Annotated in this window: 70 protein-coding genes, 10 tRNA genes, 1 other RNA gene, 1 pseudogene and 1 riboswitch (1 of these 83 only partly in view); of the genes and pseudogenes, 45 read left to right on the forward strand and 37 right to left on the reverse strand. The window is 71.9% G+C overall.

Going from position 1 to position 95,425, the window contains the following annotated elements; translation table 11 throughout:
* A protein-coding gene (locus tag ACZ6BG_RS29475) for an ABC-F family ATP-binding cassette domain-containing protein (RefSeq protein WP_469007022.1) crosses the window boundary here: on the forward strand, positions 1-1,321 show its 3' portion. The gene continues 281 nt to the left of window position 1, outside the view; 1,321 of the gene's 1,602 nt are visible here — the last part of the coding sequence; its start codon lies off the left edge, out of view; it ends in the stop codon at positions 1,319-1,321.
* A gap of 80 nt (positions 1,322-1,401) precedes the next feature.
* Complete coding sequence (locus ACZ6BG_RS29480) at positions 1,402-1,983, forward strand: GNAT family N-acetyltransferase (protein ID WP_469007025.1); 582 nt, start codon at positions 1,402-1,404, stop codon at positions 1,981-1,983.
* Positions 1,984-2,519: 536 nt separating this feature from the next.
* Here the strand turns inward: ACZ6BG_RS29480 and ACZ6BG_RS29485 are convergent.
* Positions 2,520-3,257, reverse strand: coding sequence for a sensor domain-containing protein (locus tag ACZ6BG_RS29485; RefSeq protein ID WP_469007027.1), 738 nt, complete (start codon positions 3,255-3,257; stop codon positions 2,520-2,522).
* Positions 3,258-3,554: 297 nt separating this feature from the next.
* On the opposite strand from ACZ6BG_RS29485, the gene ACZ6BG_RS29490 reads away from it, so the two are divergent.
* Positions 3,555-4,427 (forward strand): GAF and ANTAR domain-containing protein, encoded by an 873-nt coding sequence (locus ACZ6BG_RS29490; RefSeq protein ID WP_469007031.1) that lies wholly within the window; start codon positions 3,555-3,557, stop codon positions 4,425-4,427.
* Positions 4,424-5,191 (forward strand): GAF and ANTAR domain-containing protein, encoded by a 768-nt coding sequence (locus ACZ6BG_RS29495; protein WP_469007033.1) that lies wholly within the window; start codon positions 4,424-4,426, stop codon positions 5,189-5,191. The genes ACZ6BG_RS29490 and ACZ6BG_RS29495 overlap by 4 nt, the downstream gene beginning before the upstream one ends.
* 370 nt (positions 5,192-5,561) lie before the next feature.
* Here the strand turns inward: ACZ6BG_RS29495 and ACZ6BG_RS29500 are convergent, their stop codons facing one another.
* From ACZ6BG_RS29500 to ACZ6BG_RS29510, 3 genes are all read right to left on the reverse strand, one after another.
* Entirely contained in the window at positions 5,562-5,984 is a 423-nt protein-coding gene (locus ACZ6BG_RS29500) for a PIN domain-containing protein (protein WP_469007036.1), read from the reverse strand.
* Positions 5,981-6,196 carry a type II toxin-antitoxin system VapB family antitoxin gene (locus tag ACZ6BG_RS29505; protein ID WP_023548893.1) on the reverse strand — a complete coding sequence of 72 codons (216 nt, stop codon included), beginning with the start codon at positions 6,194-6,196 and terminating at the stop codon, positions 5,981-5,983. The genes ACZ6BG_RS29500 and ACZ6BG_RS29505 overlap by 4 nt, the downstream gene beginning before the upstream one ends.
* A 401-nt stretch (positions 6,197-6,597) precedes the next feature.
* Positions 6,598-6,685 (reverse strand) — tRNA-Ser (locus ACZ6BG_RS29510).
* A gap of 120 nt (positions 6,686-6,805) precedes the next feature.
* Here ACZ6BG_RS29510 and ffs point away from each other — a divergent pair.
* The 6 genes from ffs (at position 6,806) to ACZ6BG_RS29540 (ending at position 16,089) form a co-directional block, all read left to right on the forward strand.
* Positions 6,806-6,904, forward strand: an RNA gene (gene ffs / locus ACZ6BG_RS29515) — signal recognition particle sRNA small type.
* Positions 6,905-7,018: 114 nt separating this feature from the next.
* Positions 7,019-9,373 carry a DNA polymerase III subunit gamma and tau gene (locus tag ACZ6BG_RS29520; protein ID WP_469007040.1) on the forward strand — a complete coding sequence of 785 codons (2,355 nt, stop codon included), beginning with the start codon at positions 7,019-7,021 and terminating at the stop codon, positions 9,371-9,373.
* A gap of 109 nt (positions 9,374-9,482) precedes the next feature.
* Positions 9,483-10,742 (forward strand): phosphoribosylamine--glycine ligase, encoded by a 1,260-nt coding sequence (gene purD / locus ACZ6BG_RS29525; RefSeq protein ID WP_469007042.1) that lies wholly within the window; start codon positions 9,483-9,485, stop codon positions 10,740-10,742.
* Positions 10,743-11,272: 530 nt separating this feature from the next.
* On the forward strand, positions 11,273-13,135 hold the full coding sequence (locus tag ACZ6BG_RS29530; RefSeq protein WP_469007220.1) for a hypothetical protein: 1,863 nt from the start codon (positions 11,273-11,275) through the stop codon (positions 13,133-13,135).
* Positions 13,136-13,576: 441 nt separating this feature from the next.
* A complete protein-coding gene (locus tag ACZ6BG_RS29535; RefSeq protein ID WP_469007046.1) occupies positions 13,577-15,085 on the forward strand; it encodes a N,N-dimethylformamidase beta subunit family domain-containing protein in 1,509 nt (502 codons plus the stop codon).
* A gap of 104 nt (positions 15,086-15,189) precedes the next feature.
* Positions 15,190-16,089, forward strand: a complete 900-nt coding sequence (locus ACZ6BG_RS29540; RefSeq protein ID WP_469007048.1) for a phosphoribosylaminoimidazolesuccinocarboxamide synthase — start codon at positions 15,190-15,192, stop codon at positions 16,087-16,089.
* Positions 16,090-16,176: 87 nt separating this feature from the next.
* Here ACZ6BG_RS29540 and ACZ6BG_RS29545 read toward each other — a convergent pair.
* From ACZ6BG_RS29545 to ACZ6BG_RS29580, 8 genes are all read right to left on the reverse strand, one after another.
* Positions 16,177-16,249, reverse strand: a tRNA-Gly gene (locus ACZ6BG_RS29545).
* Between the two features lie 23 nt (positions 16,250-16,272).
* Positions 16,273-16,884, reverse strand: coding sequence for a response regulator (locus ACZ6BG_RS29550; protein WP_469007052.1), 612 nt, complete (start codon positions 16,882-16,884; stop codon positions 16,273-16,275).
* On the reverse strand, positions 16,881-18,161 hold the full coding sequence (locus tag ACZ6BG_RS29555) for a sensor histidine kinase (RefSeq protein WP_469007054.1): 1,281 nt from the start codon (positions 18,159-18,161) through the stop codon (positions 16,881-16,883). The genes ACZ6BG_RS29550 and ACZ6BG_RS29555 overlap by 4 nt, the downstream gene beginning before the upstream one ends.
* A gap of 46 nt (positions 18,162-18,207) precedes the next feature.
* The gene (locus ACZ6BG_RS29560; RefSeq protein WP_469007057.1) at positions 18,208-19,029 is read right to left on the reverse strand and encodes an ABC transporter permease; all 822 of its coding nucleotides are present in this window, start codon (positions 19,027-19,029) and stop codon (positions 18,208-18,210) included.
* The gene (locus ACZ6BG_RS29565) at positions 19,026-20,006 is read right to left on the reverse strand and encodes an ABC transporter ATP-binding protein (RefSeq protein ID WP_469007062.1); all 981 of its coding nucleotides are present in this window, start codon (positions 20,004-20,006) and stop codon (positions 19,026-19,028) included. The genes ACZ6BG_RS29560 and ACZ6BG_RS29565 overlap by 4 nt, the downstream gene beginning before the upstream one ends.
* Before the next feature lie 161 nt (positions 20,007-20,167).
* Positions 20,168-20,243 (reverse strand) — tRNA-Gly (locus ACZ6BG_RS29570).
* 79 nt (positions 20,244-20,322) lie between these two features.
* Positions 20,323-20,394 (reverse strand) — tRNA-Gly (locus tag ACZ6BG_RS29575).
* 144 nt (positions 20,395-20,538) lie between these two features.
* Positions 20,539-20,856: a histone-like nucleoid-structuring protein Lsr2 gene (locus tag ACZ6BG_RS29580; protein WP_468453615.1), complete on the reverse strand. Its 318-nt coding sequence runs from the start codon at positions 20,854-20,856 to the stop codon at positions 20,539-20,541.
* 458 nt (positions 20,857-21,314) lie between these two features.
* Here ACZ6BG_RS29580 and purS point away from each other — a divergent pair, with 458 nt between their 5' ends.
* From purS to ACZ6BG_RS29620, 8 genes are all read left to right on the forward strand, one after another.
* Positions 21,315-21,578 carry a phosphoribosylformylglycinamidine synthase subunit PurS gene (gene purS / locus ACZ6BG_RS29585; RefSeq protein ID WP_030362773.1) on the forward strand — a complete coding sequence of 88 codons (264 nt, stop codon included), beginning with the start codon at positions 21,315-21,317 and terminating at the stop codon, positions 21,576-21,578.
* Positions 21,579-21,634: 56 nt separating this feature from the next.
* Positions 21,635-22,312, forward strand: coding sequence for a phosphoribosylformylglycinamidine synthase subunit PurQ (gene purQ, locus ACZ6BG_RS29590; protein WP_469007222.1), 678 nt, complete (start codon positions 21,635-21,637; stop codon positions 22,310-22,312).
* Positions 22,309-24,558, forward strand: a complete 2,250-nt coding sequence (purL, locus tag ACZ6BG_RS29595; protein WP_469007070.1) for a phosphoribosylformylglycinamidine synthase subunit PurL — start codon at positions 22,309-22,311, stop codon at positions 24,556-24,558. The genes purQ and purL overlap by 4 nt, the downstream gene beginning before the upstream one ends.
* A gap of 123 nt (positions 24,559-24,681) precedes the next feature.
* On the forward strand, positions 24,682-25,218 hold the full coding sequence (locus tag ACZ6BG_RS29600; RefSeq protein WP_469007072.1) for an ArsR/SmtB family transcription factor: 537 nt from the start codon (positions 24,682-24,684) through the stop codon (positions 25,216-25,218).
* A 24-nt stretch (positions 25,219-25,242) separates the two neighbouring features.
* Positions 25,243-26,094: a M23 family metallopeptidase gene (locus ACZ6BG_RS29605; protein ID WP_469007076.1), complete on the forward strand. Its 852-nt coding sequence runs from the start codon at positions 25,243-25,245 to the stop codon at positions 26,092-26,094.
* 48 nt (positions 26,095-26,142) lie between these two features.
* Positions 26,143-26,844, forward strand: coding sequence for a TetR/AcrR family transcriptional regulator (locus tag ACZ6BG_RS29610; protein WP_469007078.1), 702 nt, complete (start codon positions 26,143-26,145; stop codon positions 26,842-26,844).
* Positions 26,845-26,853: 9 nt separating this feature from the next.
* Positions 26,854-27,651, forward strand: a complete 798-nt coding sequence (locus ACZ6BG_RS29615) for a maleylpyruvate isomerase family mycothiol-dependent enzyme (RefSeq protein ID WP_469007080.1) — start codon at positions 26,854-26,856, stop codon at positions 27,649-27,651.
* A 112-nt stretch (positions 27,652-27,763) separates the two neighbouring features.
* On the forward strand, positions 27,764-28,588 hold the full coding sequence (locus ACZ6BG_RS29620; RefSeq protein ID WP_469007083.1) for an META domain-containing protein: 825 nt from the start codon (positions 27,764-27,766) through the stop codon (positions 28,586-28,588).
* 108 nt (positions 28,589-28,696) lie between these two features.
* Here ACZ6BG_RS29620 and ACZ6BG_RS29625 read toward each other — a convergent pair.
* Positions 28,697-28,852 (reverse strand): annotated as a pseudogene (locus tag ACZ6BG_RS29625) (twin-arginine translocation pathway signal protein); the annotation flags it as partial.
* 171 nt (positions 28,853-29,023) lie between these two features.
* Positions 29,024-29,098: a putative leader peptide gene (locus tag ACZ6BG_RS29630; RefSeq protein WP_469007224.1), complete on the reverse strand. Its 75-nt coding sequence runs from the start codon at positions 29,096-29,098 to the stop codon at positions 29,024-29,026.
* Positions 29,099-29,284: 186 nt separating this feature from the next.
* Between ACZ6BG_RS29630 and purF the strand changes: the two genes are divergently transcribed.
* Both purF and purM read left to right on the forward strand, forming a co-directional pair.
* Positions 29,285-30,811 carry an amidophosphoribosyltransferase gene (gene purF / locus ACZ6BG_RS29635; protein WP_469007084.1) on the forward strand — a complete coding sequence of 509 codons (1,527 nt, stop codon included), beginning with the start codon at positions 29,285-29,287 and terminating at the stop codon, positions 30,809-30,811.
* Positions 30,812-30,842: 31 nt separating this feature from the next.
* Positions 30,843-31,919 carry a phosphoribosylformylglycinamidine cyclo-ligase gene (purM, locus tag ACZ6BG_RS29640; protein WP_469007087.1) on the forward strand — a complete coding sequence of 359 codons (1,077 nt, stop codon included), beginning with the start codon at positions 30,843-30,845 and terminating at the stop codon, positions 31,917-31,919.
* A 156-nt stretch (positions 31,920-32,075) separates the two neighbouring features.
* Here the strand turns inward: purM and ACZ6BG_RS29645 are convergent, their stop codons facing one another.
* Positions 32,076-32,330: a DUF3073 domain-containing protein gene (locus ACZ6BG_RS29645; protein WP_190120242.1), complete on the reverse strand. Its 255-nt coding sequence runs from the start codon at positions 32,328-32,330 to the stop codon at positions 32,076-32,078.
* 330 nt (positions 32,331-32,660) lie between these two features.
* On the reverse strand, positions 32,661-33,743 hold the full coding sequence (locus ACZ6BG_RS29650) for a Leu/Phe/Val dehydrogenase (protein WP_469007089.1): 1,083 nt from the start codon (positions 33,741-33,743) through the stop codon (positions 32,661-32,663).
* 236 nt (positions 33,744-33,979) lie between these two features.
* Here ACZ6BG_RS29650 and ACZ6BG_RS29655 point away from each other — a divergent pair, with 236 nt between their 5' ends.
* Positions 33,980-34,876 (forward strand): DUF8083 family protein, encoded by an 897-nt coding sequence (locus ACZ6BG_RS29655; protein WP_469007092.1) that lies wholly within the window; start codon positions 33,980-33,982, stop codon positions 34,874-34,876.
* Between the two features lie 581 nt (positions 34,877-35,457).
* Positions 35,458-35,664 (forward strand): developmental transcriptional regulator BldC, encoded by a 207-nt coding sequence (gene bldC / locus ACZ6BG_RS29660; protein ID WP_003949541.1) that lies wholly within the window; start codon positions 35,458-35,460, stop codon positions 35,662-35,664.
* A gap of 617 nt (positions 35,665-36,281) precedes the next feature.
* Here bldC and ACZ6BG_RS29665 read toward each other — a convergent pair.
* From ACZ6BG_RS29665 to hrpA, 3 genes are all read right to left on the reverse strand, one after another.
* Positions 36,282-36,533 (reverse strand): DUF6274 family protein, encoded by a 252-nt coding sequence (locus ACZ6BG_RS29665; RefSeq protein ID WP_469007094.1) that lies wholly within the window; start codon positions 36,531-36,533, stop codon positions 36,282-36,284.
* 325 nt (positions 36,534-36,858) lie between these two features.
* A tRNA-Asp gene (locus tag ACZ6BG_RS29670) sits at positions 36,859-36,933 on the reverse strand.
* A 108-nt stretch (positions 36,934-37,041) separates the two neighbouring features.
* On the reverse strand, positions 37,042-41,007 hold the full coding sequence (gene hrpA, locus ACZ6BG_RS29675) for an ATP-dependent RNA helicase HrpA (RefSeq protein ID WP_469007096.1): 3,966 nt from the start codon (positions 41,005-41,007) through the stop codon (positions 37,042-37,044).
* A 269-nt stretch (positions 41,008-41,276) separates the two neighbouring features.
* Here hrpA and ACZ6BG_RS29680 point away from each other — a divergent pair, with 269 nt between their 5' ends.
* The 3 genes from ACZ6BG_RS29680 to ACZ6BG_RS29690 are packed head-to-tail and all read left to right on the forward strand — an operon-like array spanning position 41,277 to position 43,265.
* Positions 41,277-41,498, forward strand: a complete 222-nt coding sequence (locus ACZ6BG_RS29680; protein ID WP_469007098.1) for a hypothetical protein — start codon at positions 41,277-41,279, stop codon at positions 41,496-41,498.
* Between the two features lie 58 nt (positions 41,499-41,556).
* Positions 41,557-42,441, forward strand: coding sequence for a DsbA family protein (locus ACZ6BG_RS29685; protein WP_469007101.1), 885 nt, complete (start codon positions 41,557-41,559; stop codon positions 42,439-42,441).
* Complete coding sequence (locus tag ACZ6BG_RS29690; RefSeq protein WP_469007103.1) at positions 42,438-43,265, forward strand: cytochrome c biogenesis CcdA family protein; 828 nt, start codon at positions 42,438-42,440, stop codon at positions 43,263-43,265. The genes ACZ6BG_RS29685 and ACZ6BG_RS29690 overlap by 4 nt, the downstream gene beginning before the upstream one ends.
* A 396-nt stretch (positions 43,266-43,661) precedes the next feature.
* Here the strand turns inward: ACZ6BG_RS29690 and ACZ6BG_RS29695 are convergent.
* From ACZ6BG_RS29695 to ACZ6BG_RS29710, 4 genes are all read right to left on the reverse strand, one after another.
* Positions 43,662-43,735, reverse strand: a tRNA-Phe gene (locus ACZ6BG_RS29695).
* Positions 43,736-43,763: 28 nt separating this feature from the next.
* A tRNA-Asp gene (locus ACZ6BG_RS29700) sits at positions 43,764-43,838 on the reverse strand.
* Positions 43,839-43,876: 38 nt separating this feature from the next.
* Positions 43,877-43,949: transfer RNA gene (locus tag ACZ6BG_RS29705), tRNA-Glu, on the reverse strand.
* Between the two features lie 82 nt (positions 43,950-44,031).
* Entirely contained in the window at positions 44,032-45,591 is a 1,560-nt protein-coding gene (locus tag ACZ6BG_RS29710; RefSeq protein WP_469007106.1) for a metallophosphoesterase family protein, read from the reverse strand.
* A gap of 141 nt (positions 45,592-45,732) precedes the next feature.
* On the opposite strand from ACZ6BG_RS29710, the gene ACZ6BG_RS29715 reads away from it, so the two are divergent.
* The 4 genes from ACZ6BG_RS29715 to ACZ6BG_RS29730 all read left to right on the forward strand — a co-directional run bounded on the left by ACZ6BG_RS29715 (position 45,733) and on the right by ACZ6BG_RS29730 (position 49,839).
* A complete protein-coding gene (locus tag ACZ6BG_RS29715; protein WP_016643405.1) occupies positions 45,733-46,083 on the forward strand; it encodes a metallopeptidase family protein in 351 nt (116 codons plus the stop codon).
* A 198-nt stretch (positions 46,084-46,281) separates the two neighbouring features.
* Entirely contained in the window at positions 46,282-46,851 is a 570-nt protein-coding gene (locus ACZ6BG_RS29720; RefSeq protein ID WP_469007109.1) for a hypothetical protein, read from the forward strand.
* Between the two features lie 457 nt (positions 46,852-47,308).
* The gene (locus ACZ6BG_RS29725; protein WP_469007111.1) at positions 47,309-49,621 is read left to right on the forward strand and encodes a DEAD/DEAH box helicase; all 2,313 of its coding nucleotides are present in this window, start codon (positions 47,309-47,311) and stop codon (positions 49,619-49,621) included.
* Positions 49,622-49,766: 145 nt separating this feature from the next.
* A tRNA-Lys gene (locus ACZ6BG_RS29730) sits at positions 49,767-49,839 on the forward strand.
* A 143-nt stretch (positions 49,840-49,982) separates the two neighbouring features.
* On the opposite strand, the gene ACZ6BG_RS29735 is transcribed toward ACZ6BG_RS29730, so the two are convergent.
* Positions 49,983-50,396 (reverse strand): hypothetical protein, encoded by a 414-nt coding sequence (locus tag ACZ6BG_RS29735; protein WP_469007114.1) that lies wholly within the window; start codon positions 50,394-50,396, stop codon positions 49,983-49,985.
* A 508-nt stretch (positions 50,397-50,904) separates the two neighbouring features.
* On the opposite strand from ACZ6BG_RS29735, the gene ACZ6BG_RS29740 reads away from it, so the two are divergent.
* Positions 50,905-51,762: a hypothetical protein gene (locus tag ACZ6BG_RS29740; RefSeq protein ID WP_469007118.1), complete on the forward strand. Its 858-nt coding sequence runs from the start codon at positions 50,905-50,907 to the stop codon at positions 51,760-51,762.
* 419 nt (positions 51,763-52,181) lie between these two features.
* On the opposite strand, the gene ACZ6BG_RS29745 is transcribed toward ACZ6BG_RS29740, so the two are convergent.
* Positions 52,182-53,306 carry a hypothetical protein gene (locus tag ACZ6BG_RS29745; RefSeq protein ID WP_469007120.1) on the reverse strand — a complete coding sequence of 375 codons (1,125 nt, stop codon included), beginning with the start codon at positions 53,304-53,306 and terminating at the stop codon, positions 52,182-52,184.
* Positions 53,307-53,512: 206 nt separating this feature from the next.
* Between ACZ6BG_RS29745 and ACZ6BG_RS29750 the strand changes: the two genes are divergently transcribed.
* A complete protein-coding gene (locus ACZ6BG_RS29750; RefSeq protein WP_469007123.1) occupies positions 53,513-54,844 on the forward strand; it encodes a hypothetical protein in 1,332 nt (443 codons plus the stop codon).
* A 1,342-nt stretch (positions 54,845-56,186) separates the two neighbouring features.
* Here ACZ6BG_RS29750 and ACZ6BG_RS29755 read toward each other — a convergent pair.
* From ACZ6BG_RS29755 to ACZ6BG_RS29765, 3 genes are all read right to left on the reverse strand, one after another.
* The gene (locus tag ACZ6BG_RS29755) at positions 56,187-57,368 is read right to left on the reverse strand and encodes a hypothetical protein (protein ID WP_469007126.1); all 1,182 of its coding nucleotides are present in this window, start codon (positions 57,366-57,368) and stop codon (positions 56,187-56,189) included.
* A 368-nt stretch (positions 57,369-57,736) separates the two neighbouring features.
* Entirely contained in the window at positions 57,737-57,901 is a 165-nt protein-coding gene (locus ACZ6BG_RS29760) for a hypothetical protein (protein ID WP_469007128.1), read from the reverse strand.
* A gap of 556 nt (positions 57,902-58,457) precedes the next feature.
* Positions 58,458-59,471 (reverse strand): glycoside hydrolase family 16 protein, encoded by a 1,014-nt coding sequence (locus ACZ6BG_RS29765; protein ID WP_469007131.1) that lies wholly within the window; start codon positions 59,469-59,471, stop codon positions 58,458-58,460.
* A gap of 395 nt (positions 59,472-59,866) precedes the next feature.
* On the opposite strand from ACZ6BG_RS29765, the gene ACZ6BG_RS29770 reads away from it, so the two are divergent.
* Positions 59,867-63,367, forward strand: a complete 3,501-nt coding sequence (locus tag ACZ6BG_RS29770; RefSeq protein WP_469007134.1) for an AfsR/SARP family transcriptional regulator — start codon at positions 59,867-59,869, stop codon at positions 63,365-63,367.
* On the opposite strand, the gene ACZ6BG_RS29775 is transcribed toward ACZ6BG_RS29770, so the two are convergent.
* Both ACZ6BG_RS29775 and ACZ6BG_RS29780 read right to left on the reverse strand, forming a co-directional pair.
* On the reverse strand, positions 63,351-64,112 hold the full coding sequence (locus ACZ6BG_RS29775) for an ABC transporter permease (RefSeq protein WP_469007136.1): 762 nt from the start codon (positions 64,110-64,112) through the stop codon (positions 63,351-63,353). The two genes, ACZ6BG_RS29770 and ACZ6BG_RS29775, sit on opposite strands and share 17 nt — an antisense overlap.
* Positions 64,109-65,089, reverse strand: coding sequence for an ATP-binding cassette domain-containing protein (locus ACZ6BG_RS29780; protein WP_469007138.1), 981 nt, complete (start codon positions 65,087-65,089; stop codon positions 64,109-64,111). The genes ACZ6BG_RS29775 and ACZ6BG_RS29780 overlap by 4 nt, the downstream gene beginning before the upstream one ends.
* 292 nt (positions 65,090-65,381) lie before the next feature.
* Between ACZ6BG_RS29780 and ACZ6BG_RS29785 the strand changes: the two genes are divergently transcribed.
* From ACZ6BG_RS29785 to ACZ6BG_RS29820, 8 genes are all read left to right on the forward strand, one after another.
* Positions 65,382-66,611, forward strand: coding sequence for an alginate lyase family protein (locus ACZ6BG_RS29785; protein WP_469007140.1), 1,230 nt, complete (start codon positions 65,382-65,384; stop codon positions 66,609-66,611).
* Between the two features lie 125 nt (positions 66,612-66,736).
* A tRNA-Met gene (locus ACZ6BG_RS29790) sits at positions 66,737-66,810 on the forward strand.
* Positions 66,811-67,005: 195 nt separating this feature from the next.
* The gene (locus ACZ6BG_RS29795; RefSeq protein WP_469007142.1) at positions 67,006-67,380 is read left to right on the forward strand and encodes a hypothetical protein; all 375 of its coding nucleotides are present in this window, start codon (positions 67,006-67,008) and stop codon (positions 67,378-67,380) included.
* Between the two features lie 76 nt (positions 67,381-67,456).
* Positions 67,457-68,692 carry a PLP-dependent cysteine synthase family protein gene (locus tag ACZ6BG_RS29800; protein ID WP_469007144.1) on the forward strand — a complete coding sequence of 412 codons (1,236 nt, stop codon included), beginning with the start codon at positions 67,457-67,459 and terminating at the stop codon, positions 68,690-68,692.
* Positions 68,689-69,954 carry an MFS transporter gene (locus ACZ6BG_RS29805; protein ID WP_469007146.1) on the forward strand — a complete coding sequence of 422 codons (1,266 nt, stop codon included), beginning with the start codon at positions 68,689-68,691 and terminating at the stop codon, positions 69,952-69,954. Before ACZ6BG_RS29800 ends, ACZ6BG_RS29805 begins: the two co-directional genes overlap by 4 nt.
* Before the next feature lie 473 nt (positions 69,955-70,427).
* Positions 70,428-71,453 carry a PP2C family protein-serine/threonine phosphatase gene (locus ACZ6BG_RS29810; RefSeq protein ID WP_469007148.1) on the forward strand — a complete coding sequence of 342 codons (1,026 nt, stop codon included), beginning with the start codon at positions 70,428-70,430 and terminating at the stop codon, positions 71,451-71,453.
* A gap of 230 nt (positions 71,454-71,683) precedes the next feature.
* Positions 71,684-71,819: riboswitch (cyclic di-AMP (ydaO/yuaA leader) on the forward strand.
* An 11-nt stretch (positions 71,820-71,830) separates the two neighbouring features.
* Complete coding sequence (locus tag ACZ6BG_RS29815) at positions 71,831-72,946, forward strand: M23 family metallopeptidase (protein WP_469007151.1); 1,116 nt, start codon at positions 71,831-71,833, stop codon at positions 72,944-72,946.
* 153 nt (positions 72,947-73,099) lie between these two features.
* Positions 73,100-74,044 (forward strand): aldo/keto reductase, encoded by a 945-nt coding sequence (locus ACZ6BG_RS29820; protein ID WP_469007155.1) that lies wholly within the window; start codon positions 73,100-73,102, stop codon positions 74,042-74,044.
* Positions 74,045-74,072: 28 nt separating this feature from the next.
* Here ACZ6BG_RS29820 and ACZ6BG_RS29825 read toward each other — a convergent pair whose 3' ends face one another.
* The 4 genes from ACZ6BG_RS29825 to ACZ6BG_RS29840 form a co-directional block, all read right to left on the reverse strand.
* Positions 74,073-75,437 carry a PrsW family intramembrane metalloprotease gene (locus ACZ6BG_RS29825; RefSeq protein WP_469007157.1) on the reverse strand — a complete coding sequence of 455 codons (1,365 nt, stop codon included), beginning with the start codon at positions 75,435-75,437 and terminating at the stop codon, positions 74,073-74,075.
* 59 nt (positions 75,438-75,496) lie between these two features.
* Positions 75,497-76,369 carry a tRNA (guanosine(46)-N7)-methyltransferase TrmB gene (trmB, locus tag ACZ6BG_RS29830; protein ID WP_469007159.1) on the reverse strand — a complete coding sequence of 291 codons (873 nt, stop codon included), beginning with the start codon at positions 76,367-76,369 and terminating at the stop codon, positions 75,497-75,499.
* 171 nt (positions 76,370-76,540) lie between these two features.
* Positions 76,541-77,746: an L-2-hydroxyglutarate oxidase gene (lhgO, locus tag ACZ6BG_RS29835; protein WP_469007161.1), complete on the reverse strand. Its 1,206-nt coding sequence runs from the start codon at positions 77,744-77,746 to the stop codon at positions 76,541-76,543.
* Positions 77,747-77,867: 121 nt separating this feature from the next.
* On the reverse strand, positions 77,868-79,322 hold the full coding sequence (locus ACZ6BG_RS29840; protein ID WP_469007163.1) for an MFS transporter: 1,455 nt from the start codon (positions 79,320-79,322) through the stop codon (positions 77,868-77,870).
* An 827-nt stretch (positions 79,323-80,149) separates the two neighbouring features.
* Between ACZ6BG_RS29840 and ACZ6BG_RS29845 the strand changes: the two genes are divergently transcribed.
* Complete coding sequence (locus ACZ6BG_RS29845) at positions 80,150-82,249, forward strand: asparagine synthase-related protein (RefSeq protein ID WP_469007165.1); 2,100 nt, start codon at positions 80,150-80,152, stop codon at positions 82,247-82,249.
* A gap of 452 nt (positions 82,250-82,701) precedes the next feature.
* Entirely contained in the window at positions 82,702-86,148 is a 3,447-nt protein-coding gene (locus ACZ6BG_RS29850) for an AfsR/SARP family transcriptional regulator (RefSeq protein ID WP_469007167.1), read from the forward strand.
* Between the two features lie 78 nt (positions 86,149-86,226).
* Here ACZ6BG_RS29850 and ACZ6BG_RS29855 read toward each other — a convergent pair whose 3' ends face one another.
* Both ACZ6BG_RS29855 and ACZ6BG_RS29860 read right to left on the reverse strand, forming a co-directional pair.
* Positions 86,227-88,308: a sigma-70 family RNA polymerase sigma factor gene (locus tag ACZ6BG_RS29855; RefSeq protein ID WP_469007169.1), complete on the reverse strand. Its 2,082-nt coding sequence runs from the start codon at positions 88,306-88,308 to the stop codon at positions 86,227-86,229.
* Positions 88,309-88,528: 220 nt separating this feature from the next.
* Entirely contained in the window at positions 88,529-89,338 is an 810-nt protein-coding gene (locus ACZ6BG_RS29860; protein WP_469007171.1) for a TetR/AcrR family transcriptional regulator, read from the reverse strand.
* Positions 89,339-89,710: 372 nt separating this feature from the next.
* Between ACZ6BG_RS29860 and ACZ6BG_RS29865 the strand changes: the two genes are divergently transcribed.
* On the forward strand, positions 89,711-91,069 hold the full coding sequence (locus ACZ6BG_RS29865; RefSeq protein WP_469007174.1) for an NAD(P)/FAD-dependent oxidoreductase: 1,359 nt from the start codon (positions 89,711-89,713) through the stop codon (positions 91,067-91,069).
* Between the two features lie 251 nt (positions 91,070-91,320).
* Entirely contained in the window at positions 91,321-92,991 is a 1,671-nt protein-coding gene (locus tag ACZ6BG_RS29870) for an ATP-binding SpoIIE family protein phosphatase (protein ID WP_469007176.1), read from the forward strand.
* 25 nt (positions 92,992-93,016) lie between these two features.
* Here the strand turns inward: ACZ6BG_RS29870 and ACZ6BG_RS29875 are convergent, their stop codons facing one another.
* Complete coding sequence (locus ACZ6BG_RS29875; RefSeq protein WP_469007227.1) at positions 93,017-94,291, reverse strand: MFS transporter; 1,275 nt, start codon at positions 94,289-94,291, stop codon at positions 93,017-93,019.
* A gap of 115 nt (positions 94,292-94,406) precedes the next feature.
* On the opposite strand from ACZ6BG_RS29875, the gene ACZ6BG_RS29880 reads away from it, so the two are divergent.
* Entirely contained in the window at positions 94,407-94,955 is a 549-nt protein-coding gene (locus ACZ6BG_RS29880) for a MarR family winged helix-turn-helix transcriptional regulator (RefSeq protein ID WP_030362703.1), read from the forward strand.
* Positions 94,956-95,425: the final 470 nt, after the last annotated feature.

Consider the following 95,425-nt stretch of genomic DNA (forward strand, 5'->3'; position numbering starts at 1 on the left):
GCGCGCGCTCCGGGCCGCCGAGGCCGCCCTGGCCCGCGGCGCCGACAGCGCCGACGGGCGGGCCGCGCTCGCCGCCTACGCCCGCGCCGACGACGCCTTCCAGGCCCGCGGCGGCTATGGGGCCGAGGCCGAGGCCGCCCGGGTCGCGGCCGGGCTCGGCCTGCCCGAGCGGGTCCTCGGGCAGGCCGTGGGCGAGCTGTCGGGCGGGCAGCGGCGGCGGGTCGAACTCGCCCGGATGCTGTTCGCGCGCCCCGACACCCTGCTGCTCGACGAGCCCACCAACCACCTCGACCGGGACTCGGTGGAGTGGCTGCGGGCGTTCCTGCGCGTGTACCCGGGCGGTGTCGTCCTGGTCAGCCACGACCTGACGCTGCTCGCCGACGTCGTCAACCGCGTCTTCCACCTCGACCCCGGCCGCGCCGCCCTCGACGTCCACAACACCACCTGGCCCGCCTACCTCGCCCAGCGCGCCGCCGACGAGCGCCGCCGCACCCGGGAGCGCGCCAACGCCGAGCGGAAGGCCACCGCCCTGCGCACCCAGGCCGACCGGATGCGCGCCCACGTCGCCACCGCGACCGCCGCGAAGAACATGGCGCGCCGCGCCGACCGGCTGCTCGCGGGCACCGAACCCGCGCGGCGCGGCGAGAAGGTCGCCCGCATCCGGCTCCCCGAACCCGCGCCCTGCGGCCGCATGCCCCTCGGCGCCGTCAGCCTGGAGAAGTCGTACGGGACCCTGAAGGTGCTGCACGGCGTGGACCTCGCCGTGGACCGGGGCAGCCGCCTGGTCGTGCTCGGCTTCAACGGGGCCGGGAAGACGACGCTCCTGCGCCTCCTCGCCGGGCGCGAGACGCCGGACGCGGGCCGGGTCGTGCGCGGGCACGGGCTGCGGATCGGGTACTTCGGGCAGGAACACGACACCCTGGACGGGGAGTCGACCGTACGGGAGAACCTCGCGGCGGCCGCGCCCGGCCTGACCGACGGCGAGGTGCGGCGGGTGCTCGGGTCGTTCCTGTTCGGCGGCGACGACGCGGACAAGCCCGCCAAGGTGCTCTCCGGCGGCGAGAAGACCCGCCTCGCCCTGGCCGGACTCGTGCACTCCGGCGCCAACGTGCTGCTCCTGGACGAGCCCACCAACAACCTCGACCCCGCCTCCCGCGACGAGGTCCTCGCCGCCGTGGGCACGTACCCCGGAGCGATCGTGATGGTCACCCACGACGAGGGCGCGCTCGACGCCCTGCGCCCCGACCGGGTCCTCGTCCTGCCCGACGGCACCGAGGACCTGTGGAGCACGGAGTACCGGGAGCTGGTGTCCCTCGCCTGAAGCGGCGCCCTGCGTCCAGGGGCCGAAGGGCGGGGGAAACCCGCGCGCCGGGCGCGTGGCGCGTGTGTTTCCATGCCCGGATGAGCGACCGACGCGCGGGTGCCGAAGCCATGGATCCTCTCGTACGGGGACGGGTCCTCGTACGAGGGCGGGTCCCCGCCGACCTCGACGCCTGCGTGCGCGTGCTCGCCGACGTGCACGCAGGCGACGGCTATCCCACCAACTGGCCCGCCGACCCCGCCGGTTGGCTGTCGCCGTCGGGCCTGCTGGGGGCCTGGGTGGCCGAGGCCGACGGGGCCGTCGTCGGGCACGTCGTGCTCTGCGGACCGGGCGCGGACGACGTGGCGCCCGGGATGTGGGGCGCGCGGGACGGCTCGACGGCCGTGGTCAGCCGGTTGTTCGTGGGGCCGGCGGCGCGGGGGCGGGGGATCGGCGCGGTGCTCCTCGACCGGGTGGCGGGGGCGGCGCGGGAGCGGGGGCTGTGGCCGGTGCTCGACGTGGTGGCCACGGACAGGGGGGCCGTGGCGCTGTACGAGCGGGCGGGGTGGGAACTGCTCGGGGTCGGTGAGCAGCGGTGGAGCGAGGAGCAGAGGGTACGGGTGCGGTGCTACGCGGGGCCGGGGGTGGCGCCGGGCGCGGTGCCGAGGCCGGAGTCGGTGTAGGCGGTACCACCCGCCTCGTCCGCCCGACCAGCCTCCGCCGCCGCGCCCGCCCTACCCGCCTCCACCCACGTGTCCGCCCCATCCGCCCCATCCGCCCTACCCGCCTCGCCCGCCGCGTCCCGCCGCGCCCCCAAGAACGCCCGCAGCACCGGCCCTTGAGGAGCCGTCGCCCGTACCGCCGCCCAGATGGACCGCACCGGCTCGGGATCGGTGACCTCGCGCACGACCCACCGGGACGCCCTTCGTCCGTGCCCGGCGCCGTGACCAGGCCCATCTCCGGCACCAGGGCGACGCCGACCCCGGCGGCCACGAACCCCTGCCGACGAGGGGCCGACCGCGGCGGCCACGGTCGGCTGTCTGCTCCCGGTCGTCTCGGTCGGCCTGGGCGCGCTGGTCCCGGGGGAGGAGACCGGCGTACGGGTGTTCGCCGAGATGGGGGCGGTGCTGGTGGGAGTGGGGCTCACCCGGGTCGGGCATGCCCGGGCGGGGCGTTCGCAGGCAGGAGGCACGCGGCCGGGCGGGGCCCGCCCGGAGGCTCACCTGCCGAGCAGCGACCGCACCGCGGCCCGGTCCACGCCGGTGAGAGCGCGCAGGACCAGCGGGGTGAGCAGCACCAGCAGCCAGCCGAAGGCGCCGACGCCGGCGACCTGCCAGGGCGACTCGATGTAGTACGCGTGGTGCTCGCCGCCGGACGTGTAGTCGAAGAGGCGGTACCCCGGCCAGTCGGTGTAGCGCGCGAACACCCAGGAGTACGCCGGGAACAGCGCGACGGCCCAGCCGGTCACCCACAGCGTCAGCGCCACCACGAAGCTCGTCACCCGCCACGGGAACATGACGACCTGGAACACCAGGGCCCGCCACCCCGCCCCGTCCCCGATCCGGGCCCGCACCCCCGACCAGGCCCCGCCGTCGCCCGCCCGCACGGCCGCGGGCTCCGCCACCTCGACCCCGAGCTGCTCCCGCGCCCGCCGCCGCTCGACCGCGCCGAACCCGCGCGCCCCGGTCAGCATCACCGCGAACACGGGCAGCCCGAGCAGCGTGACGGCGAGCCCCGCGCCCAGCGAGAACAGCGTGACGGCGAAGACGAACCCGGCGACGGCGATCGGCAGCGAGACGAGCGTGTACCCGAACTCGCGGAAGGTGACGGCGGCGAAGGGGGCGCGCCAGAAGCCGGGGCGCGGGGAGGGGACGCGCTCCCGGACCGGGACCGGGGCCGGGGCGGGGGCCGCGGACGGGGTCGGAGCGGGGGCGTAGGGGAGCGTGTCGATGGTCATCGGAGGGCCTCGTATTCGTCTGTTCGCCCGGCAGGGGACGTACCGTGCTGACATCCCCACTCTGCTGCGGGTGCGGCTGCCGGGGTATGGGGGGAGACGGTGTCCGGGGGTGTACCCAGCCCCCCTCTTCGCCCCGCCCCTCCGGCCGCGGGCGCCCCGGACCGCCGCGGCCGGAATTCGTTGAAGCGCCCGCCACCGCCGACGGTCTCCGCCCGGACATCTCTCGCGACGGGCCCGGCTGCGGGATACTGGGGGATCATGTCGGCCCGGCCGTGGGGCCAGGCGGAGGTGACGGCGATGCGGCCCGAGAATCGCGGGGAGGACGAGGAACTCGTCCGGCCGGAGCAGGGCGAGCGGCAGCGGATCACCGACGTCCTGTCCGTCGCCGCGGCGACGGTGGACGTCGACCAGGTGCCGGAGGCGCTGTGCCGGGCGTGCGTCGAGCTGCTGCCGGTCACGGGCGCGTCCGTCTCCCTCGGCCACCTCGGTTCCCTCAGCGGGGACTGCGGCGTCAGCGTGACGCTGTGCGCGAGCGACGCCGTCGCGGCCGGGCTCGCCGAGGCGCAGTACACCCTCGGGGACGGCCCGAGCCGACGCGCGCAGCTGCTGGGGGCGCCGGTGCTCGCCGCGGACCTCACCGGCGGGCCCGACGCCCGGCGCTGGCCGGTGTTCGCCCAACAGGCCGTGGAACTGGGCGGGCGAGCGGTGTTCTCGCTGCCGCTGGGCACCGGCGCGCTGGCGATCGGCACCCTCGACCTCTACCGTGACCGCCCCGGCGTCCTCTCCGAGCGGGACCTGAGGATCGCCCTGCTGGTCCGCGACGCCGTCACCTTCGCCGTCGCCAACCTCCAGGCCGGTACCGGGAACGGGTTCGATCAGGACGACGGCGGAGTAGCGTCGTGGGTGGAGGCCGCCGAAGCCGACCATGTCGAGGTCCATCAGGCCGTCGGCATGGTGATGGTGCAGTTGGGCGTCGATCCGGACCAGGCCCTTGACCGGCTCAGAGCCCGCGCCTTCGCGCAGGGCAGGACGGTGAGCGAAGTGGCCCGCGACGTCGTCGCCCGCACCTTCCGCTTCCCCGACGCGGAGGGGACACCGGCCGACCACGACGACAGCCCCGATCAGGACCATGGGCGCCATGGCGACCGCGAAGGAGACAGCGAACGGTGACGAACCGCGAACAGCAGCTCGCCGAGGCGTTCGTGGGCCTTGCCAACACCCTCGCCGACGACTTCGACCCGGTCGTCCTGCTGCACCGCCTGGCCGGACACTGCGTCGACATCGTCGGCGCCGACGTGGTCGGCGTCATGGTGGCCACGCTCCGCGGCGACCTGCGCACCATGGCCGTCTCCGACGAACGGGCCGCCGTCGTGGACCTGTTCCGGCCACAGACCACGGAGGGCCCCTGCCTGGACTGCTACCGCGCGGGGAGCCCCGTCGACGTACCCGACCTGGCGGGCAGCGGTGCGCGCTGGCCGCGCGTCGTGCCGCTCGCGGTGCGCGCCGGTCTCCGGTCGGCGCAGGCGCTGCCGCTGCGCGTCAACCACCGGACCATCGGCGCCGTGGGCCTCTTCCGCGCCGCGCCCGGCGGCCTGCTCCCGGCCGACCTGAAGCTGGCGCAGGCGCTCGCCGACGTCGCCGCCGTCGCGCTGATCCACTGGACCCCGGAGCGGGCCCGCCCCTCCGACGTCCTCACCCACGTCCAGTCCGCCATCGCCGCCCAGGCCGCCGTCGAGACGGCCACCGGCATGCTCGCCGAGTACGGCCGCCTGCACCCGACGGACGCCCGCCGCGCCCTGCACGCCTACAGCCACCACGACGGCGACAGCCCCGCGCACGTCGCGCGCGCCCTCATCCGCCGCACCCTCGCTCCGCAGACCGTCCTCGCCGGGTGGACCGGCCGCGGGGCGCGCACTGATGGTGGGGCGGGCTGACGGCGAGGCGCGCTGACGGTGAGGCGCGCTGACGGCGGACCGGCTGAACGTCGGCGCCCTCGGCCTCCGCACCCGCTCCCGCACGACCACGGCCCCCGCACGCGCAGCCACGGCCGACGCGAACCGCGTGGAGGCCCCGGCCGCCCGCTGAATCCGCCCCCTACGGGAGGCGGCCTTCGTACCAACGTCGAAGGCCCCGCTGCGAGGGCGAACTGGTGAGGGGTTGCCCCCCAACACGCTTTCCAAGTCTTCGTCTGCGGGTTCTGGGGCGTACCGGAACGTTCTGATCTGCGGTGCGGTCGACACGGTTGAGGCTTCTGAACGATGTTGTACGGCGGTGAACGCGACCAGAACTGCAACCGCTGCTGACCTACTTGCCGTGCTCCGGGCCGTACCACTGGAGGGCCTGTCCGGTCACTGCGGCGATGCGCTCGAAGTCGTGATCGCGATGGAGCAGGGTGAGCCCTTGCAGCTCAGCGGTCGCGGCGACGACAAGGTCGACCGCTCCGGCGCTTCGGTGTTTCCCCTGCTTGGTGAGGGCTTCCTGGACCTGCCAGGCGCGGTCGTAGGCACGGTCGTCGACGGGAACCCAGCCGAAGATCAGCCGCATGTCCTCGATGCCGCGCGCCCGGTCGGCGGCCGACCGGGCGCTGTAGAAGAACTCGAGCTCGGTGATTGGGCAGGTCGCGATGAGTCCGGCCGCAGCGGCCTGGTCCCAGCCGTACTGCTCTGCGTCCCCGCGCATGAACCGCGCGAGCGCGCTGGTGTCGATCAGGAACTGGGCCGCGTTCACCGGCGGTAGTTCTCCTTGTTCTCGAACAGCTCCAGATCAAATGCGCCGTCGCCCGCGGCAGCCCGCAGCCGGGCGAGAGCCAGGGCGCGGCGCCGGCTCTCCAACACCTCACGAAGAGCGGTGTTGACGGTCTCCTTCTTGGTGCTCGTCCCGAGGGCCTTCGCCACGTCTGCGACCAGGTCGTCGTCTAGGTCGATTACCGTACGACTCATGTGCACCCCCTTGATATCAACTATGGATGCAAGTATATCTCGCAAGGTGCCTTGTGGGGTGCCGTCGGCATCCTGGCCTGGCCGCCGGGTCCCACGCGGGCGTCACGCGGCGGTTGCGGTAGAGCGTGAGGACGCGTTCCGCTTGGTGCAGGTGGAGCAAACGGCGCTGAGGGGCGCAGGGCAACGAAGAGTGGGTCCTGGCTGGCGCAGGCCGGTGGGCCGTCGATCGGGACGGGCCACAGGCGCCTCCCCGCTGGCGCTCGCCACCCGCCGCGGTTTTGAAGGTCCTGGAGGGGTGCGGCGCTGCTGATGAGAACCGAGTCACGGTGGAGGCCGACGGAACCGAAGAAGGGCCCCACCGCGAACGGTGGGGCCCTTCGACATCGTGCCCGGTGAGGCACTGGCGGAGGATACGAGATTCGAACTCGTGAGGGGTTGCCCCCAACACGCTTTCCAAGCGTGCGCCCTAGGCCTCTAGGCGAATCCTCCGCCGCAAACAATACAAGACGCGGAGGAGTGCTCGCGAACGCGTTCCGGTCGGGGGGACCTGGCGCGTTCCTGCCGGGGGAGCGGGCTCGTTCGCACCCCCCGGGATCGGCTAGGGTGGGGGACAGCCCCTCACGCGGCGCTATCTGACTGAACTCCCCCAGGGCCGGAAGGCAGCAAGGGTAGGTCGGCTCTGGCGGGTGCGTGGGGGGCGCTTTGCGTTCCGGGGGCGGGGCGCGCGGTGGGGCCGGTGGGGGCGGGGGCTTCGTCCGGTGGGGGCGGGGGCTTCGTCCGGGGCGGTCCGGGTTGTCAGTGGGCGCCTATAACCTCGTATACGTGTCGTCTCTCGCGCTGTACCGCCGTTATCGCCCGGAGTCGTTCGCCGAGGTCATCGGGCAGGAGCATGTAACCGACCCGCTGCAGCAGGCGCTGCGCAACAACCGGGTCAATCACGCGTACCTGTTCAGTGGCCCGCGCGGCTGCGGCAAGACGACGAGCGCGCGCATCCTCGCCCGGTGTCTGAACTGTGAGCAAGGTCCCACTCCCACCCCGTGCGGCGAGTGCCAGTCCTGCCGCGACCTCGCGCGGAACGGGCCCGGGTCCATCGACGTCATCGAGATCGACGCCGCGTCCCACGGTGGTGTGGACGACGCCCGCGACCTGCGCGAGAAGGCCTTCTTCGGCCCGGCCTCCAGCCGGTACAAGATCTACATCATCGACGAGGCCCACATGGTCACGTCGGCGGGCTTCAACGCCCTCCTGAAGGTCGTCGAAGAGCCGCCGGAGCACCTCAAGTTCATCTTCGCGACGACGGAGCCCGAGAAGGTCATCGGCACCATCCGGTCGCGTACGCACCACTATCCGTTCCGGCTCGTCCCCCCGGGCACCCTGCGCGACTATCTCGCCGAGGTCTGCGGGCGCGAGGGCATGGCCATCGAGGACGGCGTCCTGCCGCTCGTCGTGCGCGCCGGTGCCGGGTCCGTGCGTGACTCCATGTCCGTCATGGACCAGCTCCTCGCGGGCGCCCGCGAGGACGGTGTGACGTATGCCATGGCGACGGGTCTGCTCGGGTACACGGACGGTTCGCTCCTCGACTCCGTGGTCGAGGCCTTCGCCTCCGGTGACGGCGCCGCCGCCTTCGAGGTCGTGGACCGCGTCATCGAGGGCGGCAACGACCCGCGGCGCTTCGTCGCCGACCTGCTCGAGCGGCTGCGGGACCTGGTGATCCTCGCCGCCGTGCCCGACGCCGCCGAGAAGGGCCTCATCGACGCCCCCAGCGACGTGGTGGAGCGCATGCAGGCCCAGGCCGGGGTGTTCGGCGGCGCCGAGCTGAGCCGCGCCGCCGACCTCGTCAACGAGGGCCTCACCGAGATGCGGGGAGCCACCTCGCCGCGCCTCCAGCTGGAACTGATCTGCGCGCGCGTGCTGCTCCCCGCCGCGTACGACGACGAGCGCTCCGTGATGGCCCGCCTCGACCGCCTCGAGCGCGGCGGCAACTTCATGGCCGCGGGTCCCGCCGGCGCTCCCGCCATGGGGTACGTGCCCGGTCCGGAGGCCCACGCCGCGGCGCGGCAGCCGGGTGTCGCGGTGCCGCCGCCGGGGCCGGACGTCCCGCCCGGGGGTGGCGCCGCGGCGGCTCGTGCGGCTGTACGGGGTGCCGGTGGCGGTGCTGAGGCCGGGGGCGTGCCCGCCGCTGCCCCGGCCGCACCTGCTCCCGCCCCCGAGGCTCCCCCGTCCCCCCAGCCCCCCGCCCCGGCCGCACCCACCACCCCGCCCGCCCCCACGGCCCCCGCCGACCCCCCCGCCTCCGCTCCCGCGGCCACCCGCCCCGGAAGCTGGCCCACGGCCTCCACCCCGGGCAGCGGAGCCCCGACCCCGAGCGGCGGCGCTCCCGGTGCCCCGGCCGCTGGGCCCGCCCCCGCGGCCCCCGCGGCGAACCGCCCGGGCGGCTGGCCGACGGCGGCCCCCGCGGGCGGCGGCCCCGCGCAGCCGCCCGCCGCACCCCCGGCCCAGGCCCAGACCCCGCACCCGGCTCCGGCCCCCGTCGCCCAGTCGGCCCCGGCCACCCCCGCCGCCGCGTACACGGGCGGTGGCCCCGACCCCCGCTCCCTCTGGCCGAACATCCTCGACGCGGTCAAGAACCGCCGCCGCTTCACCTGGATCCTGCTCAGCCAGAACGCCCAGGTGGCCGGGTTCGACGGCACCACGCTCCAGCTCGGCTTCGTGAACGCCGGCGCCCGGGACAACTTCGCGTCCAGCGGCAGCGAGGACGTGCTGCGGCAGGCGCTGACGGAGCAGTTCGGGGTGCAGTGGAAGGTCGAGGCGATCGTCGACCCGTCGGGCGGCTCGGCACCGCCGCCCGCCGCGAGCGGCTTCGGCGGCGCCCCGGTGGCCTCCCGCCCCGCGCCCCAGCAGCCCGCGCCGCCGCAGGCCCCCGCCCCGTCCCCGGCGCCGCAGCAGCCGGGCCCCGCCCAGCCGTCGTCCGCGCCCCCGGCCCCCCAGCAGGGCCAGTCGCGCCCTTCGGCGGCGCCCGCCCAGGCTCCGCCGTCCAGAGCCCCGGAGCACGTCGCCCCCGAGGACGACATCCCCGAGGACGACGACCCGGACCTGGTCGACTCGGCCCTGTCCGGCCACGAGCTGATCGTCAGGGAGCTGGGCGCGACGGTGGTCGAGGAGTACACGAACGAGTAGGAACCCCCAGCTCCGCCCGCCTCACCTGGAGAAACCCACAAGCCTCGGGAGCGCCCCGCCTCAGACGCCCGAACAAAGGCACTCCGTCCGCCGGGCTAGGCTGACCCCCGTGAAGGTCCTCGTCATCGGCAGCGGTGCCCGCGAACACGCCCTGTGCCGCTCCCTGTCCCTCGACCCCGCGGTCACCGCCCTGCACTGCGCTCCTGGCAACGCCGGGATCGCGGACGTGGCCGAGCTGCACCCGGTCGACGCCCTCGACGGCGCCGCCGTGGCCGGGCTCGCCACGAAGCTCGGCGCCGCGCTGGTGATCGTCGGACCGGAGGCGCCGCTCGTCGCCGGGGTCGCCGACGCCGTGCGCGAAGCGGGCATCCCGTGCTTCGGGCCGTCCAAGGAGGCCGCCCGGCTCGAGGGCTCCAAGGCCTTCGCCAAGGACGTGATGGCGGGCGCGGGCGTACCCACGGCGCGCAGCTACGTCTGCACCACCCCCGAAGAGGTGGACGAGGCCCTCGACGCCTTCGGCGCCCCGTACGTCGTCAAGGACGACGGCCTCGCCGCGGGCAAGGGCGTCGTCGTCACCGGCGACATCGAGCAGGCCAGGGAGCACGCCCTCGCCTGCGGACGCGTCGTCATCGAGGAGTTCCTCGACGGCCCGGAGGTCTCCCTCTTCGCCGTCACCGACGGCGAGACCGTCGTGCCGCTGCGCCCCGCCCAGGACTTCAAGCGCGCCCTCGACGGCGACGAGGGCCCCAACACCGGCGGCATGGGCGCCTATTCGCCGCTGCCGTGGGCCGACCCGAAGCTCGTCGACGAGGTCCAGGAGACGGTGCTCCAGCCGACCGTCGACGAACTGCGCCGCCGCGGCACCCCCTTCTCCGGGCTGCTGTACGCCGGGCTCGCCATCACCAGCCGTGGCATCCGCGTCATCGAGTTCAACGCCCGCTTCGGCGACCCCGAGACCCAGGTCGTCCTCGCCCGCCTCAGGACCCCGCTCGCGGGCCTCCTGCTCGCCGCCGCGACCGGCACCCTCGCCGACCTGCCGCCGCTGCGCTGGAGCGACGACGCGGCCGTCACCGTCGTCATCGCCTCGCACAACTACCCCGGTACGCCGCGCACCGGCGACCCCATCGAAGGCCTCGCCGACGTCGCGGACCAGGACGCCCCGGACGCGTACGTCCTGCACGCGGGGACCAGGCGCGAGGGTGACGCGGTCGTCAGCGCGGGCGGCCGCGTGCTGTCGGTGACGGCGACGGGCGCCGACCTCGCGCAGGCCCGCGAGCGCGCGTACGCGGCGGTCGGCCGGGTCCGCCTCGACGGCTCCCAGCACCGCACGGACATCGCCGAGCAGGCGGCGCGGGGCGGCGGCGCGTAACTCCGCGGGATGGCGCACGGCCCCACGGTCGCGCTGCCCCGTGGGCACCGCGCGCCCGGTCGCGTACCCCGCATGGCCCGAGCCGTCCCCCGTCACCTCCGCCCCTGTGCCCCACGGGTCTACGGTCGTCCGTAGACCCGTCCGGCGTTACGGACGGTGTCCGCTGAGCCCGCCGTATGACGGCCGCCGACTTGCCGGAGCGGCGGGCCTGGTCGGCGCGGCGGACGTCGGCCCCGGGGCCCCTGCCCACGGGCCCGCGACCCGTCCACCGGCCCCTCGCCGAGCGGGCCAGCTTTGCCCAAAGCCATTCCATCGAGTGACCGGTCGGCTATCCGGCTGACGGTGACCGGCACCCCAACTAGGGTGCGGCGAAGGCATTGAAGGCACTCACAGCCAAACAGCCCACCGGCATTGCGATGTCGGTGGCGGGTGCCACAGTGGGGGAGTGAGCAACGCCAACGACGTGCGCCGTCGGCTCCGGCCGCCGGCCGAGCTGTAGGCAGCAGGGGGTGACTTCGGTCGTGTCAGGGATGGGTGTGGAGGTGGGCGCGCGGGCCGCGCGTTCACGGGCCCTCGCCGTGCTGCGCATCCGCAGCCGGGCGCTGGCCGTCGCCCTGCTGCCCGCGGCCGTCGCCGTCGTGCTGCTCGCCGCCACGGCCATGGGGCACATAGGCGGCGGCAGTTGGGCCGCGGTGCGCTGGGCCGTGACGGTGCTCGCGGTGCTCGTGCTGCTCGGCGCCGGGGCCGTCGCCCTCGTCGTCGCGCGGGCCAGACCCGCCATGAGCCCGACCGTCCCGATCACGGAGGCCTCCGCCCCCGATCTGTACCGCCTGGTGCGGGATCTCGCCGACCGCCTCGAAGTCCCCGCCCCCTCGGCCATAGCGCTCACCCCGGACTGCGACAGCTGGCTGGAGGACCGCACCCACCGGGCGCACGGGACCCCGGCGGACACCCCCGCGCCCGGCACCGGACCGGACGGCGCGCGCACGGACCCGGCCACCCCGCCCCACGGCACGGCCATCCAGGGCGCCCGACCGCCCCGGCGCCGCGCGCCCGCCGCCCCGGTCCTCGTCATCGGCTCGCCCTTCCTGTGGTGGATGCGCGTCGGCGAGCTGCGCGCGGTGCTCGCCCCGGTCGTCGCGGGCACGGGTCCCTCGGCGCACCCCGACATAGCCGCCGCCCGTCGTTTCGTACGCGGCCTGGACGCCGCCGTCGCCGTCTCCTCGGCGCCGGGGCGCGGGCCGCTCGCGCGCACCGTCCTCGGCGGGGTCGGCAAGGTGGCGCGGCTGCTGCTGCGGAGTTGCCGGGTGCACGCCGCGGAGATGGAGCGCGGCGTCGCTGCGGCCGCGGCCGAGCGCGCCCAGAGCGTGGACTACGGCGTGCGGATCGTCGCCCAGGAGCAGGTCGGCCTCGCGTACGCGGGGTGGGACCGGCTGCTGACCCGGGTCGCGCTGCCCGCCTGGCGCATGGGGCGGTGGCCCTCGCGGCTCGACGCGGGCGTCGTCTCCGCCCTCACCGAGCTGTCCCGCCGCGACCGCCTCGCCGAAGGCTTCGCCTCCCGGCTCGGCGAGCGGCCCGCGTGCGACCTCCTGGAGGAGCCCGGCGCGGTCGACGAGGCCGCCTCGCTGCTCGCCGCCCGCCTGTTCCACGGCGGGCCCGCCGAGCCCGGGCCCGGCTGGGCGCCGGTGGCCTGGCAGGAGTATCCGGACGAGGTCGTCGACCGGAAGTGGCGGATGGACGCGGCCCGCCTCCACCGCGTCCTGGACTCCCTCGGCGTCAGCCGCTCCAGCGACCCCACGGCGGCCGCCCCCAAGGGGCCGACGCTCGGCCGGGTCCTGGAGCACCTGACGGACCCGGAGGCGATGGCGCGGCGCGCGGCGGCCGGGCCCGGCCTCATCGACGCCGACGTGCCCGAAGCGGGGCTCACGGACGCCGAGTTGGCCCAGGCCGGGTTCGCCGCCGCCGTCGATCCGGCCGACGTCGCCGACACGCAGGAAGGGCGGGGCGGGGAGCTGGCCGCGCGGCTCAGCGCGGAGCTGGCCCGGGAGGAGGCCGAGGCGCCGCCCCGGCCCGCGCCCGCGGGGCAGGGGCCGGACGAGGCGCTGTGGGACGACGGGGTGCTGCCGTTGTTCCCGCTGCAACCGCCCCGGTCCGGGCGGGAGTTGCTGGCCGACCATGTCACGGCGATGGTGTGCTGTGCCGCCGTGGACACGGCGGGGGCCGCGCCGGGCCTCGACTGGCTGGACGGCCCCTCACTCCTGATGCACGGCGAGCGTGCGGCCGACCTCACGCCCAAGGTGCTCACCCTGGTCGAGGACGGCGACCCCGAACCCCTCCGCCACTGGCTCACCGAACTCGGCATCCGCCCCGAAAAGCCGGTACGCCTGGTCTGACCCCGTCAGCCCTCCCCCGCGGCGCTCCTCCAGCCCTACCCCCGCTGCCCCCTCCCCCCTGCCCCGCAGCACTCAGCGCCCCTCCACCCTCACCCCGCACCGCCCACCCCGCAGCGCCCCTCATCCTCGCCCCGGCGAAGTCTTCAGCCCGTCCGGCGTTTGAGGACGAGGCGCGCAGCGCCGATTCGGTGGTGCCCCCGGCCGACCCGAAGGGGAACACCCGCCCCAGGGGTCCAGGGGCGGAGCCCTGGGATCGGTGAAGGGGCGGGGTGGGGGAGCGCTCACATCAATTCACGACGAACGGTAACGACACACGTGCGTAATGTGATGTGCTGGGTCAGGCAGCCGACACGGCCCCGTGGGACAGCGCAGAGCAAAGGGCGCACCCCCGCCGCACCACCCGTGTCGCCCGGGCCGGGGGAGCGAGGGAGGGGACAACGCATGGGACCGGAGCCGATCCGCCGCTGGGAGTCGGGCGCCCTCGCCCACGCCGTGACCGACCCGTTCGGCCAGGGCCCGCTGCCCTGGCTCCGCGGCGCCGAGCACTACTTCGACGACACGGGCCAGGTCGTCCCCTGGTACGTGGACCACACCCCCGGCGCCACCGGCCCGGTCCCCGCCCCGCGCACCGGCAGCCCCCGCACAGCCGACGACATACACCGCCAGATCAAGGGCTTCACCAGCACCGGAGCCGCCGCCCCCGGCGAGGCGATCGACTTCCACATCACCGTGGACCCGCCCCAGCAGTTCAGCGTGGACATCTACCGCATCGGCCACTACAGCGGCGACGGCGCCCGCAAGATCACGACGAGCCCCCGCCTCTCCGGCATCGTGCAGCCCGCCCCGCTGGCCGCCGACCGCACGGTCTCCTGCCACCACTGGTGGCTGTCCTGGCGCCTGCAGATCCCGTCGTACTGGAACATCGGGGCGTACGTGGCCGTCCTCACCACCACCGACGGCTACCGCTCCCACGTCCCCTTCACCGTCCGTGACAGCGTCCCCCCGGGCCCCGGCGAGCCGGTCACCCCCTCGGCCGACCTCCTCGTCCTGCTGCCCGACATCACCTGGCAGGCGTACAACCTCTACCCGGAGGACGGCCACACCGGCGCCAGCCTCTACCACGCCTGGGACGACTACGGCCGGCTCCTCGGCGAGAGCGAGGCCGCGACCACGGTCTCCTTCGACCGGCCGTACGCGGGCGCGGGCCTGCCCCTGCACGTGGGCCACGCCTACGACTTCATCCGCTGGGCCGAGCGCTACGGCTACGACCTCGCGTACGCCGACACCCGCGACCTGCACGCGGGCCGCATCGACCCCACCCGCTACCGGGGCCTGGTCTTCCCCGGCCACGACGAGTACTGGTCGACGGCGATGCGCCGCACCACCGAGCTGGCCCGCGAGTCCGGCACGTCCCTGGTGTTCCTCTCCGCCAACACCATGTACTGGCAGGTCGAGTTGGGCCCTTCGCCCTCCGGCGTCCCGGACCGCCTGCTGACCTGCCGAAAACGCCGCGGCCCCGGCAGGGCCGCGCTGTGGCGCGAAGTCGACGTCCCCGAGCAGCAGTTGATGGGCATCCAGTACGCGGGCCGGGTCCCCGAGCCGCACCCCCTCATCGTCCGCAACGCCGACCACTGGCTGTGGGAGGCGACCGGCGCGCACGAGAGCGACGAGATCGACGGCCTGGTCGCGGGCGAGGCCGACCGCTACTTCCCGCGCACCGCGCTCCCCGAGCACCAGGACCGCATCCTGCTCGCCCACTCCCCGTACGCGGACAGTGAGGGCGCCGTGCGCCACCAGGAGACCTCGCTGTACCGCGCCCCGTCCGGCGCCCTCGTCTTCGCGTCGGGCACCTTCGCCTGGTCCCCGGCCCTGGACCGCCCCGGCCATGTCGACCCACGCGTCCAGCGCGCCACGGCCAACCTCCTGGACCGCATCTGCAAACGCGACTGAGGCCCGTTCGCGTTCACCACGCCCCATCCGGGCAACCCGTGGCCAAGACCAGCTCCCGCATACGGGAGAATCGAGGCACTTGGACAGAACCACGGGGAGGAACCGTGTCCGGATTCGTCGAAAAGCCCGAGCCGATCCAGGTTCCGGGTCTGGTGCATCTGCACACCGGCAAGGTGCGCGAGCTGTACCAGAACGAGGCGGGCGACCTCGTGATGGTCGCCAGCGACCGCTTGTCCGCCTACGACTGGGTGCTGCCGACCGAGATCCCCGACAAGGGGCGGGTCCTGACCCAGCTGTCGCTGTGGTGGTTCGACCGGCTCGCGGACATCGTGCCGAATCACGTCATCTCCACGGACCTGCCGCAGGGCGCCCCCGCCGACTGGGCGGGCCGCACCCTCGTCTGCAAGGCGCTGGAGATGGTGCCGGTCGAGTGCGTCGCCCGCGGCTATCTGGCGGGCTCGGGCTTCGCCGAGTACAAGGAGTCCCGCACGGTCTGCGGCCTCGCCCTGCCCGAGGGCCTGACCGACGGCTCGGAGCTGCCCGCGCCGATCTTCACCCCGGCCACGAAGGCCGCCGTCGGCGAGCACGACGAGAACGTGAGCTACGAGGAGGTCGCCCGCCAGGTCGGCGCGGAGACGGCCGCCCAGCTGCGGCAGACGACCCTCGCCGTCTACGGCCGGGCGCAGGACATCGCGAGGGATCGCGGCCTGATCCTCGCGGACACGAAGTTCGAGTTCGGCTTCGCCGGCGACGAACTGGTGCTCGGGGACGAGGTGCTGACCCCCGACTCGTCCCGCTTCTGGCCCGCGGACCTGTGGGAGCCGGGCCACGCCCAGCCCTCCTTCGACAAGCAGTACGTCCGCGACTGGCTCACCTCGTCCGCGTCCGGCTGGGACCGCGCGAGCGAGCAGCCGCCCCCGCCGCTGCCCGCGGACGTGGTGGCGGCGACGCGCGCCAAGTACATCGAGGCGTACGAGCGGCTCACGGGGACTTCCTGGGCGTAGCGGACCCGACGGCGGGGCCCGCGCGGCCCCCGCCGGTCCCGCACACGACAAAGCCCCCCGGTTCCGAGAACCGGGGGGCTTTCGCTGAGCGGACGACCAGGTTCGAACTGGCGACCTCAACCTTGGCAAGGTTGCGCTCTACCAACTGAGCTACGTCCGCGCTGCGCCGAAGCGCGAGAGCCACTATACCCAACCTCGCTCCCGCGCGAGACGCACCGCCGCATGCCGGTTCTCCGCACCGATCTTGGTGACCGCCGAGGAGAGGTAGTTGCGGACCGTTCCCTGGGACAGGGCGGCCCGCTCCGCGATCTCCGACACGGGCGCGCCGTCGGCGGCGAGTTCGAGCACCTCGGCCTCGCGGGCGGTCAGCGGGGAGTCACCGGCGGAGATCGCGTCGGCGGCCAACTCCTGGTCCACGTAGCGGTTTCCGGCATGGACGGAACGGATGATCTCGGCGAGGCGCTGCGCGCTGACCGTCTTCGGGACGAACCCCCGCACACCCGCTTCAAGTGCCCGCTTGAGGTGCCCCGGCCGGCCGTGGCTGGTGACGATCATGGTGCGGCAGCCGGGGAGTTCGTCCCGCAGGACTGTGGCGACACTCACACCGTCGGCGCCCGGCATCTGCAGATCGAGCACGGCGACGTCCGGCCGGTGGGCCCGCGCCATGGCCAGCGCCTCGGGCCCGGAGGCGGCCTCGGCGACGACGACGAGGTCGTCCTCCAGGGCGAGCAGGGCGGCGAGCGCGCCGCGGATCAGATGCTCGTCGTCGGCGAGCAGCACGCGTACGGCGGTCATGAGGCCTTGGCCTCCGGGGCGATCGGGGCGACGTCCGCCGCGGCCGCCTTGTCCGGGAACGCCGTGTCCGGCAGCGGCACCCGCGCCGTGAGCCGGAAGCGCCCGCCCTCCGACGTGTGCTCCAGCGTGCCGCCCACGGTCGCGAGCCGTTCCCCGAGCCCCCTGAGCCCGGACCCGCCGCTGCCGACGGGGGCCTCGGGCGCCCCGTCGTTCTCGATGGTCAACTCCGTACGTCCTTCCGTCACCGAAACCGTGATGGCGCACGTCTCCGCGTCGCCGTGCCGCAGCACGTTGGTGGTGCCCTCGCGCACGACCCACCCGAGCGCCGCCTGCACCGCCGGGGGCAGGCCGACGGGCGCCCCGGTCACCCGGCAGCCGATCCCGGCGGCCTCCAGGACGCCCTGCGCCCCGGCGAGTTCGGCGCCCAGCTCGGCCTCGCGGTAGCCGCGGACGACGTCCCGTATCTCCCGCTGGGTCTCCTGGGCGATGCGCTGCACCTCGACCATCTGGTCCACCGCCTCGGCCCTTCCGCGCCGGGCGAGCTGCACGGCGAGCTCGCTCTTGAGGGCGATGACGGCGAGGTTGCGGCCCATGACGTCGTGCAGGTCGCGGCCGAAGCGCAGGCGTTCCTCGGCGACGGCGAGGCGGCCCTCGGTCTCGCGGGCCCGCTCCGCCTCCCACATCACCGACAGCGTCCAGGCCCCGCAGCGCGAGGTCAGCAGCGAGAGCATGCCGCCCGCGGCGATGAGCGCGCCCAGGGCGACCAGTTCGCCGCCGCGCGCGCCGACGGCGGCGAAGGCGGCCACCAGGACGGCGACGATCACCGCGAGATGGCGGCAGAAGCCCCGGATCGACAGGGCGAAGCCGAGCGCCTCCGCGTACGGGGTGATCAGGAACAGTGCGCTGAGGCCGATCACGCCGCCCTCGACGCCGTCGACGCGCTGGAGCGCGAGGGCGAGGCCGAAGCCGACGGCGGAGAGGCCGAGCAGGACGGCAAGGTCGCGGCGCGGGAACGGGGCGCGGCCCAGGTAGTGGTCGAGGGCCCGGCGCAGCCCCCGGTTGATCTGCGCGCACTGGAGCGCGGCCACCGCGATCATCGACCAGCCCAGGAGCTGCGCGGTGGTCCCGTGCCGCAGGCCGAGGCCCACCGGCAGCGCGCACCAGCTGAGGAGGAAGATCCACGGCACGGCGTGCCACATGACCATGCTCTGCAGCTCGACCTGTTCGATCTTCCTCAGGCCGCGCCAGCGTCGTTGCCAACCCCGGATCCTGCCCACCGCTCCCTGTCCCTTCGCCCGCCCGGCAGCCCCCTGACAGGCGCCGCTAGTGCCGCGGCTCCCAGCGGAACCACCTTCGTACAGCAAACACGCCGACCACGGTCCAGGCCACCGCGACCGCGACGGCGCCGAGCGCCTCGGAGGCGGCCATGCCACCGGTCCAGCCGCCGCGGATCAGCTCGATCGTCGGGGTGAGCGGCAGCAGTTCGCAGACGGCGGCGAGCTTGTCCGGCATGACTTCGAGCGGGACGAGCGTGCCGGAGCCGATGAAGGAGATCAACAGCAGCGGCATGGCCGCGACCTGGGCGCTCTCCACGCTGCGGCTGAAGGTCGCCGTGACCGCCGCGAGCACGGGCCACAGCACGAGGGCCAACAGCAGCCCCAGGACGGCGTAGAGGGGCGCGTCCGGTGCCCCGACGTCGAGCAGCGCCGCGCAGGCGCCCGCGAGGAGCAGGGACTGCGCGAGGCCGACGGCCACGGACGGCAGCGCGGCGCCCGCGAGGATCTCCGGGTCCCGCACCTCGCCGGTGCGCAGCCGCTTGAGGACGAGTTCCTCGCGCCGGGCGGCGTAGACGCTCACCAGCGTCGAGTACACGGCGAAGAGGAGGGCGAAGCCGATCGAGGACGGCAGCACGACCGAGCCGATCGACAGGCCGGTGCCCTTCAGGTCCATCCCGTCGGCGGCCTGGCGCACGCTGAACGGCATGACGAGCGGCACGAACATCGCCGCGAACAGCGTGCCCTTGGTGCGGCCGAGCAGCGTCAGCTCGGCGCGGGCCAGGGCCCGCAGGCGTCCGGCGGAGGTGGTGCGGGTCACGGACCGGGGGGTCGCGGCGGGCCGCGCGGCGGTCGGGGTCGCGGAACTCATGCCACCTTCTCCTTCTCGTACGTGGTCGCGCCGGGGCCGCCCGGCCGCTCGGCGCCGTCCCGGGTCGCCTCCTGTGCGATGCGCAGGAAGGCCTCCTCCAGGGACGCGGCCCGTACGTCGAGTCCGCGCAGTTCGACGCCGGTCTCCCGGGCCCAGACGAGGAGCCCGGTGGCGGCGTGCTGGAGGGCGTCGGTGCGCAGCCGTACGGTGCGGCCGCGCAGTTCGTGCCCGGTGACGCCGAGCGCGGGCAGCGGCGGCAGGTCGCCGAGGTGGTAGCCGTCGGGCAGGTCGAAGGAGATGTGGGAGGGCTGGGAGGCGACGACGTCGACGACGGTGCCGGCGGCGGCGATGCGGCCCTCGTGCAGGATCGCGAGGCGGTCGGCGAGGTTCTCGGCCTCTTCCAGGTAGTGCGTGGTGAGCAGCACGGTGGTGCCCCGGTCGCGCAGGTCGCGCACCAAGTCCCAGGTCTCGCGGCGGCCTTCGGCGTCGAGTCCGGTGGTGGGCTCGTCCAGGAAAAGGACTTCGGGGTCGCCGACGAGCGCCATCGCGAGGTCGAGGCGGCGCTTCTCGCCGCCGGACAGCTGCTTCACGCGGACGCCGCCGCGGGCGGCGAGCCCGACGGCTTCGAGGACCTCGCCGACGGGGCGGGCCCCGCTGGTGCACCCGGCCCACATGCGCGCGGTCTCGGTGACGGTCAGCTCGGAGGGGAAGCCGCCCTCCTGGAGCATCACACCGATCCGGGGCCGGACCGCGTCCCGCTCGCGGTACGGGTCGTGCCCGAGCACCCGGACGGTCCCGGCGGCGGGTGCGGCGAGGCCTTCGAGGACTTCGACGGTGGAGGTCTTGCCCGCGCCGTTGGTGCCGAGCAGGGCGAACAGCTCGCCGCGACCGGCGGTGAACGAGATCCCCCGGACCGCTTCGAAGCCTCCCGTGTAGCGGCGCCGCAGGTCGGTCACTTCGATCACTTGGTCTGTCATGACTCAAGGCTCGCCCGCGGTCGAAGGCGCAGGCAGTGCGCGTTGTCATCGACTCGCATGACAAATGTCAGACGCGCGGGCCGCCGCCTTCGGGGTGTAGCGGACGGGGCGTACCGGAACACGACGAAGGCCCGGTGTCTGGGACACCGGGCCTTCGTGACTGGAGCGAACGACGAGGTTCGAACTCGCGACCTCAACCTTGGCAAGGTTGCGCTCTACCAACTGAGCTACGTTCGCATTGCCTCCGACCAGCTCTCACTGATCGGCGCGAGCACCAGCTTACCGCACCCGAATGGGTGGTCGGTGAGCGGTGCGGAGCGGGTGACAGGAATTGCACACTGCGCCTTCCCCCTGGAAGGGGGATGTTCTACTACTGAACTACACCCGCACGACTCCTCGGGGTTCGGCCTTTTCGGCCTTGCCCTTCGGCGTGCTCCAGACTCTAGCTGACCAGCGGGGGTGCTGCGCAAGTCGGTTGCGCGAGCACCCCCGCCCCGAGGTCCCCGAGAGGTCCCGACGCCTGCGTCCGGAGTCAGTTGGCGGCCTCGAACGCCTCGTACACCTTCTTCGGGATCCGGCCGCGCGGCGGTACGTCGAGGCGGTGCGAGCGGGCCCAGGCGCGCACGGCCGCCGGGTCGGGGGTCACGGCCGTGTGCCGGAAGACCTTGCCGGACTTCGACTGCTTGCGGGCCGCCTCCAGGTAGGGGGCGAGGACCTTGCGGAGTTTCTCGGCATTGGTTTGGTTGAGGTCGATCTCGTACGACTTCCCGTCCAGACCGAAGGCGACCGTTTCCGCCGCTTCTGAGCCGTCGATGTCGTCAAAGAGAGTGACCACGACACGCTGCGCCACGAATATCGGTCCTTTCGTGCGGCGCCACCGCATTGACGTGCAACGATGTGCGGTGATGCCGACTGTCCGGCAGTTTTGGGACAAAGTATCGGCTATTGCCAATTCCTTTGTACAGTGCCTGGCATTGAATAGTGAAGCCAAGGAAAACCAACCGCGTGTTCCGGCGGCGTGTCCGGGAGAATACGGGCAGGCCGGGCGCTTCCCCTGCAGGGTGGATGCGGTGGGGTGGCGGGCGCAATGGCGAACTGTGATCTTTTCCAGGATTTTTCGCGCACGTGCCCTGCTCGACGCGCTGCCGACCCCTTCGAAGTGACTGCGGTCACGTATGTTGCTACGAATCTACGCGGGTAGAAATTTTGTGCGGGTAGTCTGAAGGAACCTGCTCGGCGGCCCGCTCGGCGCCAGGTGAGCAGTCCCCCGCAAGCAGCACACGCAAGCACCACACACCGGGAGTGCCAGTGGCACGCGTCGTAGTCGACGTCATGCTCAAGCCGGAGATCCTCGACCCCCAGGGACAGGCGGTGCAGCGTGCACTGCCGCGCCTCGGTTTCCAGGGCATCTCCGACGTACGTCAAGGAAAGCGCTTCGAACTCGAGGTGGACGGGCCCGTCGACGACGCCGCCCTCGCCCGTATCCACGAGATGGCGGAAACCTTCCTCGCCAACACCGTGATCGAGGACTTCGTCGTAAAGGTCGAAGAGCCGGCGGTGGAGGCGAAGTGACCTCCCTCCCGTCGCCCGCCACCACCCTCAACGGTGGCCCTACGGGCCGCTGGAATATTCGCGTCGGAGTCGTCACTTTTCCTGGAACGCTCGACGACCGCGACACCCAGCGCGCCGTGCGCGTCGCCGGTGCCGAGGCCGTGCCGCTGTGGCACCGCGACAAGGACCTGAAGCAGGTCGACGCCGTGGTCCTTCCGGGCGGTTTCAGTTACGGCGACTATCTGCGGGCCGGCGCCATCTCGCGTTTCTCGCCCGTCATGGAGTCGGTCATCGAGCAGGCGAAGGCCGGAATGCCGGTCCTCGGGATCTGCAACGGCTTCCAGGTCCTCACCGAGACCCACCTGCTGCCCGGCGCGATGCTGCGCAACAACCACCTGCACTTCATCTGCCGTGACCAGAAGCTGCGCGTGGAGACCGACTCGACTGCCTGGACGGCCGATTACGAGGTGGGCCAGGAGATCTCGATCCCGCTGAAGAACATCGACGGACGCTACGTCGCCGACGAGCGCACCCTCGACATGCTGGAGGCGGAGGGCCGCGTCGCCTTCCGCTACCTGGACATGAACCCGAACGGCTCGCTGCGCGACATCGCGGGCATCACGAACGAGGCCGGCAACGTCGTCGGCCTCATGCCGCACCCCGAGCACGCGGTCGAGCCGCTGGTCGGGACCGGTCGCACGGACGGCCTGGGATTCTTCACCTCGATCCTGAAGAAGCTGGTGGACGCCCGATGACCCTGGACACCGTCAAGCACGCGGCGGGGACCCCCGAGTCCGCGCAGCCCTGGAAGGAGCTCGGCCTCAAGGAGGACGAGTACGCCCGGATCAGGGAGATCCTCGGCCGCCGCCCGACCGGCGCCGAACTGGCCATGTACTCGGTCATGTGGTCCGAGCACTGCTCGTACAAGAGCAGCAAGGTGCACCTGAAGCAGTTCGGCGAGAAGGTCCCCGACAACGACGCCATGCTCGTCGGCATCGGCGAGAACGCGGGCGTCGTCGACGTCGGCCAGGGCTACGCGGTCACCTTCAAGGTCGAGTCGCACAACCACCCGTCGTACATCGAGCCCTACCAGGGCGCGGCCACCGGCGTCGGCGGCATCGTGCGCGACATCCTCGCGATGGGCGCGCGCCCGGTCGCGGTCGTGGACCCGCTGCGCTTCGGCGCCGCCGACCACCCCGACACCAAGCGCGTCCTGCCGGGAGTGGTCGCGGGCATCGGCGGCTACGGCAACTGCCTGGGCCTGCCCAACATCGGCGGCGAGGTCGTCTTCGACTCCTGCTACCAGGGCAACCCGCTGGTCAACGCGGGCTGCATCGGCGTCATGAAGCACGAGGACATCCACCTCGCGAAGGCGTCGGGCACCGGCAACAAGGTCATCCTGTACGGGGCCCGCACGGGCGGCGACGGCATCGGCGGCGTCTCCGTGCTGGCGAGTGAGACCTTCGAGTCGACCGGCCCGGCCAAGCGCCCCGCCGTCCAGGTCGGCGACCCCTTCCAGGAGAAGCTCCTCATCGAGTGCACCCTGGAGATCTTCGGCGAGAAGCTGGTCGCGGGCATCCAGGACCTCGGCGGCGCGGGCCTGTCCTGCGCCACCAGCGAGCTGGCCTCGGCCGGTTCGGGCGGCATGCGCGTCGAGCTGGACACGGTCCCGCTGCGCGACTCCTCGCTCTCGCCCGAGGAGATCCTCATGAGCGAGTCGCAGGAGCGCATGTGCGCGGTCGTCGAGCCGGACAAGGCCGACCGCTTCATGGAGATCTGCGAGAAGTGGGACGTCATCGCCACCGTCATCGGTGAGGTGACCGAGGGCGAGCGCCTGGAGATCTTCTGGCACGGCGAGCAGATCGTCGACGTGCCGCCGCGCACGGTCGCGCACGAGGGCCCGGTCTACCACCGGCCCTACGCGCGCCCGTCCTGGCAGGACGCCCTCCAGGCGGACGACGCCAACAAGCTGGCGCGCCCGGCGAATTCGGCGGAGCTGAAGGAGCAGATCCTCAAGCTGGTCGCGTCCCCGAACCAGGCCTCCAAGGCGTGGATCACCGACCAGTACGACCGCTTCGTCCAGGGCAACACGATCCTCGCGCAGCCCGAGGACGCGGGCATGGTCCGCGTCGACGAGGAGTCCAACCTGGGCGTCGCGATGGCGACGGACGGCAACGGCCGGTACGCGAAGCTCGACCCGTACGCGGGCGCCCAGCTCGCGCTCGCCGAGTCGTACCGCAACGTCGCCGCCTCCGGCGCCAAGCCGCTCGCCATCTCCAACTGCCTGAACTTCGGCTCCCCCGAGGACCCGGACGTGATGTGGCAGTTCGCGGAGGCCACGCGCGGTCTCGCCGACGGCTGCCTGCAGCTCGGCACCCCGGTGACCGGCGGCAACGTCTCGCTGTACAACCAGACCGGCGAGACGGCGATCCACCCGACCCCGGTCGTGGCCGTGCTCGGCGTCATCGACGACGTCACGCGCCGCACGCCGATCGCCTTCGAGGAAGAGGGCCAGCTCCTCTACCTGCTCGGCGAGACCCACGAGGAGTTCGGCGGCTCGGCCTGGTCCCAGGTCGTGCACGACCACCTCGGCGGCCTGCCGCCCAAGGTCGACCTGGAGCGGGAGCGGCTGCTCGGCGAGATCCTGATCTCCGCCTCGCGCGACGGCATGGTCGACGCCGCGCACGACCTGTCCGACGGCGGCCTGATCCAGGCGGTCGTGGAGTCCTGCCTGCGCGGCGGCACCGGCGCCCGCCTCGTGGTGCCGGACGGCCTGGACGCCTTCACGTTCCTGCTCAGCGAGTCCGCGGGGCGTGCCGTCGTGTCCGTGCCGCGCAGCGAGGAGCTGCGGTTCACCGACATGTGCGGGGCGCGGGGTCTGCCCGTCACACGGATCGGTGTGGTCGACGGGGACGCCGTCGAGGTGCAGGGCGAGTTCGCGCTGTCGCTCGACGAGCTGCGGACGGCGCACGCGGAGACGATTCCCGGGCTCTTCGCCTAGGACGCCACACCGCTCGTGGAGCCCCCGTTCGGACCTGGTCCGGGCGGGGGCTCTGTGCTGCCGTGGCTCAGGCCCGCGGCCCCTCGACTTGTTTGGAGTTACGTAATTACGTAATATACGCTCATGGAGCTGGAAGAACGCGTCGCCGAACTGGAGCGGCGCATGGCGGCCTTGGAGGGCGCGGCGGACGCGGCGGGTGCGGGCCGCGACCGTGACGAGGCCCCGCCCGTCGTGGGCGAGAGCGACTTCTGGGCCCTGGAGGGCCTGAAGGCGCAGCTCGCCCGGCACAAGGCGACCGACGGCGGGGTGCTGTACACCGGCGCGGTGCGGCTGCCGACGGGGGAGCGGTACGACTGGCAGACCGGCCAGTTCACCGAGGTGCTCCTCGACGACGACTGGGCCGAGGCCGCCGAGTCCTTCGCCGCGCTCGGCCATCCCGTGCGGCTGCGGCTGCTGCGGGAGGTCATCGGCGGCCGCCGCACCGCCGCCGAGCTCGCCGCGCTCGACGACGTCGGGACGACCGGCCAGATCTACCACCACCTGCGCCAACTGACCGGTGCGGGCTGGCTGCACAGCGCGGCCCGCGGCCGCTACGCGGTGCCCGCGGACCGGGTGGTTCCGCTCCTGGTGGTGCTCGCCGCCGCGCGCCCCGCGACCTGACCGCTTTCCGTACGAGGGGGACTCGTGTCCGTACGTCAACGCAAGCTCGTCGCGCTGGTCAAGCGTCTGCTCTGGCTGATCTTCTTCGTCCAGGTGGTCGCCGGGTTCTTCGTGGACCTGCCGTACAACTACTGGCTGAGCTGGCTGCCCGCGCTCGGCGCGATAGGCATCAGCCTGGCGACCTCCCGCTCCGTCCGGCAGCGGATCGTGACGGACCCGCCCGCGCCCGTCGAGGTCGAGCCCCCGGTCACCGGCCGCTGGTCCGCCCTCAACAGCCCCGCCGACAAGGTGCCGAGCCACGGCACGCACAGCCTCGGCCAGACCTACGCCATCGACATCACGGCCGAGCCCGACGACCCGGCCCGCGCCCGCCCCGGCTTCGCCTGGCTCTGGCCGGTCGCCCGCCGCAACCAGGCCTTCCCCGCCTACGGGGCGCCGCTGCACGCGGTCGCCGACGCCACCGTCGTGCACGCCGAGGACGACCAGCGCGACCACCTCAGCCGCAACTCCCTGCTCGCCCTGCTGTACTTCATGCTGATCGAGGGCATCGGCCGGATCCTCGGCGGCAACCGCCGCATCGTCGGCAACCACATCGTCCTCGACCTCGGCGAGGGCACGTACGCCCTGTACGCGCACGTCCAGCGGGGCTCGCTCGCGGTCCGGGCCGGGGACAAGGTCGTCGCCGGGCAGCGGCTCGGCAACTGCGGGAACTCCGGCAACTCCACCGAGCCGCACGTCCACTTCCAGCTGATGGACGGCCCGGACCTGGACACGGCCAGGGGTGTGCCCTTCCGCTGGCGGGGCATCGGGGTGCCCGCGAACCGGGAGGTGTTCACGGCCGGGGCCGTCGAGGCGACCGCGACTGATGTGTACTGAGTCCAAATCTTGTCCAAGCCGAAAATTCATCCTGGTATAGTCCGCCGCATGGCCGCACGAGAAGCCGCATCCGTACCCGCCTCCGCGGACGAGCCCGGGGCCCGGGCGCCCGGACCCCGCAAGGCGGGGCTGCGGGAGCGCAAGAAGCAGCAGACCGCCGCGCGGATCTGGCAGGCCGCGGTGGAGCTGTTCGTCGAGCGCGGCTTCGACAAGGTGTCCGTGGCGGAGATCGCGGCCGCCGCCGACGTCTCCAAGATGACCGTCTTCAACTACTTCGGTACGAAGGAGGACGTGCTCCTCGGCCCCATGGAGGAGCACGTCGCGGACGCCGCCGACGCCGTGCGCGACCGTGCCCCGGGCGAGTCCGCCGCCGAGGCCCTGCGCCGCCAGCTGCTCGACCTCATCGAGGCCAGGGACCCGTCCGTCGGCCTGAGCGACAGCGCCCGCACGCTCCAGGTGCTGCGTCTGATCACCGAGACCCCCGTCCTGCTGCACCGCGCGCACGCCTTCCACCTGCGCCGACAGGAGCTCCTCGCGGACGTCCTCGCGGCGGAGACGGGCGACGCGGTCCTCGCGGAGGTCGCCGCGGCCCAACTGATCGGCGTGCGCAACGCGGTGTTCGCCGAGGTGCACCGCCGCCGCGTCGCCGACGCCCCCCTCGACCAGGTCGCCGCCGACGCCGTGCGCCTGGCCAGGGACGCCTTCGCGCTGGTGGAAAGAGGACTCAGCGGCTACGCGGTCAAGGCTTAGGCTCCCCCCATGCCACCGGCCAAGAAGCGCACCCGCAGCTACGACCCGACCAAGATCCGCACCGCCGTGCTCACCCAGTTCGCCACGGTGCGCGCGGCCGTCGCGGGCCTGACCCCGGAGCAACTGGCCGCGCCCACCCGGCTCGGGGACTGGACCGTGCGCGAACTGGCCGCCCACCTCACGCTGGTGCTCGGCTCCGTCGCCCGCTATCTGGACGCGCCCGAGCCGGACAAGCTCGAAGTGCCGCTCCAGGAATGGCCGTTCCGCACGTCCTCTGCCGCGGGCCAGGTCGACGAGGACGCGCACGCCGTCGTCGACGCGGACTCCGACCTGGACGCCCTGTTCGCGGGCGCCCTCGACCGCCTCGCGGAGACCCTCCCCGACGCCGCCGACACCCGCCTCGTGCCATCCCGCTTCGGCGGCATGACCCTCGCCGACTTCATGGTCACGCGCACCGTCGAACTGATCGTCCACACGGACGACTTGAACGACGCCCTGCCGGACCTCGACGTGCCGTACGACCGCCAGGCCCTGGCCGCCTGCACCCGCCTCCTCGCCGACGCCCTGGCCACGAAGGCCCCCGGCGGCTCGGTGGAGGTCCGCGTCCCGCCGTACGCCGTGGTCCAGTGCGTCGAGGGCCCCCGGCACACCCGCGGCACCCCGCCGAACGTCGTCGAGACCGACCCGCTGACCTGGATCAGGCTCGCCACGGGACGTACGACATGGGCGGCGGCCCGCGAGGCGGCACAGGTCAGCGCGAGCGGTGAACGGGCCGATCTGGGCGGGCTGCTGCCGATCATGTCGTGACGGGTGGGGCGCGAGTGCCGTGACCACCGGCGGGATCCGGGCGCCCGGCGCCCGCGCGCGGAGGGAACCGGACCCGGAGCCGCCCCGTCACAATGACATGTACAAGCAGCGTGTGACCCAGACCCTCACCGTCCTCGCCGCCGCCGGGCTGCTCGCGGCCTGCGGCTCTGAGTCCGGCTCCGGCGACGACGGCCCCGACAAGGCCGGATCGGGCAACTCCGGCTCCGGCAAGGGCGGCGGCTCGGATGCGGCCCTGACCGGAGTCCGCTGGAACGTCGACAGCCTCACGGTCGACGGCAAGAAGAAGACGGCCCCGGAAGGCGCCTATGTGAAGTTCGGCGGCAAGGGCACCGCCGCGGGGAACTTCGGCTGCAACGGCTACGGCGCCAAGGCGGCCGTCAAGGGCGACACCGTCCACTTCGAACCGGGCCCGCATACCGAGATAGCCTGCGACGCGCTCGACTTCGAGAAGAGTCTCGCCCGCGCCATGGACGGCAAGCTCAAGGCCCAGGTGGACGACGAACGCCTGACCCTCACCACCGCCGGGGGCGACCGCATCGCCCTCAGCGCCGAGGCCGGGGCGCCCCTGAAGGGCACCGAGTGGACGGTGACGTCCGTCGGTACCGGGGACGCGACGACCTCCCTGCCCAAGGGCCTCGACGACAAGATCAAGCTCACCTTCACCAAGGACGGCACGGTCCGCGGCAACCTCGGCTGCAACGACGTCACCGCGAACGCGGCCGCCGCCGACGGCAAGATCACCCTGGGCCAGCCCCGGGCCACCCGCAAGATGTGCCCCGGCGACGTCATGCCGACCGAACGCGCCCTCATGAAGCTCTTCGGCGGCAAGGCCTCCTACAAGCTGGACCACCGCACCCTCACCCTCACCGCACCGGACGGCAAGACGACGGCGAAGGCCCAGGCCCCGGCGGCCTGACCCGGAGGCGGCCCGTGGCGGCGTCACGCGGAGGGTGGCTCGCGACGGCGTCACGCAGCGGCGTCACGCGGCGGCTTCACGCGGCCGGATAAGGCAGCAGCCCCGCCTCCGTCCGCTCCTGCCGCGGTGGTACTTCCAGTCGCCGCGCCGCAGCGCCCGCTCGCCGCGCACCCGCCGGAACAGGTCACGCTCGGGCACCTCGCGTCCGCGCAGGAGATGCCCGGCGAGGCTGGTGCCGTCGAGCGGGTACGCCGGATCGGGCCGGATCGGCGCCGGTCCCGACGGCGGCCGCGGCCCCCGCCGCCCCACCGGCGAAGGCCCGCCGGGACAGCCGCGAAGCCGCGGCGGACTCCGACGAACGGGATGATTCGGACTCGTACGAAGACACGAAGCACTCCTGGACAGGGCAGGCGGAGAAGGCAGGGGGAGGGGCGTTCAGGCGGTGCGCGGACAGAGGGCGCTTGCTACCCGGACCAGGTCGACGTGGCGGCGTTCCACAAGGAACCGCATGGATCAGGAGCCTCAGCCAGCGGGTGAAATCCTGTCAACGCCTTGTCGCGGCTGTTCACGAGGCCTTCGTACGATCGCAGCAATGGGCCCTCGGGAAGCCGCCCGCGCCAGGAGCGCGCTTACGTTCCGTACAGGCCCCGTATCCCCAATTCGGACCAGTGGTCGATCTCGCCTACACTCGGTGGCGTGCCACGTGGTGACGGTCGACTCAATCACGATCTGCTCCCCGGCGAGAAAGGCCCCCAGGACGCTTGTGGCGTCTTCGGTGTCTGGGCTCCGGGTGAAGAGGTCGCAAAGCTCACGTACTTCGGGCTCTACGCCCTCCAGCATCGGGGCCAGGAATCCGCGGGAATCGCGGTCAGCAACGGCTCCCAGATCCTCGTCTTCAAGGACATGGGGCTTGTCTCCCAGGTCTTCGACGAGACCTCCCTCAGCTCTCTCCAGGGACACATCGCGGTCGGTCACGCCCGCTACTCCACGACGGGAGCGTCCGTCTGGGAGAACGCCCAGCCCACCTTCCGCGCCACGGCCCACGGCTCCATCGCCCTCGGCCACAACGGCAACCTGGTCAACACGGCGCAGCTCGCCGAGATGGTCGCCGACCTGCCCAAGCAGGAGGGCCGCACCACGCGCGTGGCGGCCACCAACGACACCGACCTGCTCACGGCCCTGCTCGCCGCCCAGACGGACGCCGACGGCAAGCCGCTGACCATAGAGGAAGCCGCCGGTGTGGTGCTTCCCCAGGTCCAGGGCGCCTTCAGCCTCGTCTTCATGGACGAGCACACGCTGTACGCGGGCCGCGACCCCCAGGGCATCCGCCCGCTGGTCCTCGGCCGCCTGGAGCGCGGCTGGGTGGTCGCCTCCGAGAGCGCCGCGCTCGACATCTGCGGTGCCGCCTACGTCCGCGAGATCGAGCCGGGCGAGTTCATCGCCATCGACGAGAACGGTCTGCGAACGTCCCGATTCGCTGAAGCGAAGCCCAAGGGCTGTGTGTTCGAGTACGTCTATCTGGCGCGCCCCGACACCGACATCGCGGGCCGCAACGTCTATCTCTCGCGCGTCGAGATGGGCCGCAAGCTCGCCAAGGAAGCCCCGGTCGACGCGGACCTGGTGATAGCGACCCCGGAGTCCGGCACACCCGCCGCCATCGGCTACGCGGAAGCCTCGGGGATTCCCTTCGGCGCCGGACTGGTCAAGAACGCCTACGTCGGCCGGACCTTCATCCAGCCCTCGCAGACCATCCGCCAGCTCGGCATCAGGCTGAAGCTGAACCCCCTCAAGGAAGTCATCAAGGGCAAGCGCCTGGTGGTCGTCGACGACTCGATCGTCCGCGGCAACACCCAGCGCGCCCTGGTCAAGATGCTCCGTGAGGCCGGTGCCGCCGAGGTCCACATCCGGATCTCGTCGCCGCCCGTGAAGTGGCCGTGCTTCTTCGGCATCGACTTCGCCACCCGCGCCGAGCTGATCGCCAACGGCATGAGCATCGAGGAGATCGGCACGTCGCTCGGCGCCGACTCGCTCTCCTACATCTCCATCGACGGCATGATCGAGGCCACCACCATCGACAAGCCGAACCTCTGCCGCGCCTGCTTCGACGGCGAGTACCCGATGGACCTGCCCGACCCGGAACTCCTCGGCAAGCAGCTCCTGGAGACCGAGCTCGCCGCGGGACCGGCGGCCACGGCCGCGGCCGACGCGATCCGTCGCCCCTGAGCCCATTCATCAACCCGAAAGATCCCAGGCAATGTCTGAGACCCCCGTTGGTGCCTCCTACGCGGCGGCCGGCGTCGACATCGAAGCGGGCGACCGCGCCGTCGAGCTGATGAAGGAGTGGGTGAAGAAGACGCAGCGCCCCGAGGTCGCGGGCCTCGGCGGGCTCGGCGGCTTCGCCGGCCTCTTCGACGCCTCCGCCCTGAAGCGCTTCGACCGCCCGCTGCTCGCCTCCGCCACGGACGGCGTCGGCACGAAGGTCGACCTCGCGCGCAAGCTCGGTGTGTACGACACGATCGGCCACGACCTCGTCGGCATGGTCGTCGACGACATCGTCGTGTGCGGCGCCGAGCCGCTGTTCATGACCGACTACATCTGCGTCGGCAAGGTCCACCCGGAGCGCGTCGCCGCGATCGTCAAGGGCATCGCCGAGGGCTGTGTCCTCGCGGGCTGCTCCCTCGTCGGCGGCGAGACCGCGGAGCACCCGGGCCTGCTCGGCCCGGACGACTTCGACGTGGCGGGCGCGGGCACCGGCGTCGTGGAGGCCGACCGCGTGCTCGGCGCCGATCGCATCCGTAAGGGTGACGCGGTCATCGCCATGGAGTCGTCGGGTCTTCACTCCAACGGGTACTCGCTGGTGCGGCACGTGCTCTTCGACCGCGCCGGGATGTCCCTGGAGCAGGAGGTCGAGGAGTTCGGCCGCACGCTCGGCGAGGAGCTCCTGGAGCCCACGAAGATCTACTCCCTGGACTGTCTTGCGCTGATCCGCACGGCCGAGGTGCACGCCTTCAGCCACGTCACCGGCGGCGGCCTCGCGGCGAACCTCGCCCGGGTCGTCCCGGACGGCCTGCACGCCACCGTGGACCGCTCCACGTGGACGCCGGGCGCGGTCTTCGACCTGGTCGGCCGCGCGGGCCGGGTCGAGCGCCTGGAGCTGGAGAAGACCCTGAACATGGGCGTCGGCATGATCGCCGTCGTGCCCCAGGAGTCGGTCGACGTGGCCCTCACGACCCTCGCCGACCGCGGTGTGGGCGCCTGGGTCGCGGGCGAGATCACCGACCGCGGTGACCACGCGTCCGGCGCCGAACTGACCGGCGACTACGCGAAGTAGCCCGAGGGGCTCGAAGCGGCTCCGCAGGCGGCGAGTAGCCCCGTGGACAGCACAAAACCCGGTCCGGCGGTGTTCCCACCCCGGGCCGGGTGAAGTGCGGTCGCTGTCAGAACGGCGCTATGGGCGCGAACTCAGCGCTGTGCTGCTACCGCGAGGTCAAGCGCCGCGGCGCTGCGACGAGGGACCGGACTGGTCGTCCTCGTCGTCCTCGTCGTCGTTGTACAGATCCGCGTACTGCGCGTACGGGTCGTCTTCCTCGTCCTCGTCCTCGAACGGCTCGCCATTCGGCGGCTGCTGCGAAGTCGAAGCGCCCAGCTCATTGGCCAGACGCGACAGGTCAGTCCCGCCGCTGTTGTACTTCAGCTGGCGGGCGACCTTTGTCTGCTTGGCCTTGGCCCGGCCGCGCCCCATGGCTCGACCCCCTCGGTATCGGGGCTTCATGGCCCCAGAGTCTTGACACGCGTTCATGATCTGGAACGGACTCTCCATGGAGAGACCGGTCCGTAGGGCTTCCACGGTACCTGCTCCTGCGGCCATACGGTACGTCGCCCGCAGGACGCGCCTAGGCGCACGACTGGCAAGGTGCCCTTTCCTCGCTGGTCAGCTGCGATTTTAACCTCTTCTTGGCAGGCGACCCGCCGACGGGGGTGAGTCTTGTCTCCCGAGGGCGTCGGCGGGCCGTGATCCGGCGTCGAATCGGTGCCGCGCGCCCACGTTCCGTCGGCGCGCGTCAGCGGTGCGTCACGGGCGGCGGGCCTCCGCGATGCGCTGCTCGGCGATCCGGTCGGCCGCCGCGGCGGGCGGAATCCCGTCCTGCTTCGCACGTGCGAATATGGCGAGCGTGGTGTCGAAGATCTTCGAGGCCTTCGCCTTGCACCGGTCGAAGTCGAAGCCGTGCAGCTCGTCGGCGACCTGGATGACACCGCCCGCGTTCACCACGTAGTCGGGCGCGTAGAGGATCCCGCGGTCGGCGAGGTCCTTCTCGACGCCGGGGTGTTCGAGCTGGTTGTTGGCCGCGCCGCACACCACCTTCGCGGTGAGCTGCGGCACGGACGTGTCGTTCAGGGCGCCGCCGAGCGCGCACGGGGCGTACACGTCCAGGCCCTCGGTGCGGATCAGGGTCTCCGTGTCGGCGACCGCGGTGACCTGGGGGTGCTTGCTGGTGATGCGCAGCAGCGAGTCCTCGCGCACATCGGTGATCACGACCTCGGCGCCGTCCTCGACGAGGTGCTCCACGAGGATGTGGCCGACCTTGCCGACGCCCGCGACGCCGACCTTGCGGCCGCGCAGCGAGGGGTCGCCCCACAGGTGCTGGGCGGAGGCCCGCATGCCCTGGAAGACACCGAAGGCGGTGAGCACGGAGGAGTCGCCGGCGCCGCCGTGCTCCGGGGAGCGCCCGGTGGTCCAGCGGCACTCGCGCGCGACGACGTCCATGTCCGCGACGTACGTACCGACGTCGCAGGCCGTCACGTAGCGGCCGCCGAGCGAGGCCACGAAGCGGCCGTAGGCGAGGAGCAGTTCCTCGCTCTTGATCCGGTCCGGGTCACCGATGATGACCGCCTTGCCGCCGCCGTGGTCGAGCCCGGCCATGGCGTTCTTGTACGACATCCCGCGCGCGAGGTTCAGGGCGTCGGCGACGGCCGCTTCCTCGGTGGCGTAGGGGTAGAAGCGCGTGCCGCCGAGGGCGGGGCCCAGGGCGGTGGAGTGGATGGCGATGACGGCCTTGAGACCGCTGGCGCGGTCCTGGCAGAGCACGACCTGCTCGTGGCCCCCCTGTTCCGAGTGGAACAGGGTGTGCAGGACGCCGTCGGTTACATCGGTCACGGTGGTGACTCCCGGTTGCGTAGCGGCGGTTGGGCGGGGATCCCGTGCGGGTGGCGGGCCCCGTTTGCCATGAGGGTAGAGCCTCGTGGTGCCCGGCCGCCGCACGGTGGTCGGCATGACTCTGTCCGGTCCCCGCGCGGGTCACTCTCCCGGGCCGCAGGACGGAGAAGGGCACTGTTCGGCCATGGCACGATTTGCAGTGTTTTCCAGTCGCTCGGCGGGGGAGGGGAGGAGCCGTGCCCAAGGTGTCCTCGGTGATCGTCCCGTACGCGTCGTACTTGCGTGTGTATGAGCCCCTGGCGGCCTTCCCGGAGCCCGAGCGCGGCCACTGGGCGCGCTACGCCCGCCGCCGGGAGCGCCCCTCGTACCAGGACGAACTCCGTCGTTCCCTGGCCGATTTGGTGCCCACGCCGCCCATCCCGGTGCCCGTGCACGAGAGCGGCGAGGCGTTCGTGGTGGAGACGGACGGCGTGGTGTGCGTCTGCCCCTGGCGGACCCGGCTGCGCGGCTGGCAGGCCCTCGGCGAGCTGAGCGGCCAACTGCCCGCGCCGGTCCTGGACGCCGTCCTGCCGCCGGTGGTGCGCCGCCAGGCCGCCGCGGACTACGAGCAGTGGCTGGCCCGCAACCCCGACGCGCGCCCCTGGATCCGCACGGCGACCTGGCACGTGCCGCTGAACTGGTTCGTCCTGGTGGCGGACGAGGAGCGGGTGTACGAGCGCGGCTACGAAGACGAGGGCGTCGGGGGCGGCGCGGGTGCCGAGGGCGCGGAGACGGCTGCGGGGGCCGGGGTGCCGGTGCTGCGGTACCGCACGCCCATGGTGCAGGCGCGGCGCCGGGTGGCGCGGGGCCTGAAGGCGCTGCGGGACGCGATGGACGAGGGCTCGCTCATCGACGGCCTGGTGGACGTCGGGCGGTGGCTGGAGGAGTTCCACCCGCGCTCCCTGGTGGAGCTGGACTACGGCGGCCTGGTGCACGCGCTGCCGGACGAGCTGCTCGACGAGGACCACTCGGCGGCGGACGTGGCCGCCGGGATCGAGGCGCTGCGGGCCGGTGACGGGGTGGGGGCCGGCGAGGCGTATGCGAGGCTCGTGGAGCGATGGCGCGCGGTGCGGGAGCGGCAGTTCTCGAACTGATCGCCGCTCCGGCCCCGGACTGACCGCCGCTCCGGTTTCGACCTGACCGCCGCTCCAGTTTCGAACCGACCGCCGCCCGGTTCCCGGACCGGGTGACGCTCGGGCCTGCTCTCATGGAGAGCGCTTGTCCCGGTGGCGGGACGTAGGTCCCGATCCGGGCCTTTGCCTCAAGCGTGATGGACCGCACTTAACTGACCCTTGCGCCGATCGGCCTTCCTCATGCCAAAATAGGACAAGGAGTCCGGAGAGGGCTCCTTCCGTTCAACTATGGGCGGAATGCTCTGCATTGCACGCTATGGGGGGTCTGTTGACTCCTGATCGCTCTGTGACTGATCGTCACAGTGAGGTGACTGTCCGCTATGGCATGGTCCATCGGCTTCCGTCGCGGATGGACACCTGGGAGGGCAATTCCATCGGTTTGGCCGACGCGGCTGGACGGATGGTGTAGTTGTAGTGCCGAGGACAAGCCGTTCGTCCTATAACCGACTCGACTCGCGTCCGCCATTTCGGGCAACGCGGGTCAAGGTGCAGAATTTAGAGGAATGAACCGAGAAGGTTCGGTTCTCCCGAGGAGGCCGCTCATGACCGCTCGCACCCCTGATGCCGAGCCGCTGCTGACCCCGGCTGAGGTCGCCACGATGTTCCGCGTCGACCCCAAGACGGTCACGCGCTGGGCCAAGGCTGGCAAGCTCACGTCGATTCGCACGCTCGGCGGGCACCGCCGTTACCGCGAGGCTGAGGTCCGCGCTCTGCTGGCGGGTATCCCCCAGCAGCGCAGCGAGGCCTGAGCACGGCGTTTGTGAACTAAGCAGCAGTAAGCAGTACACATCGGACGATGAGCACGACCACTGCCGGGTCCCCCAACCTGGCCGTAACGTCCGACATATAGCTACACACGACACGGGACCCGCCCCAACGGGCCCCACGCCTGATCATTCTGGGTGCGTCGTAGATCGCGCTGGACTCCGCCGGGTCCAGCGCGATTTTTCATGCCCGCGTGACCGGGGCGCCCCTCGGTGCGCGTCGTCCGCGCGGGGGCCGCTCGCCGTCCCTCACGGTGGGTGCGCACTGTTGGGGGCCTCTGTGAGCCGTCTTGTTGATCCCTGGGGGACCCTGTCGGGCGGACCCCGCGGGGCCGGGGGGGCGTGCCGTCAAGGCGGCGCGTCAGGTGGTGCAATTGCACATATTAGATTGACCTGTTGTAGGACAGGTGTAAGTTCCGGGGTTTCTAAAACTCGTTCGGTGACTACCGTCACACGAACCGTGGCTTGTTGCCCTGACTGTCCGTGCGCTAGAGGAGGCGAAGCGCGCCGACGCCCGGACAACTCCCCCGGGAACTCCCGGAGAACACTCCCGCTCTCCGCTCAGCTTCCCACTCGGCGGGTGTGGTGCGCCTCGGCTTTGGTCATGCCTTGGGAGGACTTTCGTCCTCGCGTTGCTCGACGCCCTCGTGCGCCTCAGGGGTCTCGTGGGCCTCCGGGGCGTCCTTGCTCTCCGGGGTGTCGCGCGGGTCGCCGGAGGGCTCCATGGCGAGGCGCAGGAGTTGGTGGCAGATGGGGCAGTGCCGGGTCAGGTGGCGGTAGCTGGTGGCCGCCGCGAGATGGGCGCGCAGCAGCGCGCGGGTCTCGTGCCGTGCGGACGCGGGGTATGCGGGCATGCGCCACCTCCTCGGGAGCGTGCGGCCCACTCCCTGTTTTCTGGGGTACCGGCGGAATGTGACGCCGTCAACCCCGCTGCGCACGGGCTTGCGAGCCGGGCTGTGGACGAAAACCCCGCTCGGGTACGGCCCGCAACGCAGTGAGGCCCGCACCCTCACGGGTACGGGCCTCACTACGACTGCGGTCCTGGCGGGATTTGCTGCGTCGATTGCGGCTGCGCCGCGGGCGCGGCCTCCGCCTTGGCGGGGTGGCAGGTCGGCACGGTGAGGGTGAACGCGGAAGCGGGCCGCACCCTCGTGGGATGCGGCCCGCTCTCCTTTACTGCGGTCCTGACGGGATTTGAACCCGCGGCCTCCACCTTGACAGGGTGGCGAGCACTCCAAACTGCTCCACAGGACCAGGTTTCGCAGCTCCGATTGTTGCTCTGGGCTGCGAGAAAAGACTGTACAGGAGGTCGGCTCCCTGGTCGAACTCGCTCTGTGTGAGCGGTCGGTCACAGCCGTAGGGCTAGGGGGCCGCGGCGTCGATGGCCTTCACGATGCGCTTGTCCGAGACGGGGTACGCCGTGCCGAGCGCGTGCGCGAAGTAGCTGACGCGCAGCTCCTCGATCATCCAGCGGATGTCCAGGACCTCACGCGGCACGGGCCGCCCCTGCGGCAACTGCTCGAGGAGCCACGCGTACTCGTCGCGCATCTCGCGGACCTTCTCCATGCGCGTGGTGTCCCGCTGGACGCTCGTCGGCATCTGCTGGAGCCGACGGTCGGCGGCGACCATGTAGCGCATCAGGTCGGGCAGCCTGCGCAGCCCCGTCTCCGTGACGAAGCCGGGCTTGATGAGGGCGTCGAGCTGCTCCCGCACGTCCGCGAGGTTCGCGAGCAGCGCCGGGCTCCTGGTGGACTTCAGGCGCCGCTCGCAGGCCTGCCAGGCGGCGAGGACCTGCTGGACCTGCGCGACGGCGTGCACGGTCGTGTCGACGATCTCGGCGCGCACCTTCTCGTACAGCTTGCGGTACGACTCCTCGTCCCACGCGGGCCCGCCGAAGTCCGCGATGAGCTTGTCCGCGGCGGCGCGCGCACAGTCGTCGAAGAGGGCCTGCATGGAGCCGTGCGGGTTCGCCGACAGGGCGAGCTTCTGGGCGTTGGTGAGCTTGTCCTGGGCGAACTTGGCCGGATTGACCGGGATGTTGCGCAGGATCAGCCGGCGCGTGCCGCGCCACATCGCGCCCGTCTGCTCCGCCTCGGTGTCGTAGAGCCGTACGGAGACGGTGTCGCCGTCGTCGACGAGGGCCGGGTAGGCCTTCACGGGCTGGCCCGCGCGCCGCGTCTCGAAGACGCGGGAGAGCGAGCCGATGGTCCAGTCGGTGAGCCCGGTCCGCTCCACGGACTCGCCGCCGGAGCGCTCCGCCGTCGCGGCGGCCGCCTGCGACAGGGCCTTGCGGGCCTTCGGCTTGAGCCGGAGCTTCAGGGCCTGGAGGTCCTTGTCCTCGGCGAGCTTGCGGCGCCGCTCGTCGGTCACCCGGAACGTGATCTTCAGATGGTCCGGTACGCGGGTCAGGTCGAAGTCGTCGCCGTGCACGGGCACGCCGACCATCTTCTGCAGCTCGCGCCCCAGCGTGACGTGCAGCGGCTCCTGGAGGGGCGTGGCCCGCTTCAGGAACTCCTTGGCGTAGTTGGGCGCCGGGACGTAGTGGCGGCGGATCGGCTTCGGCAGGGAGCGGATCAGCTCGGTCACGACCTCCTCGCGCAGGCCGGGGATCTGCCAGTCGAAGCCGTCGGGCGAGACCTGGTTGAGCACCTGGAGCGGGATGTGGACGGTCACGCCGTCCGCGTCCGCGCCCGGCTCGAACTGGTACGTCACCTTGAACTTCAGCGGCCCCTGGCGCCAGGAGTCCGGATAGTCCTGCTTCGAGACGTCGCCCGCGCGCTCGTTGATGAGCATGGACCGCTCGAAGTCGAGCAGTTCGGGCGCCGAGCCTCCTTCGTGGAGCTTCTTCTTCCACCAGGAGTCGAAGTGCGCCCCCGACACCACGTCCTCGGGCACCCGCTGGTCGTAGAAGTCGAACAGCGTCTCGTCGTCGACGAGGATGTCGCGGCGCCGGGCGCGGTGCTCCAGCTCCTCGACCTCGGTGAGCAGTCGGCGGTTGTCGGCGAAGAACTTGTGGTGGGTGCGCCAGTCACCCTCGACCAGGGCATTGCGAATGAAAAGATCCCGGGAGACCTCGGGGTCGATCCGGCCGTAGTTCACCTTGCGGTCGGTGACGATCGGGACGCCGTACAGCGTCACCTTCTCGTACGCCATGACCGCCGCCTGGTCCTTCTCCCAGTGCGGCTCGCTGTAGGTGCGCTTGAGCAGGTGCTGGGCCAGCGGCTCGATCCACTCGGGCTCGATCCGCGCGTTGACGCGGGCCCACAGCCGGGACGTCTCGACCAGCTCGGCCGACATCACGAACCGCGGCGGCTTCTTGAACAGGGCGGACCCGGGGAAGATCGCGAACTTGGCGCTCCGCGCACCCAAGTACTCGTTCTTCGCGCCATCCTTCACATCCTTCATGCCCACGTGGGAAAGCAGACCCGCCAGCAGCGAGAGATGGACCTGCTTGTCGCCCGCGTCGTCGTCGTTCAGACGGACGCCGAGCTGCTTGGCCACCGTGCGCAGCTGGGTGTAGATGTCCTGCCACTCGCGGATCCGAAGGAAGTTCAGATACTCGCGTTTGCACATGCGGCGGAACGCGGAGGATCCCAGCTCCTTCTGCTGCTCGCGCACGTACCGCCACAGGTTCAGATACGCGAGGAAGTCGGACGTCTCGTCCTTGAAGCGGGCGTGCTGCTGGTCGGCCTGCGTCTGCTTGTCGGCGGGGCGCTCGCGCGGGTCCTGGATGGACAGGGCCGCCGCGATCACCATGACCTCGCGGACACAGCCGTTCTTGTCGGCCTCCAGGACCATCCGGGCAAGGCGCGGGTCCACGGGGAGCTGGGCGAGCTTGCGGCCCTGCTGCGTGAGGCGCTTCTTCGGGTCCTTCTGGGTCGGGTCGAGGGCACCCAGCTCCTGGAGGAGCTGCACGCCGTCCCGGATGTTGCGGTGGTCCGGCGGGTCGATGAAGGGGAACTTCTCGATGTCGCCGAGCCCGGCCGCGGTCATCTGGAGGATGACGGAGGCGAGGTTCGTACGGAGGATCTCCGCGTCCGTGAACTCGGGGCGGGAGAGGAAGTCGTCCTCGCTGTACAGCCGGATGCAGACGCCGTCCGACGTACGGCCGCAGCGGCCCTTGCGCTGGTTGGCGCTGGCCTGGCTGACCGCCTCGATGGGCAGGCGCTGCACCTTCGTGCGGTGGCTGTAGCGGGAGATGCGGGCGGTGCCGGGGTCGATGACGTACTTGATGCCCGGGACCGTCAGGGACGTCTCGGCGACGTTGGTCGCCAGGACGATTCTTCGTCCCGTGTGCGGCTGGAACACCCGGTGCTGCTCGGCGTGCGAAAGGCGGGCGTAGAGGGGAAGTACCTCGGTGAAGCGGTAGTTCTTCTTGTTCAGCGCGTCCGCCGTGTCGCGGATCTCGCGCTCGCCGGACAGGAAGACCAGGATGTCGCCCTTGCCCTCGCCCTGAAGCTCCTCGACGGCGTCCGTGATCGCGGTGATCTGGTCGCGGTCTCCGTCATCACCTTCGGCGGAGTCGTTGTCCTCCTCCAGGAGCGGGCGGTACCGCACCTCCACCGGATACGTCCGGCCGCTGACCTCGACGATCGGCGCGTCCCCGAAGTGGCGCGAGAAGCGCTCCGGGTCGATGGTCGCGGAGGTGATGACCACCTTCAGGTCCGGGCGCTTCGGCAGCAGCTGGGCGAGATAGCCCAGCAGGAAGTCGATGTTCAGGGACCGCTCGTGGGCCTCGTCGATGATGATCGTGTCGTACGCGCGCAGCTCGCGGTCCGTCTGGATCTCGGCGAGCAGGATGCCGTCCGTCATCAGCTTCACATATGTGTCGCCGCTCACCTGGTCCGTGAAGCGGACCTTCCAGCCGACCGCCTCGCCGAGCGGCGTGTTCAGCTCCTCGGCCACCCGCTCCGCGACCGTGCGGGCCGCGATCCGGCGCGGCTGCGTGTGCCCGATCAGGCCGCGCACGCCCCGGCCCAGCTCCAGGCAGATCTTCGGGATCTGGGTCGTCTTGCCCGAGCCCGTCTCACCCGCGACGATCACGACCTGGTGGTCGCGGATCGCCGCCAGGATGTCGTCCTTCTTCTGGCTGACCGGCAGCTGCTCCGGATACGTGATCGCGGGCACGCCGGTGGCACGGCCCGCCATACGGGCCGCCGCCTTCTCGACGTCGTCCGCGATCTCCGCGAGAACGGCGGCACGGGCCTCGGGCTTGCGGATCCGGCGCGCACCTTCGAGCCGCCTGCCGATCCGGTGCTCATCGCGCAGCGAGAGCTCCGTCAGGCGGGGGGCGAGGGCGTCGAGGGTGAGGGCGGGCTGCGTAGACATACGCGGTCCAGGATCTCACCCGGTGCTCGGGAACGGCCAACCGATTTCCCGTGGGGCACGGGGGAACACGTACGATTCCGGGCATGTGGTCCCGGGCCCGGCTTGCGTGGTGCCCCCTCGTGGGGGTGCTGGTCGTCGTGCTCGGGGTTGGGGTGCTTTGTGGGGTGGCTGGGGCTGGCGGGGCCGCTGGGGCCGCCGGGGCCGGTAAGCCTGTTGGGTCCGTTGCGGGGCAGGAGCAGGCACCTGCTTTCGCTGCCGAGGGCCAAGGTGTGCCCGGGTGCGGGCAAGGTGGCGACAAGGGAGACGGGCAGCGGCCCGCCGCTCCGCCGAGGTCCCCCTCCTCGTACGAGCTGCTTCCCGCTCTCTACGACACTCGGGGCGCCGCCGTCGCCTGGATCTCCGACCCGGCCGTCCTGACCGTCTCGCCCGGCCGCGCGCCGCCCGCCCTCGTGCCGCCCTCGCCGATGGACCTCTCCGTTCTGCGCGTGTAGGAGGCCCCTCTCCCAGGGGTTTCTTCAGTCACGTACGCAACAGGAGAAGTGCATCACCATGTCGTCATCCACGGGCAAGTCCTCCGCGTCCACCAGCAAGGCAGCCGCCCGCGCTCAGCAGGCCGCGCGTGAGAAGGCCGCCGCCCGCAAGAAGAAGAACATCGCCGTCGTCGCCGGTGTGGTCGCCGTCGCCGCGATCCTCGGTGTCGCCTCGTACACCGCCTCCAAGCCCGAGAAGGCCTCCACCGCCGCCGCCGGGAAGTCCTCCGGCTCCGGCGGCTCCGACGCCTCCCCGCGCGAGGGCGTCTACCCCGAGCTGGCCGCCCTCGCCCGCCGCGACGCCAAGGACCCGCTGGCCCAGGGCAAGGCCGACGCGCCCGTCGTCATGATCGAGTACGCCGACTTCAAGTGCGGCTTCTGCGGGAAGTTCGCCCGGGACACCGAGCCCGACCTCGTCAAGAAGTACGTCGAGGACGGCACCCTGCGCATCGAGTGGCGGAACTTCCCGATCTTCGGCGAGGACTCCGAGCGGGCCGCGCGCGGGGCCTGGGCGGCCGGCAGGCAGGGCAGGTTCTGGCAGTTCCACGAGGCCGCGTACGCGGACGGGGCCAAGGAGAAGGGCTTCGGGGACGGGCGCCTGAAGGAGCTGGCCCGGGAGGCCGGGGTCGGGGACGTCGAGCGGTTCGCGCGGGACGCGGGGAGTGACGCTGCTCGGGCCGCCGTGAAGAAGGACCAGGAGGAGGGGTACAAGCTCGGCGCCACCTCCACGCCGTCCTTCATCGTCAACGGGCAGCCGATCGCCGGGGCGCAGCCGGATGCCGTGTTCGAGCAGGCCATCGACGCGGCCAAGGCCGAGGCGGCGAAGGGCGGGGCGGGCCAGGGCGGGGCGGGCAAGGGTGCTTCGGGCCAGGGTGGCGAGTCGGGCAAGGGCGGCTCGAAGTGAGCGCCGACGTCGGATACTTCGCCGCGTTCCTGGCGGGGTTGCTGGCCCTCGTGAGCCCGTGCAGTGCCCTGTTGCTGCCCGCCTTCTTCGCCTACTCCATCGACTCGACCTCGCGTCTCCTCGCCCGTACCGGGATCTTCTACGCCGGGCTCGCCACGACGCTGGTGCCGCTCGGCGCCGCCGGGTCCGTGGCCGGGCGGTTCTTCTTCGGGCACCGGGAGCAGTTGGTGTTCTGGGCCGGGTGGCTGATCATCGCGCTCGGTGTCGCGCAGGTCGTGGGCCTTGGCTTCGCCTCGCGGCGCATGGCCGAGCTGTCCGGGCGGATCCGGCCCACCACGGCTGTGTCGGTGTACGCGCTGGGGGCTGTGTACGGGCTTGCCGGGTTCTGTGCGGGGCCGATCCTCGGGAGTGTGCTGACCGTGGCGGCCGTGAGCGGCAGCCCCGTGTACGGGGGCGCTCTCCTTGCCGTGTACGCCCTGGGGATGGCCGTGCCGCTGTTCGTTCTCGCTGTGCTGTGGGAGCGGTTCGAGTTGGGGCGGCGGCGGTGGCTTCGGGGGCGGGTGTTCCGGGTGGGGCGCTTTGAGCTCCATACGACGTCGGTGCTGTCCGGGCTGTTCTTCGTGCTGCTCGGGGGGTTGTTCCTGGCGTACGACGGGGCTGCGGCGCTGCCGGGGTTGCTGGATGTGGACGACTCGTTCGCCGTGCAGGAGTGGGCGGGGCGGCTCGGGGACGCTGTGCCGGACTGGGCGATGCTGGTCGGGGTCGTCGTGGTGGTGGGGGGCGCGGTGCTCCTGCGGCGCCGCCGATCCGCCGCTTCGGACTAGCCGGGGTCCGGTGGGGGTTGCGGTCCTTCGCCCTTGCTCCGGTTGGGGGGGGGCGGGGCCGTGCCGGTATGTCCGTGCTCGCGTGTGTGTCGTCGTCGACAGTTTCTGTGCGCTCGTCGTGGTGGGCCGAGCTGCGCGCGGACATACCGGCACGTCCCCTCCGGTTCGTTGGCGGGGATCGGTCCGGTGGGGGTTCCTCATTTGGCCAACGGTTCGGTGGGGGTTCCCGTTCGGCTAACGGTTCGGTGGGGGTTGCGGCCGCTGTCCGTCCCGCTCTGTGGGCGGCTGGGCTGCGCAGAGGGTGATGGGGGTCCCCTCTGATCGAGCGAAGTCGAGAGCTTGGGGGAGGGAGGGGGAACGGCGAAGGCCCCGTCCGGGGACGGGGCCTTCTGGAGGTGGCTGGGGCCGGGATCGAACCGGCGACCTATCGCTTTTCAGGCGATCGCTCGTACCAACTGAGCTACCCAGCCACGCGACCCCGCGAGCGGAAATCGCAAGCGGTCCTGACGGGATTTGAACCCGCGGCCTCCACCTTGACAGGGTGGCGAGCACTCCAAACTGCTCCACAGGACCAAGCGTTGTGCGAGCACAAGTCTCGCACAGGTGTTGCGTGCCCCCAACGGGATTCGAACCCGTGCTACCGCCTTGAAAGGGCGGCGTCCTGGGCCACTAGACGATGAGGGCTAAGAGGCCCGCCGTGGGCGCTTTGCAGCGCGTCGGGGACGTGAGAAGCATATGGGATGGGGGGAGGGATCGCCAAAACGGTTTACGAGGGCGGGACCGGGGGCGGCGTCGAGGGGTCGGCCCCGGGCTGGTTCTCCTTGGGGAGATGGCGGCTGACCTCGGCCTTCGTGAGGCCGAGCCCGCCCAGTTTGATCTCGTCCCAGGCCTGGAGGCGTTTGGTGGCGCGGTCCAGGTAGAGGACGGACGTCTCCACCGGATCGGGGTGTTCTCCCTCGACCGCGCGCAGGCCGCTGCCGCCCGTGGAACCTTCGACGCGCAGTCGCGTGCCCTCTTCCATGACCTCCATCTCCTGGCGGTGCACATGGCCCGCCAGGGCGAGCGGCACCGTTCCGTCCGTCTGGCGCGCGGCCGTGGGGTTGTGGGTGACGGCGATGTCGACCGGTGTGCCCCTGGCGGCCTGCTCGCGGAGCGATGCGGCGAGGTTGATGCCCGCCATCTCCTCCACCGGATTGCCCTCCTGCTTCACCGAGCGGTCCGGTGTGAACTGGGGGTCCCCGATGCCCGCGAAGCGCAGCCCGGCCACGTCGACGGGCTTGCCGCCGTCGAGGACGTGGGTGTTCTTGAGCTTCTTCAGGTAGCGCTGCGTCGCGAACGAGTCGTGGTTGCCGCGCACCCACACGTAGGGAGCGCCCAGGTCCTCGATCGGGTCGAGGAAGGCGTTCTCGGCGGCGGTGCCGTGGTCCATGGTGTCGCCGGAGTCGACGATGACGTCGATCTCGTACTGCTCGACGAGTGAGGAGACGATTTTCCAGCTGGCCGGGTTGAGGTGGATGTCCGACACGTGCAGGAGGCGGATCGTGGACGGGTCCGGTTCGTACGCGGGGAGGGTGGACGTCACGTCGTACAGCTTCGTCACGTTGGTGACCAGGCGTGCCAACTCCCGCTGGTAGACGTCGAATTCGCTGACGATGTTGCGGGCGTTGCCGACCACGGAGGGGGCGCTGCTCAGGAGGCCCGAGAACTTCGGCTCCAGGACCGACTTGGGGTTCCAGGTCGCGTACGCCGCCACGCCGGAGGCCGCCAGGAGCGCGAGGGCGAGGCCGCCCGCCGCCAGCGCCCTGCGCGGTCTGCGGTACACCGCGAGGCCGAGCGCCGTGGCGCCCGCGACCACGGCCGCGCAGGAGCGCACCGCCAGGTCGAACGTGCCCGTCACGACGTCCTCCGCCACCTCCTCCTGCATCCCCGAGATCCGCTCCGGATGGTCCACGAGGGCCTCCGAGCGCACCGGGTCCAGGCGGTCCACCTCCACGTCCAGGCGGATCGGCGCCACGTGCGAGTTCAGCTCCAGGGCGCCGAGCGGCGACACGTCGATCTTCGTGCCGCCGGTCAGGGACGGGCGCAGCTGCATGCGCGTGTCCATGGGCCCCACGGACGTACGTACGCTGCCGACGATCAGCAGCCCCAGCCAGGCCCCGAGCAGCACCACCGCCACCAGGCCCACCGCACGGCCGAACGGGTGCGGGGCGCTGGTGAGGTTCGTGGTGGGGGGCGGGTGTGCCGCGCGGTAGCGGCTGACGAGAGCGGTCGTCGCCCCGCGCAGGCCGCGCAGGTTCCGCAGAACGACCGAGACGTCGCGCCCCATTGGGCCCGTATGCCCATGCGCGGTGGTGGCTATGCCCGCGCCGGGCGGTCGCCCTGCTCGTCGGGGCGCGGGCGCCGGCTCGTGCGCGGCCGTTCCCGGCCGGGGCGGCGGCGGGTGCGGGGCGTGGCGGACAATGGGCGTGTGCTGGAGATGACGCGCGAGGAGTTCGAGGAACTGGTGGCCGAGGCGCTCGACCGGATTCCGCCCGAGCTGACGCGGCTCATGGACAACGTCGCGGTGTTCGTCGAGGACGAACCGCCCCGCGACGACCCCGAGCTGCTCGGGCTGTACGAGGGAACTCCGCTCACCGACCGCGGGGAGTGGTACGCCGGGGTGCTGCCCGACCGCATCACCATCTACCGGGGGCCCACCCTGCGGATGTGCGAGTCGCGCGAGGACGTCGTCGCCGAGACCGAGATCACCGTGGTGCACGAGGTCGCGCATCACTTCGGGATCGATGACGAGCGGCTGCACGCCCTCGGGTACGGCTGAGGTTCCTGGGGTTCCCGGGACGTTCCGGGGAGTTCCGGGGGGCTTCGGGAGGGCTTCGGACGTCGGTCCGGTGCGGTCGGTTTGAGGCTTCGGTCACAGGTCGGGCGCGGGCGCGGGGTTTCCGTGTCCTCTTGCGGGGCGCGGGAGTTGGGCAGGTCGTTCCTTCCTTCCCCCCAGCGCCTTCGGAGGTGCTCGGCCGTGCGCCATGTGTACGTTTCCGTTCGGTGGGCCGCGGCCGTGGTGGCCGTCGCGGCCACCGCGGGCTGTATGAGCATCGGCGACGACGGGAGCGGCGCGCCCGCCCCCGCACGGTCCGCCGGTGAGCGGAGCGGTGCCGCCGCCCCCGACGGGGGCACCGTCACGCCCGGCGGCTCCCACGGCGACGGGCGCGCGGACGGCGGCCGGGGCGGCGAGAAGGACGGCAAGGGCGGCAAGGACGCCAAGGGCGGCGGGAAGGACGGCGGCAAGGACGGCAAGAAGCCGGCCGCCGGGCGCGGGAAGGACGCCGCGCCGGACGACGAGCCCTCGAAGGGCGGCTCCGCCGGCGGCTCGACCGCCGAGCCCACCAGCGGCGGCGGCAAGCCCTCGCCGACCCGTACGCGGCCGGGGCCCCGGCCGACCCGGAGCACGCCCGCCCCCGACCCGACGTCCGCGACGCCCACGCCCACGCAGGAGCCGACGTCACCGGAGCCGTCGTCGTCCGCCCACGGAGGGGTGGGGGAGCCTGCCGGGCGGGGGGAGCCTTCGCCTCAGGCTGGGCCTGCGTAGGGCCTGCGTGGGGCCTGCGTAGGGCCTACGTGGGGTCTGCGTGGGGTCTGCGTGGGGTCTGCGTGGGGCGGGCGGGGCGCCGCGTATGGGGGAGCTGGTGGGCCGCGTACGGCGGCGGGGTCTGCGTGGGGCGGGCGGGGTGCCGGGTGTCGGCGGTGGGTGTCGGCGGGCCGGGCGTGGGGGCGGGGCTTATGGGGGCTGTCGCGTGGGGGTGCGTGGGGGTGCGGAGCCGTCGGCCGGGGCCCGGGAAAGCCCCGATATGGTGGGCGTTTGCCAATTGGGGTGGGGGGTGCGTATGGTGGTAGATCGTTTGATCCCATTTGCCCGGCGCCGACACAGAAGAGCGCCGCGTGGCGCGTACTCTCCCTTGCCGTGGCTGACCGCATAGAGGCGGTCCATTGCGAAATCACGGAGTTGACGGGCGCGTGCCGAGACTCCGGAAGGTTTCGCATTTCGCATGTCCATTTTCAGTTCTGACCACGCCGTCCTGCCCGAGAACGAGTCGGCCGAGGCCGTCGCGAGCGACGCCGTAGCGGTTGTCGCCGAGGCCGCGGAGACCGTCGAGGCCGCGGACGTCACCGAGGTCACCGCCGAGGCCGTCGTCGAGGCCGTCGAGGCCGACGCCGACGCCGAGCCCGAGATCACCTTCGGTGACCTGGGCCTGCCCGACGGCGTCGTCCGCAAGCTCGCCCGCAACGGCGTGCACACCCCGTTCCCGATCCAGGCCGCGACCATCCCGGACGCCCTGGCCGGCAAGGACATCCTCGGCCGTGGCCGCACCGGCTCCGGCAAGACCCTCTCCTTCGGCCTGCCGACCCTGGCTCGCCTCGCCGACGGCCACACCGAGAAGAAGAAGCCCCGCGCGGTCATCCTCACCCCGACCCGCGAGCTGGCGATGCAGGTCGCCGATGCCCTCCAGCCCTACGGCGACGTCCTCGGCCTGAAGATGAAGGTCGTCTGCGGCGGTACGTCCATGGGCAACCAGATCTACGCCCTGGAGCGCGGCGTCGACATCCTCGTCGCCACCCCCGGCCGTCTGCGCGACATCATCAACCGCGGCGCCTGCTCCCTGGAGAACGTCGAGGTCGCCGTCCTCGACGAGGCCGACCAGATGTCCGACCTGGGCTTCCTGCCCGAGGTCACCGAGCTGCTCGACCAGGTCCCGGCCGGCGGCCAGCGCATGCTGTTCTCCGCCACGATGGAGAACGAGATCTCCACGCTGGTCAAGCGCTACCTGACCAACCCGGTGACGCACGAGGTCGACAGCGCCCAGGGCAACGTCACGACCATGACGCACCACATCCTGATCGTGAAGCCCCGCGACAAGGCGCCGGTCACCGCCGCCATCGCCGCGCGCAAGGGCCGCACCATCATCTTCGTCCGCACCCAGCTGGGCGCCGACCGCATCGCGGAGCAGCTGCGCGACGCCGGTGTGAAGGCCGACGCGCTGCACGGCGGCATGACGCAGGGCGCGCGTACGCGGACGCTGGCCGACTTCAAGGACGGCTACGTCAACGCCCTCGTCGCCACCGACGTCGCCGCCCGCGGCATCCACGTCGACGGCATCGACCTGGTCCTGAACGTGGACCCGGCCGGCGACCACAAGGACTACCTGCACCGCTCCGGCCGTACCGCTCGCGCGGGCCGCTCCGGCACGGTCGTGTCCCTGTCCCTGCCGCACCAGCGCCGCCAGATCTTCCGCCTCATGGAGGACGCGGGCGTCGACGCCTCGCGCCACATCATCAACGGCGGCGGCGCGTTCGACCCGGAGGTCGCCGAGATCACCGGCGCCCGCTCCATGACCGAGGTCCAGGCCGAGTCCGCGGGCAACGCGGCCACCCAGGCCGAGCGTGAGGTCCGCGACCTCACCAAGGACCTGGAGCGCGCCCAGCGCCGCGCCGCCGAGCTGCGCGACGAGGCCGACCGCCTCACCGCCCGCGCCGCCCGCGAGCGCGGCGAGACCGTTCCTTCCGGCGGGGGGGCGGCCGCGGTCGCCGAGGCCGCCGCCGAGGCCCCCGCCGAGACCGAGGGCGAGGCCGCCGCGGTGTCGGCGCCGGAGCAGCCGGTCGCGGAGCGCGACGCCGAGCGTCCCGCCCGCGAGGACCGCCCCTCGTACGAGCAGCGTCGTCCGGCCCGTGACGAGCGCGGCAACTACGAGAAGGAGCGCCGCTCCTTCGACCGCCGCGACGACCGCGGTGACCGTGGCGGCTTCAACCGTGACCGTCGTGACGACCGTGGTGGCCGTTCCTTCGAGCGCCGTGACGACCGTGGCAACGGTGGCGGCTTCAACCGTGACCGTCGTGACGACCGCGGCGGCTTCAACCGCGACGACCGCGGCGGCGACCGTGGCGGCTTCCGCCGTGACTTCAACCGCGATGACCGTGGCGGCCGTTCCTTCGAGCGTCGTGACGACCGCGGCGGCTTCAACCGTGACCGCCGTGACGACCGTGGCGGCGACCGCGGCGGCCGTTCCTTCAACCGTGACGACCGCGGTGGCTTCAACCGCGACCGTCGTGACGACCGTGGCGGCGACCGTGGCGGCCGTTCCTTCGAGCGCCGTGACGAGCGGGGCGGCTTCCGCCGCGACGACCGCCCGTCCGGTCACCGGGGCAGCGACCGCCCGTTCAACCGCGACCGCCGCGACGACCGCCCCGCCGGCGGCCACCGCGCGGGCGGCCACGACCGTCCGTCGTACAACCGCGGCTCCGGCTCCGGCACCGGCTCCTTCGGCCGCCGCGACGACAAGCCGCGCTGGAAGCGCAACGGCTGACGCCGTCTGAGCAGTGACTGAAGGCCCGTACGACGTACACGTCGTACGGGCCTTCGCCACACCACGGGCACCCGGACGGGATACCCGATCGGATGCCGGGCCCCGTCCGGCTATGCTCATGGGTGCGCCGACACCGTGTCGGCGAGGACCGTTAGCTCAATTGGCAGAGCAGTGGACTTTTAATCCATTGGTTGTGGGTTCGAGTCCCACACGGTCTACCGGCGTGGGGGAGGGGAAATCCCTTCTGACCTGCTACGCAGCGTCCGAGTCGGCTTCGGTCGGCTCGGGCGCTGTGATGTTTTCGGGGCCTTGCGTGAGCGGATGTGCCGGGGACGCTCAGCGGGGAGAGCCCCAGACTTGGTCATGCCGTCAGATCGAACTGCTTGAGCCAATCCGGATCGGCGTCGCCAACCGTCGCAACCTGGCCGCCGCAGAGCATCACCATGTACAGGGTGAACGTGATCGGTTTGTCCCCGTAGTGCTCGATCCCTTCGTTGAGCGTCAGATTCGGCGCGTCCGGATGGCCGATGAACCCTGCCGCTTGGACGAGGTCATCGTGATTGATTCCCAGGCTGTCGGAGACCCACGTGACGGCGTCGCGCGCCTGGTCCTCGGTGATCTGCTCCCGTGCCGCGACAAGCCAGCCCATCAGGATCGCCCACACCGCGGTGGGATCTGAAGGGTGCTCACCCTCAATGAACGAGGCCCCAGGCTCCTCGGAGGGGTTCTCCATCCACGTTGCAATATCTGCGCGCAGGCGCTTCGCCGTCCGCACACGGGAGATTTCAGAGAGGTCCGGCCTGACATCGCACCCCGCCTTAGCAGCTCGTGCACTCCGGCGGCGCTTGCTGTTTCGTCCCATGGACCGAGCATGACGCCCGTGCCCGCCAGGGGGAGTGGAAATAGCCCAGAACGTGGAGATCTGCTAGCGATCAGGCGGTACGCCGAGACGCGGTTCTAGTTCGCTGTGCGGTCGTGATCAGTTCGCCCGTCCGGGTTGATGGCTGGAGCAGATGCTACGCAGGACGTGTGACTGACCGTCACCGTTGACCTCATCTTCCTGTAACGGAAGGGGAGTTGTGCGGGAGGGCTCCGGCTGAGGTAGCCTGCCCGCCATCGACCTTTGTCGACTGGGCGCAGAGGCTCAGGAGCTCCGGCGTGCGGGCCCGGTACCGCCATCGCCGTCTCACGGGTGTTAGTGCACTCACTCTGCGGAAGCGGTGCAGGAAGCATCTGTTTTGGCGTGCGACTCAAACGCTGCCGGGGGCGAGTGAGGTTTTTGCATGTCAAATTCAGCGAAAAAGCAGGCCGCGCGCATCCGCATGAAGTACTCGGGCGAGTTGTATGAAGCGGCGCTTGCGGGAATCCCTAACGATCGTTCGCACGGCTTGGATTCTTTCGCACCACAACAGCGTCAGTTGAATGCAATGCTAGCCCTTGGCCTATTCAATCGAGGCGACGAAGGTGCATCGCCGAAGCGGTGGACGATCAACACTCTGACGTGGTACACGATTAAGGTCTCGCCGCGTTGGAACCGTTTGGTCTTTATCGCGGATGCGCCGATGAATGTTGCACAGTATCTCGTCCCGGACAGCGAAAATTTCCTGCGGGTTCCAGGTATGCGCCTTAGGGGCGGAGTATTCGGTTACGGCTACGTGTTGGAGCATGTTCCGACAGGTGGGGAACTGGTAGTCACCGACGATCCAAACGGTAAAGTGGTTGGAAGGCTGAGCGATACCGATCGTCGAATGCTGTCGCTCGATACCCCCTTGCTGCCGGAGGAGAGGCGTCTCTACGCGGCGCTGCCAGCTATGACCGCTGGCGCTCAAACCCTGCTAGCGGGCGTTGCCGTGAGGATGTCCATGGCTGACCCGGGTCGGCGCTGGGCCACGGGTAACTGGTATTGGGACCCGCTGCGGCGTATGGGCCATACGGAGGTTGAGGGATACGACGACCCCCAGCGGCGGCTTTGGGGGGAGGGTGACGAGTGGGAGGCGCAATGGACGGGATATCCCTACGCGCAGGATGTTGCGCTCGCACTGACTGACCCCGTGATCGGGGTGCCCGGTGCGAAACTCTCCACCCGGCGACACAGATATGAGGTATCCCTGAAGGGATCGGTACTCAAGATTCGACGCTGATCAGACCGGATGGCCGAGTCGATCAACTTCCCATACGGAGATTCGTCGAATCATGATTGAGATCCCTCAGAGTGCGATCGAAGGGATGCCGTGGTGGGCGTTCCTGCTTCTAGTTTTCCTCTTCTTCCTGCCGCTGGCTTTGGTGCGGCTACTCGTGCCAAAAGACTCCCGATATCGCTATCTGTGGTGGGTGGCTTGGCTGGAGCACCGGCGGAAGCGTGCCGCTATAAAGCATAGACTGCGGGATCGGAAATGAATTCCCTCGTCTTCATAAGGGGGCGATGGACTTGGGCCTGTACTTGGGCGTCGTCCCGACCAGGCTGCATCAAGATCATGCCCCTTCTGGCTACCTTATTTCTCCTGACCAATCCCACAGACCTTGACCGAACAGATAGAAGCACCCTCCGCGGCGACTGGTCTCAGGGTCTAGCGGACTGGATCGCCTCCTGCAGGTTGCTCACGGCCTGCTCAGCATGCGCGCGGACGCTGTCCCAGGCAGCGGTGAAGTCGTGGACCGGGAAGCCCAGCCCAAGCGAGTGGTGGGCGGTGGCGAGTTCCGGCCGTGGCTTGGGGTGGACGGCAGAGTTGCGGATGACACGGATCTGGTCCAGGAGCTGTACGGCTTGGTGGACCGCGTCGCGGTCGAGCGCGGGTAGCTTGTCGGCGAGATGTTCCTCTAGTCGCAGCAGGCCCGAGCCTGGACTGCGGCCGGGCACCTTGAAGTCGCGCAGGATGTCTGTCAAGACGACCAGCCCGGAGTTGTAGGCCGCTTCGTCGTCGACGTCCAAGGCGAGGAGGCTGGAGCGATCCATGGGCGGCGGGACAACTAGGGCTTCGCCCAAGACCAGCTCGTAGGTAACGTCGAGGAAGTTCAGCGCGCGCAACAAGGCGCGCGGCTCGGTGAAGGACAGCGCCTCCGGCGGCGCAGGCGGCGACAGGTGGGCGGCGATATCGGCGAGGTAGAGGTCGAGGGTGTCGCAGTCCGCGGATGGCAGCGCGCCGAGTCGGCCGGTGAGGGATGTCTTGTTGAAGCGCATGCCCGGCCACTCGCGGTCGGCGATCTGCGCCATGCGCTCCAGCAGGGGACTGGTGCCGTCGATCTCCTTCAGGGCGTCGCCGAGGTTCACGTCGATATCGGGCAGGTCGAAGGGGCTGTCGAGAATCTTGTCCTGCTCCCAGGTCATCTGTTGCAGATACGCCAGCAGGCCACGGGCAAGATCGCGGGCCATTTGGTCATGCTGCAGGTGGTAGAGCCCCGCCATGGTCAGGTACACCGGCCCGTCGGACTGCGGGGCGAAGCCGTGCCCCCACCACCCGACGGCCCGGTAGCCGGTTGAGACCCGGTCTTGGCCGATCACGGGGAAGCTGCAGAGGACCTTCGCGGCGTCGTGGCTGTGCTTTCGCATGCGGTAAGCGACGTGGAAAAAGTTCGGGAAGCGCTCGTGTTCGACGAACGTCGTCCACACGAGGTCGAGGAGGAGCCGTTGCTCCTCGGTGAGCGGGTCTGTCAGGCCGGTCATGGCGTCTATCTCCAGGTGGGGCAACGGACCAGGATAGAGGTGCCGCCCAGCTGGGGCATATCGTGTTTCGGGTTAGTGGGCACCGGCCTTGCTCGGCGTGCCTGGGAGGCCCGCACGACCGTCCTGCAGGATGGTCCTCATTTTTATGCCGGGCCGGAAGGCTGCCGAGCGACAAGTGCTACGGGAAAAGGGCAGGTGTCGGCAGTCGTGCGTTGCGTCTAATAGAGGGCATGACTGATCAGGCTTCTTCCGCGCTGTGGCGGTTCATCCAGGACGACGACCCCGACGCGTTCACGCTCATTGTGGAAACCGCGAACGGGCAGTACGTGCGGCGCATACGTCCGGCGCTACCGCTGCCGTCCGGCGTGGAGCACGGCCCGGGTGCCGAGGCGGCGGCACATACCGCCGCTGCCACCTGGGGTCTGTCCGATTTCGTCTTCCAGTCCGCCTACGCCAGCAAGGGCTCCGGTCGACGCGAGCTCGGCGACAGGCTGTTGCTCGCCGGAGGAAGTGGCGCGGTGATCCAGGTCAAGGCGCGCACGATCCAGCCCAAGGACGCGTACAGCGAGGTGGCCTGGATACAGAAGGTGGCGACCAAGGCGGTACGTCAGGCCAAGGGCACCGTGCGTCAGTTGCGGATGCTGCCCGCTGACATGGCCAACGGCCGCGATCGCACGCTGTCTGTCGACGGCAACGCCTACGAGTGGATCGGGGTGTTTCTGCTGGATCACGAGCAAGTACCCGAGGGCACGATCTGCTCGCTGGAGCCGATAGGCATGCCCACGATCGCCCTGACGCGGCGGGACTGGGACTTCCTTTTCGACCAGCTGCGCTCTACCACCGCCGTCCTGGATTACCTCTTCCGCGCCGCCGTCGAGCCCCCCGTAGCCCTGGGCGAAGAGCCCGTGCGGTACTACGAGTTCGCCGCGGCCGACGCCGAGGCACCCCCCGGCCCCCTTAACCCAGATGTCGCCGGACTCGGCGGGATCCACTTCTCCGCCCCATTGCTCCCGCAGGCCCCAGTGGGGTCGGATCATGCTCACCGGGTCATGCGAATCATCATGGAGGACGTCGCCACCAGCGCCATCCGATCGCAGATGAGTGAGCCCAACCGGCAGCTCCTCCTCTCCGACCTGGACAAGCTGCCGGTCGGAGCGCGCGCTGAGTGGGGACAACTGCTGCTGGACATGCTGGCCGACGTGCGTGAGGTGCCCGCTGACGAATCCAAGTGGCGCTGGCGCCGTTCCATCAACCCGTCCGGCACCCGCCAGCTCATCTTCGGATGCGCCACGCGCTTCGGTCCCGAGGTGGAAGCCGCCTTCCAGTCGTACGTACTGCTACGCCACCACCAACTCCACCAGCAGACCGGCCTGGCCGAACAAAGCTCCACCCTCGGCGTGCTGCTTACCCCGCGCACCGATGGCAGCCGGCCATGGGACACCACCTTGCTGCGCACCGAGGGCGACAATGAACTGAGCTCCGAAGAAGTGGAGCGATACACCGAGCTCTGGAATCCCCAGCCCACCGAAGCTTCCTCAGCGCGGTCTCTGCCGTTCAGCTGATGACAGGGATGCCGCGCTCGATGATCACGAAGTCCCGCTACTGGCCGTGATGCTGCCTGATGCGTTCTCGCGTGTTGATGGCCGGGGAAGTCGCCGTGCTCGTGCAGCGCGAGGTTGCCGGCGGTGCCGTACACGGAGAACTCGACAGCATCGGTGTTCCGCAGTGGTCGGAGACCTTGGTGGCGGTGGCCTCGCCGACCTCTCGCGCGTTGGGCTGCAGGAGCCGGTTCCCTGGTGTCCGTGTATAGACCACGGGTGACGCCAGCGTGGTCTACGACGAGTTGAGGGAGATGGGCATGCGCTCACCTCCTAATTTTCCAGGATCCGCTCCAGATCCTCTATGGAATAGAGTTCCTGCAAGCCCTCTAGGTCGCCAGTGTGGGCGAGTACCTGATTTAGCTGCTCAAATTTTAGGTCTGGCGAGAGTTCGCGGACATGTCTTTCCTACTTCCGTAGACGTGCGACGACTGCCTCGATTTATTGGCCGAACTTGTCTTCTCTCTCGATATTCACCATAGTTGCGTCAGAGATTGCCTGAGAGGCTTGAGTGACTTCTTCAGGGCCAAGAATCGATATGCGACGCGTGCGTTCCAGCATGCGAGTGGTTGCTTGGTGCAGTTCCGTACGAAGGGGCCTATGTTGGCCTTCCTCTGCTGGACGGGCCAGCTCCTTTCGCCTGCGGGTGCGCTCGTCCCAGGCGTCGAGGAGTCCCTCGCAGGTGGAAAGACGTTGTTGCCGTAGCCAATGAGCGTGTTCGTTTGAAGCCTGGTCGTGTGCCTGTCCGCGCACAGCATCGGCTCTCTTGTTTGCTCCAGCCTTGGTGGCCCATGCCGTGAAAGCAGCTCTCAGTATCGAGCCGAGAAGCCCGCAACCTGCCGCTATCAGCGCGACGATTCCCTCATCCACAAGGGGTCATGGTGCACGAGGAGTTGGCGCCGTAGTAGTGGACAGAGAAGTTTACGAGCCGAACAGTGCGGGGGTCGCGCCGAGCAGCGCGGTCAGCCTGCTGAGGGCGCACAACAGAACTTTGCAGTGGGGCAGTCGGGGTGCGAGGTAGGGCATGCAGGAGCAGGAGATGCGACCTGTAGTGACGCATTGGGGACGGTGACCCCTGTCTTGGATGGATGCGGTCGGCACGTACGACGGTGAGCAGTAGCCGGTCGACAAGTCGCGATCCCACTGAAGTGCAGGAGCATGCTGCCATCTGGCAGATCGCCCAGGCGCTCACAGGGCAGCCGGATACTTGGCTGTGATGACACCCTGGCTTGGTATGACGAGGGGACCTGCTCTGGTCCCTGGGCACTCTCCACACGTGGGGCATCCGCCCGTTCGCGTCGCGCTCTCAGCTTGTGGTGCTTGGCCGATGCCGGGGAAAAGCGTCCCCGATCGGCCAGTGCTCAGGCAGACCAAGAGACGTGTGGATGGGGCGAGCCGCTGACTGGCGTTCGATGTATATATCGACCAGTTGCGCCGTTTCCCAGGTGGAGAGAACGGGGGCCGGAAGCGAGTCAGGTGCGGGGCTTTGCCAGAGGACTGGGACCGTCTTCGCCCAGGTCCAAGGTGCCGGGTTATCGACGGTCAGTACGCCGCTGACCCGGCTATGGGTCTGATCTTGCGCAGCAGTCCAGTAGCCGTCGGCATTGCGTCCGAAGGTCGATCCGGTGTGGTGGGCGTACTCGACCGAGGTCCCGTACAACGCGCTCTCGGTGTCCTCATCCTCGGGAAAGGACGCCGAATTACCAACTGCCACGATGAATGGCAGCGCCAAGTCGCCGTACTTCCTGCCCTTCTTTCTCACAGCTTTGAGTACCCGATCTGAGTCATCGGCGACCCACACCGGGGGATGGAAGCCGATTGTCCTGCTCGTCGGATCGCCTCGCCTGCCGGGGCTGCGGGGGATCGCGTCGAAGCTGAGACTCCAACCCGCCTCCTGCCAGGTATGCCTGGGTAGCGGCATCTTCTGCTCATACTCGGCAGTGACCTGGTCGGGGTCCAAGCTTGCCAGCCATCGTGTCAGCTCGTTCCTCAACCGCCGTTGTGGCGGCGTGATCGAGCCAACGCTGTCAACCTTGTATGCCACGTAGAAGTTTGGGCTCGGAACGCGGTCAATCGTGTCCACCACCTGAGGCGGGAGCGAGCTGCTCCTGGTTGCGTTCAGATTCTCGGCCGTCCAGATCGCCTCGACAACAAATTGCTCATCGCCACGGGTGACCAGGAAGTCTGGGTACTTTCCCCGTGTGCCTATTTGCTGCTCGATCTCCACGGTGCAACCGGAGCCAAGCAGCATCTTGTGCACGTACAGCTCCCACAACGCGGAGAAGACGTTCACGTCGGAATTACGATCGCGTAGCCGACTGCGCAGGCCGGGCTGAGCATCGGGGGGCAGGTGTGACCACCACTCGTTGATCACATCTCGAACCTGATCCCAGAACGGACCGGCTATCCGTTCGAAGAATTCGGCATCCGACTCCGATGCTCGCTTCGGTGCCGTATCTGTCCGATGTCGGCTTATGTACACGCCCATGGCGAACGATCATAGATTGCTCCGTGTGCCGCTCTCACGGGTTTTCTGCAGCGTCCCGGCGACGCTTGGGTTGAGTCCGATGTCGCCGTCCTCCGCACGCCCTTGATGATCGTGCGCCGTCACTCGCTGCCGACAGAGACGCGGAGCCAATGATCAGTAGGTGCTGTTGAGACCTGACCAGCATCTGCGGCTGTTCCGAGACGGAACGCGTCGACTCGTAACCTCGGCTCCGTTCCGAACGGAACGTCGCGTCCTTTCGCCACCGGGCCGGGCGCAGAGATCCAGCCCAGCGGTGACAGCGGTCTCGGCTGCCGAGCGCCCTGGCCTGGTGCCGACCACTCGCCGCCAAGTCGGAGCGAGCCCAGAGGTCAGCCCTGGTGTTCCTCCTGCTCGTCCCGCAAGGCGTCGCGTACGAAGCGCCAGGCGTGGATTGCGTCACCGACGTCCATCAACAGCCCTCGGAGTTGGCGAATCAGAACCCGCGCAGCACAAATGGCAGTAACGACTTCGAATTCCACCGCGAGCCCGCTCATCGGCTGCTCCCCACCTCGGGCACCAGCCTCTCCGCCTCGCACCGCGAAGTCTGTACCCAGCCAGGCACATTTCGCGATCACCCTGGGCTTCACCCACGCGATCAGACGGACACGCGGCTGAACTCAACGAGCCGAGCCTCTTTGGGGCGCCGCGTACAAGACTCGCTGCCGTGCGGGAGCGGGTCAGCATCAGAGTTGATGCATTTGCTGATCTTGAAGATCCGCGTCACGGGAACGAGGCTGAGCCGATGCACCCAGGCTGCCCGTCGAAGGGGCCGGTGTCTGCAGGGTCGAGCCTACTTTTTGTGATCTTGGATGGATCTGCACGCGTGGCCCGTCCGGGGTGTTCCGTGCAGTTCATGCGGGGTGCTGTGCGTGAGCGATGCGTGAGCGGACGGTCCGGCAACAGCCGTCAGGCACTAATCCCCGATGCACGGTGAAGGTCTCCTGAGCAGCTGGTTTCGGACGGCGAGAGGGCGTCCGGAACCACCCGTCATGCTCTGGCCAGGACTTTTAATCCATTGGTTGTGGGTTCGAGTCCCACGCGGTCTACCTCTCAGGCCCAGGTCGGGCAGTGCCCGACCTGGGCCTGTGGCGTGCGCGGAGCCTGTCCGTCCTCGGTGCATCGCTTGCCCGCGTATGCGTACGCCGCGACCCAGGTGATCTCCAGCTGCGCCGACGACCCCGGCTCGGCGTAGGGGCCGTACAGTGCGCTCTCGTTCTGCAGGATCCAGCTCAGTGGCCGGGACGGCACGCCGCGGGTGTCCTCGCCGATGTGTTTGCCGTCCATGGAGAAGCGGACCCGGCCGGGGGTCCACTCGGTGCTCACCGTGTGCCACTCGGTCCAGCGTTCGCCGGTGGGGAAGCGGCCCTGCGGGCGGCCGTCGCAGGGGTGGTGGAAGGCCGTGATGGTGTCCGTCCAGTTCTGTTCGGGGTAGTCGATCTCGCAGCCGCCCCCGTAGTGCAGCCACGCCGACTTGTAGCCCGGTGCCGGCTCGGTCACCTTGATGCGGGCGGAGAATTTGCCGTACGCCCGCTCCATGGTCCTGCGCGGTACGACCGCTGCGGAGTGGATGTCGCCGCCGTCGGCCGGGCGGAACATGCGGATCCTCATCCGTCCGTCGCCGTTGACCGCCGGGCCGACGCTGACGGTGTCCTCGGGGTGGTAGGTCCCGCCGACGGCGCGGCCCGTGTTGCCGTCCGCGCCGGACTTGGCCGTGTCCGGCCAACCGGTCGGGTAGGCCCACCAGTCGGCGCGGTACCGGCCCGGGAGCCCGCCGCACCAGGCTGTGCGCCGGTCGGGGTCGTGGTCGCAGTCGGAGAAGCTGCCGAGCGTCACGCGGTCGCCGTTGAAGTTCTCCGCGAACACCTGGCGGAAGGGGCCGCAGTCGCCGCGCGGCATGCTGGTTTTCGCGGTCCAGCAGGTGTCCCGGGGCTGCGCGGCGGACGCCTCGGCGTCAGCCTCGGCCGGTGCGAGGAGGAGCGCCGCTGTTGCCGCGGTGACCCCGGCGGTGGCCCTCGCGGCGGTGAGGGCGTGTCGTGTGCGCGGGCGTCGGTTGCTTTCAGGCATGGCTCTTTCCTGAAGGCTCAGGCAGCGGGGATTGTCTGGGGGATTTTGGATATTACGTCCGGATTAAATCCTTCGCCGGTCGTATCCAGTTCCTCGCCGCGCCGGTTCGGCCGACCCCGTCCCGCGCTACCCCGCAGCCGCCATCACCCTGCGCTGTCGCCCCGCGGCGGGGGCCCGGGAGACCGACTCTGTTTCGGGCTGGTGGTCGTCGAGCAATGGTTTCCCCCGTCTGGTTGTCGTGATCATTGCGGAGATGGTTCAGCCGGGTCCATCCGCCCCCAGCCGGACCCGGACCCGGACCTGGGCCTGTGGCGTTTCCGCGAAGGCCGGGGCCCGTTTGCTCGGCCGCTGCTCGGCCTCGATCCGGTCCGACGCGCGCATGGCAAACTCGGCGCGTGCAGATCCGGATGCTGGGGCCGTTCCAAGTGCGTGCCGACGGGGGGCGGTTGGTCGATGTGCCGGGGGTACGGCTGCGGGGGCTGTTGGTCGCGCTCGCGCTTCGGCCGGGGCAGGGTGTTCCGAAGGCCGTGCTCGTCGACTGGATCTGGGGGGAGCGTCCGCCCGCCGACGCCACGAACGCCTTGCAGCGGCTGGTGTCGCGGTTGCGGAAGCTGCTGCCGGACGGGGTCGTCGAGGGGCAGACCGACGGGTACCGGCTGGTGGTTGAGGCCGACGCCGTCGACGCCCTGCGGTTCGAGCGCCTCGTCGCCGCGGGGCACGTACGGACCGGGGACCTTTCCGGGCGGGTGCGGCTGCTCCGCGAAGGGCTCGACCTGTGGCGCGGTGGGGCCATGCAGGACGTGGGGGTGCGGGGCAGCGCCGCCTTCGACGCGGCCGTCGCCCGGCTCGACGCGCTGTGGCTGACCGCCACGGAGGAGCGCGTCGAGGCGGAGGTCGCCCTCGGGCGCGGGGCGGAGATCGTCACGGAGCTGGCCGGGCTCGTGGCCGCGCATCCGGTACGGGAACGGCTCGTCGCCGCGCTGATGCGGGCCCTCGTCGCCGCCGGGCGTACCGGTGAGGCGCTGGCCGCGTACGAGAGCGCGCGGGAAGCCCTCGCTGATGCGCTGGGCATCGATCCGTCGCCCGAGTTGGCGGCGTTGCATGTCGCGGTGTCGCGGGGCGAGTTGAGTAGGGCGGTTGGGGAGGCGGGGGCAACAGGGGCAGCAGGAGTAGCAGGGCTCTTGGGGGTGCAGGGGACTGGCAGGGGCAACGGGTCTGGTGGGGCCAACGAGGTCGACGGGGCCGACAGGGCCAACGGGGCCAACGGGGGCGGCGAGGCCATCGGGGCCAACGGGGCCGACGGGGGCGGGCCCGGGCCGGAGAACGTGCTGCGGCGGACCAACCTGCGCGCCGAGCTCACCAGCTTCGTCGGCAAGGACGCCGACATCGCCGCCGTACGCGAACGCGTCCGCGCCCACCGCCTCACCACCCTCATCGGGCCCGGCGGCTCCGGCAAGACCAGGCTGGCCACCGAGACCGCCCGCACCCTCCTCGATGAACTGCCCGACGGGGCCTGGCTGGTGGAGCTCGCCGCCATCGGCCCGGACGGTGACGTGGCGCAGGCGACGCTCGCCGGGCTCGACCTGCGGGACGCCCTGTTCGGCGGGGCCCCGCACGCGGACCTGACGGACCGGCTCGTCGCCGCGTGCCGGGACCGGGACGCGCTGCTGATCCTGGACAACTGCGAGCACGTGATCGAGTCCGCGGCGGTGTTCGCCCACCGGCTGCTCGGCGAGTGCCGACGGCTGCGGATCCTGGCGACCAGCCGGGAGCCGCTCGGCATCACCGGCGAGGCGCTGTGGCAGGTCGAGCCGCTGGCCCTGCCGGACTCCGGCGCGGGCCCGGACGAGATCGAGTCCTCGCCCGCCGTCCGACTGCTGCGGGACCGGGCCGGGGCGGTGCGCCGGGGCCTCGCCGCCGACGGCTCCACGCTGGCGACGATGGTGCGGGTGTGCCGCGCCCTCGACGGGATGCCGCTCGCGATTGAGCTGGCCGCGGCCCGGCTGCGCACGATGTCCGTCGACCAGCTCGCCCACCGGCTCGACGACCGCTTCCGCCTGCTGACCAGCGGCAGCCGGACCGCCCTGCCCCGCCACAAGACGCTGCGCGCGGTGGTCGACTGGAGCTGGGAACTGCTCACCGACGCCGAGCGGATGGTCCTGCGCAGGCTCTCCGTCTTCTCCGGCGGGGCGAGCCTGGAGGGGGCGGAACGGGTCTGTGCGGGGTACGCCGATGACGTAGCCACTGATGATGGCGGTGGCGCCGACTACTCCGTCGCGCCCGAGGACGTACTCGAACTCCTCACCACCCTCACCGAGAAGTCCCTGCTCCGTGCCGAGGGCGGCAGCGCACCCCGCTACCGGATGCTCGGCACGATCAAGGAGTACGCCGGGCAGCGGCTCGCGGAGGCGGGCGAGGCGGATCCGGCGCGCCGCGCCCACCTCGCCTACGTGTCCGAGCTGGCCGAGACCGCGGAGCCGCACCTGCGCCGTGCCGAGCAACTGGAGTGGCTCGCCGTGCTCGGCGCCGAGCACGACGACATCGGCGCGGCGATGCGCGGCGCGCTCGCCGCGGGCGAGGCGCAGGCGGCGATGCGGCTCGCGGCGGGCGCGGGCTGGTACTGGTGGCTCAGCGGGCACAGGGCCGAGGGCTTCGAGCTGATCACGGCGGCCATCCGGACGCCCGGCGAGGTGACGGATGAGGTACGGGCCACGGTGTACGCGCTGGTCGTGCTGTTCGTGACGTCCGGTCCTGGCGACGAGCACCAGGCCGCGGAGTGGATCCACAAGGCGTACGAGTTCGGTCGGCGAGGCCGGTCGGGTGCGTCAGATGCGTCAGATGCGTCGGATGGGTCAGGTGGGCGAAGTCTGCGCAACCATCCGTTGATCGGTCTCGTCGCCCCGCTGGAACGCATGCTGCGGGAGCCGGGCGCGGGCGCGGCGGCGTTCGAGGAACTGCTCGCCCACGAGGACCCGTGGGCGCGGGCGCTGGCCCGGCTGCACATGGGCAAGATGCGGATCATGCTCGGGCCGGGCAGTCACGGTGGGCCGGACGGCCGAGGCGGCCCGGGCGGTGGTGCCGCCGACCGGGACGGGAAGGACGCGGACGCCCACCTGGACGCGGACGCCCACCTGGAACAGGCAGTCGCCGAATTCCGCGCGCTCGGCGAGCGTTTCGGCATCTCCTTCGCCCAGACGGAGCTGGCGGCCCGCGTCGCCGCGCGCGGTGAGTTCGCCGCCGCGTGCGAGCACTACGACCAGGCGATCGCGGCCATCGCGGAGGTAGGTGCCACCGAGGACGTCATCCCGATCCTGTCGGCGCAGGCGCAGTTGTACCGGCTCCTCGGTGACGAGGCCGCGAGCGCGGCCGCGCTCGCCGAGGCCGAGCGGTGCGCGGAGCGGGTCACCTGGCCGGGCGCGCTGGCCGTACTGGCCTTCTCGAAGGCCGGGCTCGCCCGGTGGGACGGCGACACCGCGGAGGCGCGCGCCCAACTCGGCGTCGCGAGGGCCCTGTTGGGCGAGGAGGCGGAGCGGGCCAACATCCGCTCCATGACGTACGACCTGCTCGGATATCTCACCGACGACCTCGACGAGGCCCGCGAGCACCGGGCGGCGGCCTGCGCGGCGGCGGCCGAGGCGGGGCACGCGCCGGTGATCGCGCGGGTGCTCGTCGGGGTCGCGGACCTGGCGCTGCGCCGCGGGGAGCACGAGCAGGCCGTACGCCTGCTCGCGGCGAGCGAGGGCGTGCTCGGGCTCAAGGACCGCTCCCACCCGGACGCGGCCCGGATCGAGCGGACGGCGCGGAGCCGCCTCGGCGACACGCGGTTCGCCGAGGCGGCTCTGGAGGGGAGGCGGACCGGCTGGTCCGAGCTTGCCGGGGTCACGCTCGCTTCTTGAACGAGGAGACCGCCCACAGGTACCCGATGACGGCGAAGCCGACGCTCCAGGAGACCGCCGCGATCGTGTCGCCGCTCGACGGGTTGCCCGCGAGCAGCCCGCGCAGCGTCTCGATGATCGGGGTGAAGGGCTGGTACTCCACGAACTGCCTGATGCCCGTGCCCATCGTTTCCGAGGGGACGAACGCGCTGCTCAGGAACGGCAGCATGATCAGCGGCACGGTGGCCATGCCCGCCGACTCGGGCGACTTGGCGGCCAGTCCGAGGGCGACGGTGAGCCAGGCGGCGGCGAAGCTGACCAGGACGATCAGACCGAGCACGCCGAGCCATTCGCCGGCGCTCGCGCCCGGGTCGAAGCCCATCAGGAAGGCCACCCCGATGATGGCGGAGCAGGCCACCAGGCAGCGCACCGTCGTGACGACGACGTGGCCGGTGAGCATGGCCCCACGGGAGACGTCCATGGTCTTGAACCGGTTGATGATGCCCTTGGTCATGTCGTCGTTCACGGCCGTGGAGGTGGCTCCGAGGCCGTAGCTGATGGTCATCACGAGCAGACCGGGGGTCGCGTAGTCGATGTAGTCGACGCCGACGTCGAACCCGCCGCCGAGGACCTTCACGAACAGCAGCATCATCACGATGGGGAACAGGATCGCGTTGAACACCGTGACCGGGTTCCGCATGGTGTGCTTCAGGTTGCGGCGCAGCATGATCGCCGAGTCGGCCATGGCCGTGGAGACAGTACTCACTGGGAGATCGCCGCCTTGTTCGTGTAGTTGGTGCCGGTGGTGGTGCCGCTGCCGGTGCTGGTGCGCTCGGTCAGGGCGAGGAAGACGTCGTCGAGGTCGGGGGTGTGCACGGTCAGCTCGTCCGCCTCGACGTCGACCGAGTCCAGCCAGTCGAGGATGGAGCGGAGCTCGCGCTGGGTGCCGTCGCTGGGGATCTGCAGCGACAGCGCCTCGTCGTCCTTGGCGGCCTCCTCGCGCAGGGCGGAGGCGGCGTGCCGGTACGCGGCCGGGTCGGTGAAGCGAAGCAGCACGTGGCCGCCCGGGATGAGGCGCTTCAGCTCGTCGGCGGTGCCCTCGGCGGCGATCTTGCCGCCGCTCAGGACCGCGATGCGGTCGGCGAGCTCGTCGGCCTCTTCGAGGTACTGGGTGGTGAGGAAGATGGTGGTGCCTTCGGCCACCAGCTCACGGACGATCTGCCACATCGTGCGCCTGCTGCGCGGGTCGAGGCCGGTCGTCGGCTCGTCCAGGAAGATGATCTCCGGGCTGCCGACCAGCGTCATCGCCAGGTCCAGCTTCCTGCGCATGCCGCCGGAGTACGTCGACACCAGCTTCTGCGCCGACTCCACCAGGTCGAACCGCTCCAGGAGGCCCGCGATCAGCTTCTCCTTGTTGCGCACGCGCTTCAGCTCCGCCATCAGGAGCAGGTTCTCCCGCCCCGACAGCAACTCGTCCACGGCGGCGAACTGCCCCGTCACACCGATGGCCGCGCGCACTCCCTTGGTCCCGCTCACCACGTCGTGCCCGGCCACCTGCACGAGCCCGGCGTCCGCCGTCATCAACGTCGTCAGGATGTTCACCGTCGTCGTCTTGCCCGCCCCGTTCGGACCGAGCAGCGAGTAGACCGACCCCGCCGGAACATCGAAGTCGATGCCGTCGAGGACGACCTTGTCACCGAATGTCTTGCGCAGTCCCGAAACCGCGATCGCTGAAGTTTTCATGTCCCCTAAGGTCGCGGCCGCACCTGTCATGAGGCTTTCACGCCCCTGACACGGGCCCTGACACCGGCTTTCCGCCGCGCCTTCGCTGGTCAGAGCGCTGCACTGGCGGAGAACTCGCGCTGGTGCTGTCACGCGCGGGGACCACTCAGGCGCGAACAAGGACCATGGCCCGGCCGGGCCACGCCCACGGGGCCGATCGGGGGACGCGTACCCCGCATGGCCCATCAGCCCCTGCGCCCCCGCCCGCCCCACGGCACGCTGCCAGGGGCGCGACCCGATACGGAGGTGCGGGATGGCGGCAGCGGAGCGCGAGGGGCGGGGGGTGCGGGTGCTGTTCGCCGTGGCGCTGGCCCTCGCCCTGGGGATCGGTGCCACGGCCTGCGGCGGGGACGACGGCAAGGACGACGGCGTACGCCGGGCCCGCGCCGCCGACCTGCCGTTCACCCACCCCGGCGTCCTCGTCAGCAAGAAGCAGCTCGACCGAGTCCGCGCGCACGTCGCCGCGCGGCAGGAGCCCTGGTTCAAGGCGTACGAGCAGATGCGGGCCAGCAAGTACGCCGCGAACGACTACACGGCCAAGCCGTACGCCGTCGTCGCCTGCCCGCCCGACCTGCGCCCCGGGCAGGGGTGCGTCGAGGAGCGGGAGGACGCGCTCGCCGCGTACACGCACGCGCTGCTCTACAACATCACCGGCGACCGCGCCCACGCCGCGAAGGCCGTGCAGATCATGGACGCCTGGTCCCGCGTGCTCACCCGGCACACGGAGGCGAACGCCGGGCTCCAGACCGCCTGGGCCGCCACCTCCTGGGCCCGCGCCGCCGAGGCGGTGCGCTACACCTACGACGGCTGGACCGACGGCGAACTGCTGCGCTTCGAGCGGATGCTGCGGGGCGCCTATCTGCCCCAGGTCCGCGACGGCTCCGCCGACTCCAACGGCAACTGGGACCTCGTCATGGCCGACGCCACCATCGGCATGGCCGTCTTCCTCGACGACCACGAGGCGTTCGAGCGGGCCGTGCGCCACTTCCGCACCCGCGTCCCCGCCTACTTCTACCTGAAGTCCGACGGGCGGCTGCCCGTGTCGCCGGAGGGCAGCGACATCACCACCGAGGCGCAGCTCCAGAAGTACTGGTTCGGGCAGAAGACCTTCGCCGACGGGCTCTCCCAGGAGACCTGCCGCAACTTCAAGCACGCCAGTTACTCGCTCGCCGCCACCGCGCACATCGCCGAGACCGCCTGGCACCAGGGCGTCGACCTGTACGGCGAGACCAAGGACCGGCTGCGGGCCGCCCTGGAGTTCCACTCCCGCTACCAGCGCGGCGCCCCCGTGCCCGGCTGGCTGTGCGGCGGCAGGGTCCAGCGCGACATGGGGCCCGACACCGAGGTCGCCCTCAACCACCTGCGCGGCCGCCTCGGCCTCGACCTGCCGCAGACCCAGCGGCTCACCTCCGAGCGGCGGCCCGAGGGGACGGACGACCTGTTCGTGGCCTGGGAGACGCTGACGCACGCCGAGAACACGTGACGGCGGTGCCGCCCGGGACGGGTGCGGCGGGCCGGCCCGGGGCGGGTGTGACGGCCGCGTCGAGGGGGCCGTTCGTAACCGGTTCGCTTTCCGCACGTCGCATGGCGTACTGTTGGGTTCACCGACGCGGGGTGGAGCAGCTCGGTAGCTCGCTGGGCTCATAACCCAGAGGTCGCAGGTTCAAATCCTGTCCCCGCTACTGAAACCGAAGGCCCGGAATCGTTCATCGATTCCGGGCCTTCGGCATGTGCGGCCGCGCCCACGTCGGCTGCCGTCGCTCGCACGTCGGGCGGACGTGTTTCGGCTGTACGTGGCGTGGTTTCACGCCGTTGTCGGCGTCGGGCTTTGCGCCGACTCATGTGCCGTGCGTAGCTTTGTGGTCACTATGAGTCGGGTGCGGTACGTGCTCTCGGTGGTGCTGCTCACCGCCTGTGCGCTGTTCGCCGGTGTGTGCCACGGGCCGCACGGGCTCACCGCCGCGACCGCGGTCACCGCGGCCCCGCCCGTCCACCACGTCTGCCCCGGCCCCGGCCACGGCGAGCACGCAGGCTCGGCGCACCCCGCGGCGCTCGCCGCGCAGCCCGCCGACCGGGAGCGGCAGGACGGGGCGGGCGGCAAGGGCGGCAAGGCCGGCAAGGGCGCCCTCGGGGGCGTACTCGCGGCGGACACGGCGGCCCGTCTCGTCCGGTGCGTGCCGCCCCGCGCCGGGCCCTGTTGCGCCAAGGCGGGCCAGCGGCTCCTCGTCGCCATCGGAGTGGACCGGAACTGAGGGTGCCCCGGAGTTCCCGCGCGGACTCCCACGCCACCCCCCATCCACGTACCGAAGCACCGAAGGACACCCCCGCATGATCGGCAACCTTCAGCCCGCGGCGGCCGCCGTGGGCAACACACCCGTGCTCTGGATCGACGAACCCACGCCCGACGGCGGCCGCGGCTACTGGGCCAAGCTCGAAGGCTTCAACTTCGGCGGCATCAAGGACCGGGCCGCCCTGCACATGGTCGAACGGGCCCGCGCCCGCGGCGAGTTGCGGCCCGGCGCGCCCATCGTCGAGTCCACGTCCGGCACCCTCGGCCTCGGCCTCGCCCTCGCGGGCGTGCACTACGGCCACCCCGTGCACATCGTCACCGACCCCGGCCTCGAACCCATCGTCGAGCGGATGCTGACCGCGCACGGCGCCCGCGTCCACCTCGTCCGCGAACCCGGGCCCGTGGGCGGCTGGCAGCAGGCCCGGGTCGAGCGGGTCGCCGCGCTGATGGAGCGGCCGGAGTTCACCGGTGCCTGGTGCCCGAACCAGTACCACAACCCCGAGAACCAGGCCGCGTACCGGCCCCTTGCCGACGAACTCGTCCGGCAGATCGGCCAGTTCGACGTCCTGGTGTGCGCCGTCGGCACCGGCGGGCACTCCGCCGGGATCGCCCGGACCCTGCGCGCGCACGCCCTGCCCGGCCTCGAACTCGTCGGCGTGGACAGCGTCGCCTCGACCATCTTCGGGCTCGCCGCCGGGCCCCGCCTGATGCGCGGGCTCGGCTCGTCGATCCACCCGCGCAACGTCGACCACGCCGCCTTCGACGAGGTCCACTGGGTGGGTCCCGCCGAGGCCGTGCGCAGCGCGCGGCGGCTCGCCGGGCGGCAGTTCGCCTCGGGCGGCTGGAGCGTGGGCGCGGTCGCGCTCGTCTCCGCGTGGCTCGCCCGTACGCGGCCGCGCGGGACGCGGATCGCGGCGGTGTTCCCGGACGGGCCGCAGCGGTACTTCGACACGGTGTTCAACGACGAGTACTGCGACGCGCACGGGCTGCTCGGCCGCCCCGGCACGATCCCGGACGAGCCCCGGGAGGTGCCGGGCCCCGGGGACGGCGTGGTGGCGTGGAGCAGGTGGCGGGCCGGGCGGTGCGCGACGGCTCCGCGGTGGGATGTGCGGGGTGAGGTGCGCGGTGAGGCGCGGGGCGCGGTGGGCCTGCCCGGCGGTGGCGGTGGTCCCGGTCTTCCCGGCGAGCCCGTCGGCGCGCCGGGGCTCCCCGGCCACCCCGTCGGCGCCCACGGCCACCCCGTCGCCGTACCGGGCGAAGGTGTCGTCCAGTGACCCAGGTCTGGGCCCGCGCGCGCACCTTCGAGCCCGCCGTGCAGCTCCTCTTCGTCAACCAGTTCAGCATCAACCTCGGCTTCTACATGCTGATGCCGTACCTCGCGGCCCACCTCTCCGGCGAACTCGGGCTCGCCGCCTGGGCGGTGGGCCTGGTGCTCGGCGTGCGGAACCTCTCCCAGCAGGGGATGTTCCTGGTCGGCGGCGCGCTCGCCGACCGGCTCGGGTACAAGCCGATGATCGTCGCCGGGTGTGCCCTGCGCACCGGCGGCTTCGCGGCGCTCGCGTTCGCGCAGACACTGCCGGTGCTCATCGCGGCGTCGGCGGCGACCGGGCTCGCGGGGGCGCTGTTCAATCCGGCGGTACGCGCGTACGTCGCCGCCGAGGCGGGCACGCCGGAACGCCGCGTGGAGGCGTTCGCGCTGTTCAACGTCTTCTACCAGACCGGCATCCTGCTCGGCCCGCTCGTCGGACTCGCCCTGACCGGCGTGGACTTCAAGCTCACGTGCGCGGTGGCGGCGGTGCTCTTCGCCCTCCTCTCGGTGGTGCAGGTGCTGCGCCTGCCGGTGCGCAAGGGGGAGGCGGCGGCCGGGGACGGCCCGGGCGCGGCCCAGGGGCAGTGGCGGGCCGTGTTCGGCAACCGGCCGTTCTGGCTGTTCTCGCTCGCCATGACCGGCTCGTACGTCCTGTCGTTCCAGGTGTACCTCGCTCTGCCCCTCGAAGTGGAGCGGCTGCTCGGCGGGGGCACGGCGACGACGGTCGCGACCAGCGCGCTGTTCGTGGTGTCGGGGCTCGTCGCGCTCGTCGGGCAGCTCCGGATCACCGACTGGTGCCGGCGCGCCTGGACGCGGGAGCAGTGTCTGGTCGCCGGGCTCGCCCTGATGGGCGCCGCGTTCCTGCCGCCCGCCCTGGGCGGGCCCGGGTACGCGGGCGTCACGGCGCTGCTGCTGTGCGCGGCGGCGCTGGCGGCCGCGAACGCCGTGCTCTACCCCTTCGAGATGGACACCGTCGTCTCGCTCGCGGGCGAGAGGTGGGTGGCCACGCACTACGGCCTCTACAACACGGTCTGCGGTGTCGGCATCACCGCGGGGAACCTCGCGATGGGCGCGCTGCTCGACGTGGCGGAGGACCGGGGACTGCCCGCGGTGCCGTGGTTGGCGCTGGCCGTCCTCGGCGTCGGCTGCGCGCTGGCCCTGCGCTCGCTGGCCAGGTCCGGTCGGCTCGCGGCGCCGGTGCCGGTGCTCGGGGGTGACGCCGCCTGACCCACGCGCGCCCGGGGCGTGCGGTGCCGGTCCCACCCGGCCCCACGCCTCCGGGCGCGTCCCCGCCCCACCACACGGCTCACCCACTCGGCCCACATCAGGTCGCCCCGGGCCCCCGCTGCGGGAAGCCTGGATGGGCCGACGCGGCGCTGATGCGGTGGAGTGGAGTGGTGGTGGTTGCTGTGCGTGGTGGGGGGCCTGACGGTGCGCAGGGCGGCCCGGGGGGTGGGGGGTCCGGCGACCGGCGTTCCGGTGGTCGGGAGCGCGGGGAGGGGAAGTCCGCCGACGGGAAGTCCGGCGCCCGAAAGTCCGCCAGCCGCGAGCCCGGCGGCACAGCCCGCCCCCGCCCTCGTAGAACAGCCCGCCCCCGGCCCACCATCGCCCCCGGCGACACCACCCGCACCCTCCCCCGCGAGCGGGCCCTCGTCCGGGCGCTGCCCCCGCTCCTCCTCGTCGCCGGGATCTGCTTCGACATGCTCACGCCGCCGGAGTTCACCGCGTCCCCGCTGTTCGCCGCGGCGCCCCTGATCACCGCCCCGTTCTTCCGGCTGCGGACGACCGTCGCGACCGCCGCGGTGTCCTGTGCCGCCGTGCTCGTGCTGCGCCTGGGGCACCGCGTGGACGGCGCCGACGTACAGGTCATCACCGAGTTCGTGACGGTGCTGACCGTCGGCGCGCTCGCCGTCGTCATCAACCGGGTCGTCCGCCGCGGCGACGCCCGCCTCGCCTCCGCCCGCTCCATCGCCGAGGCCGCCCAGCGCGCGGTCCTGCCGCAGCCCGACCCGCGGATCGGCGGCCTGGACATCGCCGCGCGGTACGAGGCGGCGGAGGCCGACGCGTTCATCGGCGGGGACCTGTACGCCGTGCAGGACACCCCGCACGGGGTGCGGCTCGTCGTCGGTGACGTACGGGGCAAGGGGATGGGCGCGGTGGCCGCCGTCGCCGTCGTCATCGGCGCCTTCCGGGAGGCCGCCGAGCAGGAGGCCACGCTGGAGGCGGTGGCGCAGCGCCTGGAGCGCGCCCTCGCGCGGGAGGGCACGCGGCGCGACGGGCTCGACGCCTTCGAGGGGTTCACCACGGCGGTCCTCGTGGAGATCCCGCGCGGCGACGAGGGCACCGTACGGATCATCAACCGCGGCCACCCCGAACCGCTGATGCTGCGGGCCGACGGGCGGCTGTGCGTGCTCTCGCCGTCCGAGCCCGCGCTGCCGCTCGGCATGGGCGACCTCGGCACCTGGCCGGACCGCGCGGACCAGAGCCCGTTCCCGCCGGGGGCCACGCTGCTGCTCTACACCGACGGGCTCTCCGAGGCCCGGGACGAGGAGGGCCGGTTCTACGTCCCCGCCACCCGGCTCGGCGGCCGGATCTTCCCCGGCCCCGCGGGCCCCGACTCGCTCCTCGCGACCCTCGTCGACGAGGTCCGCCGGCACACCGGGGGCGGCGCCACGGACGACCTGGCGATGCTCGCCGTACGCCGCCCGGTGACGGTCGGTGACTGAAGGGCACCCCTCCGCAGCCTGATTGACGTGATGTCAGCAAGCCGTGGAGATCCAGAACGCTGCGGTGCGTCATGGCCTCCGCTCAACTCGCCCTACTCCAGCCGCTGATGTCCCTTGTGTTCGTAGCGTAAGCGTTAACGATCAGACGGAACGGCTTGGAATACGGCACCGCCGTCTATTAACGTTCGATAACGCAGCGCGGTCGTCCCAGCCGGCACTCCAGTCGGCTCCGTGCGCACGCGCCTAATCCCGCAAGGGAGCCGGGGAACCACCACATTGGGGTGAATCGGGCAAGCGGTACGCCCGTAGGAGACCTTCCTGCTCCGAACCCGTCAGCTAACCCGGTAGGCGAGAAGGAAGGAAAGGAGTGCGCCCCAGTGGCGTCCAACCGGCCTGCCCCCGAAGCGCTCTACGTACCGAACGACGACTCCGCCGAAGGACCCGAAGGTCCCGACAGATCCACGGGGTTCGGCGGGTACGCCCCCCAGGAGCCGTGGGAGGAGTGGAACCCGACCGCGGAGTCCGTCCGCCCCGTGCGCGGCAGGCACCGGGTCCACAAGAAGGGCGGCGGCGGACTCGCGCGCAGCTCCACCGTCCTCGGCGTCGGCGTCATCGCGGCCGTGGGCGCGGGCGGCATCGCCACCGCGCAGGGCGGCAAGCCGCCGGTCTCCATCGCCATGCCGGACATGTCGGCGGTCACCGACCAGCTCCCGGAGGCCAAGTCCCTGCCGGGCGTGGGCTCCCTGATATCCGACGACTCCGCCGGCGGCGCCGACACCTCCACCGTCGCGGCCGCCGCGCCGCTCAGCTCCGCGGGCGTCACCACCGCCGACGCCGAGCGCGGCGCCACCGGCGCGGGCGAGGCCCTGCGCGCCCGCATCATGCAGCAGGCCGAGAACCAGCAGCACCAGGCGGAGGACGCCCAGCGCCTCGCCGCCGAGGACGCCGCCGTGAAGAAGGCCGCCGAGCAGGCCAAGGCCCAGCAGGACAAGGCGAAGGCGGCCGCGAAGGCCAAGGCCGCCGAGGAGAAGCGCAAGAAGGCGGAGGCCGCGCGCAAGAAGGCCGAGGCGGAGCGCCTCGCCAAGCTCGCGAAGGCGTTCTCGCTGCCCACCTCCTCGTACACCCTCACCTCGCACTTCGGTGACTCCGGCGCCATGTGGTCCTCCGGCCAGCACACCGGCCTGGACTTCGCCGCCCCCACCGGCACGCCCCTCAAGGCCGTGCACACCGGCACCATCAAGTCGGCCGGCTGGTCGGGGTCGTACGGCTACCGCACGGTCCTCGAGCTGGAGGACGGCACCGAGATCTGGTACTGCCACCAGTCCTCGATGAGCGTCAGCGTCGGCCAGAAGGTCACCACGGGCGACGTCATCGGCCGCGTCGGCGCGACCGGCAACGTCACCGGACCGCACCTCCACATGGAGGTCCACACCAGCGGCGGCGCCAACATCGACCCGCTGGCCTGGCTGCAGGGCAAGGGCCTCAACCCGTAACACCCCACCGGCTCCGGCGGTCCTGGCGACGACCCCCCGACGCCAGGGCCGCCGGTTGGCATCCGTGACGGCGGAGCCACACCGGGGAGCGGGGCGGGGATTTCCGTGGGCCACACACGGAATTCGCTCCCCGGTGCGGATGTTGAGCCCGTTATGACCACACTCCGCCCGCTGGGCTCCTCCGACCTCGAAGTCTTCCCCCTCGCCCTCGGCGGCAACGTCTTCGGCTGGACCGCCGACGAGAAGCAGTCCTTCGCCGTCCTCGACGCCTACACGGCCGCGGGCGGCAACTTCGTCGACACCGCCGACGTGTACTCGGCCTGGGCGCCCGGCAACAAGGGCGGCGAGTCCGAGACCGTGCTCGGCCGCTGGCTCGCCGCGCGCGGCAACCGCTCCGACGTCGTCATCGCCAGCAAGGTCGGCGCCCACCCCGACTACAAGGGCCTCGCGGCGAACACCATCAAGTCCGGCGTCGAGGAGTCCCTGCGCCGCCTCGGCACCGACTACATCGACCTGTACTACACGCACTACGACGACCCGTCCGTGCCGGTCGAGGAGTTCGTCACCGCCCTCGACGAGCTGGTGCGCTCCGGCAAGGTCCGGGCCATCGCCGCGTCCAACATCAGCGCCGAACGCCTCCAGGAGTCCCTGGACTTCTCCGACCGCGAGGGCCTGGTGCGGTACGTCGCGCTGCAGCCGCACTACAACCTGGTCTCCCGCGACACCTACGAGGGCCCGCTCCAGGAGGTCGCGTCCCGCTCGGGCCTCGCGGCCATCCCGTACTACGCGCTCGCGTCCGGCTTCCTGACCGGCAAGTACCGCCCCGGAGCCGAGGTCGACAGCGCGCGGGCGGGCAGCGCGGGCGCCCACCTGGAGACCGAGCGCGGGCAGCGCGTCCTCGCCGCCCTCGACGCGATAGCCGAGGAGCGCGGCGCCCAGCACGCGACGGTGGCCCTCGCCTGGCTCGCCGCCCAGCCGACGGTGGCGGCGCCGCTCGCCTCCGCGCGCACCGTCGAGCAGCTCCCGGCGCTGCTCGAGGTGGCCGACCTCGACCTGACGCAGGACGAGGTGGCCCGCCTCACCGCCGCGTCGGCGTGAGCGGACCGGGCGCGCGGCGGTCCGTGCGTCAGGTGCGGTAGGGGTTGTACGAGGGGTAGGCGGGGCCCGGTGATCCGTACGGGGCCGGGGGTGCGGCGCGGGTGCCGTACGCGGAGTACGGCATGTGCGGCGGGCCGTACGCCGTGTACGGCAGCGGCACCACGACCGGCGCCGTCACCCGCGCCGCGTACGCGAGCGCAGGCCGCACCACCTCGCGGCGCTCCCACAGCGCGTCGAGCAGCTCCCGCTCCCGGACGGCGAAGTCGGCGCGGGCCCTGCCCCGGCCCGCCCGGTGCCGAAGCAGCGCGAGCGACGTCGCGTACGTCTCGTACGCGGTGACGGTCCGCCCGCCCGGTCTGCCCAGGTGGTGCGTGGCGTAGTCGCGGGCGAGGTTCCGCGCGGGCATCGAGCCGAGCGCGTACGGCTCGGCCGCGGTCAGCCAGCCCGCCGCCACATAGGCGGGCAGCTCGGCGCGCACCAGGCGCAGTTCGCGCTGGCGCAGCCAGACGGCCAGCCAGCAGAGCAGCCCGAACAGGGGCAGCATGAACGTCGCGTACACGACGAAGAAGCCGTACTCGCCGAAGCTCGCCGAGCCGTTCCAGAAGGCGTGCAGGCCCATGGCGAGCAGCAGCCCGGCGATCGGCAGGAGTATCCGCCGCACCGTGTGCCGCTCGCCGCTGAGGGCGGCGATCCCGAAGCCGATGCCGGTGAGCACGGTGAACAGCGGATGCGCGAACGGCGACATCACGACCCGGACGAAGAACGTCGCGGCCGTCACCGACGCGAGGCCGGTCTCGCCGCTGAGCTGGTCGGTGCCGAAGGCGTTGCCGAGATAGAGGATGTTCTCGGTGAAGGCGAAACCGGTCGCGGTGACGCCCGCTATGACGAAGCCGTCGACGACACCGGTGAAGTCCGTTCTGCGGAAGAGGAAGACGAGGAGGACGGCCGCCGCCTTCGCGGTCTCCTCCACGATCGGGGCGATGACGGTCGCGCCGAGCGTGTCGGCGCTCGTCGGGTCGGCGGTCGCGGTGGCTATCCAACGGGTCGCGAAACTGTTCGCGACGATCGCTATCAGCGCCGCCGCGCAGGCGCCCCAGGCGAAGGCGAACAGCAGATTCCGCCACGGCCCCGGCGCCACCCGGTCCAGCCACCGGAACGCGGCGATGAGCAGCGGCACCGGCAGCGTGGCGAGGCCGAGGCCCACCAGGAACCCCTCGGTGCCGGTCTGCTGACGCACCAGCGCGAGGATCACGAGACCGGAGAGCGCAAGCAGCGTGACCAGCGCGGCCGCCCTGATCGCCCGCCGCTGCCACCAGTGCGGATGCCGGGATCCGGGTACTCCGGCGGGCCCGGCGGGCGCCGGGTTCGTCGGGTACGCGGGACTGGTGGCCACGGCTTTGACAGTAACGAGGGTTGTGGCGGACCGCGATGGTGCCTCGGGGGCCGAGGGTCTCAGGAGCGGGGAGGGCCCTCGGGGGCAGCCGGTTCCGCCGGTGCCACCTGGGTCGCCCGCGGCTGCTCCGCGAGGGTGGCGGCGCGGCGGAACAGCAGGTCGTGGACGACGTGCCCCTTGCGCAGGCCCTGGCCCTCGAAGCGGGTCTGCGGCCGGAAGTCGGGCCGCGGCGCGTACCCGCCGTCCTCCTGGACGTTCTCGAAGTCCGGATGCGCGGTCAGCACCTCCAGCATGTGCTCCGCGTACGGCTCCCAGTCCGTCGCGCAGTGCAGCAGCCCGCCCGGCTTCAGCCGGGGCGCGAGGAGGCTCAGGAACTCCGGCTGGATCAGCCGGCGCTTGTTGTGCCGGGCCTTCGGCCACGGGTCCGGGAAGTACACGCGCACGCCGTCCAGGGCCTCCGGGGCGAGCATCTCCGTCAGCAGGATCACCGCGTCGCCGTTCGCCACCCGAACGTTGGACAGCCCGTTCCGCTCCGCGAGATTGAGCAGGTTCCCCTGGCCCGGGGTGTGCACGTCCACGGCGAGGATGCGGGTGCCGGGGTCGGCGGCGGCCATCTGGGCGGTGGCCTCGCCCATGCCGAAGCCGATCTCCAGGACCACGGGGACGGAGGACGCGGGGCCGCTCCGGTCGGCGTGCTCGCCGCCCTGCGCGTCCGCCGCGAACAGCGCGTCCAGGTCCAGGACTTCCTTGCCGTCGATGTCGAGCCCCCACTGGGGCCAGAGCCTGCGCAGGGCGTCGCCCTGGGCGGTCGTGACGCGGCTGCGGCGCGGAGTGAAGCTGCGGATCCGCCGCTCGAACCTCGACCCGGTCGGGTCGGGCGCGGGTCCGTCGGGAAAGCGGGGGGTGCCCTTCGGGCGGGGATTCTCAGACACAGTGGGGCGATTTTACCGGGGGTGGGGCCTTGCCGGGGGCCTTCTCCGTACCGGCAGGTATTCAGCCCGTCCGGCGATTGAGGACGAGGCGCGAAGCGCCGATTCGGGGTCCAGGGGCGCAGCCCCGGTTTCGGAGAAGGGGCGGGACCGGGGCGCCCCGCGAGGGCACCGCTACAGCGCGGCAAGCACCCGCCGCGCCACCTCCCGCCCGATCGGCAACGACGCCGTCGCCGCGGGCGAGGGGGCGTTGAGGATGTGGACGGCACGGGCCCCCTCCTGGATGAGGAAGTCGTCCACGAGCGACCCGTCCCGCAGAACGGCCTGCGCCCGCACCCCGGCCGCCGCGGGCAGCAGATCCTCGGCCCGCACAGCGGGCAGCAGCCGCCGCACGGCCTCGGTGAAGGCCCCCTTGGACAGCGACCGCCGCAGCTCCCCGGCCCCGTACCGCCAGTGCTCACGGGCCATCCGCCAGGCCCCCGGCCAGGCAAGCGTCCCGGCGAGCTCCCGGGGCCGCACGACCGACCATCCGTACCCCTCGCGGGCGAGCGCGGGCACGGCGTTGGGCCCGACGTGCACCCCGCCGTCGACGCCGCGCGTGAGGTGGACACCGAGGAAGGGGAAGGCGGGGTCGGGCACGGGATACACCAGGCCCCGCACGAGCCCGGGCCGCGCCAGCGTGAAGTACTCCCCCCGGAAGGGCACGATGCGCATGTCGGGCTCGTCGCCGGTGAGCCGGGCGACCCGGTCGCAGTGGAGCCCGGCGCAGTTCACGAGGACCTTGCCGCGCACGACGTCCCCGGCGGCGGTGCGCACGGCGACGCCGAGGTCGGCGCGCCGGTCGATCCGCACGACCTCCGCGCCGTAGCGCACCTCGACGCCGGAGGCGCGGGCGAGCTGGGCGGCCACGGCTCCGTAGTCGCATATCCCGGTGGTGCCGACGTGGATGGCGGCGAGGCCTTCCACACAGGGTTCGTACTCGGCGATCTGGGCGGGTCCCAGCTCGCGGACCGGAATGCCGTTCTCCCGGCCGCGCTGGACGAGGGCGTGCAGGCGGGGCAGCTCGGCGCGGTCGGTGGCGACGATGAGCTTGCCGGTGACCTCGTGCGCGATGCCGTACTCCGCGCAGAACTTGACCATCTCGGCTGCGCCCCGCACGGCGTATTGCGCCTTGAGGGAGCCGGGGCGGTAGTAGATCCCGCTGTGGATGACGCCGCTGTTGCGCCCCGTCTGGTGGCGGGCGGGGCCGCGCTCCTTCTCCAGGACCGTGACACGCGTGCCGGGCGCCGCCCGGGTCAGGGCATACGCCGCCGCGAGCCCGACGATCCCGCCCCCGACCACGAGCACGTCACAGTCGTACGCCACAGCACCTCGCCCCATCGCCCTTCACCTCCCACCCCCGATACTGCCTTGCGCCACTGACATCCCCGCCAAACCTGCGATCGGGGAGAGCCGCGGCACGCCCGTGCCCGCGGCGGGCGACCCTGCCGCGGGCCCCGGCCTACGCGGGAGCGACCAGCAGTGGCCGCGCCCGCTCCCGCAGCTCCACCACCCGGGGCTCGTCGCCGTACGGCTCCAGGCGGTGCAGCAGGTCCTTCACGTACTCGGTGGTCCGCGCGGAGGAGATCCGTCCGGCGACCTCCACGGCCCGCACCCCCTGCTCGCACGCGGCGTCGAGGTTGCCCGACTCCAGCTCGGCGACGGCCGACACCACGAGCCGTAATCCGTGCGAGCGCACGAACTCCTCGGTGGGCCGCGACAGGGCCTGCTCGGTGAAGCGGCGCACCTGGCGGGGCGCCTTCAGGTCGCGGTAGCACTCGGCGGCGTCCGCGGCGAAGCGGTCGTAGCCGTAGAAGCCGAGCCAGGAGGGGTCGTTGTCGCCGTCCCTGGCCCGCTCCAGCCAGCCCTCGGCGGCCCGCAGGGCGGCCCCGGCGGCGGGCGCGTCGTTGGCGCGCGCGTGCGCGCGTGCCTCCACGAGCCGGAAGAAGCTCATGGTGCGGGCGGTCGCGAGGCCCCTGTTGCGTTCGAGCGCGGCCTGTGCCAGGTCCACGCCCTCGTCGCCGAAGCCCCGGTACGTCGCCTGGAGGGACATGGACGCGAGGACGTATCCCCCCAGGGGCACGTCGGCCGCCGCGCGGGCGAGCCGCAGGGCCTGGATGTAGTACCGCTGGGCGGCCTCCTGTTGGCCGGTGTCGAAGGCCATCCAGCCGGCGAGCCGGGTGAGTTCGGCGCTGGCTCCGAAGAGGGCGCGTCCCACCTCGTCGGAGTACGAACCGAGGAGCAGCGGCGCCGCCTCGACGCGCAGGCACTCGGGGACCATGGAGGAACGCCAGTCCCCGCCGCCGTACTTGGAGTCCCAGCGGCGCGCGTCCTCGGCCGCCTCGCGCAGCTTCAGGACGTCGCTGTGGCCGACCTTCATCGGCGGTCCGCCGTCGTCCTGGTGGGCCGCGTCGGGCGCCCCGTCGAGCGAGGAGTGCGAGGCGTCACGCGCGACGGAGCTGTCGGCCGGGGTTATCAGCCAGCGGGAGGCGGGCGTGGCGTACGCGCTGACCGCGAAGGAGCCGGCCAGGGACTGCCAGATGCCGCCGCCGGTCCTGCGTCCGGCCAGGTCCAGGCGGTACAGCTCGGTGGCCGACTTCACGGCGGCGCCCACGTCGCGCGGGAAGGCGAGGCCCACCTCGGGGGCCGGGTCCGCGTCGGCGAGGCCGATTTCGTGCAAGGGCACGGGGCGGCCGAGCTTCTGCCCGATGGCGGCGGCGATGAGGTGCGGGGCGGCGCCCTGCGGCACCATGCCCTTGGACACCCAGCGGGCCACCGAGGTCTTGTCGTAGCGAAGCGTCAACCCGCGTTGCGCGCCGAGGTCGTTGACTCTGCGCGCGAGTCCCGCGTTGCTGATTCCCGCGAGGGCGAGAACGGTGCCGAGCTTCTCATTCGGCCCGCGTTGCTCCCTGGACATGGCCACCCCTCGACACAGACGGCTGCCGGGCAGTGGCTCGACCGCACGGCATTCGTGCTGCGTTCCCCCGGGGGACAGCGACTGAGTGCCCGGCCCGTCGGCGTGTCGTGCGCCGCGGCCCCGATCCCCGGCCGCAAGAGCACTTGGCCGAGCCCCCAGGTATATGCCTCCGCGAAAACATCAGCACACCCAGCGTAGTTCCACGGATCCCAAGCGTTAAGAGGCGTAGTTCCGTATGGCGAGATTGTTGTCCGTACGGGAGTGCGGGGGTGCCGCCGCGCGCTCCGGGTGTGTGGCCGTGCGCCTATGTGTGCGCTCTTCTCCGGCCATGTGGGGAGCGCTTCCATGGTTGGTGCGTGGGTCGGCCCGCTGCGCTGGAGTCAGTGGGCTGGGGGACACCGCCGCCTCCATCCCCGCGGGCGGCGGACCGGTCCGGGAGGCGCACACCGCCTCCCGGGCTGTGCGTGGGTGACGCGGCGCGCCAAGGGGCGGTCGAGCGTGTTCGGCCATGGATGAATTGGCCGAAAATCGACCCCACGAAAGTGTGCCCAAGCCGTCCCACGTCCCCTTGTCGGTGCCGTTGCCGCCTCAACGACCGATCGCCCAGGGCGCGTTCGCGCCGGTGTGAGCGCCTCCGTAGGCACTCTCGCGCGCCTCCTTCGTGGCAGCATGGGACCCCGGTCCCTCGGTTCCCGGGCGCGCTGGTGCCGTCCTAGGCCCCCCGCCCCCGGTTTCCGTACTCGGGCGGACCAGTCGCGGATCGGTTCCGGATGTGTGCCGGATCAGTTCCTGGGCGCACTGGCCGTCCACAGCCTGTGGAGGCGGCGATGCGGTGGTTGGTGGGGTGGAGCAGTACCACCACTGGACCCTCTGCGGGCGCTGCCGCCGTCGGCACGGCGGGTGCCACCGGTGCCGACGGCGAGACACTGCACCCCGTGGGGTCCCAGCTGCTCTGGGGCGACCCGGACCCGCTGTGGGCGGTCGGCGACTGGCGCGCCGACGAGGTGCGCACGGTGAAGGCCGACGACCGCACCCGGATCGCGGTGCTCGGCACCTGCGGCGCCAGCGATGAGGAACTGCGGGTCAGCCTGTTCGCCGCGCGCGGCGGCGCCCTGCGGCACCTGACGGCCTGGCCCGGCAGCTACACCGCCGTCGTCCAGGTCGGCCGCCGCGTGATGATCGCCGGTGACCTCGCGGGCGCGCGGCCCGTGTTCTTCACCCCCTGGGCGGGCGGCACGGCGTACGCCACGGCCGCGCTGCCGCTCGCCGACCTCGTCGAGGCCAACCTGGACATCGGGCACCTCGCGGCGCTGCTTGCGGCCCCCGACGTCCCGGAGGCGCTCCAGGACTCCACCCCGTACCAGGACGTGCGCCGCGTGCCCCCCGGGCATGCGCTCATCCTCCGCGCGGGCGCACGGGAGATCGCCGGGTACGAACCCGTCGCCTCGCTCGCCGTCGCGGCGCCCGCGGCCGACGAGGCGGGTGCGCTGGGCGGGGTCAGGGACGCCCTCGTCGAGGCGGTACGCGCGCGTCTGCGCGCGCCCCGGCACGTACCCGGCACGGACATCGACCCCGGGCCCGTGCCCGGCATGGGGCCCGCCGAGCGGCGGGCCGCGCGGGGCATGCCCGTGCCCGGCATCGGAGCCGACCTCTCCGGAGGGCCCGCCTCGGGAACCCTCGCTCTCCTTGCCGCCGGTCTCCCCGGGATGCCCGGCACGGTCCTCGGGCACGGCACCGGCGCCGGTGAGAGGCTCCTCGCCGTCACCTTCAACGACCTCGTGTCCGGCGGCCGCGAGGCCGAACTGGAGCGCGCGGGCGCCATCGCCGCCAACCCCCGGCTGCACCACGTCGTCGTCGCGGCGGGCGAGGAGGCCCTGCCGTACGCGGATCTGGACGGGCCGCTCACCGACGAGCCCAGCTCCGTCATCGTCACCGCCCAGCGCCACCGCGCGCGGCTCGCGGCGGGCAGCGCCGACCACTTCACCGGCTATGGCGCGCGGCAGGTCCTCGACGCCCATCCGGCGCGCCTGGCCGACCTGTTGATGGACCGCAAGCGGCGGCACCTGGTGCGGCCCGTGACGGCCCTCGCCAAGGCCGAGGGCTCCGTCATGGTCCCCGCGCGCGTGTACGGCGCCGCCCGCAAGCTCGCCCGTACGACGCACCGCGCGGGCGTGCAGTCGCTCGCCGACCGCCTGCTCCACCGCCACTTCGAGGAGCCCGGCGGGGCCGTGGGCGCCTCGCTCGCCGCCCTGGCCTGGGCCAGACCAGGGCCGGCCGCGCGCTGGCTCACCGGTGAGGCCCTCGCTGAAGTATCGGTTCGCCTCCAGGAGGCGGTGACACGGCCAGGACCCGGGCCCGGGCAGCGCCCCGGTGAGTTCCGCGCGCGTGCGGCGCTCTTCCGGCACGCGGCGGACCTGCGCGTCCTGGAGCAGGCCGCCGAGGTCCGCTTCCAGCGGCTGCACGCGCCGTTCCTCGACAACCAGGTCGTACGCGCCTGTCGGGCGCTGCCGGAGTCCCTGCGGGTGCGGCCCGGGGCGCGCGCCGCGATCCTGCGCAGCGTGCTCGAAGGCGCCGGGGTCGCCGAACTCCCGCCCGGCTGGGGCGCGCCCTCGCACGCCTCCGCGGCCGCCGCCGCCCGCACCGGTCTTCGGGTCGCCGTGCACGACCTCGTCGACCTCTTCGACACGCCCCTGCTCGCCCAGGCCGGGCTCGTCGAGGCCCGCGTCGTCCGCAAGGCCCTGCGGGCCGCCGCCGACGGCGAACCCCTCCCGCTGGACGGCCTCGCCGACCTCGTCTCCACCGAGATCTGGCTCCGCCGCCTCCTCTCCCGCCGCGGCACCTGCTGGACCGGCACCCCGGCCCGCCAACGCGCCGTCCCGACGGGCTCCGTCGTCCCGGAACGGGGGGCGCTGGGCGCGGGCCGCTGACCGCTGCGCGGGGCTCGGGGGACGGGGTCCGCCGAGCCCGGGGTGGGGTCTGCCGACTCCGGGGTGGCCTCCGCCCGTACCGCCGCTCGGCGGCGGATCTCTCCCACCCGCCCACCCGTTCACCGGAGCAACACCCCTCGGGTCGGCACAGAGGCCACCCCCCAGCACCTCACCCGAGCCGTCCGCACCGGTGCCACAACGCCACAACGGCCGGTCCGGCGTCACCGGGCCGAGTGGGTGGCTTTCCGGCCCCTGCCGATTGCCGCTCGCCCAGCCAGGTGCAGCTCTCACCGTGGCACGGCCCCAGGTCGGCGGCGCCGCCCGCGAGCAACCCCCGCCGCTCCCGGCGAACCCAGCCCCCGGCGAACCCCGCTCCCGGCGAATCCAGCCCCCCAAGGCGCCCCGCCGACAATCCCCGCGACGCAGTCGCCCCCACCGGCCACAATGACCCAGTGCGGTACCAGATCCTGGGCGCCACGCAGGCGCACGACGACCAAGGGGCACCCCTGCCCGTAGGGGGCCCTCGCCTGCGCTCGCTGCTCGCTGCCCTGGCCCTGAGAGCCGACCGTACGGTCCCGGTCGACACCCTCATCGACGACATCTGGGCGGACACCCCACCGGCGGACGCCCCCGCCGCCCTCCAGGCCCTCGTGGGCCGCCTCCGCAGAGCCCTCGGCCGGGACGCCATCGCCTCCGGCCCCGGCGGCTACCGCCTCATCACCCCGCCCGACGCAGTCGACCTGCACCGCTTCGAACGCCTGACCCGCGAGGGCACCGCCGCCCTGGACCGCGGCGACCCGGCGACCGCCGCCCGCCTCCTGCGCGAGGCCCTCGCCCTGTGGCACGGCCCGGCCCTCGCCGACCTCCCCGACCGCACCGCGGCCACCCGCCCGGAGGCCCGCCGCCAGGAGGCCACCCGCGCCCGGGTCGAGGCGGACCTGCTGCTCGGCCACGCCCCGGACGTCGTACCGGAACTGAAGGCGCTGACCACCGACCAGCCGTACGACGAGGCCCTGCGCGCCCTCCTCATCCGCGCACTGCGCGACGCGGGCCGCGGCGCGGACGCCCTCGCCGCGTACGAGGACGCCCGCCGTACCCTCGCCGAGGGACTCGGCACCGACCCGGGTCAGGAACTGCGCGCCCTGCACGCGGAGTTGCTGGCCGAGCCGACGAGGCAACGGGAGACACAGGGCAAGGCACAGGCCGACCCGCGGGGCGAGGGCGAGGGCGCGGCCGTGCTCCAGCCGCGTCCCACAGGCAGCAGGGGCACCACAAACATCGCAGGCACCACGGACATTGCAGGCCCCACAGACACTGTGGGCACCGAGAGCACCCCGCGTCCCGCAACTCCTCGTCCTCCCACCGAACGTCAGGGAAATCTCCGCCCCCGGCTGACTTCCTTCGTGGGGCGGGAACCCGAACTCGGGGCCATCCGTTCGGATATGCGGAGGGCACGTCTGGTCACGCTCACGGGGCCGGGCGGCTCCGGGAAGACCCGCCTCGCAGAGGAGGCCGCCGCCGGGCATCCGAGCGCGTGGCTGGCCGAGCTCGCCCCGCTCGACCGGCCGGAGGCGGTTCCCGGGGCGGTCGTCAGCGCGCTCGGCCTGCGCGAGACCGTGCTGATGACCAGTGAGCTGACGATCCCGCACGGCGACCCGCTCGCCCTGCTCGTCGAGTACTGCGCCCCGCGCAGCCTGCTCCTGATCCTTGACAACTGCGAGCATGTCATCGGCGCCGCCGCCGAGTTGGCGGAGACCCTGCTCACCCGCTGCCCGGGGCTCACGATCGTCGCGACCAGCCGCGAACCCCTGGGCGTGCCGGGCGAGTGCGTGCGCCCGGTGGAGCCGCTCCCGCCCGACCCGGCGCACCGCCTGTTCGCCGAGCGGGCGGAGGCCGTGCGCCCCGGCTTCGACGCGGCCGGGGACGCGGAGTCGGTGGCGGAGATCTGCCGCCGCCTCGACGGCCTGCCACTGGCGATCGAGCTGGCCGCCGCCCGCCTGCGGCTGCTCACGCCCCGCCAGATCGCCGACCGCCTCGACGACCGCTTCCGGCTGCTCACGAGCGGTTCCCGCACGGCCCTGCCGCGCCAGCAGACCCTGCGGGCGGTCGTCGACTGGTCCTGGGACCTGCTGGACGCCGCCGAGCGCACGGTCCTGCGCGAGGTGTCCGTCTTCGCGGGCGGCTGGGACCTGGAGGCCGCCGAGGCGGTCTGCTCCGGATCGGCCGCGGACCTCATCGGCGCGCTCGTCGACAAGTCCCTGGTCGTCGCGGACGCGCACGACCCGGCGGGGGAGGGCGGGCGCTCGGGCGGCGCGGGCCCGGGAATGCGCTATCGCCTCCTGGAGACCATTCACGAGTACGCGACGGAGCGCGCCGCCGAGACCTCCGAGGTGCGCGCCGAGGCCGAGCGGCGGCACAGCGGGTACTTCCGCGCGCTGGTCGAGACGGCCGAGCCGCTGCTCCGCTCCGCCGAGCAACTGCCGTGGATCCACCGCCTGGGGACCGAGCTGGACAACCTCCGCGCGGCCCTGCAGCGCTCCGTGGAGTCCCGCGACGAGGAGCTGGCCACGGCCCTTGTCCTGGGCCTCGGCTGGTTCTGGTGGCTGCGGAACTACCGCGGGGAGGGCGCGGAGTGGGTCGGCCGCGCCCTTGCCCTGACGCTGCCGCCGGGCACCGCCGACGAGTCCGGGGCGGGCGTCTCGTCCCTCGCCGCGGGCGCCGCGGGCCTGGACGCGGACCTCGCGGACGAGGACGCCCCGGTGTTCTGGCCCCGCATGAGCCTGCGGATGCTGCATCTGTTCCTGACGGTGGAGTCCAGGCCTTCGGAGATGCTCGACGGCGGGCTGGAGCCGGACTACATCCGGCGGGTGCGGGACGTGTTCATCCGCCCGGTGCCCCAGAGCGGCCGGTTCCCCGGCCTGGTGTGGCCCTTCACGCTCTACTTCGGCGACGCGCTGGGCTGGGGCGCCGACGTCCTGCGGTACCTGGACATGGCGGTCGCCAACTGCCGCCGCTTCGGCGGCGACTGGGAGGTCGCGATCACGCTGATGTTCCGGGTGCACACCAGCGTCGACCGCCAGGGCAACCTGGGCGGGGTCGACGACGACCTGGCGGAGCTGCGTGGGCTGAGCAGACGCGTGGGCGACCGGTGGCTGCGCGCGCAGGTGTGCAGCGCGGCGGGCGAGGCGGCGATGGCCCGCAGCCGCTACGAGGACGCCCGGCAGGAGTACGAGGAGGCGCTGCGGCTCGCCTACGAGGTCGGCGCGTACGCCGAGGCCCCCTTCCTGCTCGCCCGCCTCGCGGAGATCGCCTACCGCTCGGGCGACCCCGGCCTCGCCGCGAAGGGGCTGGAGGAGGCCAACACGGCCGGCGATCAGTACGGGGTCATGGACTCCCGTGCCTTCGTCCGCCTCATGAGCGCCGAGATGGCGCTGCACGACGGCGACGTGGCGCGAGCCCGCGCCCTGTGGGAGGAGTCCCGCGAGGCGTCCGAGCGCGGCACGCTGCCGCCCCAGTTCGCCGCGGGCCTCGGCGGTGTGGACGCCCGGATCACGGCGGCCGAGTCCGGGCCGGGCGCCGGGCTCGCCGTCCTCGCCGACGTGCTGCCGGAGGCCCTGCGCAGCCGCTGCTCGGAGATGGTCATCGCGGGCCTGGTGGACGCCGCCGCCGTCCTCACGTCCCAGGCCGGCGACCACACCCGCGCGACCCGCCTCCTGGCCTTCGCCGCCCACTGGCGCGGCGGCTACGAACGCCCCATGCCGGACCGGGTAGAGGCCGAGCACACGGCCCGCGCAGCCCGCGCGGCACTCGGCGACGCGGCGTACGAGCGGGAGAGCACCGCGGGCAGCGGCATGACGATGACCGAGGCCCTGGAACACCTGACGACCACGTCCGACTGACCCGCGTCGCCGCCCCGACGTCGGCTCGCCGACCGCACCGCCGCCCGACACCTCAGGCGCGAGCGCCGCCCCAGCGCCTCAGACGCAGGACAGTCGCGACTGCGCCCAGTCCGCCAGGGCCGTCGAGGAGAACGGTGTGTGGGGCTCGACGACCAGGCGGATCGTCTTGCGGCCGGTCAGGCCGACCCGGACGGGTACCGCCGCGTCGCCGCCCTTGACCAGCGGGGAGCGCCACAGCGGCACCCCGTCGCCGTACACGGAAAAGCGCACCTTGCCGAGGCCCATCGTCATGTCGTCGACGCCGACGAGTGCCTCGTAGGAGGAGCACTTGCGGTTCAGGTCGATGGTGACCGAGGACCTGCCGTGCACGGTCACGCCGTGGCCGTAGCGCTTGTCGTCGATGGACATGCCCCAGCGCTGCCACACCCAACTGCTCTCGCCGAGCCGCATCTCGGGCTTGGTGCCGTCGCCGTTGAGGCCGTACTCCAGCTGGTTCCACTGGAAGACCCGCGGTGCGGGCGGCGGTGGGGGCGGTGGCTTCGGGGTCGGCTTGGGCGGTGTGGGCCTCGGCTTCGGCGGTGGGGGCGGCTTGGGCTTGGGCTTCTCCGGGGGCGGCTTCGGTTTCGGGGTCGGCTTCGGCGTCGGCTTGGGGGTGGGTTTCGGCGTCGGCGTCGGCTTCGGCGGTGGCGGAGGCTTGGGCTTCGGAGCGGGGGGCTCCGGCTTGGGCTCGGGCTTGGGGGGCGGCGGATCGCGCGGTACGACGGGCGCGGAGACCGGCGCCTTCGCCTTCGGCGGGTCCTCCTTGGGCTTGGGGTCACCGGCGAGCGCGATCGCCACGGCGACCCCGGCCGCGACCACGACACCCGCCGCGATCCCGGCCTTGGCGGGCGCGCCGAGCCCCTCGGCCGCGGCCGCGCCCCCGGCCCCGGCGGAACCGGCACCGCCCGCCGCGGCTCCGGCGGCCCCCGCCGCACCCGCGCCCGCGACGCCGCCGCCGATGAGGGCGGCCACCTTCGCGTACCCGGCGGCACCGAACCAGCCGATGACGGCGATCGGCACGACGGCGGGGATGCTGCTCGCGACTTCCTTGATCTGACCGGCGGCGACCCGGCAGTCGGCGCACTCCTCCAGATGCTTGCGCAGTCCGCGCTCGGCACGGGTGCGCAGGCCGCCGCGGGCGTAGGCGCCGAGCCGGTCGGCGTAGCGCGCGCACTCCTCGCTCTCGGTGCGCGTGGCGCTCACATGGGCCTGGAGGTAGGCCTGCTTGAGGCCTTCGCGGGCGCGGCTCGCCAGCACGCGGGTGCCGTTGGCGTCCAGGCCGAAGAGCGTGGCCACGTCGCTCGGGGACTCGTCCTCGACCTCCGTGTGCCACAGCACGGCCTGCCAGCGCTCGGGCAGGCTGCGGAACGCCTGCATGGCCAGGGACTGCTCGGCCTCGTGCATGGCGCGCACGTCCGCGCCGAGGTCGACCGTGTCGTCGTCGGACACCTCGGAGCCCCGGGCGGCCTGCGCGGCGAAGACCGCGAAGTCGTCGACCAGTTGCTCCCGTTTCGCGGACTTCGTCCACCCGGCCGCGACGCGCCGCACCGTGGTCAGCAGATAGGCGCGCACCGCGTGCTCGGGGCCGGACCCGGAGCGCACGGCTCCCAGCATCCGGGCGAACACCTCGGCGGTGAGGTCGTCGGCGGTGTGGGCGTCGCGGCAGCAGGTGCGGGCGTAGCGCCGTACCGATTCGGCATGTCTGCGGTACAGCTCCGCGTACGCGGAGTCGTCGCCCGCGCGCATGCGCTCGATGAGGTCGGCGTCGGACGGCGGCACGTCGGGGCCGATGCGGGCACCGGGCACCACGGCCTCCGTGCCCCCGGCGGAACCGCCCGCCGGGCCACCGGCGGGACCGGCGGGACCGGCGACCGTGGGACCGGCTCCCGGAGTCGCCTCCGACCCGCGCTCCCGCTGCGTCGGCACACTGGGATCGGGACCGGCCGCCCCGGACCCGCCGGAGCCACCGCCTGCCGAACCGCCCGCCGGATCACCCGCGGCGCCGGAGCCCGCGGCCCCGCCACTGCCACCGGGACCGCCTTGGTTCGGCACCTGCCGGGGAGGAAGCCCGCTCGACTCACCCCCACCGGGGGTGGGCTCGTCCCGCCCGTCAACACTCATCGCGGAAAGCCTCCGCATGCACACTCGGACCCGAACACCGGGCAAGAGTGCCACACGGTCGCGCTCCATCGAATAGCGAAGACGAGCAACCACCCGTCCGGGGCGCGTTCCCGCAATGGAGCACTAGCGTTCACTCATTCGGGGAATGCTCAACTCCCGTGAAACGTAAGGGAGTTGAGCATTCAGAACTCGTCAGGGCCCGAATGTCCCACGTGAACGGCTATGCGGGCCGGGACCGAAGCCCTTCGAGCAGGATGTCGAGCAGCCGCGACGAGGCCGCCGCCTGCTGCGCGGCGTCCGGCAGCGAGGGTGCCGCCGTGGCTATCACGAGCAGCACGTCCGACACGGTCACGTCCGCGCGCAGCTCACCGGCCGCCCGCGCCCGCTCCACGAGCCGCCCGACGACTTCGAGCAGCGCCGCCGCTCCGGCGTCGTCGCTCTCCGCCGCGGGGGCCGGCCGCTGCTCCACGAGCCGCAGCTCGGGCCCGGACAGCGAAGGCACCTGCCGCTGCTGCGGCACCCGGGCCTCCGCCGAGCCGACCGTCCCGGCGATGCCCGCCGGTCCCGTCGCACCCGCGGTGCCCTCGGCGCTGTCGGCGTCCGTCTGCACGCGCAGCACCTGCGGCGGCAGCAGCCGCCCCGCGCCCGAAGCCACCGACGTCCGCAGGAAGCGCGAGAGCGCCGACCACGGCTCGTCCTCCTGGCCGAGCGCCGCCCGTGCCTGTTCCGTCAGCCGGGAGGTCTCCTCCTCGGCTATCCGTCGCACCAGTACGTCCTTGCTGGGGAAGCGGCGGTAGACCGTTCCCACGCCGACGCGGGCGCGGCGAGCCACGTCCTCCATCGGCGCGCCGTACCCCAGCTCTCCGAATACCTCACGCGCCGCGCGCAGCACGTGTTCGAGATTCCGCTGCGCGTCCACGCGCAGCGGTGTCGAACGCGCTCCGTCCGTCAGATCGCGGCCGTTTCCGCCGGTGGCGACGGCAGCTGCCGACGCGGTCGCGGAAGTCCAGTGAGAGTCCTGAATGTGCATATACGTTCCCCCGGTAATGACGTCTCCCCCCGGAGACACTCCCCGCCATCGATGACCGGCGTGCGGGCGAAGCTCCTCCACGAGTCCGGCAAACCGGACCCGACGAGCGCATCCCCCGACACCCCGACGTCACACGAACATAGTTGAGCCAGAGTCAATTCAGAAGAGGTGGGTTCCGCACAGAGCGCCCCCCGATCGGAGTACGCACCGTTTCCCACCCGATTGCCCCCTGCGACACCACCCTGCCATCACCCTCTGACCTGCGCACATTCCACCAGCCCCGACAGCCGGGCGGCGCGGTGCCGACGGCGACTTCCTGTCATACAAATTGTCGAGCCTGTGGACAAACACGAAGTGCGGGTGCGTCATGGGATGGTGACGGAACCTGTGCGCATTCTCGTTGTCGGTGGTGGCTACGTCGGGATGTACACCGCGCTGCACCTCCAGCGGAAACTGAAGCCGGAGCTCAAGCAGGGCGCGGTGGAGATCGTCGTGATCTCCCCAGATCCTTATATGACGTATCAGCCGTTCCTGCCCGAGGCGGCGGCCGGTTCGATCTCACCGCGCCACGTCGTCGTACCGCTGCGCCGTGTTCTCGACAAATGCCGGGTGATCGTCGGCGAGGTGCGCTCCGTCGACCACGCCAAGCGCACCGCGTCGTTCACCACGCTCGCCACCGTGGAGGAGGGCGCGGGCCCCCTCGACATCGCGTACGACGAACTGGTCCTCGCGCCCGGCTCGATCTCCCGCACCCTGCCGGTCCCCGGCCTCGCCGACTACGGCATCGGCTTCAAGACCGTCGAGGAGGCCATCGGGCTGCGCAACCACGTCATCGAGCAGATGGACATCGCCTCCTCCACCCGCGACCCGGCCGTCCGCGACGCCGCCCTGACCTTCGTCTTCGTGGGCGGCGGGTACGCGGGCGTGGAGGCGCTCGGCGAACTGGAGGACATGGCCCGCTACGCCTCGCGGTACTACCACAACGTCAAGGCCGACGACATGAAGTGGATCCTCGTCGAGGCGTCCGGGCGGATCCTGCCCGAGGTCGGCGCGGAGATGGGCAAGTACACGGTCAGCCAGCTGCGCAAACGCAACATCGACGTACGCCTGGAGACCCGCCTCGAATCCTGCGAGGACCGTGTCGCCGTGCTCGACGACGGCGCCCGCTTCCCCACTCGCACCGTCGTGTGGACCGCGGGCGTCAAACCGCACCCCCTGCTCGCCGCCACCGACCTGCCCCGGAACGAACGCGGCCGTCTGAAGTGCACCGCCGAGCTGGCCGTCGACGGCGCGCCGCACGCGTGGGGCGCGGGCGACGCCGCCGCGGTCCCCGACGTCACCGCCGACGAGCCCGGCAAGGAGTGCGCCCCCAACGCCCAGCACGCCGTGCGCCAGGCCAAGGTCCTCGGCGACAACATCGCCGCGACCCTGCGCAAGCGGCCCCTCCAGAAGTACGCGCACAAGTACGTCGGCTCGGTGGCGTCCCTGGGGCTGCACAAAGGGGTCGCACACGTCTACGGACGCAAGCTGAAGGGCTACCCTGCCTGGTTCATGCACCGCGTCTACCACCTCAGCCGGGTGCCCACCCTCAACCGCAAGTCCCGCGTGCTCGCCGAATGGATTCTCTCCGGCCTGTTCAAACGCGAGATCGTCTCCCTGGGGTCGCTCGAGCACCCGCGTGCGGAGTTCGAACTCGCAGCCGGGGGCGAGCGCCCGAAGGAGTCCCGATGACCCCCGAGACCTCCGACCGGAACTCCCCGGGCGGGTCCGGCGTCTGACGGATGTCAGTCCCGTCGGCCAGACTGGACGTGTGACCATGATGGGCGGGCACACCCAAGACGGGCACACCCAAGAGAAATCGTCCGCTCCACGCCATGCTGTGTCTTCCCGGGAGGCGGCGCCCACAGCCGCCGCGCCACCGGCCGGACCCCCGGCCGCACACCCCCGCCCGATCCAGAAGCGACACCACGAGGCCTACCGCAGTGAACTTCACGCGCTGGAGCGCCCGGCTCCCCGGAACACAGCGCCGCGCCGCGGCGCGCACCAAAGCCGGCGGTTCCCCGGCACAGCTGGGCGAGAGCTCCGTCCCCGCGGCCCGGGCCGAGCGCCTCGCGGACACGCGGAGCCTCGCGGACACGCCCGCCGGGGTCGACGAACTCCCGGCCCGTGAGGTCCTCGACCGCATCCCGGCCCTCGTCGCCCTCGTGCACGGCGCGGACCACCGCATCGCGTACGTCAACGACGCGTACACCACGGCGTTCGGCGCACGGCCCGTGGGCGCCCCCGCGCGCGAGGCGCTGCCCGAGTTGGACGCGGTCGGTCTGCTGCCGCTCCTGGACCAGGTCCTGCGCAGCGACAAGCCGCGCACGGTCAAGTCCCGCAAGGCGCCCGGCGGCCGGTCCTACACCTTCACGTGCACGCCCGTGTCGCTGTCGCTCGGCGGCCCCGCGGACGACGGATCGGGCGGTGTGCTCGTCTTCGCCGCCGACGTCACCGACCACGCCGAGGCCGCCGAACGCCTGCGCGCCAGCGAGCGCACCCAGCGCGAGACGGCCGTGACGCTGCAACGCTCACTGCTGCCCCAGGAGTTGGAGCAGCCCGACGACCTGCGCGTCGCCGCCACGTACCAACCGGGCGGAACGGACGCCGCGGTCGGCGGCGACTGGTACGACGTGATCACCCTCGGCGGCGGCCGCACCGCCCTGGTCATCGGCGATGTCATGGGCCGCGGGGTGCGCGCGGCGGCCGTCATGGGCCAGCTGCGCACGGCCGTGCGCGCGTACGCCCGCCTCGACCTGCCGCCGCACGAGGTCCTGCAGCTCCTCGACGGCCTCGCCTCGGAGATCGACGCCAGCCAGATCGCGACGTGCGTGTACGCGGTGCACGATCCGAACGAGGGCAGCCTCGCGTACGCCTCCGCGGGCCACCTGCCGATCCTCGTGCGCGACGAGAACGGCACGATCCACCGCGCGGACGAGCCCACGGGCCCGCCGCTGGGCACCGGCGGCTGGCTGCACGCCTCCGGCTCCCTGCCGCTCGGCCCCGGCTCCACCGCCGTGCTCTACACCGACGGCCTGGTCGAGCGCCGCAGCGAGGACATCGACGAGGGCGTGGCAGCCCTGGAGCGCGCCCTGGCCGGGGCCACCGGCACGCCCCAGGTGATGTGCGACCGCCTCATCCGCGCCCTGGGCGTGACCGCCGACCACGACGACGACGTGGCGGTCCTCGTCCTGCAGCAGCCCGCCCGCACGGGTGTGCACGCGGACCTGTTCCGCAACGCCGCCCTGGAGCTCCTCGGCGGTGTGGAGGCCGCGCCCCGTGCGCGGGCCTTCGCCACCGGCGTCCTCGCCAGCTGGCGCTTCCCGCCCGAACTGCACGACCTGGGCGTCCTCGCGGCCAGCGAACTCGTCGCCAACTCCCTGCAGCACGGCACCCCGCCGATGCGACTGCGGCTGCGCCGCACCGACCGCCGCCTGATCATCGAGGTCACCGACGGCGACGACCACCTGCCGCGCCGCCGCCGCGCCGAGCCCGCCGACGAGGCGGGCCGGGGCATCGCCATCGTCGCCACGATCGCCTCGAACTGGGGCTCACGGCGCACGCCCGGGGGCGGCAAGGCGGTCTGGTGCGAGTTCGCACTCCCGCGCGCGTAGCCGACGGTTCTCGCGGAGCCCACTCCTAGGAGTGGGCGGTCACGGTCTCCGGGGCGTCAGGCGCGCCCTGTGCCACCACGCGGCTCTTCTGCAGGTGCGGGTGGTTCTGCGCCGGGCTGAGGTGCTTGCCGAGGCGCAGCGCGAGCACCGTGATGCCGAGCGAGAAGAGCAGGAACGTCACGATGTACGGAGCGTGCAGCGTGGCGCCCATGGGGCCGCCCACGGCCGGACCGACCGCGAGCGCGAGCTGCTTGACCAGCGCGAAGGCGGAGTTGTACCGCCCGACCATGGACTCCGGCGCGAGGTCGGCGACCAGCGGTGCGACGGTCGGCGCGAGCATCGTCTCGCCGAGCCCGAAGAGCGCGTACGTCGAGATGAACGCGGCGGTCGCCATGGCCTGGCTGCCGTGCCCCAGCCCCGCGTACCCGGCGGCTATCCAGGCCACGGCCCAGATGAGGCCGACGGCGGCGATCACCTGCGAGCGCTTGCGGCGCTCGACGAACCGCAGGACGGCGAACTGCGCGATCACGATGGCGCCGGTGTTGGCGGCCAGGGCGATGCCGAGCGTGGACGGGGATATCCCGGCGGCCTCGACGCCGTACGCCGAAAGGCCGGACTCGAACTGGCCGTAGCAGGCGAAGAACAGCACGAAGCCGAGGACGCACAGCTGCAGCATCACGCGGTTGCGGAATACGTCCCTGATGCTGCCGCCGGCCTGGGGCGTGGCGTCGGCGATGCGCGCCGAGCGGGGTATCCGGGCCGTCAGCATGACGCCGATGAGCACCAGGAAGATCACGGTCTCGATGGCGAAGAGCAGCGTGAAGTCGCTCGTCCGCTCATGCTTCACGATCTGCCCGCCGATGAGGCCGCCGATGCCGAGGCCCAGGTTCTGCAGGAAGAACTGCGTGGCGAAGGCGCGCGAGCGGGTGCCCGGCGTGGAGCACTCCACGATCATCGTGGCGAGCGCCGGCTGCATCACGGCCTGACCGGCTCCGAGCGCACCGGCCGAGAGCAACACGAACGGCGCGCTGGAGGACAGGCCCAGGCTGAGCGCGCCGACGGCGGCGGTGGACAGCGCGGCGACGAGCACGGGCATGGGGCCGCGCCGGTCGATCGCGCGGCCCGAGAAGGGCAGCACGATCAGCGCGGCCACGGCGAACGCGGCGAGCACGAGGCCCGCGGTCACCGCGCCCAGGTCCCGGACCTGCGCCACGTACACGTACAAGAAGGGGACGGTAAAACCGAGACCGAACGCACTCAGCGCGTTGCCCACGTGGATCCGGCCCATCGCAGCGCCCATCGCCTTGTTCACTTTCACCTGCCTTAGGACTGAAGACTTCGAAGCTAAAGTTAGGATCTAAACAATACACATCGAAGGACTTCGACGGCAAGCGGCCCCGTGCCATACTGCGGCCATGGGCGATACCCCCGGCCCCACAGAGCCGACACTCGAAGAGCAGATCGCCGCCTACCAGCGGGAGTTCCAGGGCCTCGACCCCCAGGTCGAGAAGATCGTCTCGGCCCTCGGCCGCCTCAACCGCCGCATGAACGTCGCCTACGGCCGCCAGACCGCGACGCTCGGCATCAGCAACGCCGAGTGGGAGGTCCTCAAGGCCCTGGTCCTGTCCGGCGCCCCGTACCAAATGGGCCCCGGCGACCTGGCCAAGCGCCTCGGCCTCACGCCCGCCGCGATGACCCACCGGATCGACCGCATGGTCAGCGAAGGCCTCGTCACGCGCGAGCGCGACGAGAACAACCGGGTACGCGTCATCGTCGAGCTGACCGCGGAGGGCAGGGAGAAGTGGCTGGAGGCGATGCGCCTCGCCACGGTCTTCGAGGACGACCTCCTCCAGGACCTCACGCCCGTGGAGCGCGGTGTGCTCGGCGAGGTCCTCACACGGCTGCTGCGCCGGGTCGAGCACGCCCAGCCCGACGCGGGCGGCCGCCTCACCGACCTCGACTGACCCTCGGCTCCCTCTGGACAGAGGACAGGGGGGTGCCGTGGCGCCGACCAGGGTGGGTTGACAGTCGCCTGCCCGATCCGTAAGGTTCTTCGGGTTGCCGCCGAGCTGTAACGGTTCTGCGACAGCAAATCCCGCCGCTCACGCGGCCACTCAAACCACCTGCACGATCTCCCTACGGGGATGATTTCGGCACGCCCGAATTCATTTCCCTGATCTTGTCGCGACCGGAAACGGCCCGATTAGGAACTGCCGGGAGAATCCGCTAAAGTTTGAGACGTCGGAACGGCCCAACAGCCGGGAAGACAACCCCGGTTGACTGGGAATCAGGCCCGAAAGGATCTGATAGAGTCAACACCGCCGGAAGGCCGAAAGGCCGGAAAGCACCGAGGAAATCGGGTCGGAACGGGAAGCCGGAAAGATCTGATAGAGTCGGAAACGCAAGAACAAAAGAAACACCGAAGGGAAGCGCC

Source organism: Streptomyces sp. NPDC041205 (genome assembly GCF_055591765.1).

What these genes read in the sequence shown, in the direction of transcription:
- ACZ6BG_RS29725 (WP_469007111.1), top strand. Translation starts at nt 47,309, where the DNA reads ATGTCCATTTTCAGTTCTGACCACGCCGTCCTGCCCGAGAACGAGTCG.
- bldC (WP_003949541.1), top strand. Translation starts at nt 35,458, where the DNA reads ATGACCGCTCGCACCCCTGATGCCGAGCCGCTGCTGACCCCGGCTGAG.
- purM (WP_469007087.1), top strand. Translation starts at nt 30,843, where the DNA reads ATGTCTGAGACCCCCGTTGGTGCCTCCTACGCGGCGGCCGGCGTCGAC.
- ACZ6BG_RS29740 (WP_469007118.1), top strand. Translation starts at nt 50,905, where the DNA reads ATGTCAAATTCAGCGAAAAAGCAGGCCGCGCGCATCCGCATGAAGTAC.
- ACZ6BG_RS29840 (WP_469007163.1), bottom strand. Translation starts at nt 79,322, where the DNA reads ATGTCCAGGGAGCAACGCGGGCCGAATGAGAAGCTCGGCACCGTTCTC.
- ACZ6BG_RS29785 (WP_469007140.1), top strand. Translation starts at nt 65,382, where the DNA reads ATGGCGGCAGCGGAGCGCGAGGGGCGGGGGGTGCGGGTGCTGTTCGCC.
- ACZ6BG_RS29560 (WP_469007057.1), bottom strand. Translation starts at nt 19,029, where the DNA reads ATGAGTTCCGCGACCCCGACCGCCGCGCGGCCCGCCGCGACCCCCCGG.
- ACZ6BG_RS29645 (WP_190120242.1), bottom strand. Translation starts at nt 32,330, where the DNA reads ATGGGGCGCGGCCGGGCCAAGGCCAAGCAGACAAAGGTCGCCCGCCAG.
- ACZ6BG_RS29610 (WP_469007078.1), top strand. Translation starts at nt 26,143, where the DNA reads ATGGCCGCACGAGAAGCCGCATCCGTACCCGCCTCCGCGGACGAGCCC.
- ACZ6BG_RS29845 (WP_469007165.1), top strand. Translation starts at nt 80,150, where the DNA reads ATGCGGTGGTTGGTGGGGTGGAGCAGTACCACCACTGGACCCTCTGCG.
- ACZ6BG_RS29855 (WP_469007169.1), bottom strand. Translation starts at nt 88,308, where the DNA reads ATGAGTGTTGACGGGCGGGACGAGCCCACCCCCGGTGGGGGTGAGTCG.
- ACZ6BG_RS29800 (WP_469007144.1), top strand. Translation starts at nt 67,457, where the DNA reads ATGATCGGCAACCTTCAGCCCGCGGCGGCCGCCGTGGGCAACACACCC.
- ACZ6BG_RS29865 (WP_469007174.1), top strand. Translation starts at nt 89,711, where the DNA reads ATGGTGACGGAACCTGTGCGCATTCTCGTTGTCGGTGGTGGCTACGTC.
- ACZ6BG_RS29760 (WP_469007128.1), bottom strand. Translation starts at nt 57,901, where the DNA reads ATGAGCGGGCTCGCGGTGGAATTCGAAGTCGTTACTGCCATTTGTGCT.
- ACZ6BG_RS29860 (WP_469007171.1), bottom strand. Translation starts at nt 89,338, where the DNA reads ATGCACATTCAGGACTCTCACTGGACTTCCGCGACCGCGTCGGCAGCT.
- ACZ6BG_RS29550 (WP_469007052.1), bottom strand. Translation starts at nt 16,884, where the DNA reads ATGACCGCCGTACGCGTGCTGCTCGCCGACGACGAGCATCTGATCCGC.
- ACZ6BG_RS29765 (WP_469007131.1), bottom strand. Translation starts at nt 59,471, where the DNA reads ATGCCTGAAAGCAACCGACGCCCGCGCACACGACACGCCCTCACCGCC.
- ACZ6BG_RS29875 (WP_469007227.1), bottom strand. Translation starts at nt 94,291, where the DNA reads ATGGGCGCTGCGATGGGCCGGATCCACGTGGGCAACGCGCTGAGTGCG.
- ACZ6BG_RS29685 (WP_469007101.1), top strand. Translation starts at nt 41,557, where the DNA reads ATGTCGTCATCCACGGGCAAGTCCTCCGCGTCCACCAGCAAGGCAGCC.
- ACZ6BG_RS29490 (WP_469007031.1), top strand. Translation starts at nt 3,555, where the DNA reads ATGCGGCCCGAGAATCGCGGGGAGGACGAGGAACTCGTCCGGCCGGAG.
- ACZ6BG_RS29530 (WP_469007220.1), top strand. Translation starts at nt 11,273, where the DNA reads ATGGGTGTGGAGGTGGGCGCGCGGGCCGCGCGTTCACGGGCCCTCGCC.
- hrpA (WP_469007096.1), bottom strand. Translation starts at nt 41,007, where the DNA reads ATGTCTACGCAGCCCGCCCTCACCCTCGACGCCCTCGCCCCCCGCCTG.
- ACZ6BG_RS29535 (WP_469007046.1), top strand. Translation starts at nt 13,577, where the DNA reads ATGGGACCGGAGCCGATCCGCCGCTGGGAGTCGGGCGCCCTCGCCCAC.
- ACZ6BG_RS29820 (WP_469007155.1), top strand. Translation starts at nt 73,100, where the DNA reads ATGACCACACTCCGCCCGCTGGGCTCCTCCGACCTCGAAGTCTTCCCC.
- ACZ6BG_RS29615 (WP_469007080.1), top strand. Translation starts at nt 26,854, where the DNA reads ATGCCACCGGCCAAGAAGCGCACCCGCAGCTACGACCCGACCAAGATC.
- lhgO (WP_469007161.1), bottom strand. Translation starts at nt 77,746, where the DNA reads ATGGGGCGAGGTGCTGTGGCGTACGACTGTGACGTGCTCGTGGTCGGG.
- purL (WP_469007070.1), top strand. Translation starts at nt 22,309, where the DNA reads ATGACCCTGGACACCGTCAAGCACGCGGCGGGGACCCCCGAGTCCGCG.
- ACZ6BG_RS29750 (WP_469007123.1), top strand. Translation starts at nt 53,513, where the DNA reads ATGACTGATCAGGCTTCTTCCGCGCTGTGGCGGTTCATCCAGGACGAC.
- ACZ6BG_RS29780 (WP_469007138.1), bottom strand. Translation starts at nt 65,089, where the DNA reads ATGAAAACTTCAGCGATCGCGGTTTCGGGACTGCGCAAGACATTCGGT.
- ACZ6BG_RS29665 (WP_469007094.1), bottom strand. Translation starts at nt 36,533, where the DNA reads ATGCCCGCATACCCCGCGTCCGCACGGCACGAGACCCGCGCGCTGCTG.
- ACZ6BG_RS29600 (WP_469007072.1), top strand. Translation starts at nt 24,682, where the DNA reads ATGGAGCTGGAAGAACGCGTCGCCGAACTGGAGCGGCGCATGGCGGCC.
- ACZ6BG_RS29710 (WP_469007106.1), bottom strand. Translation starts at nt 45,591, where the DNA reads ATGGGGCGCGACGTCTCGGTCGTTCTGCGGAACCTGCGCGGCCTGCGC.
- ACZ6BG_RS29480 (WP_469007025.1), top strand. Translation starts at nt 1,402, where the DNA reads ATGAGCGACCGACGCGCGGGTGCCGAAGCCATGGATCCTCTCGTACGG.
- ACZ6BG_RS29755 (WP_469007126.1), bottom strand. Translation starts at nt 57,368, where the DNA reads ATGGGCGTGTACATAAGCCGACATCGGACAGATACGGCACCGAAGCGA.
- ACZ6BG_RS29880 (WP_030362703.1), top strand. Translation starts at nt 94,407, where the DNA reads ATGGGCGATACCCCCGGCCCCACAGAGCCGACACTCGAAGAGCAGATC.
- ACZ6BG_RS29485 (WP_469007027.1), bottom strand. Translation starts at nt 3,257, where the DNA reads ATGACCATCGACACGCTCCCCTACGCCCCCGCTCCGACCCCGTCCGCG.
- ACZ6BG_RS29505 (WP_023548893.1), bottom strand. Translation starts at nt 6,196, where the DNA reads ATGAGTCGTACGGTAATCGACCTAGACGACGACCTGGTCGCAGACGTG.
- ACZ6BG_RS29565 (WP_469007062.1), bottom strand. Translation starts at nt 20,006, where the DNA reads ATGACAGACCAAGTGATCGAAGTGACCGACCTGCGGCGCCGCTACACG.
- ACZ6BG_RS29810 (WP_469007148.1), top strand. Translation starts at nt 70,428, where the DNA reads ATGCTCACGCCGCCGGAGTTCACCGCGTCCCCGCTGTTCGCCGCGGCG.